The organism is Afipia sp. 1NLS2, assembly GCF_000178995.1.
In the GTDB taxonomy this organism is placed as follows: domain Bacteria; phylum Pseudomonadota; class Alphaproteobacteria; order Rhizobiales; family Xanthobacteraceae; genus Afipia.
On record NZ_ADVZ01000005.1, the window covers coordinates 333,252 to 424,355 of the forward strand.

Genomic DNA, 91,104 nt, shown 5'->3' on the forward strand with positions numbered 1-91,104 from the left:
TCGATGGTCGGCATCACGTTGTCGAGCGCCTGCTCGAACACGGTCAGCGGAGCCTGCTTGGTCTTCTGCTCGATGATGTCGAACGCACCATAGACGATGCTTTCGGCGGCAGACTTCTTGCCGTCGTACATGATCGAATTCATGAACTTCGAGACGATGACGTTCCCGAACTTCGGATCCGGATTGACTTCGCGCTTTTCGGCGGAGTGGCGACGAGACATGGTTTCCGCTCCTGCTTACTTCGGTCGCTTCGCGCCGTACTTCGAACGGCGCTGCTTGCGGTTCTTGACGCCCTGCGTATCGAGGACGCCGCGGAGGATGTGGTAGCGAACGCCGGGCAAATCCTTGACGCGGCCGCCGCGGATCATGACCACCGAGTGCTCCTGAAGGTTGTGGCCTTCACCCGGGATGTAGCCGATGACCTCGAAGCCGTTGGTCAGGCGCACCTTGGCAACCTTACGAAGCGCCGAGTTCGGCTTCTTCGGCGTGGTCGTGTAGACGCGCGTGCAAACACCACGCTTCTGCGGCGACTGCTGCAGCGCTGGCACCTTCTTACGCGACTTCTGCGCTTCGCGCGGATTTGCGATCAGCTGGTTGATCGTCGGCATATTCGCCTTCACCCTTGTTCGCGCGGAGCTTGCGGCCCCGCAAATTCGTTCGGGGCAACCGCCCCACTCTCTCCACCCCGGCGCCAACCATTCGCGCAAAACGAAATCGCGCCAACCGATCATCACTGACCGGAAAGCGCTGAAACGCCACAGAGGACCACAGCTCGCTTCAGACTCTCGTCCGAAGTCCACCTAGGTCATGCATCCAAAGCCAATCTCAGAAGCCAATCGCCCGAGAGACTGATTTTCGTCTTGGCATTGCCTGGTTAGTACCGACAGCGTTTGAGCGTCATGGGTCGAGGTTGGTGCCGTTTCATGCCGGAGCCGAAGCCCGCAGGATGAAAGGTGGTCCGTTCCGACACAGGGAAGCTCACCGCCTGTCGTGAAGTGGCCGGTTTGTATAAGCCATGCATGGCCAAGTCAAGGCGAAAGGTAATGTAAAAAGCCCGCGCCATTCCGGCACTTCTGTCATCCGGACAAGATGCGCGCGAATGACGGAGTCTGGCTGCGCGAGAATCGCACCCACCGCGATTCCCCTAGGCCAAAGAACCACCGCAGCACGCGCTTTGCGCGCTGGGCGCTTTACTTAACCTATTGATTTGAAATGATTAGGTATAATAATACAGGAATAAATTATGATCCCTGCCCCAGCCCGGCCTATAAAGCTGACGGCTAGTCCCGGCGCTCAGTTCCGCGACATCCGACGGCGCATGATACGGAGCGCCGTGATCGGGATTTCGACCAGGAACGGAACGGGGTCGTCCCAGGCCATGGTCGCCCATGCGACCGGCTGACGGAAACTCGCCAGATAGGCCGGCAAGCCGCCGCGCCATTGCCCTTGGCGGATCAGCGACAGGACCGCCGGGGCGTCACGGAGGACGTGCATCCAGCGATAGTCTTTGGCGTCTGTCGAAGCCGGAGGCTGTTCTCCGTGGGCCATGCGATAAAGCATGGTGACGAAATCGGTGCCCGCCGCCTCCCCGAGCCCGATCCAGGCCCAGACCCGCGTGTTGACGTCGAGCGGCTTGAACTGGCCGTCGCGGGCATCGAACTTGAAGTCGATCTCGACCAGCCCTTCATAACGGGCCGCGCGCAACAGCTTCTCCGCGACGTCGCGAATCCGCGGCTCGTCCACGATCTCGATAAAACAACTGATCCCGAAGTCCGACGGATACTGCCGTGTCCGGCGAACCGTCATTTCCGCGACAGGCTCGCCGGCCGACCAGACGCCCGCATAGGAATACTGTTCGTGGCCCTCGCCCGGAATGTAATCCTGCACCACCACGCCCGACGCGCCGGAATGTGCGGCCGCATCACGATAAAGCGCGTCCAGTTCCTCGCGCGTATCCGCGCGCCAGACCTTGTCCTGCGTGAAACTGTTGCGCGCCTCGCGTTGTGCGGGCTTGAGCAGGACCGGAAACGCGGGCTCAAGCGCTGCGAGATCCGCCGCGCTGTCGACCCGGTAGCTGCGGGGAAACGGAATTCCGACCTGCGTGGCAAGCCCGGCCAGGAGCTTCTTGTCGCCAAGCTGCTTCAGGTCGTCCCATTTCAGCGACACCACGCGAAACGCCTTTTGCAGCGCATCCCGGTTCTCGGCGATCAGCTTCACATCGCCGTCCGCGCAGGGAATAAGCAGCCAGTCCTTCAGGCCGCGCTTTGCTGCAAGATCGAGCAGCCATTGCGCGGCGCCGGGCGCCTGCGCGCCGGACCACGAGAAACTTTCCCGCACGTAGCGCGAGAAGCGCGGCAGCGGGTGATCGTCGCTCACATAAATAACGGGAATGCCCTTGCGGCCGAGGGTACGCGCGGCCGCCAATGCGCCGTGAACGCCGCCGAGAAGAACAACACCAGCCGGAGGAAGAGCCGCGCTCATCGCTCCCTCGAAAACGGACCGAGCGCGCGGATTCGCTCTTCCCAATAAGGGCTCGCGGTCGCCAGCACGTTGTAGCCGTAATTGACGGCCCGCTTGATCCGGTCGAGCGGAGAGACATCCGTCAATTGTTCGAAGCGGCCCGTGGCCGGATCGTAGCAGAACAGCTTGAATGGCGTGTGGTCGAGAATATGCCGCGAAATGGTGTGGTTGCGGTCGTTGCCATGCTCCTCGCAGATCATGACGCAATCACCGGAAAGCAGTTTCTCACCGCCCGCGATGGCCGCGATCTCGACGCCCTCGACATCGAGCTTGGCGACGTAGCGTCCTTTCGGATCGAGCTTCATTCGCTCCATCAAGGAATCGAGCGTAATCACGGGGACTTCCTCGCCCGCGTCCGAACCGCCGACGATAGACAATGCCTCGTGCTTGCGGCCCGACAGATGCGCGACGCCTTCCGTGGCCCCGATCGCCGCTTTCACCGGCGCGAACCGCCCGCCATTGCGGGATGCGTTACGTGACAGCCATGTGAAATTGGCCGACGACGGCTCGATCGCGATCGAATGATGTGAGCCATACGGACGGCTCGATGTGAGCACCGACCAGTAGCCGAAATTCGCGCCGCCATCGATCAGCGTGTAATCGGCATCGGCGATGCCTTTGAAAAACATCTCGATATCGAATTCGTAACGATAGCGGGAGAACAGCAACAGGCTCCAATAGCCATCGCAGAACGGGAAGGAAAATATCGCATCCTCGTTCAGGCGCACCTCGATCGGCTGCTCGGCCGACAACGTGCGCAGCCCCTGGCACCCCGCCGCAAAGCCGCGGAAATACCAAGCAGAGCTGATTGCAGCTCCCGCCTGCATCGCACCGATCAGCAGCCGCTCACGCGCACCTGCCCCGGCGACCTCGCCGGTGGCGCGGTCGAACGTCAGGACCGAGTTGAAGCTGTGCTCGGGAGCAATGGAATTCATGGCAGGAAAAATATCCAAATCAGGCCGCTGATGATTTCCGGTCCAGTCAGATCCGGCATTTGATAGTCCGGTCAGGACTTTAACGCGATGAACGCAGATACTGGGCGATCAAGCGGCCGGCATCGTTAATTGTCTCAGATTCCACCTTCCAAGGTTACTCCTTGATAGATGCCTGCGGCCTCCGTCAATTGGAAGGAATGTTTTAGTGAGTGGTTAATCTTTCAGCACCGCATTGCAAAAACACCGGGCCGCCTTGATGCTTCCCGCCTGCGTCCTGTTTTTCACCAATTCAAAAGGTGCGAGGCTCCCCCTGATCTCGATCATCGGGGTAAAATCAGCAACCTTAGTCGTCGTCTTCTTCGTCGTCTTCGTCACTCTCATCCGCATCGTGATGCGGCTGGTGCATCTGGTCGTCCCAGAGCTGACGATAGAGACCATTCTTGCCGATCAATTCCGCGTGCGATCCCCGCTCCACTACCCGGCCGTCGCGCAACACGATGATCTCGTCCATTTCGACCACCGAGGTCAGACGATGGGTCGACCAGATCATGGTGCGGCCCTCTGCCGCCTTGAGCAGCGTGCGGTTGATCGCGGCCTCGGTGGTCTGGTCGAGCGCCGAGGTCGCCTCGTCCAGCAACAGCACCGAAGGATTTCTCACCATGGCGCGCGCGATCGCGATGCGCTGGCGCTGGCCGCCGGACAGGGTGTCGCCGCGCTCGCCCACCAGCGTGTCATACCCCTCCGGCAGCGAAGCGATATGGCTATGGATTTCCGCTGTCTTCGCCGCGGCTTCCACCTCGGCGTCGGTCGCATCCTGCTTGCCGAGCCGGATGTTCTCGCGGATCGACATGTTGAACAGCATGTTCTCCTGAAAGACGACGGCCATATGCGAGCGCAGCGAATCCCGCGTCACCTTGCGGATGTCGACGCCGTCGATGGCGACGCGTCCCTCGGTCGGCTCGTAAAGCCGCAGGATCAGGTTGAGCAGCGTGCTCTTGCCCGAGCCGCTTGGGCCGACGATGGCGATGTTCTTGCCGGCCTTGAGCCTCAACGTCAGACCGTCCAGCACCTTGGTATCGGTGCCCTCATAGCTGAAGCTGACGCGCTCGAAGGCGATATCGTTCATCACCGGCGGCATTTCCGGCGCGCCCGGCCGGTCCGCCCCCCGCATCGGTTCGTCGAGCAATTCCTCCATGTGCTGCACGGAAGCGGCCGAGGAGATCGCCAGCGGGATGAAATGCATCAGATGCGCGATGTTGTAGGAAATCTCCCAGAACGCGCTCTCGAAGGTGACGAAGGTGCCGACCGTGATCTGGCCCTTGGTGGCGAGATACGCGCCGATGCCGAGCACGACGAGATGCAGCAGCAGCACGGAGACGGTGACGGTGCGCTCCACCATCGAGGACAGGAAGGTGGCCTCCGCAATCGAGCGCCGCGCATTGAGGTTGCGGAACGTGAACCAGCCGAACGCCTTGCGCTGCAAGCCGAACGCCTTCACCACGAGCTGGGTGCCGATGTTCTCCTGGACCACGCCGAGGATCGCGGATTCGTTGACCTTTTGATCGTAATTGGCCTGCACCGCCTTCGGCGTCAGGATTCGCGGGCCGACCAGCGTCACCGGGAAAATCAGCAGCGCCACCACCGCAAGTTGCCAATTCAGCCAGATCATCAGGCCGATGCCGGCGATCAGTTCGAACAGCGGCAGCAGCGCGCTGTTGGCAAGCGATTTGATCGAGCTTTCATAACCCGCCATGTCCACCGAGAAGCGCGACAGGATTTCGCCGCGCTTGGTGCGACCGAAGAAGGACGCCGGAAGGCTCTGCAGATGATTGAACAGCCGGGTGCGGACATCGGAGATCACCGCTGCGGACAGGCGCGCATCCCATAGCTCGTACCAGACTGCCACGATCGAGGTGAGAATGCCTGCGGTCGCCAGCACAATGAGGATCACATAGAGCGCGTGGAAGTCCTCCTCCCCGAGCGCATCGTCGATCAGGTATTTCAGGCTGAGCGGCATGATGACGTTGAACAACGTCTCCACGAACAGCCCGATGCCGACGAACACAAGCCAGCGCTTGTAGTTGCGCATCAACGGCCATGTGAAGCGATAGATCGTCGCGAATGCGCCCGCGGCTTCGCTCGCGGTAAAGGCGACGAGATCCTCGTCATCGTCGTCGTCAATGTCGACCGCGACCGGCTCCGGAATGGGCTCTGGACGCACGGCCTCCTCGGCGGCGCGCTTGTCGGCAACGGACTCCGGGTCGGTGCTATCCGGCGGTGGCGACATCGAAAGGATTTGCCCAGTGCGCGATTTTTATGCGCGGTTTCGGTACGGACGATCAGGCGAAGGCCGGCCGCCTCGACGGCCGGCTTTCGCGGACCATACGCGATCAGTCGTCGTCCGCAATCTTGTCGAAGAAAGAATAACGCAGGCTGTCGGAGTCCGCGTACCAGTCGCCCGGCCCCTTGCCCGCCTTGAGGGTGGCCTCCCAGACCTGATCGGTCCGGTCGTCGCGATGCGCGGACAGGTCGAAACCATTGCCGAAGAACAACTCCGACCACTCCCACCAGGTGCCGAGCTTCTTGACGCCGCGCAGGAGGTCGTAGCGATCGATCAGCGCGGGGGCCATGTCGCTCGTCACCGAACCGAACACGAATCCGGTCTTCACCACGCGGTTGATCTCGCGGATGCCCTTCACGACCTGCTTGGGCGAAAGATGGCACAGGCTAGTCTCGAACACGAAGTCGAACGAGTCAGCCTTGAACGGCAGCTTGGTCACGGAGCCGAGCTTGTTGTATTTCCGCAGTGCCTTCGGCGTCTTGGCATGAATGAAACGATTGTTCTCGACGCCCCAGGCATCGACGCCACGCTCGCGCAGCGCGCCGACCAGTTCGCCGCTCGCCGAGCCCGCGACCAGCAGCCGGTAACCCTTCTTGGGCCGCCACACGATCCGGATCATCTCCATCAGGTAATCGGGATCGGTGAACTTCTGCCAGACTTCCGAATAAGGCCCGGCATTGCGATAGTTTTCGAAATAGGCGCGATCGATCTTGTCGGACGGCACGTTGCCGGTTTCGCCGCGCTCGTAGCGCAGCTTCATCATCTCGGTGGTGATGATGTCGGTCGCGGCGTCAGAGGAATCGAGCAGGCCGTTGAGGGTCGAGTCGAACAGATAGTCGCCGACCACGACAAAGCCCGGGTGCTCGTAAGGCTCGGGCCGATGGTTGGTCATCACGTCGCGCACCGGCAGGCCGCCGGGAATGCAGTTCACCGACGACAGCCAGCGGTGAATCTTGCCCTCGATGAAATGCGGGCGGGCCTTGCCGAACGAGGCCGGCAGCGATTTGAGCGCGGCGTCGATCAGCTCTTCATCGGAGAGGTTGGCGTAAGCCAGTGCATCCGAACCCGCGATCAGCCAGTTCAGCACGCCGTTGCGGCCGACATCGTGGCGCGCGCCCTCGACGTAAACACAGCAGCCGCCGAAGGCTTCCGACATCCACCACGCGCCCGGCACCTTGTCACCCCAGAACGGCGTATCGAACAGGATCGACACCCGCAGGTAGTGCGCGGGCCGGTCGAAATAGGCGATATGCCGCACCATCGAATGGCGTAGCAACTCCCCTTCCCAGCGCATCGTCGCCAGCCACGAATGCGGCAGGCACATCACCACCAGGTCGAATTCCTTCGTCACCGGCGCCTTGCCGTTCATCATCTCGACGGCGTACTTGCCGGAATCGTTCTTGCCGACCTTGAGCACGCGATGGTTGAGATTGATCTCGGCGTCGATCTCGCTGCGCAGGCTGTGGATCAACTGCTCGTTGCCGTTCTGGATCGAGTACAGGCCGATATAGCCCTCAATATCCATCACGTAGTTCTTCAAGGCGTTGAGGCCGTTGGTGTTGTGGCTCTCGGTCGCGATATCGGAACGCGCCATCACCTTGATGAAGCGCTTGGCGATGGGATCGGCCACCTCCTCGTCGAGCACATCTTCCGCGCTCTTGAACGCCCAGGGATGTTCATTGTCGTGCGCGCCGACGCCTTCGTAATATTCGATCGGCGAGACCAGGCTGGTGCAGCGCTTGCGGAAATTCGCGATCGCGTTCGCAGTCTCGGGACCATATTTGCGGCGCATGCCCGGAATGTCGTCAAGCAGTTCGCCATCGAGCTGGATCTGCTCGGCATCCATCGGCACGGTCTGCAATCCGAAATGCTGGATCAGTTCGCGCAGCGGATCGGGACCCGTCATCGAGTAGTCGTAGATTTCGGCGACCCCCGCCTCATAGATCGCGGCCGACGAATCGAATTTGCCTGTCTGGATTTTGCCGCCGAGACGGTTCGAGGCCTCAAAGATCGAAACCCGGCACAACGGGCCAAGTTTCTTCTTGAGGTACCAGGCCGACATCAAGCCGCCCGGCCCACCCCCGATAATCGCAAGATTGATCATTTCTTTGCTGTTCGCCCCGCCATCGGCCGGTCGTTGCGCCAGCCTAACGTCAAAATATACAAAGCCTTTTTCCCCTGAAAGGTAGATGAACAAAACCGGGCTCGGCAATCAAAACCGCCCCGGTCCATCAAAAGAATAGGCTCTTTTTCGGTGCGATCCTTGCGCACAGGCAACGAACAGGCCTGTCCCATCCTCATGAGCCGGGGAGCCAGAGACAAGCCGCCACAGCTTGTCAGCGCACTGCAGCAAAAAGGCCGCCCGAAGGCGGCCTTTTCAAGAGGTGAGTAAAGCGAACCGTCACTCCACCGGCGGCAAAGCCAGCGGTTCGGCTTCCGGCGCGGCCGGAGGCGTTGCGATCGCCGCCTGCTTCTCGCGCTCGTCCAGGATCAGCTTGTCGCGCTTGGTCGCGACTTCGCGGATCTTGGCCATCGAGGCGCCGGTGCCCGCCGGGATCAGGCGGCCAACGATGACGTTCTCCTTGAGGCCCTCGAGCGGGTCCACCTTGCCGTTGACGGCGGCTTCGGTGAGGACGCGGGTGGTCTCCTGGAACGACGCCGCCGAGAAGAACGAGCGGGTCTGCAGCGACGCCTTGGTGATGCCGAGCAGCACCGGGGTTCCGGTCGCGGGCTTCTTGCCCTCTTCCTTCGCCTTGGCGTTGTTCTGGTCGAACTCGATCTTGTCGACCTGCTCGCCCGAGATCATGTCGGTGTCGCCCTGATCGGTGATCTCCACCTTCTGCAACATCTGACGGACAATCACTTCGATGTGCTTGTCGTTGATGAGCACGCCCTGGAGCCGGTAGACCTCCTGGATTTCGTTGACCAGATAGGCAGCAAGTTCCTCGATGCCCTTGATCGCCAGAATGTCGTGCGGCGCCGGATTGCCCTCGACGATGAAATCGCCCTTTTCGACGATGTCGCCGTCCTGCAGGTGGATGTGCTTGCCCTTCGGGATCAGGTACTCGCGCGGCTCCTCGGTCTTGTCAGTCGGCTCGATCGAGAGACGGCGCTTGTTCTTGTAATCCCGTCCGAAGCGGATCGTGCCGGCGATCTCCGCGATGATCGCGGCGTCCTTCGGCTTGCGGGCTTCGAACAGTTCGGCCACGCGCGGCAGACCGCCCGTGATGTCGCGGGTCTTGGCGCTCTCGGTCGAGATACGCGCAAGGATGTCGCCCGGCTTCACCGTCGCGCCGACGTCCACCGACAGAATGGCGTCCACCGACAGCATGTAGCGGGCGTCGCCGCCGCGCGCGAGCTTCAGCACCTTGCCGTCCTTGCCCTTGACCACGATGGCCGGACGCAGGTCCGCACCACGATTGGTCGAGCGCCAGTCGATGACGATACGCTTGGCGATACCGGTCGACTCGTCGAGCGTTTCGGAGATCGACTGGCCTTCGACCAGATCCTCGAACCCGATGGTGCCCTCGACTTCGGTGAGAATGGGACGGGTATAGGGATCCCACTCCGCGATGCGCTGGCCGCGCTTGACCATATCGCCCTCGTCGACCCACATGCGCGAGCCGTACTGGATACGATGGGTCGCACGCTCGGTGCCGTCGGCATCGACGATCGCAACGACCATGTTGCGGACCATCGCAACCTTGGCGCCTTCCGAGTTGGTGGCGATCGCCTTGTTCCTGATGACGATCTTGCCGTCGAAGTTCGACTCCACGAACGACTGCTGGTTGATCTGCGCAGCGCCGCCGATGTGGAACGTACGCATCGTGAGCTGCGTGCCCGGCTCACCGATCGACTGCGCGGCGATGACGCCGACAGCTTCACCGTGGTTGACCGGGGTGCCGCGCGCGAGGTCGCGGCCGTAGCACATGGCGCAGATGCCGTTGACCAGTTCGCAGGTCAGTGCGGAGCGGATTTTCACCTCCTGCACACCAGCGCGCTGGATGGCATCGACGTGGCTCTCCTCCATCAGAGTGCCGCGCTTGACGACGACCCTGTTGGTCGACGGCTCGCGGATATCCTCGCCCGCGGTGCGGCCGAGGATGCGTGAGCCGAGCGAAGCCACCACGGTGCCGGCGTCCACGATCGCCCGCATCTTGATGCCGAGGTTGGTGCCGCAGTCGGTTGCATTGATGATGCAATCCTGCGCCACGTCCACCAGACGGCGGGTGAGGTAGCCGGAGTTCGCGGTTTTCAACGCGGTGTCCGCGAGACCCTTGCGGGCGCCGTGGGTCGAGTTGAAGTATTCGAGCACCGACAGACCTTCCTTGAAGTTGGAAATGATCGGCGTCTCGATGATCTCGCCCGACGGCTTGGCCATCAGACCGCGCATACCGGCCAGCTGGCGCATCTGCGCCGGCGAACCACGCGCACCGGAGTGAGCCATCATGTAGATCGAGTTGATCTGAGCCTCGCCGCCCTTCGGATTCTTCTTCACCGACGAGATTTCCTTCATCATCTCGTCAGCGATCTTCTCCGTAGCCTTGGACCAGGCGTCGACCACCTTGTTGTACTTTTCGCCCTGAGTGATCAGGCCGTCGTTGTACTGCTGCTCGAATTCCTTCGCCATCGAGCGGGTGTCGTCGACGACCTTCCACTTGCCGTGCGGCACGACCATGTCGTCCTTGCCGAACGAGATGCCCGCCTTGAAGGCGTTGTGGAAGCCGAGCGCCATGATGCGGTCGCAGAAGATCACAGTCTCCTTCTGACCGCAGTGACGATACACCGTGTCGATCACGCCGGAGATTTCGCGCTTCGTCATCAGCTTGTTGACGGCGTCGAACGGGACCTTCGGATGCTTCGGCAGAACCTGGCCGAGCATAACGCGGCCGGCGGTGGTCTCGTAGATCTTCGAGATCGGCTTGTTGTCCTCACCGACCCCGTTCCACCGATACTTGATCTTGGTATGCAGGTGGATGACCTTTGAGAACAGCGCGTGCTCGATCTCCGCCATGTCGCGGTAGATCTTGCCTTCGCCGGCGAGGCCTTCGCGCAGGATCGAGAGATAATAAAGACCAAGCACAATGTCCTGCGACGGCACGATGATCGGCTGACCATTCGCCGGATGCAGGATGTTGTTGGTCGACATCATCAGGACGCGTGCTTCCAGCTGCGCTTCAAGCGACAGCGGAACGTGCACGGCCATCTGGTCGCCGTCGAAGTCGGCGTTGAACGCGGCGCAGACCAGCGGGTGAAGCTGGATCGCCTTGCCCTCGATCAGCGTCGGCTCGAATGCCTGAATGCCGAGGCGATGCAGCGTCGGCGCGCGGTTCAACAGCACCGGATGCTCGCGGATCACCTCGTCGAGGATATCCCAGACCTCGGGACGCTCCTTCTCGACGAGTTTCTTCGCCTGCTTCACCGTGGTGGACAGACCCTTGGCGTCGAGCCGCGAATAGATGAACGGCTTGAACAGTTCGAGCGCCATCTTCTTCGGCAGGCCGCACTGATGCAGCTTCAGCTCGGGGCCGACCACGATAACCGAACGGCCGGAATAGTCGACGCGTTTGCCGAGCAGGTTCTGGCGGAAGCGGCCCTGCTTGCCCTTGAGCATGTCGGCGAGCGACTTCAGCGGACGCTTGTTGGCGCCGGTGATGACGCGGCCGCGGCGGCCGTTGTCGAACAGCGCGTCCACAGCTTCCTGCAGCATGCGCTTTTCGTTGCGGATGATGATGTCCGGCGCGCGCAGCTCCATCAGCCGCTTCAAACGATTGTTGCGGTTGATGACGCGGCGGTACAGGTCGTTGAGGTCGGAAGTCGCGAAGCGGCCGCCGTCGAGCGGCACCAGCGGACGCAGGTCCGGCGGAATCACCGGCACGACCGTGAGGATCATCCACTCCGGCTTGTTGCCCGAGTTACGGAAAGCCTCGACGATCTTCAGGCGCTTGGCGAACTTCTTGTGCTTGATGTCGGAATCGGTCTCCGCCATGTCGGCGCGCAACTGCGCCTCGAGCTTCTCGAGGTCGAGGCCCCGCAGCAGCTCGCGGATCGCTTCCGCACCGATCATCGCGGTGAAGGAATCCTGGCCGTACTCGTCCTGCGCCTTAAGATACTCTTCTTCGGACAGCAGCTGACGGTCCTTGAGCGCGGTGAGACCCGGCTCAAGCACGACGTAATATTCGAAGTACAGAATCCGCTCGAGGTCCTTCAGCGTCATGTCGAGCAGAAGGCCGATACGGCTCGGCAGCGACTTCAGGAACCAGATGTGCGCAACCGGAGCGGCGAGCTCGATGTGACCCATGCGCTCGCGACGGACGCGCGACAGCGTGACTTCGACCGAGCACTTTTCGCAGATGATGCCCTTGTACTTCATCCGCTTGTACTTGCCGCACAAGCACTCGTAGTCCTTGATCGGCCCGAAGATGCGCGCACAGAACAGGCCGTCACGCTCAGGCTTGAACGTGCGGTAGTTGATGGTTTCCGGCTTTTTGATCTCGCCGTACGACCACGACAGAATCTTCTCCGGCGACGCGATCGAAATCCGGATCTGGTCGAAGACCTGGGCCGGCGTCGTCGGGTTGAAAAGATTCATAATCTCTTGGTTCATCGTCTTCTCCTTGCGTGCCGATCGTCACCGGCAGCGAATTCGAGAATATCTCGTCAGCTCGCGCGCCTCGCATCCTGAGAGAGCGAGGCGCGAATGCCCGGCCGCAAGGCCGGGCAGATAATTTCCGTTACTCGGCCGCCTCGGACGTCGGCGCCGGGCCCATCTTGGAATTGTGCAGGTCGACGTTGAGGCCGAGCGAGCGCATTTCCTTGACCAGCACGTTGAACGATTCGGGGATACCCGCCTCGAACGTGTCGTCGCCACGCACGATGGCCTCGTACACCTTGGTGCGGCCCGCGACGTCGTCCGACTTCACGGTCAGCATTTCCTGCAGAGTGTAGGCCGCGCCGTAAGCTTCGAGCGCCCAGACTTCCATTTCGCCGAAACGCTGGCCGCCGAACTGCGCCTTGCCGCCCAAAGGCTGCTGGGTGACGAGCGAGTACGGACCGATCGAACGCGCGTGGATCTTGTCGTCCACGAGATGGTGCAGCTTGAGCATGTAGATGTAGCCCACCGTCACCTTGCGATCGAACTGGTCGCCGGTACGTCCATCGTACACGGTCGACTGGCCCGACTTGTCGACGCCGGCAAGCTCCAGCATGTCCTCGATGTCTTTTTCCTTGGCACCGTCGAACACCGGCGTTGCAATCGGCACGCCCGGCTTGAGGTTGCGGCCCAACTCGAGGAGTTCGTTGTCGTTCAGCGACTTCACGACTTCGTCGTCGCCATAGACCTCCTTCAGGGTGCTCTTCAGCGCCTTGGTGTCGGACTTGCCGTCGCCCTTGGCGAGGTAAGCATCGACCGCCTGCCCGATCCGCTTGCCGAGGCCCGCACAGGCCCAGCCGAGATGCGTTTCGAGAATCTGGCCGACGTTCATGCGCGAAGGCACGCCCAGCGGGTTGAGCACGATGTCGGCATGGGTGCCGTCCTCAAGGAACGGCATGTCCTCGATCGGAACGATCTTGGAGACGACGCCCTTGTTGCCGTGACGGCCGGCCATCTTGTCGCCCGGCTGGATCTTGCGCTTCACCGCGACGAAGACCTTGACCATCTTCATCACGCCCGGAGGCAATTCATCGCCGCGCTGCAGCTTCTCGACCTTGTCGAGGAAGCGCTGTTCAAGGCCCTTCTTCGATTCGTCGTACTGCTTCCGCATGGCCTCGATCTCGGCCATCAGCTTGTCGTTCGGCGAAGCGAATGCCCACCACTGCGAGCGCGGATACTCTTCGAGCACCGCACGGGTGATCTTGGTGTCCTTCTTGAAGCCCTTCGGGCCAGCGATGCCCTGACGGTTCTCGAGAAGGTCCGCGAGGCGGCCGTAGACGTTGCGGTCGAGGATCGCCTGTTCGTCATCGCGGTCCTTGGCGAGACGCTCGATCTCTTCCCGCTCGATCGCCAGCGCACGTTCGTCCTTGTCGACGCCATGACGGTTGAACACACGCACTTCGACGATGGTGCCCTGCACGCCCGGAGGCACGCGGAGCGAAGTATCGCGAACGTCGGACGCCTTTTCACCGAAGATGGCGCGCAGCAGCTTTTCTTCCGGCGTCATCGGGCTTTCGCCCTTCGGCGTGATCTTGCCGACGAGGATGTCGCCAGCGCGAACTTCCGCACCGATGTAGACGATGCCGGCTTCGTCGAGGTTCTTCAGCGCTTCCTCCGAGACGTTCGGAATGTCGCGGGTGATTTCCTCGGGGCCGAGCTTGGTGTCGCGGGCCATGACTTCGAATTCCTCGATGTGGATCGAGGTGAAGACGTCATCCTTGACGATCCGCTCGGACAAGAGGATCGAGTCTTCGAAGTTGTAGCCATTCCACGGCATGAACGCGACGAGCACGTTGCGGCCGAGCGCGAGCTCACCGAGATCGGTCGACGGACCGTCAGCGATGATGTCGCCCTTCTTCACCACGTCGCCCACCTTCACCAGCGGGCGCTGGTTGATACAGGTCGACTGGTTGGAACGCTGGAACTTCATCAGGCGGTAGATGTCGACGCCCGACTTGGTCGGATCGAGATCTTCGGTCGCGCGGATGACGATACGGGTCGCGTCGATCTGGTCGATCACGCCGGTACGGCGCGCCGCGATCGCAGCGCCCGAGTCACGCGCAACCACGCCTTCCATGCCGGTGCCGACGAACGGCGCTTCGGCGCGCACCAGCGGCACGGCCTGACGCTGCATGTTCGAGCCCATCAGCGCGCGGTTGGCGTCGTCGTTCTCGAGGAACGGGATCAGCGCCGCGGCGACCGAGACGAGCTGCTTCGGCGACACGTCCATGTAGTCGACGCGATCCGGCGTGAGCTGGATCACTTCGCCCGCATGACGGCAGATGACGAGGTCTTCGGTGAAGCGGCCACGGTTATCGAGCGGCACGTTGGCCTGCGCGACGCGGTAGCGGCCTTCTTCCATCGCCGAGAGGTACACGACCTCGTCGGTGACGCGACCGTCCTTCACCTTACGATAAGGCGTCTCGACGAAACCATACTTGTTCACGCGCGCGAACGTCGCGAGCGAGTTGATGAGGCCGATGTTCGGACCTTCCGGCGTCTCGATCGGGCAGATACGGCCGTAGTGCGTCGGATGCACGTCGCGCACTTCGAAGCCGGCGCGCTCGCGGGTCAGACCGCCCGGTCCAAGTGCCGAGAGGCGGCGCTTGTGGGTGATCTCCGACAGCGGGTTGGTCTGGTCCATGAACTGCGAGAGCTGCGACGAGCCGAAGAACTCGCGCACCGCGGCAGCGGCAGGCTTCGCGTTGATGAGGTCCTGCGGCATCACGGTGTCGATATCGACGCTCGACATGCGCTCCTTGATGGCGCGCTCCATGCGCAACAGGCCGACGCGATACTGATTTTCCATCAGCTCGCCGACCGAACGCACGCGGCGGTTGCCGAGATGGTCGATGTCGTCGATCTCGCCCTTGCCGTCGCGCAGGTCCACCAGCGTCTTGATGACGGAAAGGATGTCTTCCTTGCGCAGCGTGCGATGGGTGTCCGGCGCATCCAGCTCAAGGCGCATGTTCATCTTCACGCGGCCCACGGCCGAGAGGTCGTAGCGCTCGGAATCGAAGAACAGCGACTGGAACATGTTCTGCGCGGATTCGAGCGTCGGCGGCTCGCCCGGACGCATCACGCGGTAGATGTCGAACAGCGCGTCCTCGCGCGTGACGTTCTTGTCGGCGGAGAGCGTGTTGCGGATGTAGGGGCCGACATTGACGTGGTCGATGTCGAGGATCGGCAGATCCTTGTAGCCCTGCTCGATCAGCGCCTTCAGCGACTTCTCGGTGATCTCCTCGCCCGCTTCGGCGTAGATCTCGCCGGTCTTCGGGTTGACGAGGTCTTCGGCGAGGAACGTGCCGACGAGATCGGCGTCGCTCATGCGCAGCGCCTTGAGGCCCTTCTCCTGCAGGAGGCGGGCCTGGCGCACGGTGAGTTTCTTACCGGCTTCGAGCACAACCTTGCCCGAATCCGCATCGACGAGATCGGTCGCAGCCGAATAGCCGCGGAAACGATCAGCCGAGAACGGCACGCGCCAGCCATCCTTGGCGCGCTTGTACTGAATCTTCTTGTAGAAGGTCGACAGGATCTCTTCGCCGTCGAGGCCAAGGGCCAGCATCAGCGAGGTCACCGGAATCTTGCGGCGGCGGTCGATGCGCGCGAACACGATGTCCTTGGCGTCGAACTCGATGTCGAGCCACGAACCGCGATACGGAATCACGCGCGCGGCGAACAGCAGCTTGCCCGAGGAGTGGGTCTTGCCCTTGTCGTGATCGAAGAACACGCCCGGCGAACGATGCATCTGCGAGACGATGACGCGCTCGGTGCCGTTGACGATGAAGGTGCCGTTCATCGTCATGAGCGGAATGTCGCCCATGTAGACGTCCTGCTCCTTGATGTCCTTCACCGACTTCGCGCCGGTTTCCTCGTCGATATCGAACACGATGAGGCGCAGCGTCACCTTCAGCGGCGCAGCGAAGGTCATGCCGCGCTGGCGGCACTCGTCGACGTCATACTTCGGCGCCTCGAATTCGTAGCGGACGAACTCGAGCTGTGAGGTGCCGGAGAAATCGTTGATCGGGAACACAGACCGGAACACAGCCTGCAGACCTTCGTCCAGCCGCCCGCCTTGAGGCTCGTCGACCATCAGGAACTGGTCGTAGGATGCCTTCTGAACCTCGATCAGGTTCGGCATCTCCGCGACTTCCTTGATGTGTCCGAAGAACTTGCGAACACGCTTGCGACCGGTGAAAGTTTGCTGCGACTGCGCCATCGTGGCCTCTCATTTCGCCGCCTTGCCGGCGGCATTCCCCGGACTGCGGCTGCGCACCGCTGTCCAGCTTGAATTTCGAAATCGTCCTGGTCGCGCGCGTTGCCGCGCGGCATCCCAAGACGCAAAATGACGTGCGAAACGCTCACCGCGTTTGCCCGTCAACCAGACCCTAAATTCTCGAACAGCCCGAAATAGCTTTCGCTCTCCGACGCCTTAGTCCCATGACCCCTGCTGGTCGGGACGCCTTTCGTGCTCCCACCTATCTGGTGGGTTTTTGCAGCTTTTCGAGGGGTACCTCCCCGAACCGCCACACATTGTCGTGTCCGGACCGGCTCCCGAAGGAACCGGCCCGAACAAGATTGTCGTCTTACTTGAGCTCGACCTTGGCGCCGACCTTCTCGAGGGTCGCCTTGATCTTCTCGGCTTCGTCCTTGGCAACGCCTTCCTTGAGCGGCTTCGGCGCGCCTTCGACGAGGTCCTTGGCTTCCTTGAGGCCCAGGCCGGTGATGGCGCGGACTTCCTTGATGACCTCGATCTTCTTGTCGCCGGCCGAAGCCAGAACGACCTGGAACTCGGTCTTTTCTTCAGCAGCAGCGGCACCGCCGCCAGCGCCCGGAGCAGCAGCAACCGCAACAGCGGCAGCAGCGGAAACGCCCCACTTCTCTTCGAGGAGCTTCGCGAGCTCGGCAGCCTCGAGCACGGTGAGGCTCGAGAGGTCGTCCACGATCTTCTGCAAATCAGCCATTGTATCTTTCCTTCAGCGTATCAGTTCGAACCAGTTGAGATGGAGAATGGCATCACGCCGCTTCACCCTTTGAGGCATAGGCCTGAACAACGCGCGCGACCTTCGCCGCGGGAGCGTTGGCGAGCTGAGCGATCTTGGTTGCCGGCGCCACCAGGAGGCCGACAATCTTGCCGCGCAGTTCGTCGAGCGACGGCAGCGAGGCAAGCGCCTTCACCGCGTCGGTATTCAGGACAGTCGTTCCCATCGCGCCGCCAAGGATGACGAACTTCTCGTTCGTCTTGGCGAACTCGACGGCAATCTTCGGCGCTGCGACCGGATCGTTCGAAGTAGCGATCACGGTTGGCCCCTTCAGCAGGGAACCAATGGAGGCAACGTCCGTGCCCTCAAGAGCAATTTTGGCGAGACGGTTCTTCGAGACCTTCACCGAAGCGCCAGCCTGCTTCATCTGCGTGCGCAGAATCTGCATCTGGGCCACCGTGAGGCCGGAATAATGAGCGACGACCGCAACGCCCGTGGACTTGAAAGTCCCCTTCAGCGCGTCGACCGCCTCTTTTTTTGCCGCTCGTTCCACAGCAAGCTCTTTCCGGTTGGCGGCCTTTGCTCGGAAGCAGGACCGCCGGGTTGCACCGATCGTCCTGCCCAGCTCGGGTCTCGAGACACTCAATCAATCTCTCGACACGTCAGGGCCTGACGACATTGACAGCCTGCCCTCTCGTCCGGCCGCGAAGGCCTTCGGAGGTGTCGAGGTCGAACCAAATCCGCTGTCCACCGTTGTTGCACGGTGGAATGCAAAATCCGGTCTTCACCCGTCTGTGCAGGAAATTAAGCCAAGCCCTTCAAAAAAATAGGCAAGACACCCGCAGTCTTGGACAGGATTCGAAGCCGCCATCCATGAAGGAGCGCGGCCCCTGCCGCTTTCCAAATCCAGGCCGACAGTCGTTCTTTTCCGGGTCGAACAAGCCAAGCGGATTGATCGACGAGGAATGAACTCCTATTGATGGGTTTTTCGGAAAGCGAGCACGGACGCGCCAGCGACAGCCAGCACGCCCGGAAAGGAATGTTTAACGAGTCCCGGCTGCTTTGCCAAGTGGATTCTGGGTTCCGAAAGCAGGTTTCGGGCCAGTAAGAGCCGCTTCAGAGGCCTTCTCGGAAGACAATAATACCGCCCCCGAATTCCCCTCTCCAAAAGCAAAGGACGGAGCGGATTTGATCCGCCCCGTCCTGCAATCTTGTAAGCAACCCCGATCAGGAGTTCAGGCTGCCCGGCTCAACCTTGACGCCCGGGCCCATGGTCGAGGACACGGCGACGCGCTGGATGTAGGTGCCCTTGGCACCCGCCGGCTTCGCCTTTGCAACTGCATCGGCAAGCGCCTTGATGTTCTGCACGAGCTTCTCTTCCGAGAACGACGCCTTGCCGACGCCGGCCTGGACGATGCCAGCCTTCTCGACACGGAATTCGACCGAGCCGCCCTTGGCGCCCTTCACGGCCGCCGCGACGTCCATGGTCACGGTGCCGATCTTCGGATTCGGCATCATACCCCGCGGGCCAAGCACCTTACCGAGACGGCCGACCAGCGGCATCATGTCCGGGGTCGCGATGCAGCGATCGAACTCGATCTTGCCGCCCTGCACGATCTCGACGAGGTCTTCGGCACCGACAACGTCAGCGCCAGCAGCCTTGGCTTCGTCTGCCTTGGCGCCGCGTGCGAACACGCCGACGCGCAGCGTGCGGCCGGTGCCGTTCGGCAGCGTGACGACGCCACGCACCATCTGGTCGGCGTGACGCGGATCGACACCGAGATTGATCGCGATCTCGATGGTCTCGTCGAACTTCGCGTGCGCGCGTTCCTTGACGAGTTTGACGGCGTCCGCGATCGGGTAGAGCTTTTCGCGGTCGATGCCCTCGCGGGCCTTCACGAGCTTCTTTCCAACAGCCATGACTCGTTACCCCGCCACTTCCAGACCCATCGAACGGGCAGAGCCCTCGACCATCTTCATGGCCGACTCGACGGTGTCACAGTTGAGATCCTTCATCTTCTTCTCGGCGATTTCGCGCACCTGCGCCTTGGTCACCTTGCCGGCCTTGTCACGGCCCGGCGCCTTCGAGCCGGACTGGATCTTCGCTGCCTGCTTGAGGAAGAAGGACATCGGCGGCGTCTTCATCTCGAAAGTGAAGGAGCGATCCGCGTAAATGGTGATGACCACCGGAATCGGGGTGTTCTTTTCCATCTTCTGGGTCTGCGCGTTGAACGCCTTGCAGAACTCCATGATGTTCAGGCCGCGCTGACCAAGCGCGGGACCGATCGGTGGCGACGGGTTCGCCGCACCGGCCGGCACCTGCAATTTCAGGTATCCGGTCACTTTCTTTGCCATGCTCAACTCCTTCAAATGGCCCGGACCATTCCGGGCCTTCTTGAGGAACCGTGGTCCGGTTTCGCAAGTGACTGGCGATCACCTGCCCCCTTCCACGGGTCTTGCGGAGCGGCGAACCGCTCCGATAACGATCAGACCTTCTCGACCTGACCGAATTCCAGTTCGACCGGCGTTGCGCGGCCGAAGATCGACACCGCGACCTTCACGCGCGAACGCGCATCATCCACTTCTTCCACCACGCCGGAGAACGACGCGAACGGACCATCCGCCACGCGGACATTCTCGCCGACTTCGAATGACACCGAGGTCTTCGGCCGCTCCACGCCTTCCTGCACCTGATGCAGGATGCGCATCGCTTCGGCTTCGGAAATCGGCATCGGCTTGTTTTCGGCGCCGAGGAAGCCCGTTACCTTCGGAGTGTTCTTGATGAGGTGGAACGCCTCGTCGGTCAGGTTCATCTTCACCAGCACGTAGCCGGGGAAGAACTTGCGCTCGGTATCGACCTTGCGGCCCCGGCGCACTTCGGTGACCTTCTCGGTCGGAACCAGCACCTGCTCGAACAGGTCCTCGAGGCCGCGTTGCTTGGCCTGCTCCCGAATGGATTCGGAGACCTTCTTCTCGAAGTTCGAGTAGGCGTGAACGATGTACCAGCGCATGCTCATGTGTCAGTTCCAGCCGTCGCTAGCGAATGCCGAGGACGAACGTAATCAACATCCGGATCACCTGATCCGTGACGAAAAAGAAGATCGACGCAACCGCCACCAGCACGAACACCATGATGGTCGTGATCATGGTCTCGCGGCGGGTCGGCCACACCACCTTGGACGTCTCGGAGCGGACCTCCTGCAGAAATTTGAACGGGCTGAACGCCATCGTCTCGGTATCCACTCGCGTCTGAATAAAGTGTCGGGCCAGATTGCTTGCTTTCCGGACAGACGTTCGCGATGCCCAACCCTCGTTTGAAGGATGAGCCGCCAAATAGGCTTGTCGCGGGCTCGATTGTCCGGGGAGATAAAGCCGCGCCGGATATCCGTTGAACGGGCCGGCAGCAGGTAGCGCTATCTACTGCGGACCGGCCATCAGGTCAAGGTGCCAGCAACCCCTGCCTGCCCCCGGACAGGACCGTAAATCCCGCTGCGGCCTCATATTTCAGACAAAGCCGAATTGCCCGCCCTCCAGCCAGATGCAAGTCAGGCGGCCGGAGGAGAAGGCCCGCGTATCGATATTGATGCGGTTCGGCCTGATTTCCGGTTCCGGCGCCGGGGTGTGGCCATGGATGATGAGCTTCTCAAACAGCCCCTCATGGTCAAGAAACTCATGCCGGATCCAGGTCCGGTCCACCGCCGATTGCGCCTCCAGTGGAATGCCCGGCCGGACCCCGGCGTGGACGAAATACAGGTCGCCCGCCGCATAGGACAAAACGAGATTGCGATAGAAATCGCGGTGGCTGCCCGGCACTGCGCGCTCAAGCGCATTGGCGAGATGCAGGGCTTCGGTCGCATCCGGCGCCGGTGAAGACGCAATACCGTAGGACGCCAGCGTCTCACGTCCGCCAAGCCCGCCCCAGATCGGCATGATCTTCGGATTGTGCGGGAAATCCAGCACATAGGCCTCGTGATTGCCGCGCAGGAAGATGCAGCGCTCCCGGCGGCTAAGTTCGATCAGCGTATCGACCACACCGCGCGAATCCGGACCGCGATCAATGTAGTCGCCAATGAAGATTCTCAGCGCCTCAACGCCAGAGCGCGCGGCAAGATCGGCATCGATCGCGGCGAGCTTATCCCGCAGCGGACCCGCACAGCCGTGGATGTCGCCGATCGCGTAGATGCGCACACCCTCAGGCGCGCGAAATCCGGAAGGAATGGGCTGGGCTGAAACCGTCATGACAATTTTCCCGGTCCGCTGGCCGGCCAGTAAACCGTATAAAGAATTCCTGCGACGCAGATATCAACCCGGCTTGAGGCATAAAAAATCCCGCATCGTTTGGCGGGAGATCGATGCAGATCAATGCCGCTGCATGTCTGAATCTGCATGTCCGATACTGGCAGGGGCGGCAGGACTCGAACCTGCGACCCTCGGTTTTGGAGACCGATGCTCTACCAACTGAGCTACACCCCTACAGGCGGCTTTCTATAGCCGACCGCTTTGCGTTCGTCACGCCCTTCTCGCCGGATATTTCCGACGCCTTTTCCGGCGGATAACGCAGCTTGACTCGCCCTGCCCCTGCTTCCTTAATAAATCCGGTCCATGAGGCCCTTCGCGAAATCAGGAACCGCGGCTTGAGACGCTTTTCCTCCATGCGCCGCATGTCCTTGGTCTACCGCCTCCTGTCGCTGGTGCTGGTCGCCTGCCTGCCGGGCCTCGCCGCCCTGATCTACTCCTCGCTCGATCTGCGCGACTCCCGCTATCAGGAGGTGAATGCGGAGGCTTTGCGCAACGCGCACTTCGCCGTGTCGGAGCTCGAGCAGATCTTCGAGGGCATCAAGGGCGTTCTGCACACGACCGGCCAGGCGTCGGAAGTTCGCAGCGGCGACTTCGCCGCCTGCCAGCAATATTTGGCACGTGTGCGGACCAAATTGCCGCCGCTGACCTCCATCGTCATCGTCGAGCCAAACGGAGAACCCCGCTGCTTCAGTGAAGGCAGCGTTCCCGCCGTCAATCTCAGCGACCGCTATTATTTCCGCGAGGCCCTGACCACGCGCGAGTTTTCCGTCGGCGATTACACCATGAGCCGTTTGTCCGGCCGCCGCATCGTTCCGGTCGCGCTGCCGGCCGTGACCGGCGACCACATCGATTTCGTCGTCGGCGCCGGCGTCAATCTCGAATGGCTCGGCCGGCAATTGCGCGAACGGGGACTCGCGCCCGGGAGCGCCGTGACCGTGGCGGACCGCAACGGCATCATCGTCGCGCGCGAACCCAATCCGGAAAAATTCATCGGCACGAGCTTTCCGACGCAATACATGTACCTGCTCTCGGCTCTGCCCGGCACGGCGGACGTCCGCAGCCGCGACGGGACCGACCGCATCCTCGGCTACATACCCGCGCCCTACACATCGTTCGGACTCTATGTGTCGAGCGGCATCGCGCGCGCGGAAGCGCTGGGACCGATCGACCGCGCGCTCCGCAGCAGCGTTCTCTTGTTCGTGCTCGGCAGCACGGCTGCCTTCCTGCTGGCATGGCTCGTCGGCGAGGGCATCATCCGCCGCCCCCTGATGCAGATGGTCGCCACGGCGGAAAGCTGGCGGCGGGGACATGATGGCGTTCGCAACCGGCTCGACGGGCGCAACGACGAGATCGGCATGCTCGGCCAGACCTTCGACAGCCTGATGGACGAAAACGCACGGCGTGAGGAAGAGCGTGAGGAATCCGAGGCGCGGCGCGAAATTCTCGTCCACGAACTCGCGCACCGGGTCAAGAACACGCTCGCCACCGTGCAATCCATCGCCTCCATGAGCTTCCGCACCAATCAGGGGCCGGAGGCACTGCGCAATTTTCAGGAACGGCTGCAGGCGCTGGTGCGCAGCCACGACCTTCTGACGCGACACAACTGGCAGCACGCCGATCTGCGCGAGGTTGCGGAAGCAGCCCTCGCGCCTGCGCGCGAAGATCTCGCGCATCGTTTCACGCTGTCAGGACCGCCGGTGGATTTACGCTCGGCCATTGTGGTGCCGATCGCCATGATCTTTCATGAGTTGTGCACCAACTCGATGAAATATGGCGCGCTCTCCAACGATACCGGTCATGTCGAGCTGCGCTGGACCAAGGAGCCGAACGAGATCGGTAACCTCATCAGCCTGACCTGGAGCGAGCGCGGCGGACCGCCGGTGAAAGCGCCGGAGCAAGAAGGCTTTGGCACCCGTCTCATCACCAGCCTGACGCGGCAACTGGGCGGCGGATATGAGGTGCACTATGCCGTGTCCGGCATCGTCTGCGACATCCGCCTCGTGACGCGCCCGGACGCCACACCGGAGCAGGACTCCTGAGCGCCACGCATCTCACGCCGCAGCGCGCGCGTGACGGCGGATCGATTGCGGCGGCTGTCCGAGCACACGCAGGAAAGCCCGGCGCATCCGTTCGCGATCGGCAAAGCCCGTCTCGTTTGCAATCACATCCATCGAATGACGGCCCTCCTCCATCATCAGACGCGCGGCCTCAACGCGCAGATGCTCGACGGCCTTCGCCGGAGACTGTCCGGTCTCGGCGCGGAATGCGCGGCTGAATTGCCGGGGACTGAGATGCGCGGCCTGCGCAAGTTCCTCGACCGACAATACGTTCCCAAGATGGCTCTTGGCGTAGTCGAGCGCGCTCTGGATGCGGTCTGATTTCGGCGCGAGTTCAAGCAACGTCGAAAACTGCGACTGGCCTCCCGTACGGCGATGATAGACGACGAGCTTGCGGGCCACTGACCGCGCCACCTCCGCACCGTGATCCTTCTCGATCATGGCGAGCGCAAGGTCGATGCCGGCCGTCATTCCAGCCGAGGTCCACACCGGCCCGTCCACGATGTAGATGCGATCTTCCTCGACCGTGATCGCGGGATATCGTTGCCGAAGCTCTTGCGCGAAAGCCCAGTGCGTCGTGGCGCGGCGACCATCGAGTACTCCGGCCTCCGCCAGGACAAATGCGCCAATGCAGGGCGCGGCCACTCTGCGCGCCGTCCCCATCGAGCGCCGGACGAATTCCGCCATAGCGGGGGTGACAGGTTCGATTTGCGCGCCCGCGCCGATCACGACGGTATCGAACGTCTCGTCGCCGAACGCTTCGGTCTCGATACAGAAGCCGGCTGAAGAGCGCACGGGCCCACCATTCTCCGACAGCAAGGTCAGCCGATAGGCCGGTTTGCCCAACGTCATGTTGGCCACTTCAAACGCAGACACCACAGCAAACCCCATCGCCTGAAAGCCGGGGAATATCGCCAGCGCAACCTCGTGCATGGGAGCCACCTATGTCCTGAAAAGGTGTTTATATGACATTTAAGACGTCCCGAAAAGTAGGTATCCAATTCGGGAAGACACGGATTGGATCAACAGGAGACGTATCATGGCACTTTCAGCAAAAGGCACTGCACTCATTACTGGCGCATCATCCGGCATTGGTGCGATCTACGCGGAACGCCTCAGCCGCCGCGGCTACAATCTCATTCTGGTCGCGCGCCGGCGCGACAAACTGAATGCCCTCGCCAGCAAGATCGGCGCCGCGACTGGCCGCGCTGTCGAGGTCGTGACCGCCGATCTCGGCAAAAAAGACGACCTGCGGCGAATCGAGAACCTGTTGCGGACCGACGCCAGCATCACCCTGCTGGTGAACAACGCTGGCATCGGCGCCACCGCGCCGCTACTCGATTCCGACATCGACAAAATGGAGGAGATGATCAACCTCAATGCCACCGCGCTGACACGGCTCACCTATGCCGCCGTGCCCGGCTTCGTCGCTCGCGGCGGCGGCACGATCATCAACATAGCTTCGGTCGTCGCTATTGCGCCGGAATTGCTCAACGGAGTCTATGGCGCATCGAAGGCTTTCGTTCTCGCCTTCAGTCAGTCACTCCGCCACGAACTTCAGGATAAGAACATCCGCGTTCAGGCCGTGCTGCCCGGCGCAACAGCCACGGACTTCTGGGATGTTTCGGGACTGCCGCTCGAGAACGTACCCAGCGAATGGGTGATGCCGGCGGAGCGCATGGTCGATGCCGCGTTGTCTGGTCTCGACCAGAATGAATTCGCCACCATTCCCGCACTGCCCGACAATGCGGATCTGGAAGTGTATGAAGCGGCACGCCAGAAGCTGATGCCGAATCTCTCCGGCAAAGAGCCGGCAAAGCGGTACGCGGCTTAGGGGCTACAGACCGATCTGGCGGCGTCGTGAAGTGCAGGCGCCGTCAGATCATGAAACGTCACGCTCGTCCGCGGATCGCGCGCCAGACGAAGATCAGGATGCAGGCACCGATGAAACCGGCGATGAGATAACCGATCCATCCGCCCAGCGCGATGCCGAACAATCCCAAGAGAAAATTCGCCACCGCCGCGCCGACAATGCCGAGCACGATATTCATCAGGATGCCGGTGCCGGTCTTCATAAACATCTCGGCAAACCAGCCGGCCAGACCGCCAACGATGATGGCCGCAATCCAACCAATTTCAGCGCCTTGCATTGCCATGCTCCTTCAGTGTGTGAACGAGAATCCGAGCTTTTGCCGATGGATCGGCCTTGGCAATTCTCCGTACCTGCCGGTCCACAGCCAAGAATGCATACAACTGCGTCACGGCCCCGTGACGATTGCTGCAGGTTCCCTTGGCGGCAATGCCGCGGGCAAGGCTTCCCCGGCATTTGATCCCGGCACACTGGGCAACACCAGCGCGACAATTATTGGCCGCGATTTTTAGGCGCTGACAACGCCAATACGCGGTTGCGCGCGCGATCCGAATCGAAGGCAATGCTCGAATATTCATTCGCGAGCCAGCCGCATGAAGTCGCTGATAACGGGCCTGGTCTTGTTGTTCCTTGGATTCCGGCGCGGCCTTCGCGACCCGGAATTCAGGGCCATCATGTTTCTACTGATCGTCGCCACCCTGATCGGAACATTGGTGTTTCGATCCGTGGAGGGGTGGTCCTGGCTTGATGCGGCCTATTTCAGCGTAGTGTCGCTCACGACCGTGGGCGACGCCAATCTGGCGCCAAGCGTCGCGGTGACGAAGATATTCGCCATGGCGTTTTCACTGGTGGGAATAGGCCTGATGCTGGCGTTCATCTCTCGCCTGACATCGTTCCGGGATGAGGCATCGAACGAAACAGATTGATGCGCCGTCATCCCAAATTGCTTTAACTTCAAATGGTTGAGTTTTCGCGGCGGCTGTTGAGGCCCGTCTGCAGCCGTGCTAGTTCATCACCAGCGCGGGTGTAGCTCAATGGTAGAGCAGCAGCCTTCCAAGCTGAATACGAGGGTTCGATTCCCTTCACCCGCTCCAATCGCACATGGCTTGGAAAAGTTGAGCGATCTTCCGGTTAACGCTGGATTTTTAAAGATTCAGACTCTGGGAAATAACCTGTCGCCTTGGTTGACTTTCCCCCGCCGCTTCCCCCATAAACGCCGCCGACCGGTTGTCCGTGAACGGGCACGCTTTTCAACGTCATTGTGGGCCATCTGACCGCTTCGCGGCGGAGCGATCCAATGACACTGAACTACCGGGGGAGTGTCCCGAGTGGCAAAGGGAGCTGACTGTAAATCAGCCGCCGTATGGCTTCGAAGGTTCGAGTCCTTCTTCCCCCACCATACTGAAAACGCTCGCGGAAAATAAATTTCCGCGAGCGTTTTTGTTGGGCTCCATGCGACCCCTTTGACCGACGAAAGGGTTGCATGCGTGCAACCCCCTTACTGTCCCTTCTGCGCATGTTCCCGCAAAACGTCTGTACTCCTCAGCATCACACTATCGGCTTGCCGATTGCCTTGCAGGAACCCTCGTGAGACAAGCGCGCCATGGCCAGCCGCGATCCATCCTCCCGCTTCAAGGGCTCGAACCGCACGCCGCCGCGCGGACGCGGCGGACCGCCTCATCGGCGGAACCGGGAAGACCGCGACGGCCCCGCGATTCTCTATGGCTGGCACACCGTCACCCTGGCGCTGGCTAACCCGAAGCGGAAGATCCGCAAGCTGTTCGTCACGGAAAACGCGCTGCGCCGCCTTCAGGACGAAAACATCGATCTTAAGAAGCTGACGCCGGAAGTCGTGCGCCCGAGCGTGATCGACCAGCGACTCGGCCCGGACGCCGTGCATCAGGGCCTGCTCGCGGAAGCCGATCCCCTGCCCGCGCTCGATATTTCCGAACTGCCGCAGGACGGCATCGTGCTGGTGCTCGACCAGATCACCGATCCGCACAATGTCGGCGCGATCCTGCGCTCGGCGGCGGCGTTCGCCGTGAAGGCGGTGGTGACGACGGCGCGCCACAGCCCGGAGGCCACCGGCGTGCTGGCGAAATCCGCCTCCGGCGCGCTGGAACTGGTGCCGGTGGTGATCGTGCAGAATCTGGCCCGCGCGCTCACCGAGATGAAGGAGCACGGCTTCCTCACCGTCGGGCTCGACAGCGAAGGCAGCACCAACCTTGCCGAGACGGAATTGCGCGCGCCCCTCGCGCTCGTGCTCGGCGCCGAAGGCAAAGGCCTGCGGCAGTTGACGCGGGAGACCTGCGGCACAGTCGCGCGGCTCGACATGCCGGGCGAGATCAAGAGTCTGAACGTCTCCAACGCCACCGCGCTTGCGCTCTATATCGGCGCGTCGCGGCTTGGGTTGATGAAATAACTGGCTTGATCAAGTAACTGCCAAAAACATTTCGCTCCCCTCCGCATCACGCGAAGAGGAGCGAAACCAGATCAGCCACGATCGATGGATTACATCTTGTTCGGATGCGCGTGAGCGTTGCCGCGCACGACCTTCTCACCGGCCGGATGTCCCGTGTAGTAGTAATGGGTGCGCGGCTTCACGCCACGATTGTGCTGGCGGACATTCGTGCGCTGGTAACGCGCGCGATGATGGTGACGCCAGCGGTAGCTGTACACACGCGGACCCTGGATATAGGCACCGTCATAGTAGTGATGCGAAGCGTGCGCGTACGGGCCGCCATTGTAGCCGTAGTAATACGGCCGGCTGTAAGCCGCCCAGCCCGACACCGAGCGCTCCTGATAGGTCGGCACCGGCGCGATGTCGCCCGGACCGGTATAGGTCGGCCCCTGGTTGACGTAGTAGTACTGCGGGCCGGCATCGAGGTTCGGCAACTGCTCGCGGAACGTCACACCGCAACCGCTCGCGACATAACCGCAGCCATAGGCCGTTGCGCCCGACGTAAACAAACCGCCGCCGCAACCGTTGTAGCAGGCCATCGCCGGAACGGCGCTGACCATCGCCCCGATCATCGCGGCGAGACCCAGAACCTTGAAACGCATACGCACTCTCCTGTCGGTTATTTATTGTGTCTTAATGTCTGAAGCGTGGGGTGACTTCCGGCGCGACAATGACCGGCGGCGGATAGGCTGGCACGGTCTGTTGCGGAGGTGCCGACTGCGCCGACCATGACTGATGATAACTTTCCGCAGGCTGCGGTAATTTGCGGTTCGCCGAGGGTTGAATCTCAAGGCGGCCATAACCCGGACGGCGGCCGAGCGAAGGATAGTAGTGGCCGACGGGCGGGCCTTCGTAATAATCCCAGCCGCCATAGACCGTCGGCTGCACATGGACGCCACGCGAGAGCCCCCAGTCGCCTTCGACCATGGCGTACGTCGCATCGCGCCCGTTGATCATGACCGGGACGCCGGGCTTGCCCGGAACGGCGATCACGCCACCGCTATCCGCAAATGCAAGCACTGTGCTGCCGACCAGAACTGCGAGCGAGACGACGATACGCATCAGAACAACCTTCCGAATTCGCTTCAATCCTAATTCAGCCATGGCCGCCATAAGTTAAGAGGCAGGCGCAATCGCGCGGTAAGGCTAACGCGCAAGCATGATGTCGCGTTCAATTGCAGCAACCGGGAACTAAAATACGAATAAGATCAGCGGTTAACGAAAGGCAAATGCAGCGGACGCAGGCCCCTGCACAGCCGCCGGGCTTAACTTCGGCCCCGTTTGCGACATTCCCGCTGGCGTACGGATCACAGAACGCGAGGCCGTGACGGGCAACGTCGAACAGCACGAACCGTTCTGAATGGTGCCGGCGGAGAGGATCGAACTCCCGACCTTCGGTTTACAAAACCGCTGCACTACCGCTGTGCTACGCCGGCAACGGGCCAACAGCTATCAGCGCCGGGCGAGCCGGACAAGACCGCCCCGGCAGGCATGTCTCCCTTCCGGAACCGGCCCGGGAGGCCCTCATACACAAGCCTTCCACAGGTGCGCTGTGAATTGCGGGCAAAAGGTAAGGATGTGCCGAACCGCCTCATGGGTGTCCGACTTGGGAGTTATCGACAGCTCACCGCGTAGAGAGGGAGTAACCTGATGGCGTCTTCAGAATTTCCGGCCGACCGTTATGATGTGCTGATCGACGAGACCATTGCGAGCTGCGACGGCAACCTGCGCAGCGCCGTGCGCGCGCTCCTGATCGCCAATGAGCACCTCGAAACCGAAAACTCCCAGTTGAAGCATTACGTCGATATCTCAACCCGCATCGAAGCCGCGAATCAAGGCTACCTCAACTGAGGCACCCCGCCTCGGCGCCTGCGTTACATATACGACCACAGGCAGAGCGTGTTCGCGACCACCGCAACGGTCAAGGCGAGTGTAAGGGCACGATCCATCATGGCTGTTCGCTCGGCAGTCTGAGGGGCGAGAATCGCCCCAGTCGCTGCCGGGATTTGAAGGAGATTCGGGGGAAGAGTCCCATGCTTTGTTTTTTCGCGGGTGTCTTGCGGAAAAACCGGTTCCGAGTCCGTCTGCCGATTCTCGGAACAGAGCATTCCTCTCAATTCATCCAGACGATGCCGCCATTGAGTGTCGCCGCATAGGCGACCCATGCGAGATACGGCGCCAGCAACCACGCCGCGATACGATCCACCCGTACGCTCGCCACCATCGTCAGAGCGATTGCGGCAAGCAACAGCACGATATCGATCAGCGCCGCGCGCGTCGCATGCGCGCTGAAAAACAGCGGTGACCATGCCGCGTTGAGTGCCAGTTGAATGAGAAACAGCGCGATCGCCCAGTTGCGCGCCGATGATGGCGCGGCCTTCTCCCACAACCGCCACAGCGCCACCGCCATCAGGCTGTAGAGTGCTGTCCAGACGATCGGGAAAAGAGACGCTGGCGGCGTCCATGACGGCTTCGCCAGTTCATTGTACCAACCCGCGATCTGCGGCCGCGTCACGATGCCCTGCACGGCGGCGATGCCGAGGCACAGCACCAGACAGGCCGCAAGCCGAGTCGTCGTCCGGAACTGCATCGCAGGCCTCACCGTGTTAGCTTCTCCAACTCGGGAAACGGAGCATAGTTCGCCCCCGCGCAGATTTCGCCCGGCTTCTCGATCAGGCGGTCGAGACGGCCGTCGATGTAGACCACCGCACGCTCCTTCACCGGCGTATAGCTGCCCTCGAGATTCTTGGCGCTGTAGCGCAGGCAGGTAACGTAACGCTGCCGTCCGCCGACTTCGCGCTGCATCGGCTCCGCGATCGCCGCGCTGCGCACGTCGGTTGGATCGTTCAGATATGTGTGCAGGAATGCGAGCAGTTGGGGGCGATAATTCTTGGGAAACGGCTGATCGCTGACGCCGCGGTCAGCGGTATAAGTGACGCCATCGTAATCCGCGCTGCCGAACGCGCACCCGCCAAGCATCAGAACGATGGTCAATAGCGGCATGGCGCGACGCACTGCGCGGCGTGCCGCTGTCTCCCATTTGCAACGCAGATCGGGGAAGTCCATCGCGCAGAGATTCTCGGACATTGTGGCGTTGACACGACACCGCCACCCCGCTTGATTGCGGGCACGGTACAGGTGCCGGCGCAAGCCGGCGTAATAGGGAATTCGGTGCCGTCGCGCTGAGGGCATATTTCGCACACCTTCTCCGGCGCGGCAATTCCGAAGCTGCCCCCGCAACTGTCAGCGGTGAGCCGCTGTCCATCATGCCACTGAGCACGGCCCATGCCGGCTTGGGAAGGCGGACAGCAGCGACGATCCGCGAGCCAGGAGACCTGCCTGCGCCGGTCATCCATCCGTCGCGCGGGGCGTGCGAAGGAGCGGCTTCCGCAGCGGTGACATGACATGAACCGTTGCGGAGACATGCCTCTGGCCTTCTCCAGTCCCGATGTGAAGCCTCGCTTTCATATCATGCGCCTGGAAGCCTGATCGTTCTCCGCCTGCAAGATTTCGGTGGGGGCCGAACGTGACATTACATCAATCATCCTCGCGCAGGCGCATCTCGCCTGCTTTGCTCTCAGCATTGCTGGCGAGCGCAGCTTTCATTCCATCCGCGCACGCCGAGCCAGCCGAACCGCCGCTGCCTGCAATTCAGGTCAGCCCTGCGCCGAAGAAGCCGAACCAGCATCTACCGAAAAATAGGAAGCGCGTGGATGCGAAGCCGAAGCCTGCCGAAGCATCTGCCGCTTCCGCCAATCTGCCGAACAACCTCGTGACCTCGCCGACCACGATCCCTACTCCGGTCAGCCAGATTGCCAGCTCGATCACCGTGATCACGGCAAAGGATATTCAGGACACACAGCGGCGAACCGTGCCGGATCTGCTCCAGACCGTTCCCGGTCTCAATGTTGCACCTAATGCTCCGGGCGGACTGACATCCGTTTTCATCCGCGGCGCAAACTCCTATCACACCAAGGTCCTCATCGACGGCATCGACGTGAGCGATCCATCGAGTCCCAATCGCGCGTTCGATTTCGGTCCGCTGACGACATTCGGCCTCGAACAGGTCGAAGTTCTTCGCGGCCCGCAGGGTGGCCTGTACGGATCGGACGCGATGGGCGGCGTCATCTCAATGACAACCAAGACCGGCAATGGCGCGCCGCAATGGTCCACGCTGCTCGAAGGTGGATCGTTCGGGACGTTCAATCAGGCAACCTCGGTCAGCGGTTCGACCAGCGACACACGCTATGCTTTCACCACATCGCACATGCGGGTTGACTCAACACCGGTCGTACCACTCTCCAGCCTGCCTCCAGGGCAGAAGCGCAACAACGACTTCTATGACAACCTGACCTTCCACGGCAAAGTCAGCCACGACTTCTCCGAGATGTTCTCGGTCAATGCCGTCGCCCGCTACACGGATGCTCACCTTCGGTATACGGAGAGCGATGGTTTCAATCCGGTGACGTTTGCAACCGTCCCCAACCCGATCCAGTCCCGGTCCGACAGCAAGCAGTTCAACGGCCTCGTTGAGGGCGTATTCAAATTACTCGACGGGCGCTTCAACAACCATGTCGGCGTGACCTACACCGACGTTCAGCGGAACACGACCGACCCTTATGGTCCTCCGTTTTATGGATCAGACACCCCAAACAGCAGCTACCATGGCGATCGTGCGAAAGTGTACTGGAGAAGCGATCTTGCGCTTGTGAGGGGACAGACGCTTGTCACCGGCGTGGAGCATGAAACCGAACGGGGGCGCATCGACCAGGCCGTCTTCAACATTCCCGTGGCTGCCGGCTCGATTCAAAACCTCGGCAGCTATGCCGAATTGCAATCCAATTTCTTCGACCGGCTTTTTATCGTGTCAAACGTGCGTCATGACCAGAACGATCATTTTGGCGGGCACGACACGTTCCGTGTTGCGCCGGCGATCGTCATTCCGGAAACCGGCACCAAGCTCAAGGCAAGCTATGGCACCGGCTTTCACGCGCCCTCAATCGATCAATTGTATTCAACCAACCCTGCTTTCGGCGTCGTCTCGAACCTCAACCTGAAGCCGGAGGAAAGCAAAGGCTACGATTACGGCTTCGAGCAAGCCCTGTTCAACAAGCGCTTACAGTTTGGCGGCACCTGGTATCATAACAGCTTCAACAATCTCATTGAGAGCTTCCAGCCAGTCCCGACCGACCCGACGCTCTTTTCATACGAAAACGTCGCACTCGCGACGACCCACGGCCTCGAAGCCTTCACCTCGTTCGCACTCACAGAGTCCCTCACGCTTCGCGGCGACTACACCCACACGATTGCCACGGACGACACCAAGCACATCGCGTTAAAACGTCGTCCGGCCCATAAGTGGAGCGCGCAAGCCAAATGGGCGGCAACCGACAAACTGACGCTGACGGCGACCGCGCTTTGGATCAGTTCGTGGAGCGACGCTGACGCAACAGGGGCCACTGTGCGCGCGCCTGGCTATCAGCTCCTCAACCTCGCGGCGAACTACAAAGTCGATCAGAACTGGTCGGTGTTCGGACGCATCGATAACGTGCTCGATCGCCATTACCAAAATCCGCTCGGCTTCGAGAAAACCGGCATCGGCGTCTATGGCGGCCTGCGGTTCGTGACGAACTAAAAACAAAGCCGGTCCGTGGACGGGGGAATCCACGAACCGGCTCTCAATTCAGCGGACGCAGCCGGGGCAAGCCGCGCCGCTGTCGTCAATCAACCATGATGACGATGCTTCACGACCACGCGCTTGGTGTGGTGATGCGGACGCACATGGTGACGATGATGCTTCTTCACCATGTGGGCGTTGGCATTCGCCACCGACGGCTTCAGAACCTGAGAATGGGTGATCGTTTTTTGCGTCTTGATCACGGTCGCGGCCATCGCCGGCGCAACCATCACCGAGGCGGCAACAATGGCGGCTGAAATGATCTTCAACATGGCAAACTCCTGTTTCGGGATCAGAGCGCAATGGGCCGAATGGCCGAAGCGGTGATCGTGGCCCGATGATGAGCCGCGCGCACTGAACTCAAACTGAAGCCGCCAAACGGTTTCTGTTCATCTGCATGACATCTTGTTAATGTCGATTTCGTCCCGTCCGCGCCTGCGAGCGAGCCATCTTGCGGCGTTAACGCTGTTAAAGGGTCGCGGACGGAGCACATTTCCCCCAGTACCGCAGGAGGCAAAGACCGGATACACTTGAGGAATTCACGCCAATCCGGCCTGCGCCCTACGGGGTTAACCAGCCTTCATGACCGTCGAGAGCAAATACCAACGCATTGCCTTTGTCGCGAGCCCGGTGCTGGAAGCCCAGCGCGCGCTGGCGCAATTGTCGTCGGACTACGGCAATCGCGAAGTCGAGGATGCCGATGTCGTGGTGGCGCTCGGCGGCGACGGGCTGATGCTGCGCACGCTGCATGAGCGGATGCGCTCCGGTACGCCGATCTACGGCATGCATCGCGGCACCGTCGGCTTCCTGATGAACGAATACAGCCGCCACGGGCTGATCGAACGCCTGAATGCCGCGCGGCTGACCGTCATCAATCCGCTTTTGATGCGCGCGACTGACGCCGCAGGTGAAGTGCATGTGCACCACGCCATCAACGAAGTCGCCTTGTTTCGCCAGATCTATCAGGCCGCGCGGCTGCGCATCCTGATCGACGAGCAGGTGCGGATGCCCGAACTGATTTCGGACGGCATTCTCGTTGCCACGCCGGCCGGTTCGACCGCCTATAACTATTCGGCGCAGGGACCGATCATTCCCATCACGGCAAACCTTTTGGCGCTGACGCCGATCAACGCCTTCCGCCCACGGCGATGGCGCGGCGCCCTGCTCGCAAGCTCCGCCCACATCACCATCGAGGTGCTGGAGGACGAGCGGCGTCCGGTGGCCGCGGTCGCCGACCATAATGAAGTGCGCTACGTCACCCGCGTCGAGGTGCTGACCGACAAGAGCATCTCGATCCGCATGCTGTTCGACCCCGGCCACAGCCTGGAAGAGCGTATCCTGAGTGAGCAGTTCGGCGTTTAACCGCAGGCAGATGCCTCGGACTGCGCGTTTATGCTTAACCGGGCGTTAACGGCCGCCAGCCTAGACTTTTCCCATATCGGCGTCCCTCTACGTGGCTGTGCATGTTCCGCATCGACTTCAACAAACTGCGGTTTCTCGTCTGCGACGACAACGCGCATATGCGGCGTATTCTGCGTACGCTGTTGCACTCGTTCGGCGCACGCGAAGTCTATGAAGCCGAAGACGGCGCCACCGCGCTTGAAATGTACAGCCATTATGTCCCCGACATCGTCATCACCGACTGGTCGATGCCGATTTTCGACGGGCTCGAACTCGCGCAGATGATCCGCCAGCCGGACGGCGTCGGCAATCCGTATGCGCCGATCATCATGCTCACCGGCCATTCGGAGAAGCGTCGCGTCATGACCGCGCGTGACGCGGGCGTCACCGAATTCCTCGCCAAGCCGATCTCCGCCAAGGGGCTCTACCAGCGTATCCTGAACGTGGTGGCATCCCCCCGGCCCTTCATCCGCACCAAGAGCTATTTTGGTCCGGACCGGCGGCGCAACACCTCCAATACCTATATCGGTCTCGACCGCCGCAACGGCGGCAAGGCCGAAATCCTGCAGCAACCCTCGCTGTTGGATAAAGCCCGCAGCCCCGGATAGCGGCCATGGCCAAAGACAAAACCGGCAGCCTCAAGGTCGAAACCTTCGAAGCCCATCAGGTCATCACCCAGCCGAATCCGTTGCGCAAATTCGTGCGCCATGCGGATGATCGCGACACCGACGACCCGATCGCGCGCGCCGAGGAGGCACTCGCCGGCCTGTCCGGTGAATTCAAGAGCTGGATGGACGAGGAATGCGCCCGCCTCGCGCACGCGTTCGAAGTGGTGGCGAAGGATGGTTTCACCAGCCAGAACCGGGAAGAGCTGTTCCGCGCAGCCCATGACATCAAGGGCGATGCCACCACGTTCGGCTATCCCAAGGCGGCGGTCGCCGCCGAAAGCCTCTGCCGCATTCTCGAACATGCGCCCGAACTCACTACGGTGCCGTCGGACCTGATCGCCCATCATGTTCACGCCATTCAGGCCATCGTGCGCGAACTGCCGAAGAGCAGTTCGAAAAAAGACACGGCGGATGAACTGAGCGTCCGTTTGCGCAAACTGGCCGACGAATTCCTGATTGAGGCCAATCGCGACCGCCCCGAACACCTCGAGGCCGTGCTGGCGCCGAGCATCGTACCAGCGGACTAAACGCCCCCCACTTCCTCACCGGCAAACAAAAAGCGCCGCTCAACAGCGGCGCTTTTGCATGTTTATATGAAGCACGATGTTGCTTTAGGCCGCGATGCGCTCGCGGACGATCTGGGCAATCTCGGCGTCCAGTCCCTCGATCACCGCATATTCGTCATTCGAGGCGGCATAATTCTCGTCCAGCGGCGCATAGTCGTCGAATTCGCTTTCATAGCTGAATTCGTTTTCGTCATCCAAACGCGGCGCAAGCGGCGGAGAATCCACGAAGACGATGTCCTCGTCATCCTCGGCCATCATCTCGTCGTAACTACAATCGTCTTCGACAGGCGCCGCATCCTCGATCATCTGCACGAACCGCTGGGCGTCGATCTGTGTCGCCGTCTCATCGCAGAACAGCCGAGCATCCTCGCGCGCTGCCTCGACCGCGAAGCGCCGCAGCAGCACCAGCAGCGGATCGTGCGCCGACGTTACTTCGCTCTCGCATTGCGTCAACACACGCTCGACCATGCGGCGTTGCAACCGCACAATACCGTCCTGCGTATCGACGAAGCCAATTTCCAGGATCGCCGCGACCGCGGCGCGGAATGCCGGAACGGTCGAGGCCGGGAAACCCGCCTTCGTCAGCAGCGCGTCCAGCCCTGCCCCGCGGCCATAGGCCAACGCGGCGACACGACGCGGCGGCAGGCCGCTCAGCTCGACAAGCGCTGCCTCAAACAGACCGGCGTTGCCCGACAACAGCGCGCGCAGCACGAGGCCTGCGTTGAGCTGGCCGCTTTCGCGCAGATGATGGATGAGATTTGCCAGCTCCTCGCCCTGCGACAGGCTTGCGATATCGAGCAGCGAGCGTTCCGTCGCTTCCGCCGCAAGGCGGCTGGCGCGGTCTGGCGTGATCCAGTCGCGCGCTGCGGCAAAGCGGGCCAGCGTCGCCGACACCTTGGCCGCCAGCGCAAGGCGCACCGACGCAGGCAAATTCTCACGCTGCAAAAGCTGTTCGCGGATCACGGCGAGATCGCCATGGCGCTCGACGATCCGCTCCAGCGAGAACGGCGCCAGCGTCACGCCGGGATTTTCAATCAGTTCGAGCACCGCCGCCGCATCGCCGACTTCCGCGAGCGCGGCAGCCACCGACACCGGCAACTCCGCGCGCCGCGCCACCGCGCACTGCACCTGCGGGCAACCGGTGGCGACGAGATCGACCAGATCGGCATCGATCAGCAGCGGCGAGAATTCGAGAACGGGCAATGCGATATCGGGCTGGTCAGCCGCGAGTGCCGCGACGATGGCGGGCGGCGCATCGGCCTCGGCCGCGAACACCTCCGACATCGCCTGCCGCACCAGCGGCGAGGCATCGTCGAGCAGCATCAGCAGCGCGCCTTCGGCGGCGATGCGATCGTCCTGCGATAAATCTGAAATGAGCCAGGCGCGGGCCAATGCCCGTGTCGCCTCAGCGCGCTCCCCGACGGGAGCGGTACGAACCCAACTGATAAACTGCCGAACGATCATGGGTGTTCCGGCTTACGCAACTTTGCTGACTGCGTCGGGAATACGACGCTACTGTCAGAAAGCGTAAACCATGACACTTAAGAAACAGTTCACCATAAACGGCTGCGGCCGTTGAGTTTTTGTTAACTCCCTCCGCTCACCCCGCAAACACGCCCTTCGGATCGCTGAACAGATTGAATTGCGACTGATCGGGATTAGCCGCGGCGGGCGCCTCCGCGTTGGCCTGCGAACCGGCCCCCCACAACTGGCGCACCGTCAAAGACAAAGGCTCGGCGCGATCGCCGGCCTGAAACAGCGAATGGAATGTTGGCCCCATCTGCCGTGTCGTCATGGACGCGCCGCTGCCCTGCGGGAAGCTCGACAGGTACGCCATGTTGTCCATGGCAGGCGACGAGCCGCCCGCCGAGGCAACCGCGAAACGCGCCATCGGAGAATTCGCCGCGCGGGCAAAGCGTGTATTGATGTCCGAATAGACTTCCGACACGCTGCGCGAGCTGCCGTCGCGATTGTAGAAGATCGAGCGATTGGCGGCGGCCGCATTCGGAAACATCGCGGGTGCGGACGCGCTCGGATTGCTTTGCGCGCTGGAAATCAGCTTCGTCGCGCCGCCGACGCCCATGAAGTGCGCCATGTAAAGTTCGCCGTCGGTCGGGCGCCGTCCAAGTTCGCCAGAGAGCTTGAAGCTATTGGCCTGCGTCAGCGCGCCCGCCATCGCCGCGTTGGCGGCGGGGTCGTCGCGCAGCCTGAGGATCTGATCGCGCGTCGCCGGATCGCTGACGGAATAAGTGCCGGACGGTGATTGCGAGATCGCATTGGCGTAATTGCCGTAGCCGAACGCGGCTCCCGCCTGCTTCACGGTGGCGAACCAGGTCTGTTCGATAAACTGGTAAAGCCCGCGCGCCGACGAGGTGGATGCCTGCGCCTTCGGGTCGAGGTTGGATTCGATCTTGGCGGTGGAAATCAGGTAATCGAAGCTCGCGCCGGTCGCATCTGCGGCCTGCTTGATGGCGCCCGCGATTTTCGCGCGCGCAGAATCAATGACTGACGACGCAGTCGTGCTGTCGATTGCCATGTGTCCCGCTCCCCGGTGACACGTCTGAATGTCGCGGGCGCTTCCCAACACCCGCCGGACCTTCCGGTCCATCTGCACCCTGGGCGATTATGGTTAATGGAGGGTTAACGACGCGGGCAAGCGCAAGCCGAAGCGCAGCGTGACGGGGTGCTATTTGTAGACCTGGCCGGGATCGAACGCCTTATCGGCATCGACGAACACGAGCTTCGCGCCGCCCTTCTCGTTCTTCACCGCGCGATAGAAACAGGAGTGCCGGCCGGTATGACAGGCCGCACCGGACTGCTCGACGCGAATCCACACCGCGTCCTGATCGCAGTCCATCCGCATCTCGACGACGCGCTGGACATGACCCGACGTCTCACCTTTGCGCCATAACTTCTTGCGCGAGCGGCTGTAGTACCAGGCGTCGCCGGTCTCGATGGTCCGGCGCAACGCCTCGTCGTTCATGTGGGCGACCATCAGCACGTCGCCCGAGCGGGCATCGGTCGCCACGCATGTCACGAGTCCGGACACGTCGAAGCGCGGAGCGAACAAAAGCCCCTCTTCAAGCTCTGCGTTGTGGCCTGATTGCGTCGTCACTTGCGAACAACATTCTAAGGTTCGTGAAAAACTTCAAGCGCCTGAAAATGGCGCGCTAATGCCCCGCACCATATGAAGAAAACGGTTCTGCTCATCCGGATTGTCATAGAACATTCCGGTGAAGCGCGACGTCACCGTCTTGGCGCCGTGCTTGGCGATGCCGCGCACCGACATGCAGGTATGCTCCGCCTCGAGCAGCACCGCGACGCCGCGCGGCTGCAACACCTTATCGAGCGCCGCCGCGATCTGGGCGGTGAGATGCTCCTGCGTCTGCAGCCGATGCGCGAAGGCATCGACGAGGCGCGCAATCTTCGACAGCCCGACGACGCGGTCGACTGGCGTATAGGCGATGTGCGCCTTGCCGTAGAACGGCATGACGTGATGCTCGCAATGCGAATGGAATTCGATGTCGCGGATCAGCACGAAATCATCGTAGCCCGCGGTCTCGCCGAAGGTGCGGTTCAGCACCTCGGCCGGGCACTGGTGGTAGCCCTGAAACAGTTCGTCATAAGCCTCGACCATGCGGCGGGGCGTGTCGAGCAGGCCCTCGCGGTCGGGATTTTCACCGATATAGGCGAGCAGCGTCTTCACCGCCTGCTCGGCCGCGTCGCGCGAGGGACGCGGCTGATCCGGGTTAATCCCCGCCTGATCGATCTCGGAAGCAGGAACTTCGATTTTGTCCACCTTGCCGCGCAGCGGCTTGATGACAGCATCCATCGTGGCTCTCCGTTCGACCGGCCCTCATTGCCAAAGACGGGGCCGGAGTGTCACCGGGTCGCCAGAGGTCCTGTGGGACCGTCGGACGCCTTGCGTGAGTTTAGAAGGCTGCCGGAAGCCAAATCGTGACTTTCCGGGGCAGCCGGTCAATTCGACAGGTTTATTCCTGCGATCCAGCCATTATATAGGACAGCAGGACTGCGAGCCAAGGCTCCAGATGGCCCTTTTGGGCGGGCGCAGCCCACAGGTACTTTCATGATAAACGACATCTACAACAAGAAAATCATCGAGCTGGCCGGCAATATTCCACGGCTCGGCCGCCTTCCCCATCCCGATGCCTCGGCGACGGCCCACTCCAAGCTGTGCGGCTCGACGGTGAAGATCGACCTCAACATGAAGGACGGCGTCGTCACCGATTTCGGCCATGACGTGAAAGCCTGCGCGCTGGGTCAGGCCTCCTCCTCGATCATGGCGCGCCACATTGTCGGCTCGAGCGCCAATGAACTGCGCCAGTTGCGCGACACCGTGACCAAGATGCTGAAGGACAACGGCGCGCCGCCGGACGGCAAATGGGCCGACATCGCGGTGCTGGAGCCGGTGCGGGACTACAAGGCCCGCCATGCCTCGACGCTGCTGACATTCGATGCCGTGGTCGATGCGATCGACCAGATCCAGAATAAAGAGAAGGCGTCAGGCGCGCTCAACGCCGACACGGCTCCCGCCGAATAATCGGACTGCCGCCCGCATCATTGCGCAGGCGCGGCTCCGCCGGTCGGCGGCAGCGCTTCCGCCGTCTTGGTCGGCGCCATCGTCGCGGGCATGGTCGCCACGCGATCCTGAATCGGCTTGGTCACGACAGGCTTGCCCACCGTCGCCGTGTGCGGCGGCTCAAGCTTCGGCACGTCCGCCACCACCGGCTCGTCGGTCACGAGGTTACCCAGCCGCAATTCGGGGCGCGACAATTCATGCAGCGGCTCCCACGGCGGCACGCTCAAGGCCAGCGTCAGCAGATCGCCGGTGCCCCCCATGTCGAACGTATATTTCGCAAGCCGCCCGACATCGCGTTCGACGATCATCAGATCCTGCGCGGTGTAGGTTGCGGCCTTCGCGTCATTGGCGCGGTCGCCCATCCAGATCTGGTGGACACGGACATGCGCCTCCGGCGGCACGATGCGGGTCTTGCCCGACAGCAGCAGGAACACGCACATCGATTCACAATAGGCGTCCGGCTCGATCGCACGGACCTTGCCGTTCAACCCGTCCTTCTCAATCACCTGACCGACGGTGGTGAAAAGGCCCGCCTTGCGCCACACCCGGCCGAGCGCCAACGCATCGAGCACCGAACCGCCGCTGGAGTTCAGCACCACAGTCGCGGACGACAGATCGTGACCGGTTGCGATCTTCTCGAACAATGCAGGCGTGTCGGTGGTGATGACGCCGACCGCCTCGATCCAGTCGCGGCAATCCGGCGCGCACTGATCTTTCGGCGCCACGTGCCAGACAAACGTCATCGGCTGGCGGCGCGGCTCGACCGTTTCCGGCTCATGGGGCGCATCTGCTGCGTGGGAGGTCTTCGCGGATGGCGACGATTGAGCAGCGCCGGAAGCATGTGCGGTTTCCTCACGCGCGGCGAGGCCGAACAGCGCAACCAAGAGAGCTGCGGCGCCAATCCGCGCCCAGCCGCTAAACGTGAGCGACCCCACTTCCATTCCCTTCCATGCCCGAGCCGGGCAACGGCCCAGAGCCGAAGCGTGACACGAATCCTTGTCACACGAGCATTATGAAAATCGTAACGGTGCCGCAGCGCAGCGTCCATGAAACATTCGGCGCGTTGCATTCAAACCCGCGCGATGCTGTGAAACTGTGGCGGAAAAACCAGTATAGTTCCTGGAACCGGAACTAACCTCTAACCCAGACCAAGCCCATGCCTTTCAAATTGTCCTGCGGCTGCCGTGCCTGCGACATGGCGAAGAACGCGCCGCGCAATGCGGGACGCGGCATGATCTGGTTATATCGCTCCACGCTCTCGCCACTGATCGGATTCAACTGCCGCCATGTTCCGACCTGCTCGGCCTATGGCGATGAAGCCATCGGCCGGTTCGGATTGTGGGCGGGCGGCTGGATGACGCTGGCCCGCTTGCTACGTTGCCAGCCATGGGGCACGTCGGGCCTCGACTTCGTGCCCAAGCAGAAACCCGCGAATGCACGCTGGTATCTGCCGTGGCGTTACGCGCGCTGGCGCGGCGTCAACGACAAGCACGAATGAATGTGCTGGCGGACGCAGCTACCGCTTTTGTTTTCACGACACTTTTTTGTGTGGGGCATTTGGCGATCCGGTCATGGAACTGACCGCAGCCATCGCTATTGTTTGGAGTTAGACAAATTCGAACCCGGCGGGGTTTGGATACATACGTCACCAGCATCGAGGGATGCATGACCGAGCATGATCCATCCAAATCGGGCAAGCCAGGCCCGGATCGCAGGACCGTCCTCCAGACCATCGGTGCCGCCGGCATCGCAACTGCCACGAACTGGCCAACCCCAAGCAAGGCTGACATGACACCGACGAAGACAACCGTCTCGGCGGGTTATGCCGTTGAGACGAAACTGACCATCAACGGCAAACCCTATTCCGCCACCATCGACCCGCGCACCACGCTGCTCGATTTCCTGCGCGAGCACGTCCACCTCACCGGCACCAAGAAGGGCTGCGATCACGGCCAGTGCGGCGCATGCACCGTGCATGTCGATGGCCGCCGCGTGAATTCCTGCCTGACGTTCGCCGGTGCGCTCACCGGGCGCGAAGTCACCACCATCGAGGGCCTCGGCGAGCCCGGCAACCTGCACCCGATGCAGGCCGCCTTCGTCGAGCACGATGGCTACCAGTGCGGCTACTGTACGTCCGGTCAGATCATGTCCGCCGTCGCGTTGATGAAAGAACCGTGCGGTCCGTCCGATGCCGAGGTGCGTGAACTCATGAGCGGCAATATCTGCCGTTGCGGCGCGTACCAGAACATCGTCGCCGCGATCCAGCAGGTCCGGCAAGGTACGTAAGGAGACGGCAGATGCACATGTTCCAACTGCGCCGCGCCGACGATGTGGATGCCGCGATCAAGGCCGCATCCGCAGCGCAAACCGCGCAACAGGGAGCCGATATCCGTTTCCTCGCCGGCGGCACCACGCTTATCGACCTGATGAAGCTGAATGTTGAAACACCGCAGCAGGTCATCGACATCAATCATTTGCCGCTGGACAAGATCGAACCTACCGCCGATGGCGGGTTGAAGATCGGCGCGACCGTCCGCAACGCCGATCTCGCGCATGACGAGCGCGTGGTGCGCGATTATCCAGTGCTGTCGCAGGCGCTCCTATCGGGCGCATCGGCACAATTGCGCAACATGGCGACGACGGCCGGCAACCTCCTGCAACGCACGCGATGCGTCTATTTCCGCGACGAGCACATGGCCTGCAACAAGCGCAATCCCGGATCCGGCTGCGCCGCCATCAACGGCTTCAACCGCACGCTCGCGATCCTCGGCACCAGTGACCAGTGCATCGCCAGTAATCCCTCCGACATGAACGTCGCGCTGATGGCGCTCGACGCCACCATCCACATTCGCGGGCCACAGAGCGAGCGGGACGTGCCGATCGCGGAGTTCTTCCTGCTGCCGGGCAACACGCCGAACAAGGAAACCGTGATGCAGCCCGGCGACCTCATCACCCATGTGACGTTGCCCGCGCCGCCAAAGGGATCGCGCTCGTTATATCTGAAGCTGCGCGACCGCGTGTCGTATGAGTTCGCCCTCGCCTCCGCCGCTGTTGTGATGACAGTCACGAACGGGAAGATCGAGACCGCGCAGTTCGCGATGGGCGGCGTTGGCACGCGGCCATGGCGCAACGCGGATGCGGAAAAAACACTCATCGGCAAAGCGCCGGACAAGGAGACATTCCGCGCTGCCGCCGAGGCCTTCCTGAAAGATGCGAAACCACAGAGCCAGAACGGCTTCAAGGTCGAACTGGCGAAGCGTTGCCTCGTTCACACCCTCGATGCCGCAGCAAAGCTGGCCTAAGCCAATAGCGAGATTGCACTATGAATTATGTGGACCCCGGCAAGGTGATCGGCTCCCCGCTCAATCGCGTGGACGGACCGAAGAAAGTCACCGGCACAGCCATCTACACATCCGACCACCATTTCGACGGTATGCTCTATGCCGTTCCGGTTCGTGCCACCGTTGCGGCAGGCACGATCAAGACCCTCGACACGACCGCCGCCGAAAAGATGCCGGGCGTGCGGCTCGTGCTGCATTCCGGCAATATCGGCAAGCTCAACCGGCCAACCGCCAAAAACGGCATGATCGACGAGAGGCGCCCCCCGCTCGCCGACAATGAAGTGCGCTATTACGGCCAGTACGTTGCCGCCATCATCGCCGACACCTTCGAGCAGGCCACCGCAGCCGCCGATACCATCAAGGTCACGTATGACGCCAAACCCTTCAACGTGAAGGATGAACTGGAGCCTTCGAAATGGACCACGGACAGCCAGCGCGGAGACGTGGAGAAGGCGTTCGCGGATGCGCCGGTCAAGGTCGATGAAACCTACGTCACGCCGACCGAGACCCATTCCGTCATCGAACTGCACGCCTCGGTCGTGACGTATGAGAACGGTGTGTTCACGCTGTATGAGCCAAGTCAGGCGGTCGTGAACCATCGCCAGGTCGCAGCCGCGGTGCTGGGCGAACCCACCGACAACATTCGGGTGGTCGCGCGTTTCATCGGCTCGGGCTTCGGTAGCAAATTGTGGCCGTGGGCCCACAGCTTTATTGCTGCCGCAGCGGCGAAGAAACTCAAGAAGCCAATCAAGCTTGTGCTGACCCGCAAGATGAATTTCGAATCCGCCGGTCACCGGCCAGTGACGCAGCAGCACATCCAGCTTGCCGCGACGGCCGACGGCAAGCTCGTCTGCCTCAGTCACGACTCCATCAACCACACATCGATGTCGGACGATTACGGCGAGAACTGCGGCGAGGCGACGCCCTTCCTCTATTCCACGCCGAACCTGCGCGTTCGCGCGTCGACTACCAAGCGCAATGTCGGCACGCCGACCTCGATGCGCGGCCCCGGCGCGGTGCCAGGATTGTTCGCACTGGAGTCGGCGGTCGATGAACTCGCGATCAAGCTGAAGATCGATCCGGTTCAATTCCGCATCATGAACGAGCCGAAGGTGGACGAAAGCAGCGGCCTGCCCTTCTCGTCGCGCCATATGGTCGAATGCCTGCAGACCGGCGCGGATAAATTCGGCTGGAGCAAGCGTACCCCCGGCATCGGCTCGATGACCAAGAACGGAAAAATCCTCGGCTGGGGCGTGGCGGGCGCTTCATGGATCGCACTGCGGATGCCGACCGAGGCCGCTGTCGAACTGAAATCGGACGGCACCGTGCGCGTCACCTGCGCGACCCAGGACATCGGCACCGGCACCTATACGGCGGCAGCGCAGATCGTCAGCGCCGAAGCCGGCGTGCCCACCGACAAGATCGAAGTCGTGCTGGGCGACACCGACCTGCCGCCCGGTCCGTTCTCCGGCGGCTCGGCGGCGACCGCATCCGTCATTCCGGCGATTCTTCAGGCCGTTCGCGAGGCGCAGCAATCCATCATCGACCTCGCGGTGAAAACGCCGAACTCGCCATTCGCCAGCCACAAGCCGCGCGACCTTACGTTCAAGGACGGCAAGGTGGTCGCCGCCAACACCACGGTTGGCGCGGCGGACGGCGGCGGATTGGCTTTCGCCCGCGTGCTGGAAATGGCCAACAAAGCCTCGGTCAAGGGCCATGGCAAAAGCGAGGGCGGCTTCAACGATCCGCTGAAGAAGAAGTACTCGCTGCATTCCTTCGGCGCGCAGTTCGCCGAGGTGAGCTGGCAGCCGGAATTGGCGCGGCTGAAAGTCGAGCGTGTCGTCACCGTGATCGACGGCGGCCGCGTCATCAACATGAAGACGGCGTCCAACCAGATCGAAGGCGCCGTTGTCATGGGAGTCGGCATGGCGCTGTTCGAGCACACCTGGTACGACCCGCAGAATGGCGCTGCGATCAACAGCAACCTCGCCGATTATGTCATGGCGACACACGCCGACGCACCGCGGATCGACGTGTCGTTCGTCGAACATCCCGACACGATCTTCAACGAACTCGGCGCGCGCGGCCTTGGTGAAATCGGCCTTGCGGGCATCGCGGCGGCGATCACCAATGCCGTCCATCACGCCACCGGCGTGCGGGTCCGCAAACTGCCGGTGATGATCGAGGATTTGCTGACGGCGTAAAGGCGCTCAAACGCCTTTGCCCACGGCGATTCCGCTGCTATATCCCTCTCCTACCGCTTACCTGCGCTCGTTCGCAGGAGTGAGCAACAGGAGGGACTAATGTCTGATAAAGAAGCCCCCGCGTCCGGATTCCAGTTCGGCCTCGCCAACCTCAAAGCGGTCGAAAATCCCGACATGATTGCCGTTACCTTCCCCGACGGGGCAAAACGCGAATTCCCCAAAGGCACTACCGGTTTTGAGATCGCCAAGGGCATCTCGCCCTCGCTCGCCAAGCGCACCGTGGCGATGGCGCTCGATGGTGTCGTATCCGACCTTACCGACGGAATCGAACACGATACGAAAATCGAATTCATCAACCGCGACGACCCGCGGGCGCTGGAACTGATCCGGCACGATGCCGCGCACGTGCTGGCGGAAGCCGTGCAAACGCTATGGCCGGGCACGCAGGTGACCATCGGCCCGGTGATCGACAACGGCTTCTATTACGACTTCTTCCGCAACGAGCCGTTCACGCCGGAGGATTTCGCCGCGATCGAAAAGAAGATGCGCGAGATCATCGCGCGTGACAAACCCTTCACCAAGGAAGTGTGGACGCGCGAACAGACCAAGCAGGTGTTCAGCGACAACGGCGAGATGTTCAAAGTCGAACTGCTCGATGCCATTCCAGCCGATCAGCAGATCAAGATCTACAAGCAGGGCGACTGGTTCGATCTGTGCCGCGGGCCGCACATGACCTCCGTCGGTAAGGTCGGCAATGCGTTCAAGCTGATGAAGGTCGCGGGCGCGTACTGGCGCGGCGATTCCAACAACCCGATGCTGACGCGCATCTATGGCACCGCCTTCGCGAGCCAACAGGATCTCGACGCCTACCTCAAGCAGCTTGAGGAAGCCGAGAAACGCGACCATCGCCGTCTCGGGCGCGAGATGGACCTGTTCCATTTTCAGGAAGAAGGCCCCGGCGTCGTGTTCTGGCATGCGAAGGGCTGGACGCTGTTCCAGGCGATCATCGCCTACATGCGCCGCCGCCTCGCTGCCGATTACGACGAGGTCAACGCGCCGCAGATGCTGGACAAGTCGCTGTGGGAGACTTCCGGCCACTGGGAATGGTATCGCGAGAACATGTTCGCGGCGCAGTCCGCCGGTGACGAAGCGGAAGACAAGCGCTGGTTCGCGATCAAGCCGATGAACTGCCCCGGCCATGTGCTGATCTTCAAGCACGGCCTGAAGAGCTATCGCGAACTGCCGATCCGCCTCGCCGAATTCGGCGTCGTGCACCGCTACGAGCCCTCTGGCGCGATGCACGGGCTGATGCGCGTGCGCGGCTTCACGCAGGACGATGCACACATCTTCTGCACCGAGGACCAGCTCGCGGACGAGTGCCTCAAGATCAACGACCTGATCCTGTCGACCTACGCCAATTTCGGCTTCGAGGGCGAACTCACGGTCAAGCTCTCGACGCGCCCCGACAAGCGTGTCGGCACCGATGCCGCGTGGGACCACGCCGAAAGCGTCATGACCAAGGTGCTGGCGCAGATCGAGGCCAAATCCGGCAACCGCATCAAGACCTCGATCAATCCGGGCGAAGGCGCGTTCTACGGCCCGAAATTCGAATATGTGCTGCGCGACGCCATCGGCCGCGAATGGCAGTGCGGCACCACGCAGGTGGACTTCAACCTGCCGGAGCGGTTCGGCGCGTTCTACATCGACGAGCATTCCAACAAGGTCGCACCCGTGATGGTGCATCGCGCGATCTGCGGCTCGCTGGAACGCTTCACCGGCATCCTGATCGAGCATTTCGCCGGTCACTTCCCGCTCTGGCTCGCGCCGGTGCAGGCCGTCATCACCACCATCACTTCGGATGGTGACGATTATGCCCGCGAGGTGTTCGAGGCCTGCCGCGCGGCTGGCCTGCGGGTCGAGATCGATCTGCGCAACGAGAAGATCAACTACAAGGTCCGCGAGCATTCGCTGGCGAAGGTCCCGGCGCTGCTGGTCGTCGGCAAGAAGGAAGCCGAGACGCGCGCCGTCTCGATCCGCCGCCTCGGCCGCGAAGGCCAGACCGTGTTGCCGCTCGACGAGGCATTGCAGGCGCTGGCCGCCGAGGCCACGCCGCCGGATGTGAAGCGCGCGAAGGGGCTTGCTTAAAGTCCATCTAAACTTCATGCCGGTGCCCGCCCTTGTGCCGGGCATCGGTGTCTTCCTATCTGTTGGCCACAAGACAGACCTGAAAGACAGACATGCCAGACGCACTTGAACTTCTGAAAACTCGCCGCTCGCTGAAGCCGATGGAGATGACCGGCCCCGGCCCCTCCGCGACTGAACTCGACACCATCCTCACCATCGGCTCCCGCGTGCCCGATCACGGCAAGCTGTCGCCATGGCGCTTCATCGTATTCGAGGGCGACGGCCGCACGCGCGCAGGCGAGATTTTCGCGAAACTGTTCGCGCAGAAGAACCCGCAGGCGACGCCCGACCAGATCGAGAAGGAGCGCACCCGGTTTTCGCAGGCCCCGCTCGTGATCGCGGTGGTCAGCAAGACCATCGAACACTTCAAGGTGCCCGCGTGGGAGCAGGAATTATCGGCCGGCGCCAGCGCCATGAACATCGTTCACGCCGCGACCGCGCTTGGTTACGTCTGCGACTGGGTGACGGGCTGGATGGCGTTCGACCGCGACGCGATGGATGCGCTCGGCCTTGCGCCGAACGAGAAGATCGCGGGCTTCATCCACATCGGCAAGCCGACCAAGACGATCGAGGATCGCCCTCGCCCGCCGCTCGGCGAGATCGTGACGCGGTTCTAGTCCTCACGCCGCCGCAGCGGCGCCTTTTGCCTTCGTGCGTCCCTGTCCGAACCTGTCGAGCAATCCTGCAATGTCCACACCGGGCTTTGCGGCGCTGAACAGGAACCCCTGAACCTCGGTGCAGCCCATCGCACGCAGACGTTCGAGCTGGTCCTCGGTCTCGACGCCTTCCGCCGTCGTGGAGATGTTCAGGCTCTGGCCGAGGCCAGAGATTGCCTTCACGATCGCCACGCAATCCTCCCGCTCGGCAAGGTCGCGCACGAAGGAGCGGTCGATCTTGATCTTGTCGAACGGGAAGCTGCGCAGATAACTCAGTGACGAATAACCCGTGCCGAAATCGTCCATCGAGATGCGCACGCCGAGGCTGCGGAGCTGATGCAGCATCGCGAGGTTCGCCTCGGTCTCCGCAAGGAACAGCGATTCGGTGATTTCCAGCTCCAGCCGCGTCGGCGCAAGGCCGGAATGCGCAAGTGCCGCGATCACGGTCTGCACCAGATTGCGGCTTCTGAACTGAATCGGCGACAGGTTCACCGCCACCTTGATATCCGCAGGCCATTTCGCGGCCTCGGTGCAGGCTTCGCGTAGCACCCATTCGCCAAGCGTGACGATCAGGCCGATATCTTCCGCCACTGGAATGAACTCCGCCGGCGAGACCATGCCGCGCTCCGGATGACGCCAGCGAATGAGTGACTCGAACGCGACAATACGGTTGGCCGCAACATCGACCAGCGGCTGATAATGCAATTCGAACTCGCCATTGGCCAGCGCGTGGCGCAGATCGAATTCGAGCGCGCGGCGGGTCTGCGCCTGACGGTCCATTTCCTGCTCGAAGAAGCAATGCGCGCCGCCGCCTTCCGACTTGGCGCGGTAAAGCGCCATGTCCGCGTTGCGTAGCAGATCGTCTCCGGTCACGCCGTCGCCCGGCGACATCGCGATGCCGACGCTGGCGCCGATCACAAGCTCCAGCCCGTCCACGGCATAAGGCGCACTCACGTCGGCAATCAATATTGCCGAAAGATCATTGAGATCGCGGGGCATCGGATTGCGCTTCACGATCATCGCGAATTCGTCACCGCCGAGACGCGCCACCAGAGAGTCCGCCGGTATCACCGCATGCAGCCGCTCCGCCACCATCTTCAGCAGGCGGTCGCCCACCGGATGCCCGAACGAGTCGTTCACATTCTTGAACATGTCGAGATCGATGCACAGCACGCCGATGCGTTCATCGCTGCCATCGCTCCGCTCCAGCGCCTGATCGAGATGCTCGCGAAACTTCACGCGGTTCGGCAGGCCGGTGAGATTGTCATGATGCGCCATATAGGCGATGCGCGCCTCCGCCCTGCGCCGCTCGGTGATGTCCACCGCCGTCACCAGAAAGCCATCCTTCCCCTCGAACGGCACGCGACGACCGAATGTCAAAACCTCGATCTTGGAGCCATCGGCCTTCATATGTCGCCAGTTGTGGGTCGACTGATAGATGTCGCCGACCTCGTCCAGCACGCTTGCATGGGCCTGCCGTTCGTCCTCCGGCCAGATGTCGAGAAGATTCATCCCCAGGAAGGTGGCGCGGTCATATCCATAGTGCCGGATGGCCGCATCGTTGACGTTGAGGAAATTCTTGGTTTGCGCGTCGAATACCCACATCGGCATCGGATTGGCGTCGAACAGCAGGCGGAACGATCTTTCGCGGCGCTTCAGATCCGTAATGTCTGTCAGGATGACCGACAGCATGTCGCCGACCGGCGCGACATTCAGTTTCAGGGTGAAACCGTCGCCCTCGACTTCGATCTGTACGTTCGCCGCGGCACCCGTCGCTTCCGCGAGTTGCGCCAGCACGTTGGTGAATGACAACAGATGCGTTCCCGCGCTCAGCCGCAACCAACGCAATTCGTCGGAAGGCAGCCGCAACAGCCGCGCCGCGCCTTGATTGAGATGCACGATCTGAAAATCGACCGGATGTCCTTCGGCGTCGCGAATGGCCGCAAGCGACAGCACACCGTCATCGGTGGCGCAGAACACCGCATCCAGCAGGTCGAAATCGAGACCGCGCGTATGAACATAGATGCTGGTGAGCACGTCACCCCAGCGGGACGCCATCGGCAGCGCGAGAACGTCATAGGCCTGCACCTTGCCGTGACGCACGCAATGGGCGGTGGCGAGATAAGGCTTCTGATTATGCTGCGCCGAGGCGCAAGCCTCCGCCAGCGTCAGCGCGCAGTCCGGCGGCAGCATGGCCAGCGGCGTGTGCTGAACTTCGCTTTCAAGCCATGCATCGACCTCGCGCCCGGCGCGCAGAATTTCGATATCGCCGCCCTGCCCCTTGAGCAGCGCCATGTTATCGGCGATGCGGCCCAAGCCGCCCAGCGTCACATCTTCAAAAGGCGGCAGCAGGCGCCCCGGCTTCAATGCGGCGCGCCATTTTCGCTCCAGCACCGACAGATCGCTGAACAGATCGGACCCGGAAATATTTTCGTTCGAAATACCGATGGCACTCACAACGCATCCTCGCGCACTAACGCAGCTTCTTCACGCGCGCGCATCCAATGCCGTGCCAATTAAGGCGGCGTAAATCCCTCGCATTCGCACGCGACGGCAACAGGAAAACTTGTTTGATGGTTAGTCCGAATTAGAGACTATGACAGTTTGTCATAATCAGCGCGTCAGCACTTCGACTTCGCCGTCGACGCCGTTCTTCACTTCGAAGTCGCGCTCGAACACCTTGCCGTCATTCTTGGCGATGGCTTTGTATTCGCCCTCGGCCAGCATCACGCGTGGAAACGCGCCGATCGATTCTTTGATGACGTCGCCCGCTGGCGTCAGCACCGACCATGCGGTGTTCGCCAACGCCTCGCCGCCCTTCTCGCCGACGAGCTTGAGCGTGATGACGGCGGCCCGATGCGTGACGACGACATCGGTGAGCTTCGCGGCCTGCACGCGAATGTCGGAACGGACGATCGAATTGGCGTCCCCATAGGTCGAGACGAGATAATAGATTCCGGCAGGCAGCATCAGCACGTCGCCCGCCGCGACGTTCTGCGCGATCGGAGAGCGGTCGCCGGTACCGATCTCGAACTGGCTGCCCTTGTAGATCGAGAAGACGATCTGGCCTTGCGGGATTTTCGACGTGCCGACACGGCCTTCGATCCGCAAGCCGCCTGCCGCAAGATCGAACGTCTCGCGCGTGGTCTCTTCCTGTCTGATCGTCACCGGCCGCACGTCGCTGACGAGACCGAGACTGACGTGAATCACATAGCCGCCCGGCGGCAGCGGAATCACCGGTGCCGCGGCGCGCTCCTCGCGGATGAGATGCATCGCGCCATTCGGGCCGAGCTTGTCGGAATAGATACGCCAGATCAGCCCGCCATTGATCGCGGGCATGTCCTTGCCAAAACGTGCAGACAAAGTGAGCGTGCCTTGCGGCGTGGCCTGAACCGCCGGGGCCGGCGGCAACAGCGGCGGCTGGGTGAGCTGGGCCGGCAAATCGGCAGGAGACAAACCGGACGGCGGCGCGAGGCTGATGGCAGGCGCCGACGGCTCCGCCTGCGGAATGCTGCCGGGGGGAACCGGCGCCGGCTGATCGCCGGGAAACTGCGCATGAGCGGATTCGACGAGCATCAGGCCGGACAGCACGACAGCCACACAGGCGCACGCAAGGCGCGCCATGCGCCTTGAGACAAGACTGCCATGCCGGAATGTCATCATGCGGTAGCTTTTTCCCTGAAAAGGCGGCGAATTCAAGCCTGCAGACCCGCCCAAGGGGCGGTGGAAATGGCTCTGGGACAGAACATATCTGGATAAAAGGTCCCGCTTCAGTCACATTCCGGCAATAACCACCGCATGTTCTCCATCCGGCCTGTCCGGGGCGGGAAAACCGCGCCGGAGGGCACCATCCATCATCGGGAGGCCCCGGGTTGCTCGAAGTCTTCAAAGGGATCGGCCAGGCCATCGGGTCCAACGATAAGGACGCGGCCCCTGCTCCGCGCCGGCCCAAAATCGGTCTCGCGCTCGGCGGCGGCGCGGCGCGCGGCTTCGCCCATATCGGAATCCTGCGCACCCTGATCGCCAACGGCATCGTCCCCGACATCATTGTCGGCACCTCGATCGGCGCGGTGGTCGGCGGCTCCTATGCGGCGGGCCATCTCGACACGTTCGAGGAATGGGCGCGGCATCTCGGCCCGCGCAGCGTGTTCAGCTATCTCGACATCCGTCTGAACGGCTCCGGCCTGATCGGTGGCGACAAGCTCGCAGCCCAACTCGACACCACGTTCGGCCGGATCACCATCGAGGAATTGCCGCTGAAATACGTAGCGGTCGCGACCGAGGTGAAAACCGGTCACGAGATCTGGCTCAACCACGGCAGGCTGGTCGATGCGATGCGCGCGTCCTACGCGCTGCCCGGCATTTTCGCTTCGATCCTGATTGGCGATCGCTGGCTGGTGGACGGCGCACTGGTCAATCCAGTGCCGGTGTCCGCGGCGCGCGCGATGGGCGCCGAGATCGTGATCGCCTGCAACGTCTCCACCGACATCACCGGCCACGGCACCATCGTCGCACACGGCACGCCGGAAGACGCTGTGGCGCCCGAGCCTGCTCCGGAAAAAAAACGATTCGGATTCTTCTCCGCCGAGAAGACCATGAAGCGCGAATTCTTCGGCGCGCCCGGCCGCCCCGGCATCTCCACCGTGATGGTGGACGCCTTCAACATCATGCAGGATCGCATCACCCGCGCACGTCTCGCGGGCGACCCCCCCGACGTACTGATCTCTCCGCGCGTCGGACGGATCGGATGGTTCGATTTCCATCGTGCCGAGGAATGCATCGCGCACGGCGAACGCGCCGCCGAACGCGCCATCGAATCGATTCAGGAAGCGATCAACATGCTCACACCGACGGCAAGCCAGCCGCCGGGCACAGCGCAACTCGCACCGTGACGTGAGACCTCAGGCCGTCTTGATATAGTCGCGCAGCGCTTCCTGCTCGCGCTCGTATTCCTTGACGCGCCACTTCACGATGTCGCCGATCGAAATCAGGCCGACGACGCGCTCGTTCTCCACCACCGGCAGATGACGGAATTTGCCGTTCGTCATCTTTTCCATGATCGAGGCGGCGGTGTCGGCGCGGCGGCAGGTCACGACCTTGCGCGTCATGACTTCGCTGACGGGCATCGCCAGCACGCTCGCGCCATGCTTGCCGAGCACACGCACAACGTCACGTTCAGACAGGATGCCTTCGATGTGATGATCCTTCATCACCAGCACCGCACCGACATGACGCTCGGTCAAGACACGGATAGCATCGGACAGCTTGGCGTCTGCCTCGATGCTTATGACTTCGAATCCCTTGGTGCCGAGAATTGCCTGAACCGTCATTGCCAGCGCCTCCCATAAAGTGATGCGATCGCATTCTGAACCGTGCGATCTCGTCCAGCCGGGAACAACTCACTCAGCGGCGATTTGGTTGCATCACCGGCGAAGTGCGGTCCGGCATTGATCGAATGATGGATCAATGCAGGGAGGGCTGCAAGGAAAAGAAAAATCGAATCAGACGTCGCGGGAGGAAAGATTTTCCTCAGGTGAAATATCGGCCGGTGACTCGCTGCCGCCGCGCGGCACGGGATCGAACAGCGAGAACAACAAAAGGCCGGCCAGGAAGCCGCCGACATGCGCCTGCCATGCGATACTTTGCCCCTGAGTACCGATCTCGATGGCGCCAAGCCCGGTAAACAGGTTCAGGACGAACCAGATTCCGAGAAAGGCGAGCACCCGTCCGTTGCGCAGCGCCCGCGACAAGGGCAACGCCGGGATGCGCGCGGCCGCATCGGCATCGGGGGTGCGACGAAATGACAGGAAGCTGCCGCGCTGGAATGCAAAACGCAGCGAGGCGGCCATGGTGCCGGACACAGCGGCGGATGCGCCGATCATCGGCGCCAGCTCATGGGCATGCGTCAGCAGGTGCGCCAATGCCCCGGCCACCGCGGTAATGGCGAGGAAGACGAAAAACCGCACCCCGCCGAAGCGCCGCGCCAGCGCACTGCCGAACGGCAGCATCCACAGCATGTTGAACCCGATATGAGTGAGGTCCGCGTGCAGCAGCGAATAAGTGAGGAAGCTCCAGATACTTGCACCGATTCCGCCCGGAATCTGCTCGGCCATCAGGGTGGTTTCGTAGCGCGCGGGCACGAAGCCAAACACCCAGATGACTTCCTGATCCAGCGACGCAGGCAGCAGCATCCGCGCGATATGAATCCCAAACAGGATCGCGAGCAGAAGCGTCATCGGACGCGGCAGCGTCAGAATGGGTTCGCGGGAGTGTTCGGGGGGTGCCAGCAATGGTCTCATCCAGGGCCGCCCGGACCGGGAACGGATCGGGCCAGCCAGTCCCTGACATACGGCTTTTGCCCCGCAGCGCAAGCCGCCTGTGTCCATCCTGGGTGAAAAAGCGGTCATCCCGCGCCGAAAATGAAAAAGGGAGGACCGGACAGGTCCTCCCTTGATCGATGACAGCCTTTCGCGAAGGAAATCCCCACCCCTCCCCGCGCGATGGCCGGTCTTATAGCCACCCGTTATTCAACTTGTATTCGACCGTCTGGACCCGGCGGCAGCTCTTGGGAAAAGCTGCTGCCGTATGGAGTAGATGCATACTACCCGGTTCCCTTGCGGCCTCAACTTCATAGTTAAATTTACCTTAACGCCACAAACCGGGGCTTAACCTCCCCCGGTTTCGCCCTTCGGCATGGACGCTGCACCGATCCTTGCGCACAACAACCAAGGGCCGCGCAGCGTGCGGGCTCGGGACACAACTGTCCCGTGTCTGGACCTGCCGGGTGGGTGATTAACGTGAAGCATCCGTCGAACCGGGAATTCTTCGCATACTGGGACAAGGCCCGAGGCACATCGGCCGCCCCGGACCGCAGCAGCCTTGCGCCTGAGCCCGTGCGGCATCTGCTCGGCGACATCTTCGTGCTCGCCTACGATCCCGCCGCCGGATATCCGTTCCGTGTCGCGGGCACGCGGATTTGCGCCCGGCTCGGCCGCGACGTTAAGGGCGAAAGCTTCTCGTCGCTGTTCACGGGCGAGGCGCACCGGGAGATCGAGGATCTTCTCGGCATCGTCGCCGAGGAAACCATGCCGACGGTCGCGGGCGTCACAGCGGCGACGAGCGAGGGCGGCCTCGTGCATTTCGAACTGCTGCTCCTGCCCTTCAGCCCCCGTGCCCATACCCCGCTTAGTCTCACCGGCCAGATGGCAGCGCTGACGGAAGCCCCCGGCACACTGTCGCAGTTCGGCCTGACCTCCTGGCGCCATCTCGAACCCGAGATTCAACCGCGCGGGCCGCGTATGCTGCGCAAGCTCGAAATCGCGCGCGGCTTCATGGTCTATGAGGGCCTGCGGTAGAGGCGTATCGCCTTTTCGACCCGATCGTTTCGCTTTCAGTGGAAGCGCTCGCCGCGGTCAAGCTGGGCGAGGATTTGCGCCGATCTCTTGGCGCGTGTCTCGGGGCGCTTCGCCGTGTGAAGCCGATAGTAGATCGAATAGAGATTCTTGCGATCCAGCGTCTGGAAGAACGCCTTGGCGGCGGGCATCGTCTCCAGCGCATCCAGAAAATCTTGCGGGATGGTCATGGCCGCTGACCCTGCATAGGCGCTGTCCCATCGGCCATCCGCCTTTGCAGCTTCGATATGGGTCAATCCGGCAGGCATCATCCGCCCTTCCGCGATAAGCCTCATCGCATGTTCGCGGTTCTTGGCGGACCAATTCGACTTTGGCTTCCTCGGCGTCAGGCGCTGCAAATACGAAGCCTCGTCCACCGGCAACTTCTGTCCATCGATCCAACCGAAGCGGATCGCTTCGATCACGCAGTCAGTCCACGTCACTGACCGCCTGCCCGATTTAGCCTTGAAGATATGCACCCAAAGTTCGCCGCTATGCTGGAAGTGGCTCATCAGCCACTCGCCCAGCTCTGCGGCATCCTGAAATGCAATCGGCTTCCGTTCGTTCTTGGCCATTCCTCCGGTTAGCAGAACCGGCAATACGCCGGAAGGGAAGCCGCATTAACTCGAAGCCATTGATTTCATTGGAGCGAGTGCGCCAAACCACCCCCGCCGCCCCCATTGGCCGCCTTTCAGCGGCGCCCATCGCTGCATTGGACGACACCGGTATAAGCTGCAAATCCTGCGATCCCCAGCGATGGAAGCTTCGAGCCCGGCTTTTGGGGTTCCGGATGCCCTTCGATGGCGAGGATGGTCAAACACCGACAGACAGTTCAGCCGGCGGCAAGCCCGAAGCCTGACGCTGATACATAGCCTCGTACAGGCTTTCCAGATCGGCCGTGAACCGTTTGATGTCGAATAATGGGCTTGTCCGAACATACTCGACAAGCCTCTTGCGAATGCCGTCGAGCCGGTCAGCGTCCGTCGCAAGAGCGACGGCGCGTTCGACGTATTCTTCCCGCGAGAACGTCACAAGTCCGTCCTGAAGGCCGACCGTGGTTAGGATGCTTGCCGCCACACGCCCCGCGAACGCCTCGCCCTGAAGCGTCAGGACAGGCAGGCCGGCCAAGAGGGCGTCGCTGGTCGTGGTGTGAGCGTTGTACGGCAGAGTGTCGAGAAACAAGTCCGCAAGCCTGTGCCTGGCAAGATGGCGTGGAAGGTCGGCTCTGGGAGCGAAGACAAGGCGGTTTGGATTAATTCCGCGCGCCGACGCTTCCCGTCGTAAGTTTTGCGCGACGACGTCGCTGTTTTTCAATAGCCATAGGACGCTGCCCGGAACGCGGCGCAGGATCGTCATCCAATCAGTAAAAGTACCCGGATTGATCTTGTTGTTGTTGTTGAAGGAGCAAAACACAAACCCAGCATCAGGCAGGCCGTGGTCCCGCCTGAATACAGGATCGTTTGGGATAACGCGCGTTGTCGTGTCGTTCACCTGATAACAATTCGGCAGATAGGCCAAATGCTCCGCGAAGTTTGCGCGCTGCGCCGGCGGCACGACGATCTTGTCGGCGATCAGATAGTCGATGAAGCTGGCGCCCATTGTTGAAGGATAACCGAGATACGCAACTTGGATCGGCGCGACCCGCGCCGCAAAGATGTCCGAGCGAGGCTCTTGAGCGTAGCCGTTCAAGTCGATCGCGATGTCGATCTGCTGTGCGCGCACGATCTGCACGCAGCTTTCAATCGAGACGCGCGGGCCCAGCTCGAACCATCCGTCGAACGATTTTCGAACGCGGTTCGTTATATCTCCGAACCTCGCAGGGCCAACGGGAAAACCGATAACGTCGAACTTCGACCGGTCATGCAGCTCGAACAGCCTTGCGATTAGAAAAGAGGTCGCGTGGTCGCCGAAATCGGAAGAGAAATAGCCGATCCGGATTTTGCCGGTACGAGCGCCGCTCTTCAGCGGCGCGGTTGATGCCGTAGAATACATCAAGTCGGCGTAAGCGCGTGATGCCTTCAGATGCATCGCCGGTTCATCGAATGCATATAGAAAGTGCGTCGGCGCAGATGGGTAACGCCCCTCTGCGATTCCGCGCCTCATTTCGCGGACATCTTCTTCTCGATGGCTCCAATCACAAAGCATCGCCGCAACGCCAAATCGATCGCCGCGCAAAAAGCGCTGATGTGGGTCTAGCGATAACGCTCGCTCGAAATTCGGAAGCGCTCTCTCAAAGTCTTTCATCGCCAAGAAAGCGCCGCCGCGCCCGGCCCATGCGTCGGCGAGGCCCGGCGAAATCTCGATCGCCCGGTCAAACGCGCTGACCGCTTCGGCGTAAGATTTGTGAGAAGAAACGAGGGCGTTTCCGAGCCCCGCCCACGCACTCGCAAGCTTCGGATTTTGGGAAAGCAGCCGCTCGAAGATGGGGAAAGCTTCGTCAAAGCGTTGCGCTTGAGCGAGTGCGGTTGCGCGCCCCAGCGCGGCATCTTCGCTCTGCGGGTCTGCCGACAGAAGACGATCATAGACCGCCAGCGCTTCGTCAAAACGGCAAAGGCGACGCAGAGCATTCCCGCGCGTCAGTTGCGCATCGATCGATGAAGGATCGATTTTCAGCGCATCGTCAGTGACCTTAATCGCTTCCGAATAGCGGCCGAGCCGCCCCAGCGCGAAGCCGAGCGTGTTCAGAACGTCAGCGCTTGGCGGCCCGACCGCGACCGCTTGTTCAGCCCTTTCGCGCCCCTCTTCGAAGTGCCCCTGATGCACCAAGACTGCAGCGAGGTTCGCCAGCGACGGGCCGTGTGCCGGCACGATTTTAAGGGTCGCTCTGAAATAGCGATCAGCGTTCGCAAGGTCGCCTCGATCGAGACAGTCCAACGCGGTAAAAAAATTCTGTTTCGCTAAATCTTCCCCAGACATAGCCCACTTTTACGGCTCCACCAGGCGATTTCAAAGGTCCTAAAACGCAAAAGCCCCCGTCCTCGAAAGGGAAACGGGGCTAGTTCGGGGATGGGGCCGGTTCGTTCGAAGACAACATTCATGAAGCGGCATACCACAAGCCCGTCCGGCCATAGATCGGACCGTTTCCGATCTGGGCTGCGGCATAAGCGACTACGCTGTCGCCTCACACGCAGAGCACGGCAGCGAATAACATAAAATATATCAATATGTTAGTGGTAAAACTTTTTAACTCCGCATTAACCCTGACGCCCGTATGGTTCGCTCTTACCGTGTCCGGGCGTGGCGATGGCGTTGGTACAAAGACATTTTCAGCCACAGGCTGAGGAACGGCGGCACTTCCAGCGGGTGAAAATTCACCTGCTTGGCCGGTACATGCTGTCCGATCGCCGCGAATATCCCTGTCAGGCCATCAACATGTCCCCCGGCGGCCTCGCGCTGCTGGCGCCCGGCATCGGCAATCTCGGCGAGCGTGTCGTCGCCTATCTCGATCATATCGGCCGCGTCGAAGGCAAGATCACCCGCCTGCTCGACAACGGCTTCGCCATGACCGTGAGCGCCACGCCGCGCAAGCGCGAGAAGCTCGCCGCCCAGCTCACCTGGCTCGCCAACCGTGAAATCCTCAATCTGCCCGAGGATCGCCGCCACGATCGTATCGTGCCGCGCAACGCGATGGGCTGGCTCAGGCTCGAAGGCGGCGGCGAGATGCAATGCCGCATCATCGACCTGTCGCTCTCCGGCGCGGCGTTGTCCGGCCAGATGCGCCCCGAAGTCGGCAGCCACGTCATGCTCGGCCGCGTCGCCGCGCGCGTCGTCCGTCATCTCGAGGAAGGCTTCGCCATCGAGTTCAATCACCCGCAGGTGCTTGAAACCGTCGAGGACAACGTCACCGCACGGGACTAGACCTTCCCTGCTCTGCAGGATGCCATCCGGACGACCCCTGTCCGGAGGCGCTGTGCCTTATTGTCGGCCGAATAAACATGTACTAGAAATACATATTATATTCGCGCGCCGCCCTATGGAGCGTGGCCTGACATGTCCCGGAGGATGCGATGGGCTTTCCTTCCTTCTTTGCCGATGTCCCGACGATCACGCTGCGTGATCCTCTGGCCATCTTTCTCGGCGCCTCGGATGATGGCGTCATCACCTACACCTACGCCGATGCCGTAAAACTCGCGGGCCATTCCTGCCCAACCGTCGCCGGCGCGTACCTGATGATGCGCGCCGGCCTTCGCGCGCTCTATGGCGACGAGATGCCCGCGCGCGGCGGCATCGAGGTGTATCTGCGCGACCCGCGCAATGAGGGCACCACCGGCGTCATTGCCGCCGTCGCGACGCTCCTCACCGGAGCCGCCCCCGAAACAGGCTTCGGCGGCATCGGCGCAAAAAGCCGTTTCGCGCGCCGTGACCTTCAGCATTTCGAAGCCCCGATCGACGGCCTGATAGCCCTGCGCCGCACGGATAACGGGCGCGGCGTCACGCTCGATCTCAACACCGGCGCGGTGCCGTCGGCTCCCGAGATGCAGGCGGTGTTTCCGCGAGTCATTGCCGAGCAGGCCAGCGAGGATGAGCAGGCACGCTTCGCGGCGCTCTGGCAGGATCGCGTCGAGCGGATGCTGATCCGGCATGCGGACGATCCGGCGCTGGTGCAGGTCGATGAGTGGACGGCCGCAGCCGCCTGAGGTGCCTCGCCGTTCGCTCGCTACTTGCCGCGTGCGGCGGCCATCACCTGGGGCGCGAGCCAAGCCGCGAACGCCGCGTGTCCCTGCGCATTGAAATGCTGGCCATCGGGATCACGCGTATTTTTCGGCGCGATCTGTCCGAGATGGCCGAGCATGATCACCTTGATGTGGCGGGCCGCCAGACGGTGTTTGATCTCCGCGATGTTGCCTTGCCGTGAGGCTCCCTCTCCGCGCCGCGCATCGTTGCCGCCCGGCTGCAGAATGACGATCATCGTCCCATTCGGCACAGCGGAATTCAGCCGCGCCAGCATGCCGCCGGTGGTGTCGCCGGGAATTCCCGCATTGGCGACATGCGCGGACACGCCCTTGGCCGCGAGCAGTCTTTGCAGTTGCGCCGGATAAGCCTGCGACGAGGGCACGCCTCCGTTGGTGCGTCCCCGTCCCGAACCGTAGGTGTTGCTCGCGCCCAGTGCGACAATATTCACTTCCGCTCCCTGCGCGGCGGTCGCAAACAGCGCCGCCGCCGCGGCCACTCCCAAAACCCAGCCCTTCATGGACGGTCTCCCTCTTCCCCGCCGCGAACGCTATGCCGCGCCGGAAAAGCCGTAAAGGCCGTAAAGGCGCTCAACCGGCGGCAGCTTTTGCTTCCTCAAGCGCAAGCGCCGAATGCGCATAGGCCCCACCGGCGCGCATTTCGGCAGCGACCCAGATCGCTTCCATCAGTTCCTGTCGCGTCGCGCCATGGCGTAATGCAGCCTTGGTGTGGCCCTTGATGCAGTAAGGACATTGCGTAACGTGCGCCACGGCCACGGCAATGAGCTGCTTCACCTTCACCGGCAGCGCGCCTTCGGCAAACACCTTCTGGCTGAAAGCCTGAAAGGCAGCCTCGGTGTCAGGGGTCAGCTCGCGGCGCATCTTTCCGAACTCAGCGGTCGAGGTTGGGTACATTCCATCGGACATCGATATTTCTCCTGTGTGGCAATCCTGTGCGAGCGTCATCGTAGACCCTCGCCCCATGCAGCCCCAAAGAATTAAGCCGCAGCAGCGCATCGCTTTTGCCGATGCATGAAGCCTGTTGAATCGATGGACCTGAACCGCGCATCAAGGCATGCGCATGCAAGCCGCTTCGCGCCAGCGTCACCACCGGGTAAAGCCGTGCGGTTAGCGCTTTCTCACCATTGTCACCGGACGGGGCACTCATCGCCTCGGCAAATCGGGCCCGAGCTACTTTCGGACCACTCTTCAAGCTCTCGCGAAGGCTCCGTTCCCTTGGGCGAGGCGTGAGAATTCAATCGCTTGAGAGACAATCGATACAATTTGAATCAAATCCCGATCGTTCAAATTTGAGCTTTATTTGAATCGACATTGATTCAAACAAGCCTTTGATTTGTCGATCATTTCAGTCAATTGCCGCGACGTGATTTAGCTGCGGCGCAAAGCCTCCCTGCCACAGTGGCCCCAACAAAAAAACGGGGGCCACAATGGTTTCAATTCGTGGATGGGGCGTATGTCTGGCGATCGCCGCCGGGCTGACAGGTTTTTCCAGTGCTTCGCAGGCAGCCAGCCGGATCGCTCCGGCCGCGCCGCAGAGTCACGTTCTTTATGCAAGCCTCGGCGACACCGCCCGCGCGCCGATCGGCTGGGTCGAGTTCTGCGCCGAGAACGCCGCCGACTGCAAGGGCGGCGCCACGCAGGCCCGCGACATCGTCATGACCCAGACCGCATGGAAGGATCTCGTGCGCGTCAATCGCTGGGTCAACGAGAACGTCAAGCCGATGACCGACATGGAGCATTGGGGCGTTGTCGAAAAGTGGTCGTATCCGACCGACGGCTACGGCGACTGCGAAGATTACGTCCTGATGAAGCGCAAGATGCTGATCGACGCCGGCTGGCCGCGCGAAGCGCTGCTTGTGACGGTGGTGCGCGACCGCAAGGGCGAAGGCCATGCCGTTCTCACGGTGAAGTCCGACAAGGGCGAGTTCGTTCTCGACAACCAGAACGAGGACGTCGTGGCCTGGACCGACACCGGCTACCGCTTTGTCAAACGCCAGTCGCAAACCGACCCGAATGTGTGGGTCTCGCTTGGCGACAACCGCCCGGCTGTCGTCACCGCCACGTCAACAAACTGAGGTTCCTACTCGCGTCCCGGTCACATCCCCACCCCTCCCCGTCCGAGACCGGTTCGCGCGCGGCCAGCTTCTTCCCCGGAAGCTGGCCGCAACCCTTTTGGCGCTCACAAATCCCGGGGCGCGGCTCGCGTTCAGCTGATCGTCTTCAATCGATTTTCTTGAGACCCGCCTTGAAGCGCCTGCTGTTCTTGACGTAATGCGGCGCGGCGCGCGTCAGCACCTTAACCTGCTCGTCGTTCAGCGTCCGCACCACGCGCGCGGGGGAACCGACGATCAATGAGCGCTCGGGAAATTCTTTGCCTTCCGGCACCAGCGCGCCGGCGCCGACGACGCTTTCCTTGCCGATCTTCGCGCCGTTCATCACGATCGCGCCCATGCCGACCAGCGCACCCTCACCGATGGTGCAGCCATGCAGGATGGCGTTGTGGCCGACCGAGACGTTCTTCCCCATCGTGATCGGAAAACCCGGATCGGTGTGGAAGGTGCAGTTATCTTGAACGCTCGAGCCCTCGCCGATGTCGATCAGTTCGTTGTCGCCGCGGATCACGCAGCCGAACCAGACGCTCGCGCCTTTCTGCAACCGGACATTGCCGATCACCTCGGCGGAATCTGCGATGAAATAGTCGCCGTCGGCGGGAAGTTGCGGCCTGACGCCGTCGAGTTCGTAGGTGGCCATTCTTGTCTCCTTAGCGAGACGACCATGCCACGAACGAAAAACGGATGCGAGGCTCGCCTACGCGACGATACCGGTCGCCTGCAAGAACATGACGACGCAGGTGCCTGACATCAGGCTCCAGATACCGGCGATCACGGTTGCAACCATCACAAACACGATGCGGCGATTTTCGATCCGCCGCCCGCGAATAGTGTTGCGCATGATGATAAAGGGCGCCGCGAACACCAGAAACGGCACGGTCATCACCGCGCGCGGCGCGGCACTCCGTTCCAGAATGCCGAAACCTGCGGGGCGGTCCACGAAGGCCTGATAGCCGCTTGCCAGCGCGCCCGCGAAGGCAAACCCGATCATCAGTGAGAAGAAGGAATTCAGGGTATCCGGCGACATCGTGAGGCCCCGCGCTAGAGGTGGTCTCCGCTTTCGCAGAACCCTGCCGCCGCCGCCACTTTATCCTTAAGAAAGGGTTAATTTCGCGGACCGCCCCTTTCCGGGATATCCGCAAAAACGCCGCGCAAGAGCCCTCACAGGCCTCGCCATCGCCACATAAGCCGCTCTATGACATGACCATATTCGCCGCGACGTCCGCGATTCGAAACGCTCTGGAACCCGCTCCACCATGGCTGCCTCTCTGCCGCCCCGCGCCCGCAAACGCCACAACCCCTATCTTCCAATCCTCGCCTCCATCGTGATCGGCTCCGCCGCTCTCGCCTCCGTCATCTACCTGCTCCAGCCGACCTGGCAGCCACAACAATCCGCCAGCGAACCCGATACGCTGCCGATCACGATCGGCCACACGCTGTTCAACGTGCCGACGGCGGCGATCCGGGTGAGATTGCAGAAGCGCACCGGCCCGCAGGAGCGCGTCGATCTCTCCTTCCTCTATCCTTCACTCAAGCCGCCAACGGCGCAGAAGCACATCACCGCCGCCGAGGCCGAAGCGGAAGCCGCATCGAAGGCCGAGCCGATCGACCGTATTTTCGTTTCCATCATCGCCCATCACGACGCGGTATCGCCGGCGGAGCGCACCAAGACGATCTATCCGCGCTATCTGGAATCGGATGCCTCGACCGTCGAGGACACGCTGATGATGCAAGCCTTCCGCGCCGGCACGCCTTACGCGGGTGAAGACCTGTTCATGGCCGACGGCGAAAGTTTCACCGCGCGCTGCTCGCGCGATGCGCAGACGCCAGGCATGTGCCTGAGCGAACGCCGGATCGGCGACGCCGACCTGAACTTCCGCTTCCCGCGCGCATGGCTCGCCCACTGGCGCGATGTCGCGGACGCGATGGACAAACTCGCCGACCAGCTTCAGGGGCCGGGGAAGTAATCTCCCGCAAACGAAAATGGCCGGCTTACGCCGGCCATCGCATCGTTTCATGATGAGAAAAACTCAATCCTCTTCGACGAGGTCGTCCTCGAGGATCGCCATCTGGAACTGATACGAGCGATCATCATCCTCGTCATCGACGAACAGCACGCCGATGAATTCCTCGCCGATGTAAACCTCGGCGGAATCGTCCTTTTTCGGACGCGGCACGACGCGAATCTTCGGATTGCCGAACGTGCGCTTGAGATAAGCGTCGAGCTTTCTGACTTCGGTAACGTCCACGGCAGTCTCCAATGATGATTATGTCTGCCACGCGCGCCTAAGCCTAACGCGAAGCCTTCCGCACGCCAATAGCGCAGCGTGCCCCATGAGCCAATAGCGCAACGCGCGTCTCGATAAAAGTGCAGAGAAGGCTTTACAGACCGTTCGCGTTGAGCATCTGGTCCATCGTGCGCGACGGCTCGGAACACCCGGCCTCGCCCACGACGCGCGCAGGCACGCCTGCGACCGTGACGTTGTTCGGCACCGGCTTGACGACGACCGAGCCCGCCGCGATGCGCGCGCAATGCCCGATCTCGATATTGCCGAGAATCTTCGCACCCGCGCCGATCATCACGCCGCGGCGGATTTTCGGATGGCGATCCTCGTTCTCCTTGCCGGTGCCCCCAAGCGTGACATCGTGCAGGATTGAGACGTCGTCCTCGATCACCGCCGTCTCGCCAACAACAAAACCCGTCGCATGATCGAGGAAAATACCGCGCCCGATCTGCGCCGCCGGATTGATGTCGGTCTGGAATACCGACGACGACTGACTCTGGATGTAATAGGCGAAATCCTTGCGGCCCTGCTTGTAGAGCCAGTGCGCAAGCCGGTGCGCCTGAATGGCGTGGAAGCCCTTGAAGTACAGCAGCGGATCGATGAAGCGCGACGTCGCGGGGTCGCGGTCGTAGACGGCGACGAGATCAGCGCGGAAGGCGTTGCCAATATCGGGATCGTCGCGAAGCGCTTCGTTGTAAGCCTGCCGGATCAAGCCCGCCGAAAGGGCTGCATGATCGAGGCGCTCGGAGATGCGATGGATCACCGCTGCTTCCAGCCGGTCGTGATGCAGCACCGACGAATAGATGAAAGTGGCAAGCTCCGGCTCGCGGCGCGCGACTTCCTCGGCCTCGTCGCGAATCCGCGTCCAGACCGGGTCGACCGTCGAAAGGGCGGCTTTCGGATCCACGTTAACTTTGGCCATAGGCATCTTCCAGCTTTGGGCTCGGGAGATTACCACATAATAGGCGCTGCGGAGGCTGCAATCCCACCCTTGTGGCAATACGGATAATATTCTGCCTCAGCCCTGCCGGGCCAGAAAGGCCAAGACACCCTCTTTGTAAACGCGGTCGCCCACCGCCCGCATGTGATCGCGGTCCGGAATATCAAGCACTTCGGCGTGGGTCATGATCTGGTGCAGCTTCTCCGCCGAGCCACCGACATCGTCCTTGGTACCCACAGCGATCAGCGTCGGCAATTTGATCGAAGCCGCCTGCTCCGGCGTCAGCCATTGCCGCGAACCGCGCAGGCACGCCACCAGCGCGCGCCTGTCGGAGCGAGTCTGATCGGCGAAAGCGCGGAACATGCGGCCCATCGGATCGGTCACGTCCTCGAGCGACGGCGCTTCCAGCGCCACCGCCACGTCCTCGCCGGGACCGCCGCCCTCAATCAGGCCATAGCCGAGGCCGCCGATAATCAATGAGCGCAGACGCTCGGGATGATGCAGCGCCACCCTGCACGAAATCCGGGAGCCGAGCGAATAGCCCATGATGTCAGCGCGTTCGATGTTGAGATGATCCATCAGCGCGCGCACATCGCCCGCCATGATGTCGAGCGAATACTCCGCGCGGTCGTAGAGCTTGGATGACGCGCCATGCCCGCGATTGTCGAGCGCGACGACACGCCGTCCCGCTTTGGTCAGCGCCGAGACCCAGCCAGGGTAGACCCAATTGGTACCCGCGGTCGAACCGAAGCCGTGGACGAGAACGATGGGCTCGCCCTCGCCTTCATCGATAAAAGCGATCTCGACGGAGCCGTTGTGAAAGCTCAGCATGAACACATTCCATTGCAGGGGAACCAGACGGCCGCCGTTCTAACCGCGTCGCGGCGGCTTTGCCAGTGCTTGACGCCCGGCAATTTATGCAGATGTGGCCTGCGTCAGCGCGATTGCATCGCGGGCTTTTTTGCGTTTGCGGCGAGCGAGCCACGCAAAGGTCAGCCGCTCGGTGGTGGATTTGATGGAAGCGAGAAAACCGAGCAGCGCGATCAGCGCGGCGAACACCCACCAGGCGAGATTGAATGCGCCGGTGGCGAGCAGCAGCGCGCCGCGCCCGATCAGCTTGATGATCGCACGCGTCTCCTTGCCCCTGGACTCCGCAAGCCTTGCGGCGCGCGCGATATCCTGCGGGCCATCGGCGATACGCAGCACATCGAGCGTGCCTCTGGTGCCGATCTTTTCGCTGACGCGGCCGGTATCCTTGGCGAGACGCACGAGAGCGCCTGCCTTCTCGGCCTTGAACGCCGCCTTCAGCGCACCGACGCTTTGCGCGGGCCGCGTGAACGAGGCGTGCTGAACGGCCTGCGTGAGCGCGGGCGTATCGACCGCATTGCGCACCGCGCGCCCGGTCCACTCCGTCAATCCCGCGCCGAGGCGGCCGACCTTGCGCGCATCCTTCACCAGCGTCAGTCCGGCGCGCAGGGGTGCCGCACCCGCAACCGAAACATAAGTCGCCGCCGTCACCGCGATGCCGACGCTTGCCAGCCCCAGCACGAGCCGGTCGGCATCCTCGCCCATCGCCAGCCGCTTGCCCTCGCGCACCACGTCGCGCACGTCGCCGAGCACGAACAAATCTCCCGCCAGAGTGCCCGAGAGGCTCGCCCCATCATCGCCCTCGCCAGTCACAAGTCCGTGCACGAATCGCCCCGCGACCGCCTGTGTCGAATTGTGCGCCGCAAGTGCGGTGCTGACGCGCTCTTGCATGTCCGGTGCAATACCTATGCCCTTGCCCTGGGCCAGTGACACAAAGCTGTCGGCAAGTTCCGGGTCGTCCGCATCGAGCGCCTGCCGGATTTGCCGGGCGATAGCGGATTGCCGCGCAGCCTCGCTTCCCTCGTGCAGCGCTGATTCAACACGGATATCCGACAATTGCGCAGGGTCGTCCTGCGCCATGAGAATGGCCGCAGCCGTGTGCGCCCGCGGCATCAGCAACGCGAATGCCGCCGCGCAGAGAGCCACGCATCCAATTGCCGCAGTGGTTTTCCGGTATTGCATGCACAAATCCCTGCGCCTGGTGCCCGACCCTATGGCGATTTTGCGGCGAAAATTTCACCTGATGGAAGCCGTGCACCAAAAGAAGGCCCTCCGAAAGAAGGGCTTTCCGCAGCAGCAAATAGCGTATGGAGTCGACCCCGGCGTCCACGCATCAGTTCGTTATTTTCTGTTGCGAATTCTGTCGTTGTCCGCGTTGAACCTCTGGCATACCGCGTACACCGGGGGTAATAGGTTGCCCGCTCGCTGATGAACCCGAAACTACGAACAAAACCGCTTTCGACTTCCGCACGGTAAATCCCAAGGTAAATCTCATGGCCGACCACATCGTTCCACACTTCCATAATGGCCAAGGGGTGAGCGTGATCGAAATCGGCTCGCGGGAGTTCATGTGCATCGGCGCCAACCCGCCGTTCGATCATCCGCATGTCTTCCTCGATCTCGGCAATGACGACGAGATCATCTGCCCGTACTGCTCGACGCTGTACCGCTTCGCGGGCGATCTCGCGCCCGGTGCGGCGCGGCCGCCTCAGTGCGTGGTGGAAGACAAGGTCGTCTGATCTGCCGTGGCGCCGGCCCGCACGCTTGCCATCGCAGGCGCCGGAATCGGAGGCCTGACGGCTGCGCTGGCGCTCAACCGCATCGGCTACCGCATCATCCTGTTCGAGCGTGAGGCACACCTCACGGAAACCGGCGCGGGTCTTCAGCTTTCGCCGAACGCCAGCCACATCCTGATCGATCTCGGCCTCGAGCAACGATTGTCCGCGGCAGCGGTCGCGCCGGACGCCATCAGCATCATCAATGCGCGAAGCGGCCGGGAAACCGTCCGCATTCCGCTCGGCGAAAAAATTCGCGCGCGTCATGGCGCGCCCTACTGGCTCTTGCATCGCCCCGACCTGCAGGCCGCGCTGCTGGCGCAGGTCGAAGCCACACCGGGCATCGAATTGCGACTCGGCTGGCAGTTCGATGACGTCTCGAACGACACAAACGGCGTTACCGTCACGCAACGCCGCAGCATGTCGCGGCGGCAGGATCATGTCCAAGCCCTGATCGGCGCCGATGGTGCGTGGTCCGCCGTGCGGCGGCAGGTTTTCCCCGAGGTTCGCGCGCAATTCAGCGGCCGGATCGCATGGCGGGGCATGATCGACGCCACGCGCGTACCGGATGGATTCGATCGGCGCCGCGTGCAACTGCGGATGGGCTCCGACGCGCATCTCGTCGCCTACCCGATGGCGGGGGCGGGTCACGTCAATCTCGTCGCCATCGTCAACGATCAATGGCGCAGGCCCGGCTGGAACGAGATCGGCGATCCCACGGAGATCGTCCGGCATTTCGCGGCATGGCACGGCGGCGCCCGCGCGATGATCGAAGCCGTCACGAACTGGCGCAAATGGGCGCTGTTCGAAGTGCCCGGCGGCGCATTCGCGAAAGATCATATCGTCATGCTCGGAGACGCGGCCCATGCGATGCTGCCGTTCGCCGCGCAGGGCGCCGCGATGGCGATCGAGGACGCGGCTGTGCTCGCACGCTGCATCAAAGCGCAACCTGACGACCTGCCCGCCGCATTCCGCAATTATGAAAGCCTGCGGCGCGGGCGCATCGCGCGAGTGCAGCGCACGTCACGCCGCAACGGGCAGATCTATCACCTCAAGGGCGCGCCAAGAATCGCGCGCGACCGCACCATGCAGTTGCTCGGCGGCGCGCGGCTGCTCGCGCGGCAGGACTGGCTCTACGGCTGGCGCGCGTAAAGGCTCAATGCCTTAATGCTTTTTACGATGCTTCTGCTTGGTCTCGGGCGCAACTGGCTGCGCCGGCTTCTCGACCGGGAGCGGACCGCAATTCAGCTTCTGCCGGTTCTCGTCGATCTGTTCGAGCTCGCCGCGAGCCGTCACATATTCGCTCTGATACGCAAGGCCCGACATCAGCGCGCCGGCGAAGCCGGTCTCCGCCTTCGCCATCAGTCCTTTCAGTTCCGCGACACGCGCGCCGACCTGTTTGTGCGCGGTGTTCAACTGGTCGCAGTTGTAGAGCGCGTAGTGAGAAGGATCGACGAAGAAGCTCGCCGCCTGCGCGAGGCCGCATGAGCCGAACAGAAGGGCGGCGGCAAGATACAATTGAGTGCGATGGAACATGCGTTCGGTCATCCGGGAGAATTTTCAGGCGCAACCTAGCCGATGCGGCCTCACCCCGCCAGCCGCGCGGTAAGCTTGCTTTTCACATCCGGCCATTCGGAATCGAGAATCGAGAACATCACAGTGTTGCGAACGCGCCCGTCCGGCATGATCCGCTCGTTACGCAGGATGCCCTCCTCCTTCGCGCCGAGCCGCGCGATCGCTGCGCGGGATTTCGTGTTCAGCTCGTCGGTCTGGAACTGCACCCGGACGCAGTTCAGCGTCTCGAACGCATAGGTCAGCATCAAGAGCTTCATTTCGGTGTTGACCGCCGTGCGCTGGTATGAGGCCGAAATCCAGGTATGCCCGATCTCCATCGTCCGGTTGGCGCGGTCGAGCTTCCAGAACCGCGTCGAGCCGATCGGCTCACCGGTGGCGATGGTCTCGATCACATAAGGAATAGCCGTGCCCGCCTTCGCGCCATCCAGCGCCGTCTTCATGTAGGCGGCGACCGTTTCCTCCGACGGCACGAAGGTGACCTTGAGAGTCCACAGCTCGCCGTCGGAGGCCGCGCGCACGAGTGCCGCCGCATCGGCTTCGTGCATCACGCGCAGACGAACACGGGAGCCGATGAGATCAGGGGCTGTCGGAGCGGTCATATGATCCAAGGATTTAAATGAAGGACATTGGTGCGGTCGGCGGGAATCGAACCCGCACGACGTTGCCATCGAGGGATTTTAAGTCCCTTGCGTCTACCAGTTCCGCCACGACCGCACGCTTTCTTTTCAAATACTTAGACATGAAAATCAACGGGCTCCGCGCAAAACATCCAGCGTGTTTTGCGATTTGCACCCGCCGGACACTCTCGCGCGGCTTTCCGGCGCCTGATTCCGGACGGCACATCTGCCCCGCCCCCCATAAGCGGCACGGACGGGATCGATCCGACTTGGGCTATCGAGCGCGGCAGCGGCCACAAGATCGCAAGCAATATCAATCGCGGCCGGGCCGCATACCGCCTGCCGCCATCGAGGCTGGTGGTCGTGACCGGAAAGAGAGAGGCTTATTAACGCCTCGTCAGATCAACGGCGGACTGGTATTTCCTATCGGAAGAACCCGCATGGCGGCCAAGGTATTTTCCTTGAACAATTTTTATTTTGCCATTGTCGCTCTCTACTCCGCGTCACTGTTGGCGCTCACATGCTTTCATGGAGCATCCAGACACGAGAGAAAAATCGGCATCTGCTTTCTGACTGCAACGTCGATCGCGATCCTGGCAGCCCGATTCCGAATCATAGTATCCCCCATTCTTCTCAATCCGGACGAGGCGCTTTTCGCCGCCGGCGCAATGAGGACAACTTACGGGTGGACCACATGGGGGATCTTGGACCCCACAACTTCCGGCCCCCTGAATTCAATGGTCCTGACCTGGCCTTATATTTTCGGCGGCGACGCCACACTTTTTTCCGGCCGCGTGACCGCGACCGCGCTTTCGGTGGGAGCGATATATTTTCTATATCGCTTGGCCAGATTCCTGTTGCCGCCTGCGCCCTCAATCGCCGCGGTCGCGCCGGCAGCTCTTTTTTACGTTATTATTCTGTATCCGGATTTCACGCAGTTCTCGAGCGAGCATCTTCCTGTCTTCCTGATCTGCGGCGCGCTCTATTTCGTTGCGCAATTCATGCAAGATCGCCGCCTGGCGAGTTTGTATTTCGCCGCGATCATGACCGGCGGGATCCCTTTCGCAAAACTTCAGGGCGGCGTCTGGGCATGCTTCATTTGTCTCGCCATTGCCGCCGCCTGCCTGCTCGAACGCAGCGACACAAGAACCAACTGCAAAAGACTGGCCGTCGTATTTGCCGGCGGAGTATCTACCGCCGTGGTTTTGCTTCTGCCCGCCTATCTGGCAGGTCATTTTGACGACTTCATAAAAAGCGCTCTTATCGAGCAGTACCATCGGTTGCCGATCGTCGATCCGAACTATTCGGCCGTTAAATTCCTGCGGAGTGTAGCTCCCCTCCACCGCGCTTACCTGATCGCCGGCATCACACTTGCCGCTTGCGGGGTTTTCCTCGTCGCAAAATACAAGAATGCGCGGACGCCGCCACGGTTGTTGCTATTTTTGGCGATCCTCGCCGGTTTGAGCGTGCCCATAGCGGTCATCACCGTCATCACACCCGAAAAAGCTTTTCCTCACTACTTGCAATTCATGATCCCGTCGATCGTTCTGCTCATGATCGCCGGGATCTCCGTTCTTTCGTTCCTTGAACAGCGGTCGCGACCGCTATGGAGCCTGTCGCCGCTCCTTGTTCTGGTGTCGATCGTCTCGATGTTGACCGCGACAAAGGCACAATATTTATATCTGCGCAATGTAACCATTCGCAGCTCGCAGAATCTCTCCTCGGACCTGTTGCACTCACCCGAGATTCTTTCCTGGCTTTCCGCAAATCGGGACGATTCCATCGTGTGCTGGGGTTGGAATCCAAAGTGCTATCTGGACACGAACATCCGTCCCGCCACGCGAGACATGACGAACGAAGTCCAGTTGTACGATCTTCCATTGCGGCCGTATTTCAGAGAGCGATTTTTGCGGGACTTCGACAAATCGTCAGCAACCTTCCTGATCGATTTCGTGGGTCCGCACTATTTCGGATTTAACGATCCGTCGTCGGAAGGCGTCCAGTCTTTTCCAGAACTCGCGACAAGATTGCAGTCAGAGTTTCAATCGATCAGCACAGCTTCGGACAAAACATGCCCGGCTTTCTTCGTGAGAAAATCACGACTGAAAGAATTTTATAAATCCCGCGTGCCGTTCGACAGGATAGACGGCCCATCCCATCCGGGCTTTCCGCCCACCGCCGTAGATGACAATGCTGTCTTCGAAGAATGCCGGAGTTTCTGGCTGCTGCCCAAAAACCAGGGCGGCGAGCTGGATATTGCTTTCGTAAAGCCATCCCGGCTCAGGCGGATAGGTATCCTCAATACGAATAACGGCTCGCTCCACAACGCTGCGGCCAACCATGTGGTGGTCTCGATTCGAAACGGGGCCGATATCCTGGCAACCCACGTCCTTACGGTAAACCGATACCCGAAATGGACCTACGTGACATTTCCCGATTTCCATAAAGAGGCCGACGGGATGACCATCCGCATCATTTCATGGCATGGCGAGGGTGGCGGGTTGAACGAGGTCAAGGCGTTTACTGATTGAACCCGCGAGAATCTGTCGCTTATGCCGCGCCGTCGCGGATCGGCGGCTGGAATGACAGCCCGGTGTCCCAGGGGAAGAAAATCCAGGTGTCCTGCGAGACTTCGGTAATGAAGGTATCGACCAGCGGCTTGCCCATCGGCTTGGCATAGACGGCGGCGATATGCGCCTTCGGCGCGATCCGGCGAACCACCCGCGCGGTCTTGCCGGTGTCGACCAGATCGTCGACGATCAGCAGGCCCTTGCCGCCCTCTCCGCCGAGCTTCACCACCGCATCCGACAGCCCCTTCAAGATCTGCATCTCGCCCTGCGTGGTGTGGTCGTAGCTCGCCACGCACAGCGTATCGATCACCCGCATGCCGATCTCGCGCGCCACGATTGCCGCCGGCACAAGGCCGCCGCGCGTCACCGCCACCAGCGCCTGAAATGGCCCCGCGCCGTTGAGCCGCCACGCCAGCGCGCGGGCGTCGCGATGAAACTGATCCCATGACACAGGAAACGGTTTACGCGCACTCTCTTCATTCATCGTGCGACTCCGGGCTGTTCTTCACGCCCGCTCACTGCGCCGGATTCCGCGCACCATTCAGCGTGGTCAGCATCGCCTTCACATCTCCCATCGCCGCATCGAGTTTAACCTGATCGCGCGCGCGCACCACGACGTTGGTGTTCGGTTTCCCGTTATCGTCGATGTAGGGATAGCTGCCGATGCTGGTGTCGGGATGGGCGCTCGCGATCTCACGCAGCGGTGAGCCGATATCACCCTCCTTGGCGTCGGCGCGCACCGAATCCGACAGCATGCGCCGGCCGACGCGCAGCTTCGGCGCAACGATGTCCATCATCGCCTGCATGATCGAGGGCACGCCCGCCATAACGACGACATTGCCAATCTTGAATCCTGGGGCGAGGATCGTCGCACTTTCGATCAATTCCGCGCCGTCGGGAATCCGCGCCATCCGCAGCCGCGCCTCGTTCAGAGTATCGCCGAAGCGCTCCTTGAACCGCGCCACCACGCCGGGATGATGATCGATGCCGACGCCGAACGCCTTCGCCACACTGTCGGCGGTGATGTCGTCGTGCGTCGGACCGATACCACCGGTGGTGAACACGTAATCGTAGCGCTGGCGCAGCGCGTTCAGCGCCGCAATGATGTCATCCTCGTCGTCGGCGACCACGCGGACCTCTTTCAGGTCGATGCCGAGATTGGTCAGGTATTCGGCGATGAAGCCGATGTTCTTGTCCTTGGTCCGTCCGGAGAGAATTTCATCGCCGATTACCAGAATGCCGGCCGTGACGATCTCGGTCATCTTGCATTGTCCTCAACGGAGCCGCCAAAACCGCGGCTGACTTTTTCGGCATCATCCTGCCGCAAAGTTCAGCAGGTCAACACCCGCCTCCCGGGCAATGCGGCATCCGACGCCCATAATCCATGCATAACCGGCTGGCCCGATGCTTGCTACCATGACTTTACGTCATCCAGTCCTCTTTGCCAGCGCGAAAGAGATACCGGTCACATGGCAGGTGCGTTCGATGAAATGAATGGGCCGACGGGAATACGGCCCGCCTATGACAAGCTTGCGCAATGGCTGGGGGAAACCCCGCCCGAGGCCCTGCAATACCGCCGCGAGGAAGCCGAACTCTTGTTTCGCCGGATCGGCATCACCTTCGCGGTTTACGGCGACAATGAATCCACCGAGCGACTGATCCCCTTCGACGTGATCCCCCGCGTGCTGTCCGCCAAGGAATGGGGCCATCTGGAAAAAGGACTGAAGCAGCGCGTCAAGGCGCTGAACATGTTCCTCAGCGACATCTATCACGCGCGCGATATCCTGCGCGCGGGCATTATTCCCGACGACCTGATTTTCCAGAATCCGGTGTTTCGCCCGGAGATGAACGGTCAGGACGTGCCGCACGATATCTATGTGCATGTCGCCGGCATCGACGTCATCCGCACCGACGACAACGACTTCATCGTGCTGGAAGACAATGCCCGCACGCCCTCCGGCGTCTCCTACATGCTGGAGAACCGCGAGATCATGATGCGGCTGTTCCCGGATCTGTTTTCGCGGCATCGCATTGCGCCGGTCGAACGCTATCCGGACGAATTGCTCGCCGCACTGGGCTCGGTCGCACCGGACACCGCTTCCACCGAGCCCACCATCGCCCTGCTCACGCCGGGCATCTACAATTCGGCCTATTACGAACACTCGTTCCTCGCCGACAAGCTCGGCGTCGAACTGGTTGAAGGCCGCGATCTCATCGTCAAGAACGATGAAGTCTTCATGCGCACCACCGAAGGACCGAAACGGGTTGATGTGATCTACCGGCGGCTCGACGATGACTTTCTCGACCCCCTCACCTTTCGTCCCGATTCCACGCTCGGCGTACCGGGCCTGATGTCGGCCTATATGGCGGGCAACATCACGCTGGCGAACGCGGTCGGCACCGGCATCGCCGACGACAAGGCGATCTACAGCTACATGCCGCAGATCGTGAAATTCTATCTCGACGAGGAACCTGTCCTGAAGAATGTGCCGACCTGGCGCTGCCGCGAGCGCGACGACCTCGGGCATGTCCTCGACAATCTGCATGATCTCGTGGTGAAGGAGGTTCATGGCTCCGGCGGTTACGGCATGCTGATCGGTCCTGCCGCCACGAAATCCGCAATCGAGGATTTTCGCACCAAGCTGATGCGCGACCCGGACAATTTCATCGCGCAGCCGACGTTGGCGCTGTCCACCTGTCCGACCTGCACCGACAGCGGCCTCGCGCCGCGCCATGTCGATCTGCGGCCCTTCGTCCTCACCGGCAAGGATGACGTCACCGTCGTGCCGGGCGGCCTCACCCGCGTCGCGCTAAAGGAAGGCTCGCTGGTGGTGAACTCGAGTCAGGGCGGCGGCACCAAGGACACCTGGGTGCTCGATGAATGAGCCGGTCGCCACCGTCAATATCATTCCGGGGCGCGGACGGCACCTGCCGGACGCGAGCCCGGAATCCCGAACTGTAACGACCGGATTCCGGGGTCGTGCGCGCTTCGCGCTCACGCCCCGGAATGACGCGCAGGTATCCGATGCTCTCGCGCACCGCTGAAAATCTCTATTGGCTCGCGCGATATGCCGAACGCGCGGATTATCTCGCCCGCACCATTGAGGCGACGCTGCGCGCCACCGCGCTGCCGGATGCTTATGTCGGCAACACCAACGAATGGGAATCGGCGCTGCTCACCGCCGGCATCCGCGACGATTTCTATGCGAATTACGATGAAGCCACCGAAAAGAACGTCGTCGAATTCATCTCGTTTTCACGCCACAACCCGTCATCGATCCGCAACTGCATCGAGAATGCCCGCCTGAACGCGCGCGCGGTGCGCACCGCGCTCACCATCGAGATGTGGGACACCGTCAACTCCGCATGGATCGATCTGCAGAATTCATGGCAGGGCGACATCCAGTCGCGCGAACGGCTCACCGCCTTCCTGCGCTTCGTGCAGGAACTGTCACTGCGCTTCGACGGCTCCGCCTATCGTACCATGCTGCGCAACGACGCCTATTTCTTCTCCCGCCTCGGCCTGCACATCGAACGCGCGGATAACACCGCACGCATACTCGATGTGAAATACCATCTGCTGCTGCCGGAGGAAGAGCATGTCGGCGGCCCGCTCGATTATTATCAATGGACCTCGATCCTGCGCTCGGTCTCCGCGTTGACCGCCTATCACTGGGTCTATCGCGAGGCACTCAAGCCATGGCTGATCGCCGACCTGCTCATCCTGAACCATATGCTGCCGCGATCGCTAGCAAGCTGTTACGGTAACCTCGTGCGCAATCTTGACCGCCTCGGCGTCGCCTACGGCCATCAGGGCCCGGCGCAGCGTCATGCGCGCGGTATCCTCAACCGCTTCGAGCACAGCCACATGGACGATATTTTCCAGCGCGGCCTGCACGAATTCATCCAGGAGTTCATCGCCGATAACAATCGCCTCGGCGACATCGTCTCAAAACAATATCTGCTATCCGCCTGAAAGAGCACATGCGCCTGCGCATCTCGCATTCGACGACTTACACGTTTGATCCGCCGGTCACCGGCCTCATTCAGGTGATGCGGCTGACCCCCAGCAATCACGATGGCCAGTATGTCGCGAGCTGGCGCATCGACACCTCGGCGGATGCGCGCCTCAACATGCATCGCGATGCCTTCGGCAACGTCACCCATGTGCTGACCCATGGCGCGCTGCCGGAGCTCACTATCGATGTCAGCGGCACGGTCGACACCCAGGACACCGGCAGCATTCTGAAGGGGACGGAAGAACGCTTTCCGCCCGGCCTGTTCCTGCGCTCCACGCCTCTGACCGAAAGCGACGAGGCACTCATGGCCCTTGCGCGGGATCTTCGCGCGGAAGCCGGCAGTTCGCTCGACTTTTGCCACGCGCTGCTGCTTCGGCTCCATCGCGAGATGACATTCGACACCGACCCGACCCATCCCGGCACCACGGCAGCCGATGCATTCGCGCTCAAGCGCGGCGTTTGTCAGGACTACGCGCATATTTTCGTCGCTTGCGCCCGCAGCGGCGGCGTGCCCGCGCGTTACATTTCCGGCCACTTCCGGCGCGCGGATGGCGTCGTCGAGCAGGAGGCCGGACATGCATGGGCGGAAGCCCATATCGAAGGGCTGGGCTGGGTCGGATTCGATCCCGCCAACGGTATTTCGACCACCGACTCTCATGTCCGCGTCGCACTCGGGCTCGATTATCTCGGCGCCGCCCCAATCCGGGGCACGCGCTATGGCGGCGCCAAAGAAACGCTCAGCGTCGCGATCCGGGTCGATCAGGCGAGCCGCCAGAGCCAGAGCTAGACCGTTCCATTTCTGCAAACGTGAGCTGCACTGACCTTGGGACGAAGCGGCGGACGGGCCGGCAGATGGTTGCCCCCTCTCGCGGCGTTGCGTAAAAACGGGCCGCACGCGCGGAGACCTGAATGACCTATTGCTGCGGAATTCTGGTGAAGGAAGGCCTCGTGATGATGGCCGATACCCGCACCAATGCCGGGCTCGACAACATTTCAACTTTCCGAAAACTGCATGTATTCGAAAATCCCGGCGAGCGCGTCATGGCGGTCGCCTCCGCCGGAAACCTCGCGATCAGCCAATCGGTTCTCTCGACGCTCGCGGAAGGAGTCGAGAATCCCATCACTGGCGAGGCCGAAACCCTGATGAACGCGCCCAGCCTGTTCCAGGCGGCGCAGCGCCTCGGCCGCGCCATCCGCAGCGTCAGCCGCACCGAGGGCGCGGCGCTGATGGCCGAGGACATCAATTTCGATGTCTCGTTCCTGCTCGGCGGCCAGATCAAGGGCGAACGGATGCGCCTGTTCATGGTGTACCCGGCCGGCAATTTCATCGAATGCACCACCGACACGCCCTATCTCCAGATCGGCGAGCACAAATACGGCAAGCCGGTGCTGGACCGCGCCATTACCTACGATGTCGAGTTGTACGACGCGCTGAAGATCGCACTGATCTCGATGGACTCGACCATGCGCTCCAATCTCGGCGTCAGCCCGCCGATCGACATCCTGGTGCTTCGCCCGGATGTCTGCGAGGCCGAACTCAATATGCGGATCGAGTATGACGATCCCTATTTTTCCAATCTGCGGACGAAATGGAGCGAGGCGTTGCGCGCCGCGCACCAGAGCATTCCGCGCCCACCTTACGTGCGGAAGAAAAACTAACTGCGTCGCTCCCGCGAAGGCGGGAGCCCAGACTTTCAATAACGAATGGGTCTTCGCCTTCGCGGGGACGATCTCAGAAAATATCGGGAAGGAAAATCATGTCGCACACCAAAGTCGCTCTCGTCACCGGCGCCAGCGCGGGTATCGGCAAGGCTTGCGCGCTCGCGCTGATCAAGGCGGGATTCACCGTGGTGCTGACGGCGCGCCGCAAGGACAAGCTCGATGAGGCCGCCGCCGAAGGGATGAAGCTCGGCACCTGCCTCGCGGTGCCGTCCGACATGACCGACCCCGCCTCCATCGCCGCGCTCTTTGCGACTGTGAAAGACAAATTCGGACGGCTTGACCTGTTGTTCAACAATGCGGGCGTCGGCGCGCCTGCGGTGCCGCTGGAGGATCTGCCGTTCGACAAATGGCAGGCGGTGGTGAATACCAACCTCACCGCGCCGTTCCTGTGCACGCAGCACGCCTTCCGCATGATGAAAGAACAATCCCCGCGCGGCGGGCGCATCATCAATAACGGTTCGATTTCGGCCTATTCGCCGCGCCCGTTCACCGTCGCCTACACCGCGACCAAGCACGCCATCACCGGCCTCACCAAATCGATCGCACTCGATGGCCGCGCCTACGACATCGCGGGCGGGCAGATCGACATCGGCAACGCCGCGACCGATCTCACCACGCGGATGGCCGACGGCATCCTTCAGCCGAACGGCCAGACCATGGTCGAGCCGCGCATGGATGTGCAGAACGTCGCCGATGCCATCGTGTTCATGGCGACGCGCACGCTTGAGGCCAACGTGCTCTTCATGAACGTGATGGCGACCAAGATGCCGTTCGTGGGCCGCGGGTAACTCAGACCACCTAGTGCAGCCTGAACACGCCATCCACCGCCTTCAGCTCCGCAGGCTTGATGAGCTTTGAGTGCGCGACCGTCACGGAGAACAGCGGCCCCTCGAGCTTGGCCTGCCAGAAGGCGAGAAAATCCTTCAGCGCGGGGAAGTTGGGAAACAGGTCGTAGTCCTGCCAGACATAGGATTGCAGCAGCCAGCGATGATCCGGGCGGCGATAGAGAATTTCCGCCGTGGTCAGGCCGTAGCCTTTCAACTGTTTGAGAAAATCGGAACTGACCGCTCCGCCTGATGCCGCCTTCTGCAACGCCATGCCAACCTCCATAACGGAGTGCATCCGGGAAGCGGCGGGCCGCCGATGGGCGCGCAGGGCGTTGTTTCGAAAGGACCGGTTTCGAAAACCCGCCCCAGCGTCTGTCTTCGGGCCCGTGCCGCCTCCTGGAGCACAGGTGAAAATCTGACGCATGAACTTGCCCGATCTCAAGCCTAAAGATTGAATAAACTGTTAATTATCAAGGCGCTAGCAGCAACACCGGGCGGGTGCTGACAAAGGCGGTCAGCCAAAGAGATGAGCAAGATAGAACGCGGCCGCCGCCGCGAGGCCGCCGACCAGCAAGGTCTGGAAACCGGATTTCACCACGCTGATCCCGGTCAGCTTGCCCTTGATGCTGCCGAAGGTGATTAACGCAACGCCCGTGCACAAGATCGAGTACAGCAGCGCCGTGTGAAGGTCGCCGGTGATCATGTAGGGCACCAGCGGGACCAGACCGCCGATAAGATATGAGACCGCGATCGTCGCGGCACTGATCGGCGCGCGCTTTGGATCGGGCTTCTCGAGGCCGAGTTCGAAACGCATCATGAAGTCGACCCAGCGTTTCTTGTCCGCGGCCAGCGCCGCAACCACCGAGTCCAGCGCCGCGCCTGTAAGACCATAGGCACTGAAGATGTCACGCACCTCGGTGACCTCCGCCTCGCGCATGTTGTCGACTTCCCAGGCCTCGCGGCGCTCTTCCGAGGCGAAGTGCTCCTGATCGGTCCGGGCGGCGAGATAGCCGCCGAGCCCCATCGCGATGGCGCCGGCCACAATTTCCGCGAGACCCGCGGTGACGATGATCTGCGTCGAAGTCACCGCCGCCGACAAACCGGCAGCCAGCGCGAACGGCACCGTCAGACCGTCGGCCATGCCGATCACCACATCGCGGACGCTTTCGGAGCCAAGAAAGTGACGTTCGACATGAGGGGTGGCAGGCATGGGCGCATCTCCGGATGTAAGGCGCCCAAGCTATATTAGAAACATTCTAAGTTGGAAGAGCATCTTGGTTCCCTGGCGCCCCCTCGCCATTAACGATTTCTGGCAGCCGTCGTTTGTGAGTGCCAGAAAATTTGCTAAGGCCCTCTTGCCCGCAGCAAGGGGGCCGACTATCTCCCGGCAATGTCAGCCATGGCACTCCATGAGGCTGACTGCCAATTCAAAGATAGATAGTAATTCCAATATCTTAGGAGGACTGCATGAAATTCCGTCCGCTTCACGACCGCGTCGTGGTCAAGCGCATCGACGCTGAGGAGAAAACCAAGGGCGGCATCATCATTCCCGACAACGCGAAGGAAAAGCCGTCGCAGGGCGAGATCGTCGCCGTCGGTCCGGGTGGCCGCGACGAAGCCGGCAAGCTGATTCCGATCGACCTCAAGGTCGGCGATGTCGTGCTGTTCGGCAAATGGTCGGGCACCGAAGTGAAAATCGATGGTCAGGACGTCCTGATCATGAAGGAAAGCGACATCATGGGCGTCATCACCGACGCCGGTTCGAAGAAGAAAGCCGCCTGAGCACGTCTCCCCTCTCATTAAAGGAAGCAATCCATGTCAGCCAAAGAAGTGAAATTCGGCGTTGACGCGCGCGACAAGATGCTGCGCGGCGTCGACATCCTCGCCAACGCCGTCAAGGTGACGCTCGGCCCGAAGGGCCGCAACGTCGTGCTCGACAAGTCGTTCGGCGCACCCCGCATCACCAAGGACGGCGTCACCGTCGCCAAGGACATCGAGCTTGAGGACAAGTTCGAGAACATGGGCGCGCAGATGGTGCGCGAAGTGGCCTCGAAGTCGGCAGACCTCGCCGGCGACGGCACCACCACCGCCACCGTGCTCGCCCAGGCGATCGTGAAGGAAGGCGCCAAATCCGTCGCCGCCGGCATGAATCCGATGGATCTGAAGCGCGGCATCGACCTCGCCGTCGAAGCCGTCGTCGCGGACCTGCAGAAGAACTCCAAGAAGGTCACCTCGAACGAGGAGATCGCCCAGGTCGGCACCATCTCGGCCAACGGCGACACCGAAATCGGCTCGTTCCTCGCCAAGGCGATGGCCAAGGTCGGCAACGAAGGCGTCATCACCGTTGAGGAAGCCAAGTCGCTCGACACCGAACTCGACGTCGTCGAGGGCATGCAGTTCGACCGCGGCTATATCTCGCCTTACTTCGTCACCAACGCCGACAAGATGCGCGTTGAATTTGACGACGCCTACATCCTCATCAACGAGAAGAAGCTGTCCTCGCTGAACGAGATGCTGCCGCTGCTCGAAGCCGTCGTGCAGACCGGCAAGCCGCTCGTCATCGTCGCGGAAGATGTCGAAGGCGAAGCTCTCGCCACCCTCGTCGTCAACCGTCTGCGTGGCGGTCTGAAGGTTGCCGCCGTCAAGGCGCCGGGCTTCGGCGACCGCCGCAAGGCCATGCTGCAGGACATCGCGATCCTGACCGGCGGCCAGGCGATCTCGGAAGACCTCGGCATCAAGATGGAAAACGTGACCCTGCAGATGCTCGGCCGCGCCAAGAAGGTGATGATCGACAAGGAGAATACCACCATCGTCAACGGCGCCGGCAAGAAGGCCGACATCGAGGCCCGCGTTGCGCAGATCCGCGCGCAGATCGAGGAAACCACCTCGGACTACGACCGCGAGAAGCTGCAGGAGCGTCTGGCCAAGCTCGCGGGCGGCGTCGCGGTGATCCGCGTCGGCGGCGCGACCGAAGTCGAAGTGAAGGAGCGCAAGGATCGCGTTGATGACGCGATGCATGCGACCCGCGCTGCGGTGGAAGAAGGCATTCTGCCGGGCGGCGGCGTCGCCCTGCTCCGCGCCTCCGAGCAGCTCAAGCGCATCAAGACCCAGAACGACGACCAGAAGACCGGCGTCGAGATCGTGCGCAAGGCGTTGTCGGCTCCGGCCCGCCAGATCGCGATCAACGCAGGCGAGGACGGCAGCGTCATCGTCGGCAAGGTGCTCGAGAAGGATCAGTATGCGTACGGCTTCGACTCGCAGACCGGCGAATACGGCAACCTCGTCTCCAAGGGCATCATCGACCCGACCAAGGTCGTGCGCGCCGCGATCCAGAACGCAGCGTCCGTCGCTTCGCTCCTGATCACCACGGAGGCGATGATCGCCGAACTGCCGAAGAAGAACGCACCGGCCGCGGGCGGCATGCCCGGCGGCGGCATGGGCGGCATGGACTTCTAAGAATCCACTCCCACCAAAACGCAAAGGGCGCGGTGCAAACCGCGCCCTTTTTGTTTTCCCGCTCAGTCTCGCTCAGCACTTACAAAATGCAAAACCCCGGCAGCGATACCCGGGTTTTGTTTGATGCACCTACTTTGCAACCACAGGCGTGCTGTGCGCAGCGCCCATGTTGCGTTTCGCAACAGGCACAGGTGGCGGGTTTAGTTCCTTGATCTTGAGAGTTGCCTCTGCCTGGGTGGCGTGGGGGCCGGTGACGAACGTCCCGCTTATCTTGGTGGTGTACCACCCCGACACGATGCCAAGCCGCAGCGCTTCCTCCGGTTTGACGTACCGTGACTGCAGTTCTTTCGTGGTCATATCAAGCATTGAAATTCCTCACGTCCCCGCCGGACGTCTGGATGAAGTTTCAGAATCAATCGTTTGCGGAAAACAATCGAATCTCGAAATGAAATTCAGCCTTCGCTGTCGAGCCGGGCGAAGTCCCGGAGAACAGAAGCCACCAGATCACGGTGGCGCGTGTCCTGCGCACTCAATGACGTGTAGTAGAGATTCAGAACGTAGCGCGCCTTCGCTGCTGCTTCGGACCACGACGCCACAGGTGCATCGAGCAGTTCCATCTCGATATGCAATTGCCGTTCGCGCAAATTGGCTGCATGGGCTTCGGCCTCGACAACAATGCGGCGCAGGTCCGTGGCTTTTTGCGCGGCCATGCCGCGGTGGGAATCGAGTTCGACCGGATCATCGGGCATTTGAGGCCACCGCGTCGCGATGCTGTGCATCGGCAAGAGCCACCGAACTGATCGAGAGCATTTCCATCGAACTCTGGTGCGGCGGCGCGCCCGGCACCATGATCATCGTCGCGGTGCGCCGGTAGCAGGGAAACGACAGACCCTCGATCATTTCCTCGTCGGTCACGACCTCATAAGCGCCAGCCGGAAGCAAGCGCTCAATACCCTTGATACGCACCGGATGATTGAAGGTGACCGTCTCCCGCCGCGTCCTCATGGTCATGAGAAGCACCCTGCAGCAACGCGATAGTCTGGCATGCGTTAACTGTGCGCCTTTCCGAGGGGAATAGCCATGGGTTTATTTCAGGCAAATCGCGGCAGTTCGCGCGAATAAGGCAGCGGCGACATTGTAACTGGCGGATTGATGGCCACCTTGAGTCAACGCCTGGAGACTTCTTCAGGTGTGTTTTAAAGGATAGCTCAATGTCGAATTCACCAGTCGTCGCTGCCGATGCTCCGAAGCCTGCTATCGCGCCGGATCAGGCCAAACCTGCGATGCCTCAGCAGAACCAGGAAAACAAGAGCGAGGCCACGCCCGCGCAACAGAAGTAACATCTGCGGCAAAGTGAATTGACGGCGAAGGCTCGGCAGATTGCCGAGCCTTTTTTGCTTGGAAAGCCTGCTCATCCTCTCGCGCGTTTCCGTACCATTGCGGCCCGGAATCCGGCCGATTCCGTCCAAAACCACAACCATGGCGCTTTGGCCTCACTTGGTCTAAGACAACGCCGCTTAATCCGCCGGGCGGATTTCTTAAAAGCACGCGGCGCGGCCCCATAAATGAGGCCCCTGTTCAATGTTCCCCCGGCCAAACCAAGATCGGCCATTACGTGACATTCCCGACGATAAGTTCGCCGCTCGCCCGGGCCCTGGCGGAGCGCAACTACGACAAGCTCACTCCCGTGCAGACCGCCGTCCTTGCGGATGACGCCGCCGATCGCGACCTTCTTGTGTCCGCGCAAACCGGCTCGGGCAAGACAGTCGCCTACGGGCTGGCAATTGCAAAAAACCTTCTGGGCGATGCCGAGCGGTTTCCGCGCGCCGCGGCTCCTCTTGCCCTGATCGTCGCGCCGACGCGCGAACTCGCCTTGCAGGTCCATCGCGAACTGACGTGGCTTTATCACTATGCGGACGCGCGCATTGTCTCCTGCGTCGGAGGCATGGACCCGCGCCGGGAACAGCGCGAGCTTGCCGAGGGCGCTCACATCGTGGTCGGCACGCCGGGGCGGTTGTGCGACCATCTGCGTCGCGGCCGTCTCGACATCTCGGAGCTGAAGGCTGTCGTGCTCGACGAGGCCGACGAAATGCTCGATCTCGGTTTTCGCGAGGATATGGAGTTCATCCTCGAGACCACGCCGGAGACTCGCCGCACATTATTGTTCTCGGCGACTTTTCCACGCGGGATCATCACGCTGGCGAAGCAGTATCAGCAGCAGGCCTTTCGCGTCGAGGTCGCGGGCGACGAAGGCGGCCATGCCGATATCGACTATCGCGCCATCAGGATCGCGGCGAGTGATGTCGAGCATGCGACCGTCAACGTCTTGCGATTTTTTGAATCGCCAAGCGCTCTGGTGTTCTGCAACACCAGAAATGCAGTCAAGCATTTGCAGGTCGCTCTCATGGAGCGCGGCTTCTCTGTGGTCGCCCTCTCCGGAGAACTGACACAGAACGAGCGCACACAGGCGCTTCAGGCGTTGCGGGATGGCCGAGCGCGCGTCTGCGTCGCCACCGATGTCGCCGCACGCGGCATCGATCTGCCGAACCTCGATCTTGTCATCCATGCGGACCTTCCGAACGACGCCGAAGTCTTACAGCATCGTTCCGGCCGCACCGGGCGTGCCGGCCGCAAGGGCGTGAGCGTCCTTTTAGTGCCGCCCGCGCGCAGGCGGCGCGCGGATATTCTGCTCAATCTCGCAAACATCGATGTCGACTGGAGCATGGCGCCGACCGCCGATGAAATCCGCGAACTCGATCAGAAGCGCATGCTGCAGGATGATTTGTTCGCGCAGGAAGTGACCGCCGACGATCTGAACCTCGCGCGCGCCTTGCTCGCCGAGCGGTCGCCCGAGGATATTGCCGCCGCACTGGCGCGGCTGTACCGGGCGCGGCTTCCTTCGCCGGAGGACATTCTCGATCCCGGCCAAAATGCTGGCCGGTCCCGTGACGAGCGCGGCCGGGCCAAGGACGATCGATCATCGCGCGACGACGATCGCGGCACCGGATCACGGTCGAAGACGAAGAAACCATCAGCGCGCCACGGCATGGCGGAAGGCAGCGTGTGGTTTCGTGCTGCTATCGGGCGCAAAAAGAACGCGGAAGCGCGCTGGCTCCTGCCGATGATTTGCCGCCGGGGCGGCATCGACAAGCAGGACATCGGCCGCATTCTGATTGGCGAAACCAGCACCGAGTTTGAAATTTCGGAGCGGGCTGCAGAATCGTTTGCTGCCAAAATCCGGCGTCCCGACAAGGAAGACAACATCCGCATCGAACCAATGGGAGATGCCCCTCGGGATCATGCACCGGCCGAAAAGCGGCCACATAAGCCACGGCGCGACGGCGATGACACCGGCCACCGGGAGCGCCAGAACGACAAAGCGCGTGATGAGAGAGGCGCGAGGCACCACGGCCAATCCCATAGCGAAAAGGGTTCTGGATTTCACAAGGAAGCAAATTTCAAGAAGAAAAAGCAACGCAAGGACCAGTCCGGCTATGCCGAACAACCGCAGCGTGGTAGCGCCCCACCTGCTAAACGCGCATTCGGGAAAAAGGCAACGAAAAAGCATCGCGGCTGATGCTTGCCTGCTGCGCAGGAGCTTCGACTTGCTTTAAAGAATGCCGGTCCGTTCACCTGTTGGTAGCTTGCCCGCTTCGATGATGGCGCGCGTCGTCTCGCCCCTACTCCTCCGCGTGCTTCAATATCCCCTTCAATAGCCCCGGAAACCGCGCGTTGAGGTCCGCCTCGCGCACGGTGTTCTGATGCTCCACGCCCTGCTTGGTGGTGTGGATCAGCCCGGCCTCGCGCAGCACGCGGAAGTGATTGGAGAGCGTCGATTTCGCCATCTCCGGACACGGTGCCGCGGCCGAGCACGACAGGCTGCAATTCTTCTTCTCCAGCAATGACTTGACGATGCGCAGCCGCATCGGATCGGCCAGCGCCGCGAGCACGCCTTCGAGCGTGATGTCGTCTGTCGAGGGGTGAACGAACCGTGCCATGAAAAAAATATAGGCGCCCTCTTGAATTGGTTCAATAGTTCAATATTTCCGAACTATTGGAATTCAACGCAGAGGACACTTCCATGAGCAAGACACTGCAAGGCAAGGTGGCGCTGGTCACCGGGGCATCCAAGGGCATCGGCGCCGAAATCGCGCTGAAGCTCGCCGAGCAAGGCGCATCCGTCGCCGTGAACTATTCGTCGAGCAAAAAAGGCGCGGACGATGTGGTGGCGAAGATCACTTCCAAGGGCGGCAAGGCGGTCGCCGTCCACGGCAACCTCTCCGACCCGAAGGCCGCGAAAGCGGTGGTCGCGGAGACCGTGAAGGCGCTCGGGCCGATCGACGTTCTCGTCAACAATGCCGGCATTTACGAAATGGCGCCGCTCGAAGGCATCACGCCCGAACACTTCCACAAGCAGTTCGATCTGAACGTGCTCGGCCTTCTGCTGGTATCGCAGGAGGCGGCGGCGCATTTCAACCCGAACGGCGGCAGCATCGTCAACATCTCGTCCGGCGTCTCGACGCTGACGCCTCCGGGCTCGGCGGTCTATACCGCGACCAAGGCCTCGGTCGATGCGATCACCGCCGTGCTGGCGAAGGAGCTGGCCCCGCGCAAGATCCGCGTCAATTCGGTCAACCCCGGCATGATCATCACCGAAGGCGTGAAGGCCGCGGGATACGATCAGGGCGACATGCGCCAGTGGGTGGAGTCGATCACCCCGCTCGGCCGCGTCGGCAAGGTGGATGAGATCGCCAACACCGTCGCCTTCTTCGCCTCCGAGGGCGCGTCCTACATCACCGGCGAAACACTCCACGTCACCGGCGGCCCGCGCTAAGCCGAAACATCACGCAAGACACAAAACCCCGGCAGCGATGCCGGGGTTTTCGTGCGCCCTACCGCGTCGTGCCAAGGTAGCGAAACAGCGTGTCGCGCCACCAGTCGGATTCGACGACCTCGAGCATCGCCACGTTCAGCCGCTTGCGCAGCGGGCTGTTGGCGCGCAGGGCGATCGCGTAACGCTGCGGCTCCAGCATCAGGTCCGTCAGGTCGACGGACGACAGGCCCTGCTGCCGGATCACCCAGGCCAGCAGCGGACGGTCATAGACCAATGCGTCGATCTTGCCCGCGCGCAGCGCATTGAGCCCGTCCTGCGGCGAGGGCCACAGCGAATGCACGATGCGCAGCCGCGACAGCCCGGTTTCCGATGACGTGCCCGCGGGTACGCCGACCTTGATCGACGACAGGTCGGCCACGGAGTTCACCATGCCGTGCAGCCGCTTCGTCGTCAGCGTCGAGGTGATGCCCGCGGTGAACACCGCGATCGCGATCACCGACGTCACCATCCAGATCATTGCGATGATACGCCCGGGCAATGTCATCGGCACGATGCCGCCCGCCGCGCGCTGCGTCATCGTATGCGTAGACCACCACACGCCGGATGAGAGGCCGCGCACCGCGCCGCCGCTAAAGCCGTCATTGGCCTTGCGCTCGAACAGCCAGATCAGAATGCCCGCGCCCACCGCGAGGCCAAGCAGGGTCAGCGCTGCCTGCACGAAGCTCCACGACGTGAGCGAGCGGATCACCGGCATCCAGTTCGAGATCCGGTCCGCCTGCACGGCGACGCCGGTGCCCGCGTAGAAATAGGATGTCGTGAAATCCAGCGTCTGTTCGCGCTCGGCCGTGATGCTGATCGCGGAAATGGCGGCATCGAACTTCCCCGCCTTCACGCCGTCGAGGAGCGCCGGCACGGTGTCGGCCTCGACAAAGCGGTAATTCCACTTCAGCCGGTCGGCGAGATGCTGCCACAGCTCGATGCTGATGCCGCTCCAGTGCCCGTTCTCGTCCTTCATCGCGAAAGGCGGCGCAACCTTGGTGCCGATGACGAGTTCGCCACCCGTGGCGGAGGGCGGCGTCTGGCTCAGGCAAGGCGTTGTCAACAACGCGCCCAGCCCGGCAGGCAGCAGCGCAAGCCACAGCACCATGGCAAACCCGCGCCTGAAAATTCCGCCCCGCCGTACAATGTTCAATATCAAGCTGCCCTGCCCCAAAATCGATTTGCGCGATGTTACGGGAACCGCGCGGGCCTGCCAATGCGGCTTGACTTGCGAAAATGACGCGCGGCGCGCTCTCCTGCCCGACGGCACCGCCGCGAACATCGCAACTATTTTAATGACCGGCGCTCATGCGCACCGCCCGCACGGGAGCAGACTTGCTAATGCGCCTTCGCATATTTGCGGGCGAAGTCCCGCGCCGCCCTGGCCTGGCAGACGGCGGCAAGGCCGAGATACATCGTGCCTTCGTTTTGCTTCGCGATCCGCTCGCAGCCGGTCAGCTTCTTTTTATATGCCGCCTTCACGCCGCGGCTTTCCTTGCCGAGAAACAAAGGCTCGCACTTATCGCGCACGATATCGGAGAGTGCATTGTCGCCGCTTGAGCCAAGCTGGCAGATTTCAAGAGTTTTGTACGCGCGCTCGCAATCCGGCGCAGCTTTCACAGCGGCCTCGACCGCGTTGGCATAGCCACCCGCCTGCGCGATGGCGGCGTCGTTGATCGGGCATTGTTCGGTGGCGAGTGTGGGAGCGGCGGCGATGTTCGCCGCGACCAATACAACAAATGAAATTTTTTTACGCATTATCCGGCACGTCCTCAACGTCAGTATAAATAGCCACTACGCAAAAGATTGCCGAAACTATCCAACGACAGGAATCACGAAATACAGAACAACAGCAATTTCACCAATTTAGTTTTACATTCCCAAATCAGAACTGGCGGGTGGAATTTCCAGATCGCCAATCCCAAGAAAATTACGCTTTTCTTTTGATAATTCGGTCAACGAATCTACACT

89 protein-coding genes, 5 tRNA genes and 1 riboswitch (1 of these 95 cut by a window edge) are annotated in these 91,104 nt (G+C 61.8%); of the genes, 37 read left to right on the forward strand and 57 right to left on the reverse strand.

What is annotated here, in order from left to right; genetic code table 11:
- From rpsG to AFIDRAFT_RS17910, 17 genes are all read right to left on the reverse strand, one after another.
- Positions 1-221, reverse strand: partial view of a 30S ribosomal protein S7 gene (rpsG, locus tag AFIDRAFT_RS17835; RefSeq protein ID WP_009341063.1) — the beginning only. 250 nt of this gene lie to the left of the window's left edge; the window shows 221 of its 471 coding nt (coding positions 1-221); the start codon lies at positions 219-221; the stop codon falls past the left edge of the window.
- Between the two features lie 15 nt (positions 222-236).
- Positions 237-608, reverse strand: coding sequence for a 30S ribosomal protein S12 (gene rpsL / locus AFIDRAFT_RS17840; protein ID WP_002712306.1), 372 nt, complete (start codon positions 606-608; stop codon positions 237-239).
- Between the two features lie 685 nt (positions 609-1,293).
- Entirely contained in the window at positions 1,294-2,481 is a 1,188-nt protein-coding gene (locus AFIDRAFT_RS17845) for a carboxylate--amine ligase (protein ID WP_009341064.1), read from the reverse strand.
- Positions 2,478-3,455, reverse strand: coding sequence for an FkbM family methyltransferase (locus AFIDRAFT_RS17850; protein ID WP_009341065.1), 978 nt, complete (start codon positions 3,453-3,455; stop codon positions 2,478-2,480). Before AFIDRAFT_RS17850 ends, AFIDRAFT_RS17845 begins: the two co-directional genes overlap by 4 nt.
- 213 nt (positions 3,456-3,668) lie before the next feature.
- Complete coding sequence (locus AFIDRAFT_RS19895; RefSeq protein WP_156786915.1) at positions 3,669-3,830, reverse strand: hypothetical protein; 162 nt, start codon at positions 3,828-3,830, stop codon at positions 3,669-3,671.
- Positions 3,799-5,742, reverse strand: a complete 1,944-nt coding sequence (locus AFIDRAFT_RS17855) for an ABC transporter ATP-binding protein (RefSeq protein ID WP_009341066.1) — start codon at positions 5,740-5,742, stop codon at positions 3,799-3,801. Before AFIDRAFT_RS17855 ends, AFIDRAFT_RS19895 begins: the two co-directional genes overlap by 32 nt.
- Before the next feature lie 103 nt (positions 5,743-5,845).
- The gene (locus tag AFIDRAFT_RS17860; RefSeq protein WP_040298676.1) at positions 5,846-7,900 is read right to left on the reverse strand and encodes an FAD-dependent oxidoreductase; all 2,055 of its coding nucleotides are present in this window, start codon (positions 7,898-7,900) and stop codon (positions 5,846-5,848) included.
- Positions 7,901-8,197: 297 nt separating this feature from the next.
- Positions 8,198-12,403 carry a DNA-directed RNA polymerase subunit beta' gene (gene rpoC, locus AFIDRAFT_RS17865; protein ID WP_009341068.1) on the reverse strand — a complete coding sequence of 1,402 codons (4,206 nt, stop codon included), beginning with the start codon at positions 12,401-12,403 and terminating at the stop codon, positions 8,198-8,200.
- Positions 12,404-12,530: 127 nt separating this feature from the next.
- A complete protein-coding gene (rpoB, locus tag AFIDRAFT_RS17870) occupies positions 12,531-16,667 on the reverse strand; it encodes a DNA-directed RNA polymerase subunit beta (RefSeq protein WP_009341069.1) in 4,137 nt (1,378 codons plus the stop codon).
- A 367-nt stretch (positions 16,668-17,034) separates the two neighbouring features.
- Positions 17,035-17,412, reverse strand: a complete 378-nt coding sequence (gene rplL, locus AFIDRAFT_RS17875; protein ID WP_009341070.1) for a 50S ribosomal protein L7/L12 — start codon at positions 17,410-17,412, stop codon at positions 17,035-17,037.
- Positions 17,413-17,464: 52 nt separating this feature from the next.
- Positions 17,465-17,983 carry a 50S ribosomal protein L10 gene (gene rplJ / locus AFIDRAFT_RS17880; RefSeq protein ID WP_009341071.1) on the reverse strand — a complete coding sequence of 173 codons (519 nt, stop codon included), beginning with the start codon at positions 17,981-17,983 and terminating at the stop codon, positions 17,465-17,467.
- A 674-nt stretch (positions 17,984-18,657) separates the two neighbouring features.
- Positions 18,658-19,350 carry a 50S ribosomal protein L1 gene (gene rplA / locus AFIDRAFT_RS17885; RefSeq protein WP_009341072.1) on the reverse strand — a complete coding sequence of 231 codons (693 nt, stop codon included), beginning with the start codon at positions 19,348-19,350 and terminating at the stop codon, positions 18,658-18,660.
- Positions 19,351-19,356: 6 nt separating this feature from the next.
- Positions 19,357-19,785 (reverse strand): 50S ribosomal protein L11, encoded by a 429-nt coding sequence (gene rplK / locus AFIDRAFT_RS17890; RefSeq protein ID WP_009341073.1) that lies wholly within the window; start codon positions 19,783-19,785, stop codon positions 19,357-19,359.
- Between the two features lie 131 nt (positions 19,786-19,916).
- Positions 19,917-20,447: a transcription termination/antitermination protein NusG gene (gene nusG / locus AFIDRAFT_RS17895; RefSeq protein ID WP_009341074.1), complete on the reverse strand. Its 531-nt coding sequence runs from the start codon at positions 20,445-20,447 to the stop codon at positions 19,917-19,919.
- Between the two features lie 19 nt (positions 20,448-20,466).
- A complete protein-coding gene (gene secE / locus AFIDRAFT_RS17900; protein ID WP_009341075.1) occupies positions 20,467-20,658 on the reverse strand; it encodes a preprotein translocase subunit SecE in 192 nt (63 codons plus the stop codon).
- Positions 20,659-20,934: 276 nt separating this feature from the next.
- Positions 20,935-21,669: a metallophosphoesterase family protein gene (locus AFIDRAFT_RS17905; RefSeq protein WP_009341076.1), complete on the reverse strand. Its 735-nt coding sequence runs from the start codon at positions 21,667-21,669 to the stop codon at positions 20,935-20,937.
- A gap of 158 nt (positions 21,670-21,827) precedes the next feature.
- Positions 21,828-21,903, reverse strand: a tRNA-Trp gene (locus tag AFIDRAFT_RS17910).
- A gap of 179 nt (positions 21,904-22,082) precedes the next feature.
- On the opposite strand from AFIDRAFT_RS17910, the gene AFIDRAFT_RS17915 reads away from it, so the two are divergent.
- A complete protein-coding gene (locus AFIDRAFT_RS17915; protein WP_040298682.1) occupies positions 22,083-23,768 on the forward strand; it encodes a sensor histidine kinase in 1,686 nt (561 codons plus the stop codon).
- Between the two features lie 12 nt (positions 23,769-23,780).
- Here the strand turns inward: AFIDRAFT_RS17915 and AFIDRAFT_RS17920 are convergent, their stop codons facing one another.
- Positions 23,781-24,719 (reverse strand): GlxA family transcriptional regulator, encoded by a 939-nt coding sequence (locus AFIDRAFT_RS17920; protein WP_009341079.1) that lies wholly within the window; start codon positions 24,717-24,719, stop codon positions 23,781-23,783.
- A gap of 106 nt (positions 24,720-24,825) precedes the next feature.
- On the opposite strand from AFIDRAFT_RS17920, the gene AFIDRAFT_RS17925 reads away from it, so the two are divergent.
- The gene (locus tag AFIDRAFT_RS17925; RefSeq protein ID WP_009341080.1) at positions 24,826-25,620 is read left to right on the forward strand and encodes an SDR family NAD(P)-dependent oxidoreductase; all 795 of its coding nucleotides are present in this window, start codon (positions 24,826-24,828) and stop codon (positions 25,618-25,620) included.
- A 58-nt stretch (positions 25,621-25,678) separates the two neighbouring features.
- Here the strand turns inward: AFIDRAFT_RS17925 and AFIDRAFT_RS17930 are convergent, their stop codons facing one another.
- Complete coding sequence (locus tag AFIDRAFT_RS17930; protein WP_009341081.1) at positions 25,679-25,936, reverse strand: GlsB/YeaQ/YmgE family stress response membrane protein; 258 nt, start codon at positions 25,934-25,936, stop codon at positions 25,679-25,681.
- Positions 25,937-26,249: 313 nt separating this feature from the next.
- Here AFIDRAFT_RS17930 and AFIDRAFT_RS17940 point away from each other — a divergent pair, with 313 nt between their 5' ends.
- The 4 genes from AFIDRAFT_RS17940 to rlmB all read left to right on the forward strand — a co-directional run bounded on the left by AFIDRAFT_RS17940 (position 26,250) and on the right by rlmB (position 28,078).
- Complete coding sequence (locus tag AFIDRAFT_RS17940; RefSeq protein ID WP_009341082.1) at positions 26,250-26,582, forward strand: potassium channel family protein; 333 nt, start codon at positions 26,250-26,252, stop codon at positions 26,580-26,582.
- Positions 26,583-26,676: 94 nt separating this feature from the next.
- Positions 26,677-26,750: transfer RNA gene (locus tag AFIDRAFT_RS17945), tRNA-Gly, on the forward strand.
- A gap of 219 nt (positions 26,751-26,969) precedes the next feature.
- Positions 26,970-27,055: transfer RNA gene (locus AFIDRAFT_RS17950), tRNA-Tyr, on the forward strand.
- 204 nt (positions 27,056-27,259) lie between these two features.
- The gene (rlmB, locus tag AFIDRAFT_RS17955; protein WP_009341083.1) at positions 27,260-28,078 is read left to right on the forward strand and encodes a 23S rRNA (guanosine(2251)-2'-O)-methyltransferase RlmB; all 819 of its coding nucleotides are present in this window, start codon (positions 27,260-27,262) and stop codon (positions 28,076-28,078) included.
- An 89-nt stretch (positions 28,079-28,167) separates the two neighbouring features.
- Here rlmB and AFIDRAFT_RS17960 read toward each other — a convergent pair whose 3' ends face one another.
- The 3 genes from AFIDRAFT_RS17960 to AFIDRAFT_RS17970 all read right to left on the reverse strand — a co-directional run bounded on the left by AFIDRAFT_RS17960 (position 28,168) and on the right by AFIDRAFT_RS17970 (position 29,553).
- Positions 28,168-28,719 (reverse strand): hypothetical protein, encoded by a 552-nt coding sequence (locus AFIDRAFT_RS17960; protein ID WP_009341084.1) that lies wholly within the window; start codon positions 28,717-28,719, stop codon positions 28,168-28,170.
- A 31-nt stretch (positions 28,720-28,750) separates the two neighbouring features.
- Positions 28,751-29,179: a hypothetical protein gene (locus AFIDRAFT_RS17965; protein WP_009341085.1), complete on the reverse strand. Its 429-nt coding sequence runs from the start codon at positions 29,177-29,179 to the stop codon at positions 28,751-28,753.
- A 299-nt stretch (positions 29,180-29,478) separates the two neighbouring features.
- Positions 29,479-29,553, reverse strand: a tRNA-Thr gene (locus tag AFIDRAFT_RS17970).
- 214 nt (positions 29,554-29,767) lie between these two features.
- Between AFIDRAFT_RS17970 and AFIDRAFT_RS17975 the strand changes: the two genes are divergently transcribed.
- The gene (locus tag AFIDRAFT_RS17975; protein WP_009341086.1) at positions 29,768-29,968 is read left to right on the forward strand and encodes a hypothetical protein; all 201 of its coding nucleotides are present in this window, start codon (positions 29,768-29,770) and stop codon (positions 29,966-29,968) included.
- A gap of 262 nt (positions 29,969-30,230) precedes the next feature.
- Here AFIDRAFT_RS17975 and AFIDRAFT_RS17985 read toward each other — a convergent pair whose 3' ends face one another.
- Positions 30,231-30,707 (reverse strand): TspO/MBR family protein, encoded by a 477-nt coding sequence (locus tag AFIDRAFT_RS17985; RefSeq protein ID WP_009341087.1) that lies wholly within the window; start codon positions 30,705-30,707, stop codon positions 30,231-30,233.
- Positions 30,708-30,715: 8 nt separating this feature from the next.
- A complete protein-coding gene (locus AFIDRAFT_RS17990) occupies positions 30,716-31,204 on the reverse strand; it encodes a hypothetical protein (protein WP_040298685.1) in 489 nt (162 codons plus the stop codon).
- A 32-nt stretch (positions 31,205-31,236) separates the two neighbouring features.
- Positions 31,237-31,474: riboswitch (cobalamin riboswitch) on the forward strand.
- Positions 31,475-31,643: 169 nt separating this feature from the next.
- Here AFIDRAFT_RS17990 and AFIDRAFT_RS17995 point away from each other — a divergent pair.
- Positions 31,644-33,752 (forward strand): TonB-dependent receptor domain-containing protein, encoded by a 2,109-nt coding sequence (locus AFIDRAFT_RS17995; protein ID WP_040298686.1) that lies wholly within the window; start codon positions 31,644-31,646, stop codon positions 33,750-33,752.
- A gap of 89 nt (positions 33,753-33,841) precedes the next feature.
- On the opposite strand, the gene AFIDRAFT_RS18000 is transcribed toward AFIDRAFT_RS17995, so the two are convergent.
- Positions 33,842-34,066, reverse strand: a complete 225-nt coding sequence (locus tag AFIDRAFT_RS18000) for a His-rich protein BRANT (RefSeq protein ID WP_009341090.1) — start codon at positions 34,064-34,066, stop codon at positions 33,842-33,844.
- Between the two features lie 310 nt (positions 34,067-34,376).
- Here AFIDRAFT_RS18000 and AFIDRAFT_RS18005 point away from each other — a divergent pair, with 310 nt between their 5' ends.
- The 3 genes from AFIDRAFT_RS18005 to AFIDRAFT_RS18015 all read left to right on the forward strand — a co-directional run bounded on the left by AFIDRAFT_RS18005 (position 34,377) and on the right by AFIDRAFT_RS18015 (position 36,390).
- Positions 34,377-35,156: an NAD kinase gene (locus AFIDRAFT_RS18005; protein ID WP_009341091.1), complete on the forward strand. Its 780-nt coding sequence runs from the start codon at positions 34,377-34,379 to the stop codon at positions 35,154-35,156.
- A 101-nt stretch (positions 35,157-35,257) separates the two neighbouring features.
- Positions 35,258-35,803: a response regulator gene (locus AFIDRAFT_RS18010; RefSeq protein ID WP_009341092.1), complete on the forward strand. Its 546-nt coding sequence runs from the start codon at positions 35,258-35,260 to the stop codon at positions 35,801-35,803.
- Between the two features lie 5 nt (positions 35,804-35,808).
- Positions 35,809-36,390, forward strand: coding sequence for an Hpt domain-containing protein (locus AFIDRAFT_RS18015; protein WP_009341093.1), 582 nt, complete (start codon positions 35,809-35,811; stop codon positions 36,388-36,390).
- 84 nt (positions 36,391-36,474) lie between these two features.
- Here the strand turns inward: AFIDRAFT_RS18015 and AFIDRAFT_RS18020 are convergent, their stop codons facing one another.
- From AFIDRAFT_RS18020 to folE, 4 genes are all read right to left on the reverse strand, one after another.
- Entirely contained in the window at positions 36,475-37,893 is a 1,419-nt protein-coding gene (locus AFIDRAFT_RS18020; protein WP_009341094.1) for a DUF2336 domain-containing protein, read from the reverse strand.
- A gap of 136 nt (positions 37,894-38,029) precedes the next feature.
- Entirely contained in the window at positions 38,030-38,965 is a 936-nt protein-coding gene (locus AFIDRAFT_RS18025) for a transglycosylase (protein ID WP_009341095.1), read from the reverse strand.
- Between the two features lie 150 nt (positions 38,966-39,115).
- Positions 39,116-39,544, reverse strand: a complete 429-nt coding sequence (hisI, locus tag AFIDRAFT_RS18030) for a phosphoribosyl-AMP cyclohydrolase (protein ID WP_040298689.1) — start codon at positions 39,542-39,544, stop codon at positions 39,116-39,118.
- A gap of 33 nt (positions 39,545-39,577) precedes the next feature.
- Positions 39,578-40,261, reverse strand: coding sequence for a GTP cyclohydrolase I FolE (gene folE, locus AFIDRAFT_RS18035; protein ID WP_009341097.1), 684 nt, complete (start codon positions 40,259-40,261; stop codon positions 39,578-39,580).
- A 255-nt stretch (positions 40,262-40,516) separates the two neighbouring features.
- On the opposite strand from folE, the gene AFIDRAFT_RS18040 reads away from it, so the two are divergent.
- On the forward strand, positions 40,517-40,990 hold the full coding sequence (locus AFIDRAFT_RS18040; RefSeq protein ID WP_009341098.1) for an iron-sulfur cluster assembly scaffold protein: 474 nt from the start codon (positions 40,517-40,519) through the stop codon (positions 40,988-40,990).
- Positions 40,991-41,007: 17 nt separating this feature from the next.
- On the opposite strand, the gene AFIDRAFT_RS18045 is transcribed toward AFIDRAFT_RS18040, so the two are convergent.
- The gene (locus AFIDRAFT_RS18045; protein WP_009341099.1) at positions 41,008-41,970 is read right to left on the reverse strand and encodes a COG3904 family protein; all 963 of its coding nucleotides are present in this window, start codon (positions 41,968-41,970) and stop codon (positions 41,008-41,010) included.
- Between the two features lie 215 nt (positions 41,971-42,185).
- Between AFIDRAFT_RS18045 and yidD the strand changes: the two genes are divergently transcribed.
- The 6 genes from yidD to AFIDRAFT_RS18075 all read left to right on the forward strand — a co-directional run bounded on the left by yidD (position 42,186) and on the right by AFIDRAFT_RS18075 (position 49,375).
- The gene (gene yidD / locus AFIDRAFT_RS18050; protein WP_009341100.1) at positions 42,186-42,527 is read left to right on the forward strand and encodes a membrane protein insertion efficiency factor YidD; all 342 of its coding nucleotides are present in this window, start codon (positions 42,186-42,188) and stop codon (positions 42,525-42,527) included.
- Between the two features lie 167 nt (positions 42,528-42,694).
- A complete protein-coding gene (locus AFIDRAFT_RS18055; RefSeq protein ID WP_009341101.1) occupies positions 42,695-43,315 on the forward strand; it encodes a (2Fe-2S)-binding protein in 621 nt (206 codons plus the stop codon).
- 11 nt (positions 43,316-43,326) lie between these two features.
- A complete protein-coding gene (locus tag AFIDRAFT_RS18060) occupies positions 43,327-44,331 on the forward strand; it encodes an FAD binding domain-containing protein (RefSeq protein ID WP_009341102.1) in 1,005 nt (334 codons plus the stop codon).
- Positions 44,332-44,351: 20 nt separating this feature from the next.
- The gene (locus AFIDRAFT_RS18065; protein ID WP_009341103.1) at positions 44,352-46,574 is read left to right on the forward strand and encodes a xanthine dehydrogenase family protein molybdopterin-binding subunit; all 2,223 of its coding nucleotides are present in this window, start codon (positions 44,352-44,354) and stop codon (positions 46,572-46,574) included.
- A 99-nt stretch (positions 46,575-46,673) separates the two neighbouring features.
- Entirely contained in the window at positions 46,674-48,719 is a 2,046-nt protein-coding gene (gene thrS / locus AFIDRAFT_RS18070) for a threonine--tRNA ligase (RefSeq protein ID WP_009341104.1), read from the forward strand.
- 92 nt (positions 48,720-48,811) lie between these two features.
- Entirely contained in the window at positions 48,812-49,375 is a 564-nt protein-coding gene (locus AFIDRAFT_RS18075; RefSeq protein ID WP_009341105.1) for a nitroreductase family protein, read from the forward strand.
- A gap of 3 nt (positions 49,376-49,378) precedes the next feature.
- On the opposite strand, the gene AFIDRAFT_RS18080 is transcribed toward AFIDRAFT_RS18075, so the two are convergent.
- Both AFIDRAFT_RS18080 and AFIDRAFT_RS18085 read right to left on the reverse strand, forming a co-directional pair.
- Positions 49,379-51,871, reverse strand: coding sequence for a putative bifunctional diguanylate cyclase/phosphodiesterase (locus tag AFIDRAFT_RS18080; RefSeq protein WP_009341106.1), 2,493 nt, complete (start codon positions 51,869-51,871; stop codon positions 49,379-49,381).
- Positions 51,872-52,027: 156 nt separating this feature from the next.
- On the reverse strand, positions 52,028-53,077 hold the full coding sequence (locus AFIDRAFT_RS18085) for an RgsD C-terminal domain-containing protein (protein ID WP_009341107.1): 1,050 nt from the start codon (positions 53,075-53,077) through the stop codon (positions 52,028-52,030).
- A gap of 209 nt (positions 53,078-53,286) precedes the next feature.
- Between AFIDRAFT_RS18085 and AFIDRAFT_RS18090 the strand changes: the two genes are divergently transcribed.
- On the forward strand, positions 53,287-54,306 hold the full coding sequence (locus AFIDRAFT_RS18090) for a patatin-like phospholipase family protein (protein ID WP_009341108.1): 1,020 nt from the start codon (positions 53,287-53,289) through the stop codon (positions 54,304-54,306).
- 9 nt (positions 54,307-54,315) lie between these two features.
- Here the strand turns inward: AFIDRAFT_RS18090 and AFIDRAFT_RS18095 are convergent, their stop codons facing one another.
- Both AFIDRAFT_RS18095 and AFIDRAFT_RS18100 read right to left on the reverse strand, forming a co-directional pair.
- Entirely contained in the window at positions 54,316-54,744 is a 429-nt protein-coding gene (locus AFIDRAFT_RS18095) for a CBS domain-containing protein (protein ID WP_009341109.1), read from the reverse strand.
- A 171-nt stretch (positions 54,745-54,915) separates the two neighbouring features.
- The gene (locus tag AFIDRAFT_RS18100) at positions 54,916-55,713 is read right to left on the reverse strand and encodes a rhomboid family intramembrane serine protease (RefSeq protein ID WP_009341110.1); all 798 of its coding nucleotides are present in this window, start codon (positions 55,711-55,713) and stop codon (positions 54,916-54,918) included.
- Positions 55,714-56,211: 498 nt separating this feature from the next.
- Between AFIDRAFT_RS18100 and AFIDRAFT_RS18105 the strand changes: the two genes are divergently transcribed.
- A complete protein-coding gene (locus tag AFIDRAFT_RS18105) occupies positions 56,212-56,769 on the forward strand; it encodes a PAS domain-containing protein (RefSeq protein WP_040298695.1) in 558 nt (185 codons plus the stop codon).
- A 35-nt stretch (positions 56,770-56,804) separates the two neighbouring features.
- Here AFIDRAFT_RS18105 and AFIDRAFT_RS18110 read toward each other — a convergent pair whose 3' ends face one another.
- On the reverse strand, positions 56,805-57,380 hold the full coding sequence (locus tag AFIDRAFT_RS18110; RefSeq protein ID WP_009341112.1) for a YdeI/OmpD-associated family protein: 576 nt from the start codon (positions 57,378-57,380) through the stop codon (positions 56,805-56,807).
- A 238-nt stretch (positions 57,381-57,618) separates the two neighbouring features.
- Positions 57,619-59,721 (reverse strand): O-linked N-acetylglucosamine transferase, SPINDLY family protein, encoded by a 2,103-nt coding sequence (locus AFIDRAFT_RS18115; RefSeq protein WP_009341113.1) that lies wholly within the window; start codon positions 59,719-59,721, stop codon positions 57,619-57,621.
- A gap of 327 nt (positions 59,722-60,048) precedes the next feature.
- On the opposite strand from AFIDRAFT_RS18115, the gene AFIDRAFT_RS18120 reads away from it, so the two are divergent.
- Positions 60,049-60,663, forward strand: coding sequence for a PilZ domain-containing protein (locus AFIDRAFT_RS18120; protein WP_009341114.1), 615 nt, complete (start codon positions 60,049-60,051; stop codon positions 60,661-60,663).
- A gap of 149 nt (positions 60,664-60,812) precedes the next feature.
- Positions 60,813-61,442: a hypothetical protein gene (locus AFIDRAFT_RS18125; protein WP_009341115.1), complete on the forward strand. Its 630-nt coding sequence runs from the start codon at positions 60,813-60,815 to the stop codon at positions 61,440-61,442.
- Between the two features lie 20 nt (positions 61,443-61,462).
- On the opposite strand, the gene AFIDRAFT_RS18130 is transcribed toward AFIDRAFT_RS18125, so the two are convergent.
- Both AFIDRAFT_RS18130 and AFIDRAFT_RS18135 read right to left on the reverse strand, forming a co-directional pair.
- Positions 61,463-61,996, reverse strand: coding sequence for a GDSL-type esterase/lipase family protein (locus tag AFIDRAFT_RS18130; protein ID WP_009341116.1), 534 nt, complete (start codon positions 61,994-61,996; stop codon positions 61,463-61,465).
- A gap of 70 nt (positions 61,997-62,066) precedes the next feature.
- The gene (locus AFIDRAFT_RS18135; RefSeq protein WP_009341117.1) at positions 62,067-62,402 is read right to left on the reverse strand and encodes a carboxymuconolactone decarboxylase family protein; all 336 of its coding nucleotides are present in this window, start codon (positions 62,400-62,402) and stop codon (positions 62,067-62,069) included.
- A gap of 521 nt (positions 62,403-62,923) precedes the next feature.
- On the opposite strand from AFIDRAFT_RS18135, the gene AFIDRAFT_RS18140 reads away from it, so the two are divergent.
- On the forward strand, positions 62,924-63,571 hold the full coding sequence (locus AFIDRAFT_RS18140; RefSeq protein ID WP_009341118.1) for a transglutaminase-like cysteine peptidase: 648 nt from the start codon (positions 62,924-62,926) through the stop codon (positions 63,569-63,571).
- 145 nt (positions 63,572-63,716) lie between these two features.
- Here AFIDRAFT_RS18140 and AFIDRAFT_RS18145 read toward each other — a convergent pair whose 3' ends face one another.
- Positions 63,717-64,247 (reverse strand): gamma carbonic anhydrase family protein, encoded by a 531-nt coding sequence (locus tag AFIDRAFT_RS18145; protein ID WP_009341119.1) that lies wholly within the window; start codon positions 64,245-64,247, stop codon positions 63,717-63,719.
- 57 nt (positions 64,248-64,304) lie between these two features.
- Positions 64,305-64,634, reverse strand: a complete 330-nt coding sequence (locus AFIDRAFT_RS18150) for a DUF6949 family protein (RefSeq protein ID WP_009341120.1) — start codon at positions 64,632-64,634, stop codon at positions 64,305-64,307.
- Positions 64,635-64,863: 229 nt separating this feature from the next.
- Here AFIDRAFT_RS18150 and AFIDRAFT_RS18155 point away from each other — a divergent pair, with 229 nt between their 5' ends.
- The gene (locus tag AFIDRAFT_RS18155) at positions 64,864-65,574 is read left to right on the forward strand and encodes a hypothetical protein (RefSeq protein ID WP_009341121.1); all 711 of its coding nucleotides are present in this window, start codon (positions 64,864-64,866) and stop codon (positions 65,572-65,574) included.
- Between the two features lie 63 nt (positions 65,575-65,637).
- On the opposite strand, the gene AFIDRAFT_RS18160 is transcribed toward AFIDRAFT_RS18155, so the two are convergent.
- The 4 genes from AFIDRAFT_RS18160 to AFIDRAFT_RS18175 all read right to left on the reverse strand — a co-directional run bounded on the left by AFIDRAFT_RS18160 (position 65,638) and on the right by AFIDRAFT_RS18175 (position 68,881).
- Positions 65,638-65,856: a DUF3126 family protein gene (locus tag AFIDRAFT_RS18160; RefSeq protein WP_002715299.1), complete on the reverse strand. Its 219-nt coding sequence runs from the start codon at positions 65,854-65,856 to the stop codon at positions 65,638-65,640.
- Between the two features lie 133 nt (positions 65,857-65,989).
- Positions 65,990-66,814, reverse strand: coding sequence for a serine O-acetyltransferase (gene cysE / locus AFIDRAFT_RS18165; protein WP_009341122.1), 825 nt, complete (start codon positions 66,812-66,814; stop codon positions 65,990-65,992).
- A gap of 96 nt (positions 66,815-66,910) precedes the next feature.
- The gene (locus tag AFIDRAFT_RS18170; RefSeq protein ID WP_009341123.1) at positions 66,911-67,663 is read right to left on the reverse strand and encodes an alpha/beta fold hydrolase; all 753 of its coding nucleotides are present in this window, start codon (positions 67,661-67,663) and stop codon (positions 66,911-66,913) included.
- An 84-nt stretch (positions 67,664-67,747) separates the two neighbouring features.
- Positions 67,748-68,881 carry a hypothetical protein gene (locus tag AFIDRAFT_RS18175; RefSeq protein WP_009341124.1) on the reverse strand — a complete coding sequence of 378 codons (1,134 nt, stop codon included), beginning with the start codon at positions 68,879-68,881 and terminating at the stop codon, positions 67,748-67,750.
- A gap of 311 nt (positions 68,882-69,192) precedes the next feature.
- Between AFIDRAFT_RS18175 and AFIDRAFT_RS18185 the strand changes: the two genes are divergently transcribed.
- Positions 69,193-69,438: a zinc-finger domain-containing protein gene (locus tag AFIDRAFT_RS18185; RefSeq protein WP_009341125.1), complete on the forward strand. Its 246-nt coding sequence runs from the start codon at positions 69,193-69,195 to the stop codon at positions 69,436-69,438.
- A gap of 6 nt (positions 69,439-69,444) precedes the next feature.
- Positions 69,445-70,626 (forward strand): FAD-dependent monooxygenase, encoded by a 1,182-nt coding sequence (locus tag AFIDRAFT_RS18190; RefSeq protein ID WP_009341126.1) that lies wholly within the window; start codon positions 69,445-69,447, stop codon positions 70,624-70,626.
- 12 nt (positions 70,627-70,638) lie between these two features.
- Here AFIDRAFT_RS18190 and AFIDRAFT_RS18195 read toward each other — a convergent pair whose 3' ends face one another.
- The 3 genes from AFIDRAFT_RS18195 to AFIDRAFT_RS18205 all read right to left on the reverse strand — a co-directional run bounded on the left by AFIDRAFT_RS18195 (position 70,639) and on the right by AFIDRAFT_RS18205 (position 71,763).
- A complete protein-coding gene (locus AFIDRAFT_RS18195) occupies positions 70,639-71,010 on the reverse strand; it encodes a hypothetical protein (RefSeq protein WP_009341127.1) in 372 nt (123 codons plus the stop codon).
- 50 nt (positions 71,011-71,060) lie between these two features.
- Positions 71,061-71,648, reverse strand: coding sequence for a GNAT family N-acetyltransferase (locus tag AFIDRAFT_RS18200; RefSeq protein WP_009341128.1), 588 nt, complete (start codon positions 71,646-71,648; stop codon positions 71,061-71,063).
- A gap of 28 nt (positions 71,649-71,676) precedes the next feature.
- Positions 71,677-71,763: transfer RNA gene (locus AFIDRAFT_RS18205), tRNA-Leu, on the reverse strand.
- Positions 71,764-71,935: 172 nt separating this feature from the next.
- Between AFIDRAFT_RS18205 and AFIDRAFT_RS18210 the strand changes: the two genes are divergently transcribed.
- Positions 71,936-74,197, forward strand: a complete 2,262-nt coding sequence (locus AFIDRAFT_RS18210) for an ArnT family glycosyltransferase (protein WP_198007834.1) — start codon at positions 71,936-71,938, stop codon at positions 74,195-74,197.
- A 19-nt stretch (positions 74,198-74,216) separates the two neighbouring features.
- On the opposite strand, the gene gpt is transcribed toward AFIDRAFT_RS18210, so the two are convergent.
- Both gpt and AFIDRAFT_RS18220 read right to left on the reverse strand, forming a co-directional pair.
- The gene (gene gpt / locus AFIDRAFT_RS18215) at positions 74,217-74,720 is read right to left on the reverse strand and encodes a xanthine phosphoribosyltransferase (protein ID WP_009341130.1); all 504 of its coding nucleotides are present in this window, start codon (positions 74,718-74,720) and stop codon (positions 74,217-74,219) included.
- Positions 74,721-74,751: 31 nt separating this feature from the next.
- Entirely contained in the window at positions 74,752-75,498 is a 747-nt protein-coding gene (locus tag AFIDRAFT_RS18220) for a competence/damage-inducible protein A (protein ID WP_009341131.1), read from the reverse strand.
- A 207-nt stretch (positions 75,499-75,705) separates the two neighbouring features.
- Between AFIDRAFT_RS18220 and AFIDRAFT_RS18225 the strand changes: the two genes are divergently transcribed.
- The 5 genes from AFIDRAFT_RS18225 to AFIDRAFT_RS18245 all read left to right on the forward strand — a co-directional run bounded on the left by AFIDRAFT_RS18225 (position 75,706) and on the right by AFIDRAFT_RS18245 (position 80,765).
- On the forward strand, positions 75,706-77,121 hold the full coding sequence (locus AFIDRAFT_RS18225; RefSeq protein ID WP_009341132.1) for a circularly permuted type 2 ATP-grasp protein: 1,416 nt from the start codon (positions 75,706-75,708) through the stop codon (positions 77,119-77,121).
- Positions 77,122-77,261: 140 nt separating this feature from the next.
- Positions 77,262-78,212, forward strand: a complete 951-nt coding sequence (locus AFIDRAFT_RS18230; protein WP_009341133.1) for an alpha-E domain-containing protein — start codon at positions 77,262-77,264, stop codon at positions 78,210-78,212.
- A gap of 8 nt (positions 78,213-78,220) precedes the next feature.
- Complete coding sequence (locus AFIDRAFT_RS18235; RefSeq protein ID WP_009341134.1) at positions 78,221-79,042, forward strand: transglutaminase family protein; 822 nt, start codon at positions 78,221-78,223, stop codon at positions 79,040-79,042.
- 122 nt (positions 79,043-79,164) lie between these two features.
- Positions 79,165-79,914 (forward strand): proteasome-type protease, encoded by a 750-nt coding sequence (locus tag AFIDRAFT_RS18240; protein WP_009341135.1) that lies wholly within the window; start codon positions 79,165-79,167, stop codon positions 79,912-79,914.
- Positions 79,915-80,012: 98 nt separating this feature from the next.
- Positions 80,013-80,765: an SDR family oxidoreductase gene (locus tag AFIDRAFT_RS18245; RefSeq protein WP_009341136.1), complete on the forward strand. Its 753-nt coding sequence runs from the start codon at positions 80,013-80,015 to the stop codon at positions 80,763-80,765.
- A gap of 10 nt (positions 80,766-80,775) precedes the next feature.
- On the opposite strand, the gene AFIDRAFT_RS18250 is transcribed toward AFIDRAFT_RS18245, so the two are convergent.
- The gene (locus AFIDRAFT_RS18250) at positions 80,776-81,075 is read right to left on the reverse strand and encodes an usg protein (protein WP_009341137.1); all 300 of its coding nucleotides are present in this window, start codon (positions 81,073-81,075) and stop codon (positions 80,776-80,778) included.
- Positions 81,076-81,318: 243 nt separating this feature from the next.
- Positions 81,319-82,014, reverse strand: coding sequence for a VIT1/CCC1 transporter family protein (locus AFIDRAFT_RS18255; protein ID WP_009341138.1), 696 nt, complete (start codon positions 82,012-82,014; stop codon positions 81,319-81,321).
- 257 nt (positions 82,015-82,271) lie between these two features.
- Here AFIDRAFT_RS18255 and AFIDRAFT_RS18260 point away from each other — a divergent pair, with 257 nt between their 5' ends.
- Positions 82,272-82,586, forward strand: coding sequence for a co-chaperone GroES (locus AFIDRAFT_RS18260; RefSeq protein ID WP_009341139.1), 315 nt, complete (start codon positions 82,272-82,274; stop codon positions 82,584-82,586).
- Between the two features lie 33 nt (positions 82,587-82,619).
- Entirely contained in the window at positions 82,620-84,260 is a 1,641-nt protein-coding gene (gene groL, locus AFIDRAFT_RS18265) for a chaperonin GroEL (RefSeq protein ID WP_009341140.1), read from the forward strand.
- 129 nt (positions 84,261-84,389) lie between these two features.
- Here the strand turns inward: groL and AFIDRAFT_RS18270 are convergent, their stop codons facing one another.
- The 3 genes from AFIDRAFT_RS18270 to AFIDRAFT_RS18280 form a co-directional block, all read right to left on the reverse strand.
- Complete coding sequence (locus tag AFIDRAFT_RS18270; RefSeq protein WP_502685482.1) at positions 84,390-84,617, reverse strand: hypothetical protein; 228 nt, start codon at positions 84,615-84,617, stop codon at positions 84,390-84,392.
- A 95-nt stretch (positions 84,618-84,712) separates the two neighbouring features.
- The gene (locus tag AFIDRAFT_RS18275; RefSeq protein WP_040298700.1) at positions 84,713-85,009 is read right to left on the reverse strand and encodes a hypothetical protein; all 297 of its coding nucleotides are present in this window, start codon (positions 85,007-85,009) and stop codon (positions 84,713-84,715) included.
- Positions 84,999-85,271, reverse strand: coding sequence for a hypothetical protein (locus AFIDRAFT_RS18280; RefSeq protein WP_009341143.1), 273 nt, complete (start codon positions 85,269-85,271; stop codon positions 84,999-85,001). Before AFIDRAFT_RS18280 ends, AFIDRAFT_RS18275 begins: the two co-directional genes overlap by 11 nt.
- A gap of 200 nt (positions 85,272-85,471) precedes the next feature.
- On the opposite strand from AFIDRAFT_RS18280, the gene AFIDRAFT_RS20385 reads away from it, so the two are divergent.
- Together AFIDRAFT_RS20385 and AFIDRAFT_RS18285 are read left to right on the forward strand one after the other, a co-directional pair.
- The gene (locus tag AFIDRAFT_RS20385) at positions 85,472-85,600 is read left to right on the forward strand and encodes a hypothetical protein (RefSeq protein WP_283804998.1); all 129 of its coding nucleotides are present in this window, start codon (positions 85,472-85,474) and stop codon (positions 85,598-85,600) included.
- A 275-nt stretch (positions 85,601-85,875) separates the two neighbouring features.
- On the forward strand, positions 85,876-87,837 hold the full coding sequence (locus tag AFIDRAFT_RS18285) for a DEAD/DEAH box helicase (RefSeq protein ID WP_009341147.1): 1,962 nt from the start codon (positions 85,876-85,878) through the stop codon (positions 87,835-87,837).
- A gap of 103 nt (positions 87,838-87,940) precedes the next feature.
- Here AFIDRAFT_RS18285 and AFIDRAFT_RS18290 read toward each other — a convergent pair whose 3' ends face one another.
- Entirely contained in the window at positions 87,941-88,258 is a 318-nt protein-coding gene (locus tag AFIDRAFT_RS18290; protein WP_009341150.1) for an ArsR/SmtB family transcription factor, read from the reverse strand.
- 83 nt (positions 88,259-88,341) lie between these two features.
- On the opposite strand from AFIDRAFT_RS18290, the gene AFIDRAFT_RS18295 reads away from it, so the two are divergent.
- Positions 88,342-89,094, forward strand: a complete 753-nt coding sequence (locus AFIDRAFT_RS18295) for an SDR family NAD(P)-dependent oxidoreductase (protein ID WP_009341152.1) — start codon at positions 88,342-88,344, stop codon at positions 89,092-89,094.
- Positions 89,095-89,152: 58 nt separating this feature from the next.
- Here AFIDRAFT_RS18295 and AFIDRAFT_RS18300 read toward each other — a convergent pair whose 3' ends face one another.
- Both AFIDRAFT_RS18300 and AFIDRAFT_RS18305 read right to left on the reverse strand, forming a co-directional pair.
- Entirely contained in the window at positions 89,153-90,241 is a 1,089-nt protein-coding gene (locus tag AFIDRAFT_RS18300; RefSeq protein ID WP_009341154.1) for a transporter substrate-binding domain-containing protein, read from the reverse strand.
- Between the two features lie 230 nt (positions 90,242-90,471).
- Positions 90,472-90,891, reverse strand: coding sequence for a hypothetical protein (locus AFIDRAFT_RS18305; protein ID WP_009341156.1), 420 nt, complete (start codon positions 90,889-90,891; stop codon positions 90,472-90,474).
- Between the last annotated feature and the right edge of the window lie 213 nt (positions 90,892-91,104).

What these genes read in the sequence shown, in the direction of transcription:
- AFIDRAFT_RS18170 (WP_009341123.1), bottom strand. Translation starts at nt 67,663, where the DNA reads ATGCTGAGCTTTCACAACGGCTCCGTCGAGATCGCTTTTATCGATGAA.
- AFIDRAFT_RS18130 (WP_009341116.1), bottom strand. Translation starts at nt 61,996, where the DNA reads ATGAAGGGCTGGGTTTTGGGAGTGGCCGCGGCGGCGGCGCTGTTTGCG.
- AFIDRAFT_RS17905 (WP_009341076.1), bottom strand. Translation starts at nt 21,669, where the DNA reads ATGACGGTTTCAGCCCAGCCCATTCCTTCCGGATTTCGCGCGCCTGAG.
- cysE (WP_009341122.1), bottom strand. Translation starts at nt 66,814, where the DNA reads ATGGCCAAAGTTAACGTGGATCCGAAAGCCGCCCTTTCGACGGTCGAC.
- rplL (WP_009341070.1), bottom strand. Translation starts at nt 17,412, where the DNA reads ATGGCTGATTTGCAGAAGATCGTGGACGACCTCTCGAGCCTCACCGTG.
- rpsL (WP_002712306.1), bottom strand. Translation starts at nt 608, where the DNA reads ATGCCGACGATCAACCAGCTGATCGCAAATCCGCGCGAAGCGCAGAAG.
- groL (WP_009341140.1), top strand. Translation starts at nt 82,620, where the DNA reads ATGTCAGCCAAAGAAGTGAAATTCGGCGTTGACGCGCGCGACAAGATG.
- thrS (WP_009341104.1), top strand. Translation starts at nt 46,674, where the DNA reads ATGTCTGATAAAGAAGCCCCCGCGTCCGGATTCCAGTTCGGCCTCGCC.
- AFIDRAFT_RS18280 (WP_009341143.1), bottom strand. Translation starts at nt 85,271, where the DNA reads ATGACCATGAGGACGCGGCGGGAGACGGTCACCTTCAATCATCCGGTG.
- AFIDRAFT_RS17850 (WP_009341065.1), bottom strand. Translation starts at nt 3,455, where the DNA reads ATGAATTCCATTGCTCCCGAGCACAGCTTCAACTCGGTCCTGACGTTC.
- AFIDRAFT_RS18155 (WP_009341121.1), top strand. Translation starts at nt 64,864, where the DNA reads ATGGCTGCCTCTCTGCCGCCCCGCGCCCGCAAACGCCACAACCCCTAT.
- AFIDRAFT_RS18045 (WP_009341099.1), bottom strand. Translation starts at nt 41,970, where the DNA reads ATGGAAGTGGGGTCGCTCACGTTTAGCGGCTGGGCGCGGATTGGCGCC.
- AFIDRAFT_RS18275 (WP_040298700.1), bottom strand. Translation starts at nt 85,009, where the DNA reads ATGCCCGATGATCCGGTCGAACTCGATTCCCACCGCGGCATGGCCGCG.
- AFIDRAFT_RS17940 (WP_009341082.1), top strand. Translation starts at nt 26,250, where the DNA reads ATGAAGTCGCTGATAACGGGCCTGGTCTTGTTGTTCCTTGGATTCCGG.
- AFIDRAFT_RS18290 (WP_009341150.1), bottom strand. Translation starts at nt 88,258, where the DNA reads ATGGCACGGTTCGTTCACCCCTCGACAGACGACATCACGCTCGAAGGC.
- rpoC (WP_009341068.1), bottom strand. Translation starts at nt 12,403, where the DNA reads ATGAACCAAGAGATTATGAATCTTTTCAACCCGACGACGCCGGCCCAG.
- AFIDRAFT_RS18305 (WP_009341156.1), bottom strand. Translation starts at nt 90,891, where the DNA reads ATGCGTAAAAAAATTTCATTTGTTGTATTGGTCGCGGCGAACATCGCC.
- gpt (WP_009341130.1), bottom strand. Translation starts at nt 74,720, where the DNA reads ATGAATGAAGAGAGTGCGCGTAAACCGTTTCCTGTGTCATGGGATCAG.
- secE (WP_009341075.1), bottom strand. Translation starts at nt 20,658, where the DNA reads ATGGCGTTCAGCCCGTTCAAATTTCTGCAGGAGGTCCGCTCCGAGACG.
- AFIDRAFT_RS18270 (WP_502685482.1), bottom strand. Translation starts at nt 84,617, where the DNA reads ATGACCACGAAAGAACTGCAGTCACGGTACGTCAAACCGGAGGAAGCG.
- AFIDRAFT_RS18025 (WP_009341095.1), bottom strand. Translation starts at nt 38,965, where the DNA reads ATGGCAATCGACAGCACGACTGCGTCGTCAGTCATTGATTCTGCGCGC.
- AFIDRAFT_RS18015 (WP_009341093.1), top strand. Translation starts at nt 35,809, where the DNA reads ATGGCCAAAGACAAAACCGGCAGCCTCAAGGTCGAAACCTTCGAAGCC.
- AFIDRAFT_RS18295 (WP_009341152.1), top strand. Translation starts at nt 88,342, where the DNA reads ATGAGCAAGACACTGCAAGGCAAGGTGGCGCTGGTCACCGGGGCATCC.
- yidD (WP_009341100.1), top strand. Translation starts at nt 42,186, where the DNA reads ATGCCTTTCAAATTGTCCTGCGGCTGCCGTGCCTGCGACATGGCGAAG.
- AFIDRAFT_RS18235 (WP_009341134.1), top strand. Translation starts at nt 78,221, where the DNA reads ATGCGCCTGCGCATCTCGCATTCGACGACTTACACGTTTGATCCGCCG.
- AFIDRAFT_RS18085 (WP_009341107.1), bottom strand. Translation starts at nt 53,077, where the DNA reads ATGATGACATTCCGGCATGGCAGTCTTGTCTCAAGGCGCATGGCGCGC.
- rpoB (WP_009341069.1), bottom strand. Translation starts at nt 16,667, where the DNA reads ATGGCGCAGTCGCAGCAAACTTTCACCGGTCGCAAGCGTGTTCGCAAG.
- rlmB (WP_009341083.1), top strand. Translation starts at nt 27,260, where the DNA reads ATGGCCAGCCGCGATCCATCCTCCCGCTTCAAGGGCTCGAACCGCACG.
- AFIDRAFT_RS18255 (WP_009341138.1), bottom strand. Translation starts at nt 82,014, where the DNA reads ATGCCTGCCACCCCTCATGTCGAACGTCACTTTCTTGGCTCCGAAAGC.
- AFIDRAFT_RS17915 (WP_040298682.1), top strand. Translation starts at nt 22,083, where the DNA reads ATGCGCCGCATGTCCTTGGTCTACCGCCTCCTGTCGCTGGTGCTGGTC.
- AFIDRAFT_RS18300 (WP_009341154.1), bottom strand. Translation starts at nt 90,241, where the DNA reads ATGGTGCTGTGGCTTGCGCTGCTGCCTGCCGGGCTGGGCGCGTTGTTG.
- folE (WP_009341097.1), bottom strand. Translation starts at nt 40,261, where the DNA reads ATGGATGCTGTCATCAAGCCGCTGCGCGGCAAGGTGGACAAAATCGAA.
- AFIDRAFT_RS18095 (WP_009341109.1), bottom strand. Translation starts at nt 54,744, where the DNA reads ATGACGGTTCAGGCAATTCTCGGCACCAAGGGATTCGAAGTCATAAGC.
- AFIDRAFT_RS17925 (WP_009341080.1), top strand. Translation starts at nt 24,826, where the DNA reads ATGGCACTTTCAGCAAAAGGCACTGCACTCATTACTGGCGCATCATCC.
- AFIDRAFT_RS18240 (WP_009341135.1), top strand. Translation starts at nt 79,165, where the DNA reads ATGACCTATTGCTGCGGAATTCTGGTGAAGGAAGGCCTCGTGATGATG.
- AFIDRAFT_RS17975 (WP_009341086.1), top strand. Translation starts at nt 29,768, where the DNA reads ATGGCGTCTTCAGAATTTCCGGCCGACCGTTATGATGTGCTGATCGAC.
- AFIDRAFT_RS18000 (WP_009341090.1), bottom strand. Translation starts at nt 34,066, where the DNA reads ATGTTGAAGATCATTTCAGCCGCCATTGTTGCCGCCTCGGTGATGGTT.
- AFIDRAFT_RS17855 (WP_009341066.1), bottom strand. Translation starts at nt 5,742, where the DNA reads ATGTCGCCACCGCCGGATAGCACCGACCCGGAGTCCGTTGCCGACAAG.
- AFIDRAFT_RS17985 (WP_009341087.1), bottom strand. Translation starts at nt 30,707, where the DNA reads ATGCAGTTCCGGACGACGACTCGGCTTGCGGCCTGTCTGGTGCTGTGC.
- AFIDRAFT_RS18250 (WP_009341137.1), bottom strand. Translation starts at nt 81,075, where the DNA reads ATGGCGTTGCAGAAGGCGGCATCAGGCGGAGCGGTCAGTTCCGATTTT.
- AFIDRAFT_RS18140 (WP_009341118.1), top strand. Translation starts at nt 62,924, where the DNA reads ATGGTTTCAATTCGTGGATGGGGCGTATGTCTGGCGATCGCCGCCGGG.
- AFIDRAFT_RS17990 (WP_040298685.1), bottom strand. Translation starts at nt 31,204, where the DNA reads ATGTCCGAGAATCTCTGCGCGATGGACTTCCCCGATCTGCGTTGCAAA.
- AFIDRAFT_RS18100 (WP_009341110.1), bottom strand. Translation starts at nt 55,713, where the DNA reads ATGAGACCATTGCTGGCACCCCCCGAACACTCCCGCGAACCCATTCTG.
- AFIDRAFT_RS18175 (WP_009341124.1), bottom strand. Translation starts at nt 68,881, where the DNA reads ATGCAATACCGGAAAACCACTGCGGCAATTGGATGCGTGGCTCTCTGC.
- AFIDRAFT_RS20385 (WP_283804998.1), top strand. Translation starts at nt 85,472, where the DNA reads ATGTCGAATTCACCAGTCGTCGCTGCCGATGCTCCGAAGCCTGCTATC.
- AFIDRAFT_RS18150 (WP_009341120.1), bottom strand. Translation starts at nt 64,634, where the DNA reads ATGTCGCCGGATACCCTGAATTCCTTCTTCTCACTGATGATCGGGTTT.
- AFIDRAFT_RS18225 (WP_009341132.1), top strand. Translation starts at nt 75,706, where the DNA reads ATGGCAGGTGCGTTCGATGAAATGAATGGGCCGACGGGAATACGGCCC.
- AFIDRAFT_RS18185 (WP_009341125.1), top strand. Translation starts at nt 69,193, where the DNA reads ATGGCCGACCACATCGTTCCACACTTCCATAATGGCCAAGGGGTGAGC.
- AFIDRAFT_RS18200 (WP_009341128.1), bottom strand. Translation starts at nt 71,648, where the DNA reads ATGACCGCTCCGACAGCCCCTGATCTCATCGGCTCCCGTGTTCGTCTG.
- rplK (WP_009341073.1), bottom strand. Translation starts at nt 19,785, where the DNA reads ATGGCAAAGAAAGTGACCGGATACCTGAAATTGCAGGTGCCGGCCGGT.
- AFIDRAFT_RS18055 (WP_009341101.1), top strand. Translation starts at nt 42,695, where the DNA reads ATGACCGAGCATGATCCATCCAAATCGGGCAAGCCAGGCCCGGATCGC.
- rplA (WP_009341072.1), bottom strand. Translation starts at nt 19,350, where the DNA reads ATGGCTGTTGGAAAGAAGCTCGTGAAGGCCCGCGAGGGCATCGACCGC.
- AFIDRAFT_RS17920 (WP_009341079.1), bottom strand. Translation starts at nt 24,719, where the DNA reads ATGCACGAGGTTGCGCTGGCGATATTCCCCGGCTTTCAGGCGATGGGG.
- AFIDRAFT_RS18075 (WP_009341105.1), top strand. Translation starts at nt 48,812, where the DNA reads ATGCCAGACGCACTTGAACTTCTGAAAACTCGCCGCTCGCTGAAGCCG.
- AFIDRAFT_RS18005 (WP_009341091.1), top strand. Translation starts at nt 34,377, where the DNA reads ATGACCGTCGAGAGCAAATACCAACGCATTGCCTTTGTCGCGAGCCCG.
- AFIDRAFT_RS18195 (WP_009341127.1), bottom strand. Translation starts at nt 71,010, where the DNA reads ATGTTCCATCGCACTCAATTGTATCTTGCCGCCGCCCTTCTGTTCGGC.
- AFIDRAFT_RS18065 (WP_009341103.1), top strand. Translation starts at nt 44,352, where the DNA reads ATGAATTATGTGGACCCCGGCAAGGTGATCGGCTCCCCGCTCAATCGC.
- AFIDRAFT_RS17960 (WP_009341084.1), bottom strand. Translation starts at nt 28,719, where the DNA reads ATGCGTTTCAAGGTTCTGGGTCTCGCCGCGATGATCGGGGCGATGGTC.
- AFIDRAFT_RS18110 (WP_009341112.1), bottom strand. Translation starts at nt 57,380, where the DNA reads ATGGCCAAGAACGAACGGAAGCCGATTGCATTTCAGGATGCCGCAGAG.
- AFIDRAFT_RS18135 (WP_009341117.1), bottom strand. Translation starts at nt 62,402, where the DNA reads ATGTCCGATGGAATGTACCCAACCTCGACCGCTGAGTTCGGAAAGATG.
- AFIDRAFT_RS18010 (WP_009341092.1), top strand. Translation starts at nt 35,258, where the DNA reads ATGTTCCGCATCGACTTCAACAAACTGCGGTTTCTCGTCTGCGACGAC.
- AFIDRAFT_RS18115 (WP_009341113.1), bottom strand. Translation starts at nt 59,721, where the DNA reads ATGTCTGGGGAAGATTTAGCGAAACAGAATTTTTTTACCGCGTTGGAC.
- AFIDRAFT_RS18145 (WP_009341119.1), bottom strand. Translation starts at nt 64,247, where the DNA reads ATGGCCACCTACGAACTCGACGGCGTCAGGCCGCAACTTCCCGCCGAC.
- AFIDRAFT_RS18220 (WP_009341131.1), bottom strand. Translation starts at nt 75,498, where the DNA reads ATGACCGAGATCGTCACGGCCGGCATTCTGGTAATCGGCGATGAAATT.
- AFIDRAFT_RS18020 (WP_009341094.1), bottom strand. Translation starts at nt 37,893, where the DNA reads ATGATCGTTCGGCAGTTTATCAGTTGGGTTCGTACCGCTCCCGTCGGG.
- AFIDRAFT_RS18230 (WP_009341133.1), top strand. Translation starts at nt 77,262, where the DNA reads ATGCTCTCGCGCACCGCTGAAAATCTCTATTGGCTCGCGCGATATGCC.
- AFIDRAFT_RS18120 (WP_009341114.1), top strand. Translation starts at nt 60,049, where the DNA reads ATGGCGTTGGTACAAAGACATTTTCAGCCACAGGCTGAGGAACGGCGG.
- AFIDRAFT_RS18060 (WP_009341102.1), top strand. Translation starts at nt 43,327, where the DNA reads ATGCACATGTTCCAACTGCGCCGCGCCGACGATGTGGATGCCGCGATC.
- AFIDRAFT_RS18040 (WP_009341098.1), top strand. Translation starts at nt 40,517, where the DNA reads ATGATAAACGACATCTACAACAAGAAAATCATCGAGCTGGCCGGCAAT.
- AFIDRAFT_RS17860 (WP_040298676.1), bottom strand. Translation starts at nt 7,900, where the DNA reads ATGATCAATCTTGCGATTATCGGGGGTGGGCCGGGCGGCTTGATGTCG.
- nusG (WP_009341074.1), bottom strand. Translation starts at nt 20,447, where the DNA reads ATGAGCATGCGCTGGTACATCGTTCACGCCTACTCGAACTTCGAGAAG.
- AFIDRAFT_RS18245 (WP_009341136.1), top strand. Translation starts at nt 80,013, where the DNA reads ATGTCGCACACCAAAGTCGCTCTCGTCACCGGCGCCAGCGCGGGTATC.
- AFIDRAFT_RS18260 (WP_009341139.1), top strand. Translation starts at nt 82,272, where the DNA reads ATGAAATTCCGTCCGCTTCACGACCGCGTCGTGGTCAAGCGCATCGAC.
- AFIDRAFT_RS18125 (WP_009341115.1), top strand. Translation starts at nt 60,813, where the DNA reads ATGGGCTTTCCTTCCTTCTTTGCCGATGTCCCGACGATCACGCTGCGT.
- AFIDRAFT_RS17845 (WP_009341064.1), bottom strand. Translation starts at nt 2,481, where the DNA reads ATGAGCGCGGCTCTTCCTCCGGCTGGTGTTGTTCTTCTCGGCGGCGTT.
- AFIDRAFT_RS17965 (WP_009341085.1), bottom strand. Translation starts at nt 29,179, where the DNA reads ATGCGTATCGTCGTCTCGCTCGCAGTTCTGGTCGGCAGCACAGTGCTT.
- AFIDRAFT_RS17930 (WP_009341081.1), bottom strand. Translation starts at nt 25,936, where the DNA reads ATGCAAGGCGCTGAAATTGGTTGGATTGCGGCCATCATCGTTGGCGGT.